The sequence below is a fragment of the Shewanella sp. WE21 genome (genome assembly GCF_002966515.1).
Lineage (GTDB): Bacteria > Pseudomonadota > Gammaproteobacteria > Enterobacterales > Shewanellaceae > Shewanella > Shewanella oncorhynchi.
In genome coordinates this window covers 403,700-519,042 of record NZ_CP023019.1, presented here as the reverse complement: position 1 = coordinate 519,042, position 115,343 = coordinate 403,700, and the positions used below count along the sequence as shown (strand labels likewise).

The following is a 115,343-nucleotide window of genomic DNA, read 5'->3' as shown; positions in this document are numbered from 1 at the left end:
AAGGTAAATAGCTGAAAAGCTTGTCAAAAATATGACTAAAATCGAAAGGTTGACACAAAGGGGATTTCAACGGGGCTTCTCATTAATTGAAGTGCTTGTTGCGTTAGTGATCTTAGTCATTGGCTTAATTGGTATTTTTAATCTGCATATTGTTGCAAAGCGTGGAAGCTTTGAATCCTTTCAGCAAACTCAAGCCTCCTATTATGCAAACGATATAATTAATCGAATGAAGCTGAATAGAGCGCAGCTGGGTAATTACGCTGGTGAGTATACTGGCTCTCTTAATAAACCAGGCAATGTTTGTGACGTTGCTGTTGGCGTAGTGAGTATATGTACTCCAGAAGAGACTGAAGCTTGGGATCTTTACCAGTGGGAACAGAGTTTTATGGGGGCTGCTGAAGTTATGGATAGCCAGAATGTTGGTGGGTTAGACTCTCCAACAGCATGCATTAATGTAGATGGTTCAACTGTAACGGTCGCAATTGCGTGGAGAGGGATCCGAGAGGGCGCGGGTACAAGTTATTCTGGGAGTGAATGTGGAGAAGATATTGGTACGCGTAGGCGGCTTTTTATTCTTTCGACAATGATTATTTAGGTTAACTATGTATGGATAATTTAAAAGACAGTGAGAAAGGAATGTCGCTGGTTGAGCTAATGGTCTCTATGGTTATTGGCTTATTTCTCACTCTTGGGCTTTTTGGCATGTTTAGTATGTCTTCTTCCAATGTGATCACAACGAGCCAGTTTAACCAATTGCAAGAAAATGGACGAATTGCTTTGTCACTAATGGAAAGAGACATTAGTCAGTTAGGTTTTATGGGGGACATAACGGGAACTGATTTTGTACTTGGAACCAATATGACCTTGAGGGATGGTGTTGCAAATGATTGTATTGGTGCAGGCGTAAATAACGGTACTTTACCTAATGCTGAACCTGCACACTTTAGGCGTCTATGGGGATATGAAGAGGGCGAGAGTGGGGATACATTAAGTTGCTTATCAGGTGTGAATCAGAATACGGATGTCATTCAAATTAAAAGATTAGTTGGCCCACCAGTGATTAATCCCAATGGCGAGCGTTTTTATATGGCTGCAACTTCGAGTGAAGCTGTGATGTTTAAAGGCGGTAATCCTCCCAATCCAGTACTCGAAAATGCTCGTTTTTGGGAATATCAGCATCATATTTATTTTATTAAAAATGATGGGTCTGTACCTGTTCTACGCCGAAAAACATTAACCAAGAATAATGGCATGAATAACGAAGAGCAGTTAGTTGAAGGCATTGAGAATATGCGTATTCTTTATGGTTTTGATAGTAATGGAGATGATACCGCCGATAGTTTTATGCCAGCAGAAAATGTAACCACATTAATGTGGGACAACGAATTATTTCAAAGACTTGTTGCCTTAAGGGTTTTCTTGTTGGTTCGCGCTATTGATGAAGATAAAAGTTACACCAATGAAACTACTTACACTCTGGGCGATAAGGAAATTAAAAATTTGAATGATCATTATCGACGCAAGATAGTTTCGACGACTATGGTGCTTGCTAATCCAGTGTTAATTAGAAATTAGAAGGTTGGTAAGATGAAAAAGCAAAAAGGAATTGTATTATTTTTTGCACTTATCATATTGTTGCTTATGACTATTATTGGTGTCGCTTTGGCTGTTAATTCGACCCAATCTATGCGTATGTCTGGAGCAGGATCAGAACGTATAGAGGCTAAGTCTGTTGCTGATGGTGGCTTAGAGGCGGCAATCGAAGCCAATAAAGGTGCTAGCTTAGCCAAACTATCTGAGATTTCATCAGTGGTTGAATTTGGTTCTAACCAAACGTTAACGCCAATTCCTTATGAAGTTGATGCTGCAGGTAATGTTGTCATTAGTGCAAAAGATGTTGGATGCCAGCGGAGTACAAGGCCAAATAGTGGTAATTTAATTAGCTGTCGGCGTGTTGAGATTAGTAGTACAGCAGAATTTGGTAGAGATAAACTGGGCCAACTCACTGTTGTCGCAGGTGTGGAGCAAGAAGTTTTAACTGGGAGTTAGATATGATTATTAAAAAGCTGGCTTGTTCTATACTACTTGCGCTGACTTTTGTGTCGGCTTTCTCCTTTGGTGACGATACTGAGTTATATGTAAAAGAATCAACAACTCGAACGGGCGCAAGACCTAAAGTGCTCGTTATATTTGATAACTCAGGAAGTATGTCAACTGAAGAAATTACTCAGGTTGTAGATTATGACCCTAACTATGACTACCCAGCCGTAAGTGGTTCTGGGTATAGTGATACTCTTATTTATTATGCTGTTGGCGGTGGGGGATTACCCACCCCTGATACTAGCTCTGATAAGCGTAATTTTAAAGCTAGTTTAAATGGATGTAGTCAAAGCAAAGCTGCATTAGCAGAGTTTGGTCGTTTTACTGGGTATATAAGAGAGTTCACATCAAGTGGTACTACTGGCGTTTGGAAAGAACTACCTGAAACAAATGGTACTGCAATAAAAGTAATTGATTGTTGGGAAGATATTTCTCAAATAAATCCGAGTAATTCATCATCATATCCTAATGGATTTCCTGCTAATGGGGTAACAACGGGGTCAGGTAGTAAAAAGAAAGCATATCCATATTTTACTTCTTCACTACCAGGAACAACTTGGACCAATGCTTTAGCCGCAGCCAATAATACTGACTTTGGTGTTGGACAACCTATTACCTTGTACACTGATAATTACCTAAGATGGTACGGATTATCTAAAGCGGGAAAATTACCAACGGTAAAAGTTTCAAGACTAGAAATTGCGAAGAAAGCGATTTCTAATATTATTAGTTCAACTCCAACAGTGGATTTTGGACTTGCTGTATTTAATTATAATTATCCAAATGAAGGTAATCGAGACGGTGGTCGAATTGTATCTGGCATTACTCAGATGACGGATAGTACGCGTGCGAGTTTATTAACTACTATTGATAATTTGCTGGCAAAAACAAATACACCACTATGTGAGACTATGTATGAAGCTTACCGTTATTTTGCCGGTAAGGGCGTTAAATATGGTCATAGTGATACAGATTATGGCTCTTATGTTGGAAATAAACCACCGTATGACAGCTTAGTGGAGAAGAGTGGTAACTACGCAAGTCCATTTAAAGTATGTACGGATATTGCTTATGTTATCTATGTCACTGATGGCTCTCCAACAGTTGATAAAAATGCGAATAATGACGTTATTAGTTTAACTGCCACAGGAAGTAAAGAAGGGGATTACTCTTCATTTTCTAAAAATCTAGATACAGCAAGCTATTTGCCCGCATTAGCTAGTTATATGTTTAATAACGACTTAATTAACAAGTTGGACAGTTCAAATACTGAACAAATGCAGAATGTTCGTACTTATACTATTGGTTTTAGTAAAGGTGCAGAAGATGCCGCACCTTTACTTGCTGAGACGGCTAAAAGAGGTGGTGGTTTATATTTTGCTGCTCAAAACAGTCTTGAACTACAGAATGCACTTAATGATGCGTTATCAAATATTTTGAATATTGATTCAAGTTTTACATCTCCAAGTATTGCTAGTAATAATTTTGATAGGACTCAGACATTTGATGCCGCTTATTACGCTATGTTTCTCCCAGGCAAAGGACCTCGTTGGAGCGGTAATTTAAAAAAATTAAAAGTAACCGCAGATGGTACATTGGTTGATAGTAAAGGAAATGCAGCTATAGCAGATAACGGCAATATTAAAGATGGTGCCTGTACTATATGGTCGGATTGTGTTGCGCAAAAGGATGGGAATAAAGTTGAGGTCGGCGGAGTCGCGGCACAAATTAGAAAGCAAGATGTTAGGAATATTTTAAGTAACTTAAATGGGTCCTCCAGTTTAACGCCCTTAACACTTGCTAATGCACAAACTGCAGCAGGAGGTGATGCTGCGCTAGCTAGCTATATGAGAACTAGCGTGGATGAGCTTGCTAATACGTTAAATTGGCTTAATGGGATAGATGTCGACGACGATAATAAAGATGGTAGTACGACAGATAAACGTAATGATGTTATGGGTGATCCTCTTCATTCTAAGCCACTAGCACTCAATTTCGGCACAAAAAGCGCGACTGATATTCGTATCATGCTTGGCACGAATCAAGGTGTTGTGCATATGTTTAAAGATGCGGGCGAATCTGTATCAGAGACTTGGGGCTTTATTCCCTATGAGTTATTGCCTAATTTAACAGAATTGAGAAGTAATGATCCTTCAGGTGTACACACAGTATACGGAATGGATTCATCTCCAGTTGCTTACACAGAAACTGATGCTGAGGGTAAAGTGATTAAAGCATGGGTCTATATGGGGATGCGTCGAGGTGGATCGTCTTATTATGCCCTCAATGTGACAAACCCTGATAGCCCTTCTCTAATGTGGACTATTAATCCATCAACGGATGGTTTTTCTGATCTTGGACAAACATGGTCTGAGCCTATAGTGACGAAAATCGTTGGTTATGAAAAGCCTGTACTCATTTTTGGTGGTGGCTACGATGTTAGTTTTGATGCAACTCCTTCATCTTCTCCGGTAGGTCGTGCGGTTTATATTGTCGATGCAGAGAAGGGAACTTTGATTCATTCATTTGGTGGCTCTGCATCGGGTGCAACAGCACTTTCGGGAATTCTGGATAGCATTCCAAACTCAGTCGCCGTACTTGATAGTAATAATGATGGGTATACAGATAGGATTTATGCCTCCGATGTCGGTGCAAATGTCTGGCGTATTGATCTTCCAAGTGCAAGTAAGTCGAGTTGGAGTGCATTTAAATTGGCTTCTTTAGGTGGTACTGATAGTAATAATCGCCGTTTTTATGCAGAACCTGTTGTAGCACAAACGATGTTTACTAATTTATCCGAAGTTAAGGTGACAACAGAGAGTGGTACTACTACGACTAAAACTTATCAAAATGTTCCCTATGATGCGGTGGTGATTGGAAGTGGAACGCGACCCCACCCATCATCTACTGATATCAATGATATGTTTTTTACATTGCAAGATCGTAATGTGGTGACTAAGAGTTTTACTGGCGGTGATGTTCCCGAGGCGATCACAATCAATGATCTCTATGATGTGACTTCTACTGCACCTGCGTCTGAAGCCGACAACATAAGTTTCGGTAAAAAACTCGGCTGGTTCTATGATTTTAGTGGTCTAGGTGAAAAGAGTTTAACAGCTGCCTTGATTGTCCAAGGCAAAGTTTATTTCACTTCTTATTCTCCCCCTGCTGACTCGGTTGCCGATAACGTGTGTTTAGTGTCTGGTTCTGGCAAGTTATATCCGTTCGATTTGCACAAAGGAACGAGATCCTTTTCTCAATTATATTATGAACTGGGTGAACGTGTACCGGATACACCGCAGATTGTTATTCCTGCACCTGAATCCGGTAAAGATCCCTATATCTATATTATTGGAGTTGGTAAAGGTGAGAAAAATGAAAATGGGGATTATACAGGTACAATCAACGTTGCTTCTGGGTTAGGTGTTAATAAAATTTATTATCATATAAATGAATGAGTTATTAATTTATGAAGGTTCAACTTAAAGGTTTTACCCTGATAGAGGTGATGATCGCCGTCGTGATCATTGGTATTTTGGCATCGATTGCATACCCTTCTTATACGCAATACATTGCTCAGAGTGCAAGATCAGAAGGGTTAGCTGCTTTGATGCGTATAGCAAACTTGCAGGAACAGTATTATCTCGATAATAAAAAATATGCTACTGATTTAACAAAACTTGTAGGGGCAAACCCTTATATCACTGAGCATAAACATTACTCTGTATCATCAAGTGGTGAATCAAGCTTTACGATTAAGGCAGTTGCTCAAGGGGGTCAGGCTAGCCGTGATGCCTCGTGCTCTTCTTTAACAATATCAGATACTGGGGCAAAAGGTCCGAGTGCGGAGTGTTGGAAATGAAATTAATAAACCTCTTTAAAACGGTGGCTTTCTTACCAAGCTTAGTTTGGGCTGACTCTGGAGCAACAGTCAGCGAACAAGACTTCAAATGCTACATTGCATCAAAGAAAAGTGCTGAGATTGCCTTCTATCATTGGAAGAGTAGTGAAATGAATGTGAGAATGGCTAGCCTTGTTGGTACTACTCGCCAATCAAATGATGGATCGAAATATTACATCTATAGTGTTGAGGAGTGTGTCGCATTAAACGCTGAATTTACTAATACTAAGGCGCAAGTTTTGGATAAGTTAACACCTAGATAAACATCTAACATGTATTTTTAAATATTAACAACGAACGATTTAAGGATAATATTATTTTAGGGTAGTGAACGGTAGATTTAGTCTCCCATAGTTTATGTGCAGCTTTTCCCATCTGCGCCCTCTTTTATTAAACCTGAAGTGCTAATGTTGATGCTTTTAGAATTGTCACTTTGCCCATTTGAACAATAGATAATTGATGTTTCAACTGAGACTAAACCATCGGGTGTAAAATCAATTTTTTTATCGGCGGGCCCTGATAGGGAAATTACATCGTGTGTATTGAAACTATCGATCACTTTCAATACATTCTTGGCACCCCCATTGTCAATATATACACTGAACCCCTTATTCCAGTCTGTGCCGCATGGTGATGCCGCGTATGGGCAGACTGTTACTGTTGCGCCATAGTTGACAGCTTGGTTTCTTGCAAAAGCAAACACATCACTAATTTTTCGTATTTCATTAGCGCTGCGTGTCCCTTCGTATAGCGACGTAAGTGATGGAACCCCTATGGCTAGTAGGATTGCTGCTACGGCAATTGTGACCATCAGTTCGACTAAGGTAAATCCTCTTGAAATAATTAACATGTAGCTATCCTCGTTAAAACTTAGCTAAGTATATGCGAGGAGACTCTAATGGTCAGTATCTATTCTATATTTTCAATATACCCAATAAATTGATTTTCTTGCTTTTATATAATTAAATTTAAATAGGGAGTATATATTTAAATTTAATCGCAATTGATATTTTTTGCGGTAGAAAGGCGAACTCTACCCGCCTGATTAACAACGATTGCACGGGAGTTTTTGCTATCAATTGTTCGTGGGCAATACTTGAAAGTACCATTACTTCCAGAAGCTAACCCATCAGGTTGAAATTTTATCGAACTTTTATTGTATGTTAAAAAATCTTTCGAATCGAATTCATCAATGACCTTAATAATTTTATCGTTAGCATCGAAGCTTTCGACTACACCTGTATCAATGAAAATTGTTAATCCCTTTTGCCAATCTTGAGTGCATTTTCCATTTACGAGTGGGCATACTGTGACCCTATAACCATAACTAACAGCTGTATTTCGCGCAAATTGAAGTGTCTGCTGGATAGTTTTAATATTAGTATCAGCTCTTATCTGATCGCTGAGCTCGGTCAAGGAAGGAGCTCCAACTGTTAACAAGATTGTTGAAATCGATATCGTAGTGATAAGTTCTATCAGGCTAAAGCCTTTTCGATGGAAGTTCATAACAGATCCTTGTTATTTTACGCTTGCATCCCGCGAGCGAGTTAGTGCTGGTTAGAATGTAAGTATAAAATCTGAGGCAATATTCATAGTACTTTTTTTAGACTTTTATGTGCTAAAAGCGATTTTATAGAAACTGTGTTTTATGAGTAAAGCACTACATTCACTTCAATATTGACGTAACCCCGTGTAAGCTAGTGTTATTCTGTTTGTTTATGTTATTGCAAGGGATGAGGAATTTTTAATGAAAAAAGTTGAAGCCATTATTAAGCCATTTAAGTTAGATGATGTGCGCGAATCACTTGCAGAAATTGGTATCACTGGGATGACGGTACTGGAGGTTAAGGGTTTTGGTCGTCAGAAAGGGCATACAGAGTTGTATCGTGGTGCCGAATATATGGTGGATTTTCTTCCAAAAGTAAAAATAGAGTTAGTGATCCAAGACGATCTGCTCGACCAAGCAATTGATGTCATTGTTGAAACGGCCCGCACAGGCAAAATTGGTGATGGTAAAATTTTTGTCACTGATGTTGAACGTGTTATCCGTATTCGAACGGGTGAAGAAAACGAAGAAGCGGTATAAACTGCTTACGAACGATTCTAAAGGGCCTAGTGGCCCTTTTTTGTTGCCTAAGCATGTGGAAAAACTAAATAGTACCGCTAGGTTTCTGAAATATCTTTAATGGAAAATAGCCTGTTTTACTCAACTAATGTAGTTATCTCTTATCTGTAACATGGTATAACTTAGCCTCGCAAATGAGTTTTATGAGGTTGTCATTTTGGCTACAAAAAGAATAGTGATCGTGGGTGGTGGTGCTGCTGGTTTAGCGCTTGCATCGAAGTTGGGCCGTAAATGGGGCGGTAGTGATGTCGTCGATGTGTGCTTAATTGATAAAAGTCCTATTCATATATGGAAGCCTAAATTACACGAAGTCGCTGTTGGTGTGATAGATCAATCTATTGAAGGTTTACTCTATCGCGATCATGGACTTAAAAACGGTTATCGCTATATTCGTGGTGAGATAGAGCAGTGTGAGCCGGATGCTAAATCGATTCAGTTAGCCGCAGTCTATAATGATGAAGGTGAGTTGCTCCTAGAGCAGCGACAAATCAATTACGATTTTTTAGTGCTTGCATTGGGTGGAGTTTCTAATAGTTTCAATACATTAGGTGCTGATGAGCATTGTATTTTCTTAGACAGTCTTGAAAATGCCAATTTATTTCATCATAAATTACTCGACGCTTTACTCCAATTAAATGAAACGCAAGAAAGAGTCAGCATTGGTATTGTCGGTGCGGGTGCGACAGGTGTTGAATTGGCAGCAGAGCTTCATCATGTTATTGAGTCTGTTAAAGAGTACGGTTATCTGAATATCGCGAAGCATCATCTTGATGTGCATTTGATTGAAGCGTCACCCAAAATCCTTCCTCAATTACCAGAGCGTGTAAGCGCTAGGGCTCAAGCTGTTCTTGATCAGATTGGTATACGTTTACATATCGGTGTTCAAGTTAAAGAAGTGACTCGTGATGGTTTCATTACCCAAGATGGTGATGTGATTAAAGCAGGCTTAAAAGTATGGGCTGCCGGTGTCAAAGGGCCAAAAGCATTTCAGCATTTTGCAAAACTGCCCATTACTCCGCGAAATCAGGTAGAAGTTGATGATTGTATGCGAGTGAAAGGTCATCAAGATATCTACGCCCTTGGTGATTGCGCTCTATTGATCCAAAGTTCTGGCCAGCCTGTTCCACCAAGGGCGCAAGCAGCAGCTCAGATGGCTGATACCTTGTTTGATAATATCGTTAATCGATTACAAGGTAAGCCTGAAAAGGCCTTTATTTATAAAGATTACGGCTCATTAGTGTCTTTAAGCCGCTTCTCTGCGGTAGGCAATTTAATGGGGAACCTACGTTCTGGCACTTTCTTTGTTGAAGGCCATATAGCAAGATTGATGTATATCTCTTTGTATCAGAGGCATTTAGCCAGCCTTTATGGTTGGTTTTCGGCAATTGTGTATCGAGTAGCACAAAAGTTATTGAAGTGGCAGCGTCCGAAGCTCAAATTACATTGATTTCTATGTGATTTAGGAGATAGAAAGAGAGCAAATATGCTCTCTTTTTTATTGTTTAGGAATTGCCGACGAGTCACGAATGATAGGTTCTGGTGTAAAGGTTCTAGAATATATGGCATCTTGCTCGCGACGTTTTGCTATTAATAATTCAGTAGCAACCTGAGCAATTTCTGCGTTTGGCTGATGTACTGTGGTAAGTTTAGGCCAGGTTTGACGTGAGAATGGGCTATCTTCGAAACCGACAATTGATAAATCAACGGGTATGTCTAAACCCGCTAAACGAGCCGCAAAAAGTGCACCAGCGGCAATTTCATCGTTACAAGCAACAATCGCCGTCGGGCGATTTTTTAGTTTGATGAGCTTGTTAGCACCATCAACACCGGACTCAAATGAGTACTTCCCTTCAATTATGTAGTTTTCATTCAGCTTTAGGTTATTTATTGTTAATGCCTGTTTAAAACCAAGTAATCGCTCTTTGGTGGATTCATGGTGTAAATCTCCGCTTAAAAAAGCGATATGCTTGTGGCCTAAATCAATCAGATGCTGGGTGATTTGAACTGCACCGAATTTATCGTTGACTAAAATAGTCAACCCATTCTGATCGTTGTCCTTTTCTCCCGCAATAATGCGCACATAGTTAGCATCAATTTCAGTGAGTGCTTTGAGTACTTTAGGATTTTCTGACAAGGGAGGTGTTAGTACTAATCCTGCGAGCCTAGAATATTTGACTAGTGCTGTAAGCTCATCACATATGGTCTCTGATTTGGCATTGCAAGGGTGGATGACAAGTTCATAGCCCTTGTCTTTACAGGCTGACAAAATCCCATTTTGCATATCAATAATATAGTAAGCGTTTGGATTATCGTAAATAAAACCAATAGCATAGGATTTAGTTCCTGCTAGATTTCTTGCTGCTAAATTAGGTTGGTAGTTAAGTGCTTTTATCGCCTCGTTCACTTTGTCAACGGTGGCCTGCTTCACTGAAGGTTCGTTATTGGTTACACGGGATACTGTCTTGATAGACACTCCAGCATATTTAGCTACGTCGTTGATAGTGACTTTCATTGATGTAAAAACTCTTTGTCTAAGGTCGCGAGGGGTTAACTGTTCTATGAACGTAAATTCTTTACCTGCAATTTACAAGCTTACATTTTTTATCAGTTTTTTCTGACTTATACATCTTATAGTGCGAGCTTTTGATGTGCTTAGCAATCCTGAATTGTTACAAATTGGCGTTAATTTATCATTGTTATAATTATGCTGAGAGTTGTAAATTTACGTCATAATATTAAAGCTCATGTTTTATAATGGTTTTTAATAAAACTACTGATTCAAAATTCTGCTTTATGACATTTTTTTGCTTCCATCGTTATTTTGTTGTGGCAAGGCTGTTAATTATTGTGTAATGTTTGCACTAGACATGACAGCGTTGTCATTCCTCGGGGAATGGTTATGAATACTAAAACGATAATAAAGTTATGGAAGGGAAACGAGATGCGACCATCAACCTTTAAGAAAACTGTACTAGCTACAAATATTGCTATCCTACTCGGCAGTGCTGTATCCATTAGCGCTGTTGCTGCAGACGCCGTGGCAACCACCGCAGCACCTGAAAATATTGAAAAAATTGAAGTTCGCGGTATGAGAGCATCAATGAAGGCATCAGTTAACGACAAACGTTTTTCTGATGCTGTAGTGGATGCGGTCACAGCAGAAGATATTGGTAAATTTCCAGATGGAGATGTGGGTGAGTCTTTAGGACGCATTCCTGGTGTTGCGGTTAATCGTCAATTTGGTCAAGGCCAACAAGTATCAATTCGTGGTGCTTCAAGCCAGTTAACCAGTACTCTATTAAATGGTCATTCTGTGGCTTCAACGGGTTGGTTTGATCAACAAGCTATTGACCGTAGCTTCAATTACAGTCTATTACCACCAGAAATGGTGGGCGGTATTCAAGTTTTCAAATCATCTCAGGCAGATATTGCCGAAGGTGGTATTGGTGGTACTGTAATTGTTAAAACCCGTAAACCATTAGATTTAGATGCAAATTCTGTATTTTTAAGTACAAAGGGGGATTACGGCACTGTATCTGAAGAGATTGATCCACAAACCTCAGGACTTTATAGCTGGAAAACGGAAGATGAAAAGTTCGGTTTCTTAGTCGCAGGTTCTTTAGATAAAACTCAATATCAACGTAATGGTATCGAATCTTTACTAGGTTGGGGAGAGATAGTTCCGACCACATTCCAGCAAGACCGAGAGCGTACCGCTGTTAATGCTGCATTCCAATACAGACCAACTGATAATCTTGAGTTTGGTTTGAATTTGATGAGCCTTCAACTTGATGCAAACAATGCTAATACTTCAATTTTCTTATTTCCTACTCAGCAGGGTGAAAATACTTGCCTTAAGAAAAATGCTGCAGGCGTATGTACATTAGTTGAGCACACAGGTAAAGGTGGATTTGCTTGGGCTCAAACTTGGGCACGTAAAGCGAGTATGTCTTCTGACACAATTGATTTGGATTTTGCATATCAGGCAGATGCTTATAAGTTAGAAGGTCGTATTGGTAAGACCAAAGCTGAAGGTGGTACCGATTTAACTTCAAACTATGGTCAGTCTATTGGTAAACCTGAAGATTTCGCGGGTATCTATGATGCTACTGGCGATGTCATTGATATTAACATTGCAAACAACGCATTTGATGCTTCTGATTTTAATGGAAAATTAGAAACAGCGGGTTGGGCTCTAAAAAAACAACCTAATACGGATGAAGAGTCCTTTGCGACATTTGACATTACTATTCCTGTTGAGCTAGGTGCTATTACGTCATTTAAATCAGGCATTAGTTATGCCGATCATGATGTTACTCAAACTACCGAGGCTGCTCAATCCTCTAATATAGTAGCAAAAGATGCATCAGCTTATTATTCTGGTACTATGTCATCTGGCGCAGGCTTCACCTTACCTAAGCCCATTTTTGATAACATGATTAATGATGCCTATGCTGCTATCGATGGTTTTACTCTCGATAAATCAGGATATGGCACACTGCAAGAAAAGAATTTAGCGCTCTATACTATGGCTACATTCGCTGGTGAAGGCGTTCGTGGTAACTTCGGTTTAAGATATGTGTCTACTGATGTTGAATCTGATTATTATGCGTTCAGCAAAACAGGTACATATGCTGATGGTTTAAGTACTGATAAAGCCAGCTATAACGATGTTTTACCAAGTGTAAATATTGCATTTGACCTTGCAAGTGATTTAATTTTAAGAGCCTCAGCAGCTCAAGTTATTTCACGTCCAAATTATGCCGATTTATTCGCAACCTCTAAGTTACCTGGCTTCAACGATGGTACTCCTGGTAACGAGAAGAAAGTCACCGGTAGCGTAAATTTACAGCCTTTTAAAGCTTCACAAGCAGATGTCAGTTTAGAATGGTACTTCAGTGGAGAAGGTTTATTTGCAGCAACTTACTTTATCAAAGATGTAAGTTCATTTATCTCTACAAGAGAAAAACTGAATCAACAAATAGGAATTGAAGATCCCAACTTAATCACTGCTGGTGGTAGTACATGTGGTGCGGGTATTTACGATTGTTGGACTGTAAGTGAAAATTATAACGCTAATGGTGGCTCAATTGATGGTATCGAACTTCAGTTACAAGATTCATTCGATAGTGGTTTAGGTTACTCAGTTAACTACACCTTTGCAGACGCTTCATCACCAGCTGAAAACTATGCAGACCGTGTTGGAGTATTCTCTGACTCATCCAAACATACTGTAAACTTAGTTGGTTACTACGAAATGGATGATTTCTCAGCTCGGGTAGCTTATAACTGGCGTTCTGAATATATGATGCGTGAATTACCAGGGTTCTATGGTAACCGTGAACATCAAGCGTATGGCACCTTAGATTTAAGTGCTAGCTATAATCTAACAGATTATCTGTCGTTAACTTTTGAAGTGGTTAACTTGCTTGAAGAAGATAGCGTACAAAAAGGTGTATCTCCAGTGGATGCAGAGGGGGTTATTAGTGAATTTAAAGATAATTACCCTGTATGGAGTTTTGATGGTGAAGCCCGTTATAAACTCGGTGTTGCGTTGCGCTTCTAATTTAATTAGTTAGATTAATAAGAGCCTAGCAATTGCTAGGCTTTTTATTAAGCACTAAACTGCGTTAAGTTAAAAGTAATAATATTAAAGGGCTAATGGTTATCCAATATATGACTCAATGTGTTCATGCTTAATTGTAGGATCATGCTATGACTATAAGAAAAGTAGCGATAGTTGGTGGTGGGACATCAGGTTGGTTAGCTGCTAATCATTTAGGACTGGTTTTAAAGAACAATCCAGAACTCTCCATTACGCTCATCGAATCTCTAGATATCCCCATTATTGGTGTTGGTGAGGGGACTGTTCCCTCAATACGTAAATCATTATCAAGCTTTGGTATAAGTGAGTCAGACTTTATTAAATCTTGTGACGTCACTTTTAAACAGTCAATAAAGTTTGTAAATTGGCTCGATCGAGCAAAGCACGGAAACAATAATTTTTATCATCACCTTTTTGATATGCCGAGTCCATTGGGTGAGGATTTGACACCATATTGGTTAACTCATCCAAGAGAGCACTTTGCCGATTTAGTCTCGCCACAGCATGCCGTTTGTGAGGAAAATAAAGGACCTAAGTTTATAACAACTCCGGAGTATGGTGGCGTTATGGGTTATGCTTACCATCTTAATGCCGCAAAGTTTGCTAAGTTATTAGCTAAAAATGCCATTGAACGATTTAATGTTGAACATATTTATGCAACGGTAAATGATATTTCTTTAGAGAAAGATGGTTCTATTTGTTCATTGTTGACAGATAAAGGGGAGTTATTTTTTGATTTATATATTGATTGCAGTGGTTTTGAATCTATTTTGTTAGCAAAAGGATTTGATGTACCATTTATTGATAAATCACACCAACTCTTCATTAATACAGCATTAGTTGCTCAAGTGCCCACACAGGCTTTAGATCAAATTCCGCCATTTACGATTGCAACGGCTCATCAGGCAGGGTGGATTTGGGATATTGCCCTCACGCAAAGACGTGGAACTGGTTTTGTCTACTCGACTGATTATATGAGTAATGCTGAAGCTGAAGATACATTTGATCAGTACTTAGGTGGTCAACTTGCCGATCTTTCACATAGAAAAATTGCTATGAAAGTTGGTTATCGTCAGCAGTTTTGGGTAAAAAATTGTGTTGCATTAGGCTTAGCACAGGGATTTTTAGAACCGATTGAAGCGACATCTATTCTACTGACGGACTTTTCTGCACGCTTTCTTGCGGAGCGATTTCCTTCCGATAAAGATGATATTGATTATCTTGCTAAGCGCTTTAATGAAACAGTTTCTCAAGCGTGGGAGAGAGTCGTTGAATTTGCTAAGTTACATTATTGTTTATCCGACAGGTCAGACTCTGCTTTCTGGCGTGATAATCGCACCGATGAAACTATTCCTGAAGGCTTAAAACAACGTCTTAAAATGTGGCAAGATTTTATTCCAATCGCAGAGGATTTTCCTTCAAAGTTTGAAGTGTTCAACAGAGAAAATTATTTATATGTGCTTTACGGTATGAAGTATTCTACTCGACCAACTTATAGCAATGCAGAAGTTGATCAACGCGTTGTTCAACATCTGGCTAAGATGACGTTGTTAAAAAGTAAAATGATAAGTGAGTTGCCAGATCATAGAGAACTACTTGATAAAATCCGTCTCTACGGATTGCAATCTATATAGAGTTGTACGAGTTATATAGAAAAATATTAACAAGGAAAATAAAGATGACAACACATTATGTCCCTTTGAATGATTCTATTCATAGACACTTAAAAGTGAAAAACATTGTTGACTATAAATTTTTTGAAAACATGCACATGTTGCCTCTTCAGGTTCAAGAGTTCATGTCAGCAGCGACGAGCTTTCCTATTATATTTACCAAAAATTCTCAAACAGGTGAATTCTTACCTGTAGCAGTTACATCTTTAAAAGAAAACTCGAACAAATTGATGATAAATGGTAGATGGATTGCTCGTTATTTACCTATTCAAGTTCAATTGTATCCTTTTGGTGCGAGTTATATTGATAATAAAATCATTATTGGAATTGATCTAAATAACTCGTCTGTGTGTGAAAACGGTGAAAATTCTTTGTTTACAGCTGATGGCGATAATACTGCTTATCTCAATACGCTGCTAGAGTTGGCCAGTCTTCAGGCTGACTATCAGGAAATGACAAAACATTTTATTAAGACTTTAATACAGCATGAGCTATTACAGCCTAGAACATTAACAGTAAATGCTCTGGACGGTACTAAGACTAACATTAATGGTATTTATATCGTTGATGAACAAAAAATTCATGAACTAGACGAAAGCGTTATGCTGGATTTTGCAAAACGTGGATTTTATTCTGTGATTTATGCACACCTTTGTTCTCTTAGTTTAATTGATTTAGTTATGGATAAATAATATTTAAAGAATGGTGTCATGCTGTATTGGTGGCATCAAATTATACGATTTATTTATGCTAGTTTTAAATTTAAGTAATGAATATGAATCACTTATAAATTTCTAACTCGCCAACATTACGCTACCCGTCAAAATGATCCAAATGGAGAAAAAGAGTTTTAATACTTTTACTGGGAGAAAGAGTGCTAATTTACGAGCGAGTAATCCTCCGATAATGGTGCCAGGACCTGCGAATAACACTAGCTCAAAGAGGGCATGGCTATTTGTTGAAAAAATATGGATAGGGCTTGCCGACCAGACTGTAATCGCAGAAACAACAACGCCAGTGGCGACCGCCATTTTGGCGCATAGTCCCCTTATCATGAGATAAATGACGACTAATTCACCGACGCCTACCGATAACCAAGCTGTGATAATACCGCCGAAATAGCCAATGAGGGCGAGCCAAAGAAAATCGACCGGCATTATAGAGCGAGTGATTTGTGTGCTACTTTTGCTACTGATAATGATGGCGATACCAAGCACTATCGAGAAAATGCTAAAGCTGGTGTGTAGCGAAGAGGGCGAATTGAGTTGTAGTAATTGGCTACTCCAGAAACCTAAGATAGAAAAGAAGGCTGCAAGTAATGATGCTTTTACAAAACCAGACCATGCATCATCTTCTCGGTGGTGCTTTTTATAATGGAGTGACCATGAAATCGCGCCTGCTGTCATGCCAAAGCATTGGATCATAAATGAAGTCGAGACACTTTGAGACTCACTAAAGTTGAGGCTCGAAAATACCGGAATAAAGATGACGCCACCGCCAGGTCCTGTCGAGTTTGCAAATATCGCTCCTGTGATTCCTAGAAAAACGAAGCGTCCATATTCTTGGATAAGATCAAATAGCGAATGAAAATGGTTCGCCCAAAATAACCAAGCTCCACAGAGTAGTAATACCAAACTGAGGTTTAGGTAATACCGATTTAAGCGCGGAGCAGGCTGGGTATTATTGGGCACAAGTGTGTCAATGGGATTCATCAATAGCTACCGTGATCTTTGTCATGTTATCGCTATGTTATCAATGAAAGACAGCGTTGTCACATAAGCTTGGATAAATAAATTAAACATTTTAAGTATATGAAAAATTAGCATTAATTATGTCTTTTCATAAAAAATAACAATAATTGTCAAAAAAATGTAGAAATCCTGTTCTTTCTTGTGTACTTTAATGATGACAGCGCTGTCATCTGCTTGTGTGACGCGTTGTTTGTAAGGTCTGCATGAGAGGATGAGGTCTCCTTATCATGTGTTTGGCAGGAGTATTGCTGTCGGGCGGCGATACGTTTGTCTTTGATATTTTGATAGTCTCTCCCCAGAAACTAGCGTGGGCTGGGTACTGTAAGCAGTGCCCAGCCATTTTTTTAGGATGTTTTTACGGTATTACTCAACTGCCTACCTCAGCACTTGAACGTTAGCGGCATAGATAAATAAAACTCACTGGTATAAACCAGATAATAAAAGAGGCTGCAATTTATGGCGATTCATTTAACGGCTGCGATGCGTGTCATTGCAATTGGCATGTCGAGTGTCATTGGCCATGTCGCACTCATCATGACAAGAAGAACGGTTTGCATACCCCTGTTTATAATGGCATTAGCGTTTTTTTCGGCATTTTCCTCTTTTGCTGTATTTGCTACCGACACAGCTATAAACCATTTAGCTTCAAATTCTGATGTGTCTAAATCGTCTGCACAGGTATCAAAAAAAATCACCACCGCGATACAGCAGGAATGGTTGCTAAAGTTACTTGATGAAGCACTGCGGCGCTCGGATTCGGGTTATAAAGCGCAAGAAATGCCGACTCAAATGAATCAAAAGCGCAAAGTCGAAGAAGCACTCGCTGGGACAGTAGACGTGTTTTGGAGCATGACCTCAAAAGAATTGGAAGAAACTGTGCTTCCCGTGCGCATTCCATTGTTTAAAGGGTTACTCGGTAATCGGCTGCTGATTATCCGTAAATCGGATGAGGCACGATTTGCTAATGTGAAAACCATGGCGGATTTTAGGCAGTTAAAGGCCGGGCAAAATCGTTATTGGCCCGATGCAACGATTTTAGAAGCCAATGGATTACCCGTCGTCACTAGCTATCAGTACACCAATTTATACCCCATGTTAGAAGGCGGGCGTTTCGATTATCTTGCCCTCGGCGCCCAGGAAATTGGCGAAGAACTCGCAAATCACCCCGATCCCGCACTTAAGGTCGATAGCCATATCCTGCTGCAATATCGTTCGCCAGCTTATTTCTTTGTTTCCCCTAAGCGCCCCGAACTTGCTGCGGCCATTTTAGCCGGGCTTGAAAGTATGGTAAGCGACGGCTCTTTTGATGAGATGTTTAATCGCGAGCTTAAAATTGAGCAACTGTATCGTGAGGCTAAGTTTGAACTACGGGTGATTATCCGTCTTGATACACCTGATTTAAGTCCATTAACACCAATAGAACGCACAGAATTATGGTTAGATCTTTTTAGTATGCAAGGTGCAAAATAATGAAAACATTAGCCTTAAAAGTACAGATTGGATTAGCGGCAGCAATTTTTATGATTGTTAGCGTTCTGTTTGGTGCATCTTACTGGTTGGCGAGCGATAAATTGGCTGCCAGTGAAACTGAGTTTGAAGAAAATACCGTCGCCAATTTACAAGTCACTATGGCGCAGCCTATCTTCACCTACGACTATGAGCAGATCCGTGCAGTGCTATCTGTGATGCTTAAATCTGCGCAAATTTATCATATTGTCGTGAGTGACCATCGCGGTAAAGTGTTAGCCGAAAGTCAACAGGCTCAAACAGTGGCCGATGAGTATCTAGTGAAGCGTGAAATTCAATTTGCTGATCAAGGTAACCCAACGGGCCAATTGGCTATTCAGTTTTCTATGTTGCCTATTCGCGCTCAGTTGTCAGATTTACTCTTAGGTTATTTCTTGCAGGCGTTGTTAATTCTCGGTGGCAGTTTAATTGTTATCTTCATTATTCTTAAACGTTTAGTGATTAATCCACTTGAAAATGTGGTCCGTGCTATGGAAGAAATTGCCAGCGGTGACGATGATTTATGCCACAGATTACCCGTCGAGAGTCAGGATGAGATTGGCCAGCTCGCTAAGGCATTTAATGGTTTTGTTGAGCAAATTCACGGCACGATTTCCAGAGTGCACGAAACCTCAGGGCAATTACTGGGCGATGCCAAAGCGCTGGGGTCACTGTCGCAAACCAATAATGATCGTGTGCAAACCCAATTAAAAGAAACCGAGGCGGCAGTGACGGCTGCAACTCAGCTGAGCGCCAGTGCCAATGAAGTCGCCATTAATGCGAAACGCACCGCGGATGCGGCGAGTCAGGCCGATAAAGTGGTCGATGACAGCCAGCGGCAGTTCGATTCGGGATTAGACATTACTCGTAAACTGGCATCTGAATTAGCCTGCTCGGCATTGTCTGTCTCACAGTTACAGCAAGAAACCCAAAAAATTGATGAAGTGGTTGTGGTGATCAACAGTATTGCCGAGCAAACCAACTTACTGGCGCTTAATGCTGCCATTGAAGCGGCAAGGGCGGGTGAACAAGGGCGCGGTTTTGCTGTGGTGGCCGACGAAGTGCGCACGCTGGCGAGCCGAACCCAACAGGCAACTGGTGAGATCCAGAAGATGATCCAGCAGGTCCAGAGCCGAGTGGCCGAAACAGTCACTGTGATGCAAGCGAGCCAAGCCCTCTCAACTCAGGGCGTTAACCGCTCAGAAGAAATTAAGTTAGTACTCACTAAAGTGACTGATTTAGTCTCAAATATCAGTAATATGAACATCGAAGTTTCCCATGCGGCGCAGGAGCAAACCTGCGTCACCGAAGCGATTTCTCGTACGTTAAATGATCTTGCCAATGTCTCAGGTTCAGCCTCACTCGATAGCGAGCACTTAGCGCACTCGAGCGAGCGACTGTTTCACCAAGGGGAAAGACTGCGGACGTTAGTAACTTCCTTCAGATTGTAGCCATTTCTGGAGCTAGATAAGGATAATCATGAAAAAAACACTTTCAGCAAGCGCCATTTTACTGGCTTTAGGATTAGCGGCCTGTTCCGAGGCGCCTGTGACGCCTTCCGTAGCGTCAGCCGATAAGGCTGTGGCTCAAACACAGCAAGCTCAGGACGCATTAACTCAAGCGCAGTTACAACAACTCGGGGATTCGTTAGTCGTAACTTACCGTGTTGTGACCAATGTGCCAGACGATAAGTGCCTAAAAGATAAAGCCGATGGTCGCTGTTTTGTCGCTCAAATTGATTTCGTGCCCGGTATGGATTTAGCTAGCCAAGATTGGGAAATTTATTTAAGCCAAATGCGCCCTGTGCAATCGGTTGAAAGCGGTGAATTGACGATAACGCACGTTAAAGGCGATTTACATCGTATTACGCCAACGGCTGCTTTTAAGGGATTTGTTAAGGGCGAGAAAAAGCAACTGACATTCCGTGGTGAGCCGTGGCAATTGGCTGAAACCGACGCTATGCCAAACTATTACCTCGCAGCAAAAGGATTAGAACCCGTCATTATCGCCAGCACTCAGGTGGGTAAAGATGCTGAAACGGGTTTAGAGACGCGTCCGTATGTTGAAGGGGTTACGAATTTTCAAACCCAATATCAACGCACTGAAACAGATAAACTCGCACCAGCCGATGCCGCGCAATTATTTAAAGCTAATCAAAGCGTGAGTGAGGATGCCGCCTTGGCTGTGGATACCATTATTCCAACGCCACAAAAGGTGAAGATCCATTCAACCGATAGACAAGTATCCCTTGCTGGTGGTATTAAGCTTGAATATCAGCAAGATAACCTAGAGCAAAAGCGTCAAGTTGCGGCGGCGGTGGTACGTTTAGCTCGCCTAGGTGTGGCTGAATCTGCGAGTGGCATTACGGTGAAATTTGCCAGCCAAAAAGGGGATGAGGGCAGTTATCGCTTAGATATTCAGCCAACTGAAATTGTGATTGCTGCCAATGATGCGGCGGGCTTCTCTTACGGTTTGTCATCATTAGCAAGCCTTGTGGATGTGAATTCGCTGAAAGTGAATGCGATGACCATTGAAGACAGCCCACGTTATCCGTTTCGTGGTATGCACATTGATGTGGCACGTAATTTCCACAGCAAACAATTGTTGCTGGATTTGCTCGACCAAATGGCGGCTTATAAGCTCAATAAACTGCATTTACACATGGCTGACGATGAAGGTTGGCGACTCGAAATCGACGGGCTACCTGAGCTGACCGACATCGGTAGTAAACGTTGTCATGATCTTGCTGAAAATACCTGTCTGTTACCGCAACTGGGCAGTGGTCCTTTTGCGGAGTCGAGCGTTAATGGTTTCTATACTAAACAAGACTATATCGACATAGTGAAATATGCCGAGGCGCGTCAAATTCAAGTGATCCCATCGATGGATATGCCGGGTCACAGCCGCGCCGCGATTAAAGCGATGGATGCGCGTTTTCGTCGATTACAGGCTGAAGACGTAGAGCTTAAAAACACGGGTAAAGTGCAAGTTGTCCCTGTGCAGGAAACGGCAAATCAAGCTAGCACAGCGGTAAAAGCGTTAGATGCGGGCGCTCGTCAATTGCAAGCTGAAGGGAAAACCACTGCAGCTGAGCAATATTTGTTATCCGATGAAAACGACAAAACGGTTTATTCTTCAGTGCAATATTACGACGACAACACGCTTAACGTCTGCATGGAGTCGACTTATCACTTTGTCGATAAAGTGATTGATGAAATTGCCAAGTTACACCAAGCCGCGGGTCAACCATTGACGCGTTACCACATTGGTGCCGATGAAACGGCGGGAGCTTGGAAACAATCTCCGCAGTGTTTAGCATTTGTCGCCAATAACGATAAAGGCGTTAAGTCGATAGATGACTTAGGCGCTTATTTTATTGAACGAATTTCGACTATGTTAGCGGCAAAAGGCATTGAAGCAGCAGGATGGAGTGATGGTATGAGCCATGTTCGCCCTGAAAATATGCCCGCTAAGGTGCAGTCTAATATTTGGGATGTGATTGCCCACAAAGGTCATTCGCGCGCCAATCAGCAGGCAAATCTCGGCTGGGAAACCGTACTTTCTAATCCTGAGGTGTTGTACTTTGACTTCCCCTATGAGGCCGATCCTAAAGAGCATGGTTATTATTGGGCGAGCCGCGCGACCAATAGCCATAAAGTCTTTAGCTTTATGCCTGATAATTTAGCCGCTAACGCCGAGCAATGGACCGATATTGAAAATCAGCCATTCGAAGCGGATGACAGAATAAAACTTGATGAGGCGGGTAACAAAGTCTCGGGCCCAAGGGAGAAAGGCAAACCTTTTACTGGCTTGCAAGGGCAGATTTGGAGTGAGTCGATTCGCAGTGACGATACGATTGAATACATGGTGTTTCCGCGTTTGTTGATGTTGGCTGAGCGTGCTTGGCATCAAGCCGTATGGGAAGTACCTTATCAATATCAAGGTGCTGTATATAATCAAAGCTCGGGTGCTTTTACCTTAACCATGCGTGATGCACAGGCAAAGGAGTGGCAACAACTCGCGAATACCTTGGGCCACAAAGAGTTTATCAAGCTAGATAAAGCGGGGATTGATTATCGCGTACCGACGGTCGGCGCCGAGATCCGTGACGGTAAACTGTTTGCTAATATCGCCTATCCCGGCCTTAAACTCGAATACCGTAGCCTCAATGGCCAATGGCAAGCTTATCAAGCGGGATTGGCGGTCACTGCACCGATTGAGATCCGCGCCATTGCGGCCGATGGTATTCGTAAAGGCCGAAGTTTAATCGTTAACTAAATCAATTTTTATATCTGGCTGTATTTTAAAGATAAAATACAGCCTTTTTGTTTTTCTGTGTCAGTGATTTCCTAAATTTGATTTTAGATCATAAATCACTTAAAAAATTAAATGACAACGCTGTCATTTTTGCTGTAACATTGAGTTAACTAAAGTTGAGCGCTGTATTAACGGCAAATAATAAGCAACGGTAGCGCTGCATTGATAGGTGAAGAGGGGTGTCATGGGGTTAGTCCAGACAAAAGATCAACCACTGTTTATAGGTGTAGATGGAGGCGGTAGTAAATGCCGAGCCACCATCTACTCAGCAGAGGGTACCGTTTTAGGGACAGGTGTTGCTGGACGCGCAAATCCACTGCATGGTCTAACACAAACATTTGAATCCATTGAAGCATCGACTCGCCTAGCGTTGCTGGATGCGGGCATGAACGAGAGCGATAGTCACTTGCTGGTGGCGGGTCTTGGTCTTGCTGGCGTAAATGTCCCTAGGTTATATCAAGATGTTATCAACTGGCAGCATCCTTTTGCAGCTATGTATGTCACTACCGATTTGCATACGGCTTGTATTGGTGCCCACCGCGGTGCCGATGGCGCTGTGATCATCACGGGTACTGGCTCTTGCGGTTATGCCCATGTTGGTGATACCAGCTTGAGTATTGGTGGTTATGGTTTTGCATTGGGCGATAAGGGCAGCGGTGCTTGGCTTGGATTAAAAGCTGCGGAACACGTGCTGTTAGCACTCGATGGCTTTGCCGTACCAACTCGATTAACCTATATGCTGTTGAATGAGTTTGGTGTCACCGATGCGCTAGGCATTGTCGAAAATCTAGCGGGTAAATCATCAAGTTGCTACGCCGCATTAGCCAGAAGCGTACTCGATTGTGCCAATGAAGGTGACGCAGTCGCGACTGCCATAGTGCAAGAAGGTGCTGATTATATTAGCGAAATGGCGCGTAAGTTATTTAGCTTAAATCCGGTGCGTTTTTCTATGATCGGTGGTCTTGCTGAGCCTTTACAAGCTTGGCTCGGTGCCGATGTGGTCGCTAAGATTTCAGAAACCTTAGCACCACCCGAACTCGGTGCTATGTATTTCGCCCAGCAAGAATTTAATAAGTCGTTGTCAGTGCACATAGGCACTGAAGCCAAATCCTGTATTTGAACGTGAAGGTAAAAGACATGACAAACACTATTATGGAACAAGAAGCACGCACTGCACCGCAAAAAATTGCGGGTCAATTAGAAGCTAACGCTGACATCATGCAGCAGTTAGGTGAGAAACTGCGCGCCTTCGCCCCTCGTTTTGTGATGATAGTAGGTCGCGGCTCATCGGATCATGCGGGAGTGTTCGCTAAATACTTATTTGAGATTGAAGCGGGTGTACCGACCTTCGCCGCCGCACCTTCAGTGGCGAGTGTGTATGGTAAAACCTTGAAACTCGAAGGCGCGTTAGTCATTGTGATTTCACAATCTGGCCGGAGCCCTGACATTTTGGCGCAGGCGCGTATGGCAAAAAATGCCGGTGCTTTCTGTGTTGCCTTAGTGAATGATGAAAGTGCACCGATTAAAGATATCGTCGATGTCGTTGTGCCTTTACGTGCCGGCGAAGAAAAAGCCGTTGCCGCGACTAAGAGTTACCTCGCGACGTTGTCGGCGATTTTACAACTCGCCGCCGCTTGGACTCAAAGCGAATCGCTCGCTAGCGCCGTAGCGTCTTTACCCCAAGCGCTGCAAACGGCGGTGGACGCTGAGCCACAACTCACGCCAGAATCCGTTGCCGACGTGAAGAACTTAGTCGTACTCGGCCGTGGTTTAGGTTATGCGGTATCCAAGGAAATCGCGCTTAAGCTAAAAGAAGTGTGTTCAATCCATGCCGAAGCGTTCAGTAGTGCCGAGTTCCTCCACGGTCCTGTGACTTTAGTTGAGAAAAAACTCACTATTGTTGATGTGTGCATTGGCGATGAATCCTACGCTAGCCATATCGAACAGATTGAAAACGTGAGCCAACGCGGCGCCGATTTAGTGCATCTGAATCAAACCTCGACTGACATTCACCCACGTGTGGCGCCGTTAGCGTTATTACAACGTTTCTATATCGATGTGGCTGCGGTTGCGATTGCCCGCGGTATCGATCCTGATCAACCGGCTGGCCTTAAAAAAGTGACCCAAACGCTTTAAGCTGCCCAGCTTTAAGTGGCAAAGTTTAAGAGGCTTAGGTGCTGCGGATTAGATTTAGCGGACTTTTAGCTGCACGATTAAGCAGCTGCACGATTAAACCTGTTCAGCTAAGCTCGTGCAGTTAAGCCCTCGCAGTGAACTTAATTTAAGACTTAAGTCACTCGTGTTATTTATTGAAAGAGGTTTGCGATGAAAATCACCTTGATCGCCGAGCGTATTTTTGATGGTGAATATTTCCATCAAGATGTGCCTGTGACTGTTGAAGACGGGCACATTCTGGCGTTTGATACGGTTGTTGGCGCGAAGGAAATCCGCCAAGCCGGAACGCTGGTGCCTGGTTTTATCGATGTACAAGTGAACGGCGGCGGCGGGGCGTTATTCAATGCCAATCCGAGTGTTGATTGTATTGAGACTATCGGCCGTGCCCATGCGCGTTTTGGCACGACAGGATTTTTACCCACACTTATCACCGATGATGTCAGCGTGATGGCCGATGCGGCCGATGCCGTGGCCGAGGCTTTAGTCAAAGGTAGCGCTGGTGTTTTAGGGGTGCATTTTGAAGGGCCACATTTATCTGTGCCTAAAAAAGGTGTGCATCCACAGGGCTTTATTCGCGAAATCACCGATGCTGAACTCGCCGTATTTTGTCGTCAAGATCTGGGGATTAAAGTGGTCACGCTTGCGCCTGAGAATGTGTCACCAGAGGTGATCCGCACGCTTGTCGCCTCGGGCGTTAAGGTGTGTTTGGGTCATTCTAATGCCGACTACGATACTGTGGTTGCGGCATTAGCGGCAGGCGCTACGGGCTTTACTCACCTTTATAATGCTATGTCTCCTCTAGGTTCCCGTGAGCCAGGCATGGTTGGTGCGGCGATTGAGAGTGAAACCGCTTGGTGTGGTTTGATTGTCGATGGTCACCATGTGCATCCCGCTGCGGCAAAGGTTGCACTAAGGGCAAAACCGAGAGGTAAAATGATGTTAGTCACTGATGCTATGCCGCCTGTCGGTATGGACGATGAGACTAGCTTCGAGCTTTTTGGTACTCGAGTGCTGAGAGTCGGCGACAGATTAAATGCCGTGACAGGTGAGCTGGCGGGTTGTGTGCTCGATATGGCGACTGCGGTCAATAATACGGTGAACTTATTAGGTTTACCTTTGGCGGAAGCCTTGAGAATGGCGGCGTTATATCCCGCACAGTTCCTCGGGATTGACAATAAAGCTGGCCGTTTAGCACTGGGACATAGGGCTGATTTTGTTTTGCTCGATGCGCATAACAAAGTGCAGGCAAATTACATTGCGGGACGGGCCGTCTATTCAGGGCCTATTTATGCGGGCCAGGCAATAGGGGTACACCCTTAAATTGCTTTTGCAGTTTAGGTGATTTTTAACATCTATACCCAAACTACCTGAAAATGCAGGATTCAGCGGGAATTTAACGCACTTTAGGCAATGCCATTTATTGCTCCTGCATAAATGGCATTCACGCCATCCATGGCGATTGCGGTTATTTGCAGACCTAGTGGACTAAGTTAAAAATAACCAACGCAGTATAAAGTGCGTTAAAACCCGCCAGGACGGAGTGCCTAGGGCGCTCCACTTCCGTGTTGCATCAATTCAAAAGGTGGCCGACATTCTTTCATTGATGCGCCTTGAATTGAAGCACCCTAGGCGCTCTGAAACTCGTATCTTCAGGTAGCTTGGGTATAGCCCTTGTCGTATTTTGATGACAGGGGCTAAGTTTTTTTATTGTACAGCACTAATTTTAAACAGTATTAGTTTTGCTCAAATTTTATAAAAGCTTTTAATAACAATAATAAAGGATGATGGCATGGGGACTACACAGACAAACGCAATTATGCCAGCAAAGGTGAATAAACCTAGGTTGATGTCTCTGGATGCACTGCGCGGCTTCGATATGTTTTGGATTTTGGGCGGTGAGGCCCTGTTTGGGGGCTTGCTTATTTTAACGGGCTGGGCAGGTTGGCAATGGGGCGATGAACAAATGCACCATAGCCAATGGCATGGTTTTCACTTCTACGATTTGATTTTTCCGCTGTTTATTTTCCTCTCTGGTGTGGCCTTAGGTTTATCTCCCAAACGTTTAGATAAATTACCGATGAAGGATCGATTACCTGTGTATCGGCATGGGATTAAACGACTCTTTTTATTGCTGCTACTGGGCATTTTATATAATCACGGTTGGGGTACGGGCGCGCCTGCCGATCCTGAAAAAATTCGCTATGCCAGTGTGTTAGGTCGAATCGCCTTTGCATGGTTCTTTGCCGCATTACTGGTGTGGCATACGAGCTTACGAACGCAAGTTATTGTCGCCTTGGGCATTTTACTCGGTTATGGCGCAATGCAACTTTGGTTGCCTTTCCCCGGTGGACAGGCAGGCGTGCTCTCGCAAACTGAATCCATCAATGCCTATGTCGATTCGATTTTATTGCCCGGCATAAGCTATCAGGGGCGCACGCCCGATCCTGAAGGTTTATTGTCGACCATCCCCGCCATAGTCAATGCGTTAGCGGGTGTGTTTGTCGGCCACTTTATTGTTAAATCCCATCCTAAAGGTGAGTGGGTCAAAGTGGGATTACTCGCCGTAGCGGGTGGTGCTTGCTTAGCCTTAGGTTGGCTGTTGGATCTTATTATTCCGGTCAATAAAGAGCTGTGGACCAGTTCATTTGTGCTGGTGACGTCGGGCTGGAGTATGATCCTGCTGGCGGCATTCTATGCATTAGTCGATGTGCTTAAGTGGCAAAAAACCGCATTTTTCTTTGTGGTGATTGGCACCAATGCCATCATTATTTACCTAGCGTCGAGTTTAGTGGATTGGAAATATATCGCCCAAAGCGTGTTTGGCGGCTTAGTGATGGCTTTGCCTGAAAGCGCTCAAGCGTTAGCTGCGGTTATCAGCTTACTTGCGGTGCAGTGGCTGGTGTTATATTGGATGTATCGCCGCAATATTTTTGTCAGCATTTAGTCAGTTGGCTTAATAGCTTGAGCCGCACACACTCAGTGTCTGCGGCTTTTTTTACATTATTTTCTGGATGTGAGTCATCACTTACTTATAACTTATCAGTTGGCCAATCGATGATTACGAGGGAATATTCGCGAGAATTTATTAAATGACAGCGTTGTCTTTTTGTATTATTTGTTTTAACATCACTGAAACAATGGTGCGTTTGGATGATAACATTAGCCATTGCGGACGAGTCGCGATACGGATATTCGGGAACTTAGGCATTAATTTAAACCCCGTTATCACCTCAATAATTAATTACTATAAGAAGCAGGTTTATGGAAATGACACTCGATAAAAGCCAGCAGAAAAGCAGCTTTCTCCCCATGGCCATAGTGGCCGCTCTCTTTTTCATCCTCGGATTCGCCACTTGGTTGAATGGTTCTTTGATGCCTTATTTGAAACAAATATTGCAACTCAATCCCTTTCAAGCGTCGTTGATCCTGTTTTCTTTCTACATTGCAGTGACCTTTACTGCTTTGCCATCCGCTTGGCTTATTCGCAAAGTCGGCTATAAGAATGGTATGGCGATAGGCATGGGCGTGATGATGTTGGCGGGCTTACTGTTTATCCCTGCTGCGGAAACACAAATATTTGCCCTATTCCTTTTCGCCCAATTAGTGATGGGCGCAGGCCAAACCCTATTACAAACTGCGGTTAATCCTTATGTGGTGCGTTTGGGGCCTGAAGAATCTGCGGCCGCGCGCGTCAGTGTGATGGGGATTTTGAATAAAGGTGCAGGTGTGATTGCGCCTTTGGTGTTTTCGGCGTTGATTTTAGACAGCTTTAAAGACCGTATTGGTACTGAGCTAACTCAAGTACAAATTGAAGAAATGGCTGACGGTTTAGTATTCCCCTATTTAGGCATGGCCATTTTTATCGGTATCTTAGCGCTAGCGGTAAAAAAATCACCTTTGCCAGAGTTGTTGAATGAAGATGAAGCTGCTGAAAATACGGATAAAGGGCAACTTAAAGCGGCATTATCTCACCCTAACTTAGCCTTTGGCGTGTTAGCGCTGTTTGTTTATGTTGCTGTAGAGGTTATTGCTGGCGATACCATTGGTACATTTGCTTTGTCTTTAGGCATAGAGTCATACGGTGTTATGACTTCCTATACTATGGTGTGTATGGTGTTGGGTTATTCTTTAGGTATCCTGTTAATTCCTCGTTTTATTTCACAGCCTAAGGCTTTGATGGTGTCGGCTATTCTGGGTTTGTTACTGACGTGCGGTATTTTGTTTGGCGACAATAATTCCTACGCTATTGCTAATGTTTTGTTAGTGCCTTTTGGCGGTGTGGCGCTGCCCGATACTTTGTTGATGATTGCTTTTCTTGGTTTAGCTAATGCGATTGTTTGGCCTGCGGTGTGGCCGCTAGCTTTATCTGGTATGGGTAAATTGACCAGTACAGGTTCTGCGCTTCTCATCATGGGGATTGCAGGTGGCGCCTTTGGTCCAGTGTCTTGGGGCTTAATGAGTTCGGCGACAGATATGGGCATGCAGGGTGGTTATATTGTGATGTTGCCATGCTACTTGTTCATCCTTTTCTACGCGGTGAAAGGCCATAAAATGCGTAGTTGGTAGTCAAGTCTGTTTGAACCGCTAAAAAGAAGCCCTCGATGATGAGGGCTTTTTGTGTCTTAGTTAATCTAACCTAAGGCGAAATTAAAATGCGTAACTTACGCTAGCAAGTACGGTATCTGAGTTTTTGAATGCGCCATCAGAGACTTTTTGGTCACCGCTGAGATCTGTGCCTAACCAAGCGAGAGAAAGCCCAAAGCTTGCCAATTCAGTCGATACACCAATGGAGTAATCTGAGTAGCTATCAAAACCTTCACCGTCATCTAATGCATCACCCACGTTATAGCCGTAGTGCAGATCGAGACTCCAGTTTTCAACAAATTCATAGGAATAGTTAAGCTCGGCATAGTGATAGTCTAAATCAGTACCACCGTAATCATTGGTAAACCAATAGGCTAGGCGAAAGCCCTTAAATTCCATACCCGTAATCACTTCGAAATAACCTATATCACTCTCGCCTGAGTAGTTATAACGGTTAAGGGTGATGTCGTAGGTCAGATCTTCGTTGATCTCACCACCATAGGCGACATAGAAATCGTATTCGATCGCTGGGCCGTTATAACCTGGCTCATCAAAATCCACGTTACTTGCCCAAGCGCCGACAGAGAAACCCGAATCGAAGCTCCAATCGATACCACCTTGCAGGGCAGGATCGCCAGCGGTTTGTGATACGCCGCGAAAACGATAGTCGTTAGTAAGACTAATTTCCCCAGTCACTTCGGCGGCGGCAATGCCGGAGAATAGGGTCGTGGTTAGCGCGAGTCCGACAAGCTGTACCAGCCGTTTTTTTTTCAGATTGTTATGCACGGTATTTCTCCCATTTTCTTTGTTGACTCGGACGTGTTACTGGCGACCATGGTTATTCAATCGCGCCAGTGCATCCGTTGGTTTGCCAAACAACAGCCTAGGAAAACCCGTTGCTGTGACCTCATGGCGAGTTATTGCTAAGATAACTTAGCTTTTTTGAGGCTAACATCAGCCTCGTTGATCTCACTTTTGTTCGAAAATGACGTAAACCTTGCGGCAGGGCTCCACGACTTCCCAAGTGCCTTGAAAACCCGCGGGTATGATAAACCTGTCACCCACAGTGAACGTCTGCGATTGACCTTGAAGATCTGTGATAACACTCATCCCTTCGAGGATTTCGCAGTACTCGTATTCAGTGTAGTTTATTTTCCAAGCGCCTGATTCACTTTGCCAAATTCCACTGTGAAATTGATCACAAGGGCTAGAATAATGATTCTCTAGCCCTTGAGTTGGATTGCCTACTAACAACTTTTCCGCCGGTAACTGATAGGTTTCGACGGGTGTTTGCGCCGTAGCAAAGCGAATAATGGCGTTGATACTCACAGTCATTTGCGATTTCCTTGTTGAGCTGACATTCGGCTATTTCATCGTTGGCATCATAAACTCGGCTTGAGTCTGTTTACCCACGGGCCAGCGGGCCGTTATTGCCTTACGCTTGGTATAAAAACGCACGCCATCGGGACCATGCATATGCAGCGGCCCAAACAGTGAACGCTTCCAACCGCCAAAACTGTGGAACGCCATTGGTACTGGGATCGGCACGTTCACTCCAACCATACCGACTTGCACGTGGTGGCAGAAATGCCTTGCCGCTTCACCACTTTGGGTGAAAATCGCCGTGCCATTGCCAAATTCGTGTTGGTTAATCAGCTCAAGCGCCGTTGGGTAATCTTTCACGCGCACAATCGCCAGCACTGGGCCAAAGATTTCTTCGCGGTAGATGCTCATTTCAGGCGTGACATGGTCGAATAGACAGGCGCCGAGGAAATAACCCTGTGGATTTTCTTCAACACTCAGTTTACGGCCATCGACCAGCAGCACTGCACCTTCTTGCACACCGGCTTCAACATATTGGGTGACCTTGGCAAGGTGTTGTTTTGAGATCAGCGGACCCATTTCCATCTCTGGCGTTAGGCCGTTGCCGACTTTTAAGGTTTGGATTTGCGGTAGCAGTTTTTCCACTAACGCGTCGCCCACATCGCCTACCGCGAGTACGACTGAAATTGCCATACAACGCTCACCAGCACTGCCGTAAGCGGCACCCATTAAGGCGCTAACGGCTTGATCTAAATCTGCATCTGGCATGAGTAACATATGGTTTTTCGCGCCGCCTAAGGCTTGCACGCGTTTGCCATGTTTAGAGGCTGTACTGTAGATGTATTCAGCAATCGGCGTTGAGCCCACAAAGCTCACCGCTTGCACATCTTTATGGGTGAGTAAGGTATCGACGGCTTCTTTGTCGCCGTTAATCACGTTAAACACGCCATCGGGAAGACCCGCTTCTTTAAGCAGCTCGGCAATCCGCATCACCGAGCTTGGGTCTTTTTCCGAGGGTTTCATAATAAAGGTGTTACCGCAGGCAATCGCGATTGGGAACATCCACATGGGAACCATCACAGGGAAGTTAAAGGGCGCTATGCCTGCGACAACACCTAAAGCTTGATTAACTGACCAAGAATCGACGCCGCCACCGACTTGCTGGGTGTGTTCACCTTTAAGCAAGTGCGGAATACCACAGGCAAATTCGACCACTTCGAGACCACGGATCAACTCGCCCTTAGCATCGTCGATCACTTTGCCGTGCTCACGGGTGATAAGCTGCGCCATTTCATCTAGGTGCTGCTCGACTAAGGCTTTGAATTTAAACAGCACTCGAGCACGGTTGAGCGGCGTGACTTGCGACCAGGTTTCAAAGGCGGTTTTAGCGATTGCGATGGCTTCACCCACTTCAGTTTCGCTTGCGAGTGAGACTTGGCCACGTAGTTCACCCGTGGCGGGTTCAAAAATATCTTGGGTTCTGGTACTGGCAGGGGTGTGCTGACCATTAACAAAGTGAGTGATCTTGAGCATAGTTAACCTTTGAAGTTCCCCGCCGCAGCGGGGTGTTAAATGTGAGAGTGGAACGAACAGCTAGTGCTATTATCAAACGGCGTTAATGGCATCGCTTAGGCTATTAACCATTTGGTCAATCTCGCGTTTATCGACAATCAGTGGTGGTGACATGGCAATAATGTCTCCCGTGGCTCGCACTAAAGTGCCGTGGCGGAAGCAGTGTTCAAACACGCCGTAACCCCGTTTACCCGCGCCTTGAGCGTTAGGGGAGAATTGAATCCCCGCCACTAATCCTGTGTTGCGGATATCAATCACATTCGGCAACCCTTTGAGGCTGTGCACTGCGTCTTCAAAGTAGCGTTCAAGCTCAAAACTGCGCTCGAATAATTGCTCATGCTCATAAATTGATAGTGTGGCAAGTGCGGCTGCTGCTGCGACTGGATGACCGGAATAGGTGTAACCGTGGAAAAACTCAATCAGCTCAGTAGGGCCTTGCATGCAAGTGTCGTGGATAAAATCTTGCACGAACACTGCGCCCATAGGGATGGCGCCGTTATTGATGGCTTTAGCAGTGGTGATCATGTCTGGAATAACGCCCCAACGCTGACTCGCAAAAGCGGCGCCAACGCGGCCAAAAGCGGTGATGACTTCGTCAAAAATCAGTAGGATGCCGTGTTTTTTGGTGATTTCACGTAGACGTTTTAAGTAACCTTGTGGCGGCAATATCACCCCTGCTGAGCCTGACATTGGTTCAACGATCACGGCGGCAATATTTTCGGCGCCATGCAGGGTCACTAGTTGTTCTAATACTTCGGCTTTTTCAGCGCCAAAGTGTGAGAGTCCACGGGTAAATGCCGCATTTTGGATATCTAAGGTGTGCGGTAAGTGATCGACGCCTTGCAATAATTGGCCACTAAATGCTTTGCGGTTATTGCTTAATCCACCCACAGAGATGCCGCCAAAGCCGACACCGTGGTAACCCATTTCGCGCCCGATAAAGCGGGTGCGTGAGGCTTGACCATTGGCTCTGTGATAGCAAAGTGCCATCTTAAGCGCAGTATCGACGGACTCAGAACCTGAGTTAGTAAAGAAGACTTTGTTTAATCCTTCTGGACTGAGCTCGACTAAACGCTCGGCAAGTTCAAAGGCAATAGGATGACCCATTTGGAAGGAGGGTGCGTAGTCCATCTCTTTAATTTGTTTGCTGACCGCTTCGCTGATTTCCTTGCGACCATGGCCTGCGTTACAACACCATAAACCGGCGGTGGCATCTAATACCTTATTACCATCAATATCCGTGTAATACATGCCTTCCGCTTTGGTGAGTAACCGCGGGTTGGTTTTGAATTGGCGGTTGGCGGTAAAAGGCATCCAGAAATGTTCAAGTGAGGGTGCGCTTGAGGAATTGAGCGGCAAATCGGCCATAGTGTCTACCTTGTCCTGTATTTTCAGGTCTTGTTTTAGGGTGGCTAATATTTGCTATGCTATGTTAGAAATAATGAACATGGAAGAGCCGTGTGCAGTTATTTGTGGCAAAAAAGCTATTTTTGTAAAAAATATTGAATTTTATTGCTTAAACAGCGTAACCTGAAACTCGGATTATGACTGTGATGATGTTTAGCATTTGCGTTAAAGTCGTCACAGACCACTATTTTCTTGTCGATGAACGATAAACCACACCTATACGAATTATTAAGAGGTCATCATGAGCACACCGAAGAAACGCAGCGAATGGGAAAGTCTGGCTGCCAGCCTGTCTATTAATGGTAAGGCGTTTATCAATGGCGAATACCAAGATGCCGTTTCGGGTAACACCTTTGATTGTATTAGTCCTATTGATGGTCGCTTGTTGGTAAAAGTGGCGAGTTGCGATCTTGCAGATGCTAATCTTGCGGTTGCTAATGGCCGCAGTGTATTCGAGTCTGGTGTTTGGTCGCAGCAATCTCCGGTAAAGCGCAAACAAGTGATGATACGTTTCGCCGAGTTACTGGAAGAAAATGCCAATGAACTCGCGCTGTTAGAAACCCTCGACATGGGTAAACCAATTCGTTTCTCCAAGGCTGTGGATGTGGCGGGGGCTGCCCGTGCGATTCGCTGGTCTGGCGAAGCGATTGATAAAATTTACGATGAACTCGCGCCAACCGCTCACAATGAAATTGGCATGATCACCCGAGAGCCTGTGGGGGTTGTGGCCGCGATTGTTCCGTGGAACTTCCCAATGCTGATGGCGTGTTGGAAGCTCGGGCCCGCGCTGGCCACGGGTAATAGTGTAGTGTTAAAACCCTCTGAAAAATCACCCTTAACGGCTATCCGCATGGCGCAATTGGCTATTGAAGCTGGGATCCCACAAGGCGTACTCAACGTGTTGCCAGGATTTGGTCATACCGTGGGTAAAGCCTTAGCGTTGCATATGGATGTGGATACGTTGGTGTTCACGGGGTCCACCAAAATTGCTAAACAATTAATGATTTACGCTGGTGAGTCTAACATGAAACGCGTGTGGTTAGAGGCGGGAGGCAAGAGCCCCAATATCGTCTTTAATGACGCGCCAGATCTGAAAGCTGCCGCTGTTGCTGCGGCCGAAGCCATTGCCTTCAACCAAGGTGAAGTTTGTACCGCAGGTTCGCGTTTGCTGGTGGAATCTGGGGTGAAAGATGAGCTTATCGCGCTTATTGCTGAGGAGTTAGCATCATGGCATCCGGGGCATCCACTCGATCCCGCCACTGTAAGCGGCGCCGTTGTCGATAAACAACAGTTAGACACAGTACTCAGTTACATCAAAGCAGGTAAAGACGAAGGTGCAACTTTAGTTCACGGTGGCTGCCAAGTTATGGCCGACACGGGCGGTGTATATGTGCAGCCAACGGTATTTTCTAACGTAAACAACCAAATGAAAATTGCCAGCGAAGAAATCTTTGGCCCTGTGTTATCTGTTATTGAATTTAATGGCATGGAAGAGGCGATATCGATAGCCAACGATACTATTTACGGTTTAGCCGCTGGCGTGTGGACATCGGATATTAGCAAGGCCCATAAAACCGCTAAAGCCCTGCGCTCTGGCATGGTATGGATCAACCATTATGATGGCGGCGATATGACAGCGCCATTCGGTGGCTATAAACAGTCAGGTAATGGCCGAGATAAATCTCTGCACTCCTTCGACAAATACACAGAATTGAAAGCGACTTGGATCGTGCTATAACCGCTCTTTTTTTGTCTATATAAGAGAAGGAGCCGCTTTCGCTCAATACTAAAACCTCTTTTCATATTACATGGAAAGAGGTTTTTTATTTTTTGTAGCTCAAGCCGTACCCATTTTTCTAAGCCATATTTCACTTGTAAAATCTGCATCTGTTACCGTAAATAAAATGTTATCGTCTTGATTCGTAATGTTGTTGCTCATTTATACCCGATAGAATATTGACTTTAAACACTCCCATTAATATCTCAATTTACTTCCATTCTTATCTGCTTCATAAATATCGTAAGTTATCGCTTATAAATTTGTGGCTTTCAAACATTACCATTAATGAATTTAGTCATAGTGTAGTGGCATAGTGTGAAAAGTGTTGTAAGTTATTTGTGATATTATAGGGTGCTTAGATCATTGAATAAGAAGACAAGTATGAACAACGTAGAAGAGTTTGGGGCAATCGTCAGTAAAGCTCTCGATAGTTACAAATCTGATTTTATGGAACTTGTTAGGGAATATGCGATTTACTGTAAGAATCAAGGTGAGGCATATTGCGATTTTTTTGTCGACATAGCCTCTATGATGAATGGCGCATGGCTTTTAACCGCAGTATGTGAGTTTGAGGATGTTTCAGAATTTAAAGCCTTTAATTGGTATCAATTATTAAATTTTGATATAGACAATATGCCAGAAGATGATTTGTTCTCCCTACAAAATAAGCTATATGAAATCGGTTATATTTGGTTGGTGGAGCAATTAATTTCCTCTAAAAAAGAAATAAAATGTATCGAAATTAGGTTATTTCATAATGGCAGTAATGAATACCAATCTTTGGCATAATTAGCTTCTAACAGAGCTAAACGACATCAGTCACTGGGCTCATTGGATAGACTTTTTTGTGTGTGGTTATGTCATACCGTTGGTAGTATTTACCTCTAGGGCAAGTATGAAGAACTTTATTAGCAAAGATCTAGATATTGAAGAGTTCAAAAAAAGATTCGATAACACCAGAGAAAGTTTTATAAATTCTCTAAAAACAGCAAGTAAAGGTTATCGAAATGTAAGGTTCTTCGCTTGTGATGAAAGTGGAGTCCCCATTAAATGGGTATGGGATGATGAAACGTTCACACATAACTGGGAAGAGGGCACTCTTGAAGACGCTATTCAGTTTGCCCGTCACATGATAAATAGTGGAATGTATTTTGCGTTTATGGGTTGTTTGTCTGGTTCCAGTGATCTTGATATTTGGCTGACCACCTTTGAAAACCCCATAAAGAAACCTACATGGCCAAGTGGTAAAGAACCCAAATTTGAGATTATCCATGAAGTGTTAACTCGTTAGGGCTTTGTTTACCGATCTAAATTAGGAAACAAAGCCTCGTTATGACTGCATATTTTATCTCAATGTAAGAGCATTCACCTGTAAATACGTGATTTTAGCGTGCAACTGCTGTAGCCTCGTGGAAATTTATTGTTTCTTATTTTGATCTTTTAGGATGCAGGTCTTGAGCTTTGCCATCTAAAGTTGTTCGTTATTTCCCTGTGATTTTTGCTGAGCCAATCGCTCGTCAGCAAAGCGTTCACTCATTAGAGAGGGTGTCATGTGAATGCACTTCAAAACCCAATTAGGCAGTTCAATGTCGTCAAACTATTTGCACTGGCATTGCTAAGCTTTTTGGCCGGCTGTTCTTCAATGCAGACGGGTGAGAATGGAAACTGGGTGGGATTCACGGAAGCTGGTCAGGCTTCATTTTATGGGGATAAACATCAGAATAAGCAGACGGCCAGCGGTGAACTTTACAAACATAAATTAAAGACAGCAGCGCATAAAAAGTTACCCTTTGGCTCGAGTGTTAAGGTCACCAATGTCGATAATGGCAAAAGTGTGATTGTGAAAATCAATGATAGAGGGCCTTTCGTGCGTGGCCGCATTATTGATCTGTCTAAATCGGCGTTCAGTAGTATAGGCAATACTTCTTCTGGCTTGATTGACGTGAAAATAGAAGTCATTAAATAGCGGCTATTTTGAAAACGGTTGTCTCGAAACGGACTTTTGCGAAAACGGCTATCTCGAACATGGCCATATCGACAGGATCGTTTTGAAAGCTGCATCTTAAAAATGAGCAGTTTGAAAGCACTCTCTTCAAAACACGGCTTCGACGTAATCTAATGATTGAATGCACTAATAATTGAGCACATAAAATTGAGTCGACGCTTTTAAATAAAATCTCAAAGCAGACAATTTGTTAAGCCGATATTTGGGCTTTACGGCATTTGGTGAGAGACTAGCGGCAGACTTGGATAACAGTAAAAGGACCCGCTATGGAATACCCACTTGTTAGTACGCAGTGGCTCGAAGCACACCTCACCGATCCCCATTTAGTCTTGCTCGATGCCAGTATGGAAACCGTTATTGGTAAAGAACCCTTAGTTTACGATGAGCCTATTTGCATTCCGCGCTCACGTCGATTCGACTTGGAAAATGTGTTTTGCGATAAGACTTCAACCCAAATTCATGCCTTGCCGACGTTTGAGCAATTCAGCCAAGGGATAGCCCAACTTGGGATTGAGGTCGACAGTGTTATTGTTATCTATGATAACCAAGGCATTTATTCATCTCCACGGGCGTGGTGGACCTTTAAAGTCATGGGCTTTAATCGAGTCTATGTACTTGATGGTGGCTTGCCTCAGTGGATTGAAGAAGACCGCATTACCTCATCGCGTTATCAAGCCGAAGGCGTCGATTATGGCCCGACGGATATTGATACTTTTGCGGATGTGCTGCAATACCACCCCGAGCGGGTGATGGATGCTGAGGCCGTGTTATCACGTATTGAAGATGCCGGAACGGCGATTGTCGATGCCCGTGGTGCGCCACGCTTTTTAGGGAAAGTGAGTGAGCCGCGTCCCGGTGTGCGCTCTGGGCATATTCCTTGCTCGGTTAATTTACCCTTCGCTCAAGTGCTCGATGGTAATAAAATCAAAACGGTCAGTGAGCTACAGTCTATTTATCAAGGGCTAGCAGCGGATAAATCCGCAAGGATATTCAGCTGTGGTTCTGGGATTACGGCGTGTATTTTGATCTTAGCTTCGGTTGCAGCGGGGCATAAAAATCCTATCCTCTATGACGGTTCATGGGCGGATTGGGGCAGCCGTAACGATCTGCCGATAGAGTGTTAATTGAGTATCACCATTGAAATTAGTGCTGTAGATTAATTAAGTTAGCGTGGTTTTGTTGAACATCATGTGACTTTTACGTCGTTTGGCGAAATGCCAAGGAGAAACCTTTGATAGCGAGATTGATCGATAAGTTGGTATTTGGATTTATTTTAGTGATTGCCTTACAGTTACCACAACTGGCTGATCATTATCAGCAATTTTTATCAGGCCTTTATGAATCGACTCGATGGCAGGTAGAAGGTTACGAGGCAACGGCTAAGGAATATCATTACGCCGATGTTGATGCCATGATTGCCAGCCACCAGCAAAATGAGGAGCCAAGTGTGCGTGCCGACGCTGAGCAAAAGGTACAGACACTGGCGCTTTATAAAGCGTTAACACAGGGCGTGGCGATCTTTAATACGGGCAATTTGTTTGAGAAAACTGCCTATATGTTTAACCCTGTTCGCTTTGATTATCTTGAGAAAACCATCAGTAACTTTAAGCCAGGGATACCTTTAACTTCTAGTGGTATTGGCTTTGGCGTCTTGGTGGCTTTAGTCGTGCATTATCTTGGGTCTATCCCTTTTATCCTGTGGGCAAGGCGTAACAAGCGACTTAAAACAAGTCCTTAAATCTGTGATACAGCATGCCTGCAGCGAGCATAGGTGAGCGGAACGTCGGGCCGCCGGGGAAGGTGATGTGTTTGATTTTAGCAAACACATCGAAATGTCCCGCCTGTTGGCAAATGGCCTCGGCAAGCAGTTTTGCCGCCATGTGAGTGGCATTCACGCCGTGTCCCGCATAGGCTTGGGCGTAAAAAATATTATTTGCATCGGGAAGGCGACCAATTTGTGGCATACGGTTAGCACCGATACCTATCATGCCACCCCATTCATAATCGATACGCACGCCTTTTAACTGCGGGAACACCTTCTCAAGATTCGGTCTCAGTGCCGCTTCAATATCCTTGGGATCTTTACCCGAATAGGTACAAAGGCCGCCAAATAGCAAACGACGATCTGCCGATAAGTGAAAGTAATCTAGGGCAATTCGCATATCTGCGAAGGCCATGTTTTGCGGGATAATACTCGCGCATTGGGCCTCAGTTAAGGGCTCTGTTGCCAATAAATAACTGCCTGCAGGTAATACTTTCCCCCCTACAAAGCTATTAAGTTTGTGGCCAATATAGGCATTGCCCGCCAGCACTAAGTATTGGCATGTGACTTCGCCCTTAGCGGTAATGACCTTAGGTTTGGCGCCTTGAATGATTTTTTCAGCAGCGCTGTACTCAAACAACCTAGCGCCGAGATTGCGGGCGACGCGAGCTTCACCGAGGGCAAGATTAAGTGGGTGTAGATGACCGCTACCCATATCAACTAGCGCGCCTTGATAAAAGTCTGAGCCTATGACTTCACCTAATTGCGCCTTAGTTAACAGCTTGATTTCTTGCTGATAACCTATGGCTTTGAGTGCGCTAAATTCTTCTTCAAGCTCATCCATGTGACGAGGTTTAACCGCTAAGTCGCAGTAACCCATTTGCAGATCGCAGTCGATACTGTGTTCTTGTATGCGATTTCGCACTATCTCGACGGCTTCAAAGCCCATCTGTTGAATTGCTTGAACACCTTCAATGCCGATTTCACTTTGAAATTGTGCAGGGTCATGGCCTATGCCGCGAATGAGTTCGCCGCCATTACGCCCCGATGCGCCCCAGCCAATTCGCCTCGCTTCTAACAGCACGACACTCATACCGCGCTGCGCGAGTTCTATGGCGGTATTGATACCGCTAAAGCCGCCGCCCACGATACAGACATCGGCATTGATATTGCCTTCGAGTTGTGGGTAAGCGTAAATTTCTTTAGCAGTATCAACATAATAAGAGTGTGGATACTGTTCACTGTGCACTGGAGGTTTGCTTGCCATTATGGCTCCCCAAAATTGTTTTTATTGTAAATTGGACTTGTCTCAGTATACTCATCACACTTTTAACATGACGCAAAAAAGTGTTCGTTTTATTTAACACGCTTTTTATGTAGAATACAATGAAAGCAGTAAAACACGCGCTTTTTGGGCGAAAATGTGTTCTGGATGGTGTTTATCCTGAACAACCTGTTCGTCATCTATCGGGATTGACCCGAGCCTTTAGGGGGATGTGAAATTTGGATATTGGAGCCAGCCTCAAAACTGTTCGAAAAATGAAAGGCTTATCTCAACGAGAATTAGCCAAACGTGCTGGTGTGACTAACAGTACGATTTCAATGATCGAGAAAAACAGTGTTAGCCCGTCAGTCAGCTCTTTAAAAAAAGTGCTGTCGGGTATCCCGATGTCTTTAGTGGACTTTTTCTCCATTGAAGCCTCAACGGATAGTGAGCAAAAGGTCGTCTATCGATCCAATGAATTACTGAATATCGGTACTGGGCCACTTGAATTTAAACTGATTGGCCGTGATTACCCGAACCGTGCAATGTCAGTGATGAATGAGATTTACCCACCCGGTTCAGATACGGGTGAAGAGATGCTAAAGCACGAAGGTGAAGAGGCCGCTATGGTGATAGAAGGTAAATTCGAACTCACTGTTGGGGATGAAGTGTATATTTTGGAAGCGGGTGACAGTTATTATTTTAACAGTGAATTACCCCATAGATTCCGCAATCCCTTCGATGAACCTTGTCGCCTTGTGAGTGCGACTACGCCTGCAAACTTCTAATTAAGTCATTAACTTACCCTATTATTCAACATATTAGGCCACTTATTAGCTAAAAGTGAGTGGCGTAATACTGTTATTCAACATTCCTGCGTATTTATACCAATCACATTAAATATCTAATCAGTTCAGAGCCTCACAGGCATTTCAATCCAAGGTGCATTGACGCAGAAATGGTCATTCCCTTTTAAGTCAATGCAACACGGGAGTGGGATGCCTGTGAGGCTCCCGAAGGGCGGGTTTCAACGCACTTTATACTGCGTTTAAGGCTTTCGACAGAGCACCACTATGCCTTAAGCCTTCGCCTTGTCTAAAGCGCGTTGAACTCTCGCTGAATGAACAGATATTTAATACGATTGGTATTACCTGCTTTCTAACCCTGTCATATTGGTTATGTATCCTCTTCTTTGTGTAAATAATATTGGTTCAAATTTGGTTCGAATACGGTTTAATTTACCCTGTAAAAAGTGAGCTTTATGCTGGTGTAACCGCTGGTTTATATACATGAATTAGCGTGAAATGGGAAAAATATACATTTAACTACATGTTATTTATGCTTATTAAGAATAAGTGGATTAAATAACCTTTAACAAGTGTTTAACCTCTTGCCTAGTGCTAAATTTCGGTGTACTGTGTGAAAAAATGAACATTTAAAGGCAAAGTGTTCGTTATGCTAGTAAAATCAATTCTAAAGGTGAGATATGTCAGCCGATTTACCCCTCATAGGTGTTATTGCATGCAATCAACAATTGGGATCACACCCCTTTAATATTGTTGGTGAAAAATACCTTTTAGGCGTAGTTAATGGCGCGAAAGGCTGGCCGTTAGTGATCCCATCTTTAGGTGGCGATTTACCGATAGACGCTATTTTAGAGCGTCTTGACGGTATTTTGTTTACTGGCTCTCCTTCTAATGTAGAACCCCATCTTTATGCAGGCCAGCCGAGTGAGCTTGGTACACACCATGATCCTAAACGTGACGCGACAACTTTGCCGCTGATCCACGCTGCTATTGCTGCTGGGGTACCTGTATTAGGTATTTGTCGCGGTTTTCAAGAAATGAATGTGGCTTTTGGTGGCAGTTTGCATCAGAAGCTCCATGAGGTGGGTGGCTTTATTGAACATCGAGAAGATAAAACCGCATCCTTAGATGTGCAGTATGGGGCTTCTCACAGTATTACTGTTGAGCCCGGGGGGCTTATTTACGAGGCCTGGGGCCGTAACTCTGCAGAGATTAACTCTGTACATACTCAAGGCGTGGAGCGCCTGGGTGTTGGGTTGCGGCCAGAAGCTTATGCTCCAGATGGGTTAGTGGAGGCTTTCTCCGTAATTGGTACTAAAGAATTTGCCCTCGGTGTGCAATGGCATCCAGAGTGGAAGGTGAGCGAGAATCCGTTTTACCTCTCCATTTTCAATGCCTTCGGTGATGCATGCCGACGTAGGGCTACAACTCGAGTGAAATAATAATGAATAAGCTAATCGCTTTTTTAAAAGAACGAAAAATCACAGAAGTCGAATGTGTTATCAGTGATATGACTGGCATCGCCCGCGGCAAGATTGCTCCAGTCGATAAGTTTCTCGATGAAAAAGGCATGCGTTTGCCCGAAAGTGTGTTGTTGCAAACTGTGACCGGTGATTTTGTCGACGAAGAGATTTATTACAGTTTGCTCGATCCCGCCGACATCGATTTTGTTTGTGTACCCGATGAAAATGCCGTCTTTATGTTGCCTTGGACCATCGAAGCCACGGCACAGGTTATCCACGATTGCTACGACAGAATGGGTAATCCGATTGAGCTGTCACCACGTAACGTATTGAAAAAAGTCTTGTCTCTCTATGACGAACAAGGCTGGGAACCTGTTATCGCTCCCGAAATGGAGTTCTATTTGACTCGTCGTAGTGACGACCACGATTTACCCCTAAAGCCTCCAATTGGTCGTTCAGGCCGCCCCGAAGCGGGTCGCCAGTCATTCTCTATTGATGCTGCAAACGAATACGATCCTATGTTTGAAGACATGTACGATTGGTGTGAGCTTCAAGGTTTAGATATCGATACTTTAATCCATGAAGATGGTCCCGCACAGATGGAGATTAACTTCAGCCATGGCAACGCATTATCTTTAGCTGATCAAGTGTTTATCTTCAAACGCACTTTACGGGAAGCAGCGCTGAAGCACGATGTGTGCGCCACTTTTATGGCAAAACCCGTGACGGATGAACCTGGCAGTGCGATGCATATCCATCAAAGCGTGATCAATAAAGAGACGGGCAAGAATATTTTCACCAATGAAGATGGGACTAAGAGCAAGCTATTCTTGGGATATATTGCAGGTCTACAAAAATTCATTCCTGAGTTGCTGCCACTGATGGCGCCAAATGCGAACTCGTTTCGTCGTTTCCTCCCGGGCACTTCGGCACCTGTAAACTTAGAATGGGGCGATGAAAACCGTACCTGTGGTTTACGCATTCCAGAATCTTCACCACAAAACCGTCGCATTGAGAACCGCATTCCCGGCGCCGACGCTAACTGTTATTTGGCGATTGCCGCGAGCTTGTTGTGTGGCTATATCGGCATGGTTGAGTCGCTAAAACCTTCGACTCCTGTGCAAGGTAAAGCCAATGAAAGTCGTAGCAATAATACCCATTGTTTACCGCTGACATTAGAGGAAGCATTAGCGGCGATGGAAGAAAGTGATGCCTGTAAGCAATATTTAGGCGAATCCTTCACCACTGGATTTGTTGCGGTAAAACAGGCTGAACTTGAAAACTTCCGCCGTGTTGTCAGCTCATGGGAACGTGAATTCCTATTACTCACTGTGTAATGTTTTGGATTGATTGCACTGACCGTGTTGCCGCGTTAACCCAAGGAATAAGGGGTTAACGTTGGCCATAACGATACTGATGCGTGCACTGTTTTAGTGAGGTTGCACTTAACTGGTGCAACTCGCTTGTTAAATAATATGATGGTTTTTAATGGCTTGTCCGTTAAAGTGATTATTCAATTCCATTGCTTGTCTGCAAGGGAAGTAAAATAGGCTTAACAATTTTAGGTTGTTCGCTGATTAGCGTTACTAACTAATTGTTAGTCATATTTAAAATGTGTTTATCTAAGTGTTTTTTGCGATTGCTTAGGGACTTGAGGCATTTACCTTAATGTTGCAAAATGTACAAGCAGTGTCATATCTAGTCTATTTTTTTGAGTGTTAATGCAATGCCGATGCCTCGAAAATTTGGCACGAAACCTGATACTTAACAAATTGCAGCAAGATATAAAGTAGGCATGGTTATCATGCCGTAGAGACTGCCGATGCGGTTTTTAAGGTGTAGCATTGGTCGAAAATAACAACAATATCCGGGCAGCCCGGTGACACAATGTCAGAATTTGCTTAAGCAGTTCTGCTACCCGAGAAAGGAGAAAGCATGAAGCTATTTAATAAGATGACCACATTAGCGCTGGCGACTGCGAGCGTATTTGCGAGCGCAGTGGCCCAAGCTGAAGAAGTCGTTCGCGTGTATAACTGGTCAGATTATATCGCGGAAGATACCTTAGAAAACTTCAAGAAAGAAACGAGCATTAGGGTAATTTACGATGTATTTGATAGTAACGAAGTGCTTGAGGCTAAATTACTGTCTGGTCGTAGTGGCTACGATATCGTTGTACCTTCTAACCACTTTCTCGCTAAGCAAATCAAAGCGGGTGCTTTCAAACCTTTAGACCGCGCTAAGTTACCTAACTTTAAAAATTTAAATCCAGCCCTGATGAAGTTGCTTGAAAAAGCCGATCCGGGTAACCAATATGCCGTGCCTTATTTATGGGGAACCAATGGCATTGGTTACAACATAGATAAAGTGAAAGCCGCTGTGGGGGAAGATGCGCCATTTAACTCAATGGAACTGATCTTCAATCCTAAATACGCTGAAAAAATTTCTAAGTGTGGCTTTGCTATGTTGGACTCTGCCGACGACATGGTGCCACAGGCGATGATTTATTTAGGCTTAGATCCTAACAGCACTAAGGCTGAAGATTATGAAAAAGCGGGTGAGTTACTGGAAAAAATTCGTCCTTATGTGACGTATTTCCATTCTTCACGTTATATTTCTGACTTAGCGAACGGTGACATCTGTGTCGCTTACGGTTTCTCCGGTGACGTATTCCAGGCGAAGGCCCGTGCTGAAGAAGCAAAAAATGGCAATAAGATTGGCTACTCCATTCCAAAAGAAGGTGCCAATCTGTGGTTCGATATGTTAGCTATCCCAGCTGATTCAACGAACGTTGATAATGCACTCACGCTGATTAACTATTTTCTACGTCCAGAAGTCATAGCGCCTATCTCTAACTATGTGGCCTATGCTAACCCGAACGATCCCGCTCAACCTCTGGTTGATGAGGCTATCCGTACCGATCCTGCGATCTATCCACCACAAGAAGTGTTAGACAAACTTTATATCGGTGAAATTCGTCCTTTGAAAATTCAGCGCGTATTAACTCGTGTTTGGACCAAAGTGAAGTCAGGACAATAGTCGATAGGGGGCAAGCCTAGCTTGCCCCCAGCTTTGCAAACTTCTATGTCCAATCCTATGCATAGTTAATCCACGTATAGGATTTGACACAGTTTGTTTAACCACTTTTCATTCATTAATCGTGTTGAACCTAGAGTTTGAGCGTATCTACGCCTCATTTTCGGGTGGAGAAGTACTATGGCAATCACCTCGAGCGTCACCAATAAACCGACAACAAAGACGCAAGAAAAAGTACTGCTCAAGATTGAGCGGGTAAGCAAATTATTCGATGACGTGCGGGCTGTCGACGATGTGTCATTAACTATCAATAAAGGTGAAATTTTTGCCTTACTTGGCGGCTCAGGCTCGGGTAAGTCAACACTACTGCGCATGTTGGCGGGTTTTGAAAAGCCCACCTCTGGCCGTATTTTCCTTGATGGGCAAGATATCACCGATTTACCGCCATACGAACGTCCCATCAATATGATGTTTCAATCCTATGCTTTGTTTCCCCACATGACAGTGGCACAAAACATTGCATTTGGTTTGAAGCAAGACAAGCTGCCTAAAGCCGAAATTGAACAGCGTGTGCAAGATATGCTGAAACTCGTGCATATGGAGCAATACGGTAAGCGTAAACCGCATCAGTTATCCGGTGGTCAGCGCCAGCGTGTTGCACTGGCCCGTTCATTGGCGAAAAGACCTAAATTATTACTGCTCGATGAGCCTATGGGCGCATTGGATAAAAAACTGCGTACCCAAATGCAGCTAGAAGTGGTTGAAATCCTTGAGCGTGTCGGCGTGACCTGCGTGATGGTGACCCACGATCAGGAAGAAGCCATGACAATGGCAGGTCGAATTTCGATCATGAGTGATGGCTGGATTGCTCAAACTGGCTCGCCAATGGATATTTACGAAAGCCCGAACAGCCGCATGATTGCTGAGTTTATCGGTACTGTGAATTTGTTTGGTGGCGCGATTGAAGTGGATGAGGTCGACCATCTGATCATCAAGTCCAATGATTTGGCCCAACCTTTCTATGTCGGTTATGGCGTCACGACTAACGTTGAAGATAAGAATGTTTGGCTAGCAGTGCGTCCCGAAAAGACCATTATTAGCCGTGAACAGCCCGAAGGTCAGTACAACTGGGCGAAAGGAATCGTGCATGATATCGCTTATTTAGGCGGTATTTCAGTCTACTACATTCGTTTAGAGAATGGTCAAATCGTACAGTGCAGTATGACTAACCGTGAACGCCGCGCCGATCATGCCACATGGGATGACGAAGTGTTCATTAGTTGGGAGGACACCAGTGGTGTGGTGTTGAGATCATGAAGAAACCTATTAAATTAAAGTGGCTTAAGGGCCGCTTCTGGACCATAGGTATTCCCTACGCTTGGCTGCTGCTGTTTTTTGCCTTACCGTTTGCGATTGTCCTTAAACTGAGTTTTTCGACGGCAGCGATTGCTATCCCGCCCTATGAAGCAACATTCCAATATGCTGACGATGTATTAAATATCTTCCTGCATTTGGGTAACTATTTGATGTTGCTCGATGATTCGCTATATTACATGGCTTATCTCAGCTCATTGAAAATGGCGTTAATTTCGACCTTGGGCTGCTTGATTATTGGCTACCCAATGGCCTATGCCATTGCCCGTGCCCCTGCGCGGTTGCAAACCGTGCTGCTGCTGTTAGTTATGTTGCCTTCTTGGACCTCATTTTTAATCCGTGTTTACGCTTGGATGGGGATCTTAAGTAACACAGGGATCATCAACAATTCACTGATGTGGTTGGGGATTATTTCTGAGCCGTTACAGATCCTCAATACCAATATTGCCGTGTATATCGGCATTATCTATGCGTATTTACCCTTTATGATTCTGCCCTTGTACGCCACCTTAGTGAAACTTGATATGAGTTTGATTGAAGCTGCGTCTGACTTGGGTTCAAGCCGTTTGAATACCTTCTGGAAAATCACCTTCCCGCTGTCAAAAAGTGGTGTGATTGCTGGTTCTATGTTGGTGTTTATTCCTGCCGTGGGTGAGTTTGTGATCCCTGAGCTACTCGGTGGTCCCGATTCCTTGATGATAGGTCGAGTGTTATGGCAAGAGTTTTTCAATAACCGCGACTGGCCTGTGGCTTCGTCACTGGCGATTGTGATGTTGGGCTTATTGATTATTCCGATCACTTTATTCCATCGCTATCAGGCGCGTAGTTTGGAGAAAGACCTATGAAAAAATTAAGCTTTTCTTCAGTAATGCTCTGGTTTGGCTTGTTTTTCTTGTATGCACCTATGTTAGTGCTGGTGATTTATTCCTTTAACGACTCTAAATTAGTGACGGTATGGGGAGGGTTTTCCCCTAAATGGTATGGTGAATTATTTCAAGATCAACAGATTTTAGATGCCGTATGGACCAGCCTGCGGATAGCGTTTTATAGCTCAACCATGGCGGTCATTATCGGCACTATGGCAGCCTTTGTGATGACACGTTTTAAGCGTTCATGGGCAAAACTGACCCTGTCGAACATGATTACTGCACCGCTGGTAATGCCTGAAGTGATCACTGGTCTGTCTTTGCTTTTACTGTTTGTGCACATGGCAGATTTGTTGGGCTGGCCCAGAGAGCGTGGCATGATGACAGTGTGGATTGCACACTCAACATTTTGTGCTGCCTATGTGGCTGTGGTGGTGTCTTCAAGATTGCGCGAGCTTGATATGTCAATCGAAGAGGCGGCAATGGACTTAGGGGCAACACCGCTCAAGACTTTCTTCTTGATCACTGTGCCTATGATTTCGCCGGCGCTGGTGGCGGGTTGGTTGTTGTCATTCAGTTTGTCCTTAGACGATTTAGTGATCGCAAGCTTTGCCTCAGGCCCTGGTGCAACGACCTTGCCTATGGTGGTGTTCTCTTCGGTACGTTTAGGGGTTTCTCCTAAGATCAATGCCTTAGCGACGCTGATCATACTGTGTGTTTCACTCATCGCTTTCCTTTCTTGGTATATGGCAAGACGGGCAGAGAAACGCGATCGTACACCAATGAACTAGTTAGCTTAATTTTGGGATGGCTTTGGTATTGGCAAAGCCATCCTTGATATTTGTCACCGCTCCCATCACCCGCTTTGCTTTGCAGGCTAGTCCTGTTACTCAAGATCACCAGAATTGAATCACTGAGCTAAAAATAATCTCGTGTTTGATATATCAAACAAAATGTAAATTATTGCGCTTTTCTGGCTAGTGTTTCGTTTTATGAAGGTGTAGGATGTGATGGCTGTTTAAAATAATGAACATTAGAATTCAAGGGAACAACATGTCTGCCATAGCTCACGCTGGATCATATTATGCGGCATCGGCCAACGATAAGGTTGAACGTCCGCGTCTACAGGAATCGATTGAAGCCGATGTTTGTGTGATTGGCGCAGGTTATACAGGCCTTTCTGCCGCGCTGCATTTATTAGAATCTGGCATGAGTGTGGTGGTGTTAGAAGCCGCTCGCATTGGCTGGGGCGCCTCGGGCCGTAATGGCGGACAAATCGTTAATAGTTATAGCCGTGACATTGATACTATTGAAAAAACAGTCGGTAAAGAACAAGGTAAACTCTTTGGCCAAATGGCCTTTGAGGGCGGGCAAATCATCCGTGATCGTATTGCTAAGTATAATATTCAATGCGATCTAAAAGATGGCGGCGTGTTTGCCGCGATTAACGAAAAGCAAATGGGCCATCTACGCCATCAAAAACAACTGTGGGAAAGCCACGGCCATGTTAATCAGCTCGAACTTCTCGATGCTAAAGGTATTCGCGGTGTGGTAAATACTGAGCGTTATGTCGGTGGTCTACTCGATAAAAGCGGTGGTCATATTCACCCGCTTAATTTAGCCCTAGGCGAAGCGCGCGCGGTTGAATCCCTCGGCGGTAAAATTTTTGAAGACTCAGCGGTGTTGAGTGTCGATGAAGGCGATAGTCCAGTTGTGCATACGGCGCAGGGCAGTGTCAAAGCCAAGTTTGTGGTCGTTGCGGGTAACGCTTATTTAGGTAAGTTAATGCCTGAGTTGCAGGCGAAATCTATGCCCTGCGGCACGCAAGTGATTACCACAGAGCCTTTGAGTGCCGATCTGGCTGCGAGCTTATTACCGCAGGATTACTGCGTCGAAGACTGTAACTATCTGCTCGATTATTTCCGTCTGTCTGGCGACAAGCGGATGATTTACGGCGGCGGCGTAGTGTATGGTGCCCGCGATCCGGCGGATATCAAATCGATCATTATTCCGAACATGCTCAAAACCTTCCCGCAATTAAAAGATGTGAAGATCGATTATGCGTGGACAGGCAACTTTCTACTGACGCTGTCGCGCCTGCCACAGGTCGGTCGTATCGGTAAGAACATCTATTATTCACAGGGTTGCAGTGGCCACGGTGTCACTTATACCCATCTGGCAGGCAAGTTACTGGCTGAAATGCTCAACGGCCAAGCCACGCGCTTCGATGCCTTTGCTGCATTGCCACATTATCCTTTCCCCGGCGGTCACGCACTTCGCGTCCCTTTTAGTGCTATCGGAGCTTGGTATTACACGTTAAGAGACAAACTAGGTCTTTAACATCATCACTTTTAAGAAGCTAGGTAGCTTCATAATACGAGGAAATCCTTGTGCAATTAAATGATCCGAGTTTGCTACGTCAACAGTCTTTTATTAATGGTCAATGGTGTGATGCCGTTTCTGGTGACACGCTAAAGGTGGTTAATCCCGCAACCAATGCCGTGATTGGCTACGTTCCTAATATGGGACAAGTTGAAACTGAAATGGCGATTAAGGCGGCAGAAGCGGCTTTACCTGCATGGCGAGCGCTCACAGCCAAAGAGCGCGGCGCTAAGTTAAGGCGTTGGTTTGAATTACTCAATGAAAACAGTGATGACTTAGCATTGCTCATGACGACTGAGCAGGGTAAACCGCTGGCAGAAGCGAAAGGTGAAGTAACCTATGCCGCTTCGTTTATCGAGTGGTTTGCCGAAGAAGCGAAACGTATTTATGGCGATACCATTCCTGGGCATCAAGTAGATAAGCGCTTGATAGTAATTAAGCAGCCTGTCGGTGTAACCGCCGCGATTACGCCGTGGAACTTTCCTGCTGCTATGATCACCCGCAAAGCCGCTCCAGCGTTAGCTGCGGGTTGCACTATGGTGGTAAAACCTGCGCACCAAACCCCCTTTACCGCATTAGCGATGGCTGAACTCGCTAAGCGTGCCGGTATTCCTGCGGGCGTATTTAGTGTGTTAACGGGTGATGCGGTGCAGATTGGTAATGAAATGTGCAGCAACCCGATAGTGCGTAAGCTGTCTTTCACTGGCTCAACCAATATCGGTATTAAATTAATGGCGCAATGTGCGCCTACCTTAAAAAAACTGTCGCTAGAACTTGGCGGCAATGCACCATTTATCGTATTTAACGATGCCAATATCGATGCCGCTGTCGAAGGCGCCATGATAGCTAAATATCGTAATGCCGGCCAAACCTGCGTCTGCGCTAACCGCATTTATGTGCAAGACGGTGTATACGACGAGTTTGCCTTAAAACTTAGCACTGCTGTTGGCAAGCTTAAGGTCGGAGAGGGCATCAACGAGGGCATCACTACTGGTCCGTTGATCAATGCCGCCGCAGTCGAAAAAGTGCAGAGTCACCTTATCGATGCCATCGCCAAAGGCGCCTCTGTGCTCGCAGGCGGCAAAGTTCATGATCTTGGCGGTAATTTCTTCGAGCCAACCGTACTCACTAACGTTGATAAAAGCATGCTTGTTGCCCGCGAAGAAACCTTTGGTCCGCTCGCGCCGCTGTTTAAATTCAGCGATGTCGACGATGTGATCAAACAAGCTAATGATACTGAATTTGGCCTCGCCGCCTATTTCTATGGCCGCGATATTTCACTGGTGTGGAAAGTTGCCGAAGCCTTGGAGTACGGCATGGTTGGGGTCAACACTGGCTTGATTTCGACGGAAGTCGCCCCCTTTGGCGGGATGAAATCTTCAGGGCTTGGCCGCGAAGGTTCTAAGTTCGGCATCGAAGAATATTTAGAAATGAAGTACATCTGCATGTCCGTTTAATACGGTCCGATTTGGCGTGTGAGGAACACTAAATGACAACAACCAATGATTCATTGATGGCACGTCGCCAAGCCGCAGTTGCGGGTGGTGTCGGGCAAATTCACCCTATTTTTACCGCCCGCGCCGAAAATGCGACTGTGTGGGATGTTGAAGGTCGCGAGTTTATCGATTTTGCGGGCGGCATTGCCGTGCTCAATACGGGCCACCTTCATCCTAAAGTGAAGGCGGCGGTTGCGGCTCAGCTGGATAATTTTTCCCATACCTGTTTTATGGTGCTCGGCTACGAGAGCTATATCCAAGTATGTGAAAAGCTCAATCAACTGGTTCCTGGGGATTTTGCCAAGAAGACGGCATTATTCACTAGTGGCTCAGAAGCAGTTGAAAACGCAGTTAAAGTGGCGCGTGCCTATACCAAACGTGCTGGCGTGATTGCGTTTACGTCTGGCTACCATGGTCGTACTATTGCGGCTTTGGCATTGACCGGAAAAGTCGCGCCTTATAGTAAAGGTATGGGGTTAATGTCGGCGAATGTGTTCCGCGCTGAGTTCCCGTGCGAAATGCATGGCGTGTCCGATGATGATGCTATGGCCTCGATTGAACGTATTTTTAAAAATGATGCCGAGCCGAGTGATATCGCCGCCATTATTTTAGAGCCAGTGCAGGGCGAGGGCGGTTTTTACGCCGCATCGCCCGCCTTTATGCAACGTTTACGCGCACTATGCGACCGTGAAGGCATTATGCTGATCGCCGATGAAGTGCAAACAGGCGCGGGCCGTACTGGCACTTTCTTCGCTATGGAGCAAATGGGTGTTGCTGCAGATATCACTACCTTTGCCAAATCTATTGCGGGTGGTTTTCCACTCTCAGGTATTACAGGCCGCGCCCAAGTCATGGATGCAGTGGGTCCCGGTGGTCTTGGCGGTACTTATGGTGGTAATCCGTTAGCGTGCGCCGCTGCGCTTGCCGTCATTGAAGTGTTTGAAGAAGAAAAGTTGCTAGAAAGGGCTAATGCCATTGGTGAGCGCATTAAGTCTGCCCTGAATGTAATGCAGGTCGAACATGCGCAAATCGCCGATGTGCGTGGTTTAGGCGCTATGATCGCCATTGAATTGATGGAAGAAGGTAAACCTGCGCCGCACTATTGCGCGCAAGTGTTGAGCGATGCCCGTGACCGAGGATTAATTTTATTATCCTGCGGTACCTACGGTAATGTGCTGCGCATTTTGGTGCCATTAACGGCGCCGGATGCACAAATTGATGCAGGCCTTGGTATTCTTAACGCCAGCTTTAATGCCGTACTGAAAAGCTAATATCGCTTTGATATAAAAACGGTTTTAGATGACAGTTTTGCCCAATAAAAATCCCGCGTCGGCGGGATTTTTATTGGGGCGATTGTTTTGGAATTGGCTGTTTTTACTGCCAGTGACTTTCAGCACTCATCAGTTAAATGAATCGCTATTTTTTAATCTCCATTAGGATCTGCAGCGCTTTTTTGCGTTTATCAAGATCATACAAGTCGTTGGTAAAGATAAACTCATTCACGCCGAGTTCTTTTACGATCATTTCCAAACGATGCTTAATCGTCGCTGGGCCACCAGTAACTGATAAACCTAAGAAATTATCGACATAGGTTTCTTCTTGCGCACTCCATAAGCCATCCATAGTGTCAACCGGTGGCTTTAGCCATAACTCGTGACCACGGATAAGTGCCAGCACGCGTTGTTTTGAGGTCGTGCCCAAATATTGCGCCTCTTCATCTGTATCGGCGGCAACTAACGGTAAGCCAAGCATCACATAGGGTTTATCAAGCACTTGAGAAGGTTTAAAGTCGCGGCGATAGATTTCAATCGCATCGTAGAGAAAGCGTGGTGCAAAGTGGCCCGCAAACACATAGGGTAAACCGCGCTGCGCCGCTAACTGTGCGCTAAAGAGACTCGATCCCAATAACCAAATCGGCACATTAGTGCCTTCTCCGGGAATCGCTCGCACCGCATGGCGACCATTGTAAGGGCCGAGTAAGGTTTGTAATTCACTGACTTCTTCGGGGAATTGTTCGGCGCGACTGGTATCACGGTTCAGTGCTCGGCTGGTAATTTGATCGCTGCCGGGCGCGCGGCCCAGTCCTAAATCGATTCGACCAGGATATAAGCTTTCAAGGGTACCGAACTGTTCGGCGACCACTAAAGGCGCATGGTTTGGCAGCATAATCCCACCCGCGCCGACGCGAATACGCTGAGTATTGCCAGCAATATAGCCAATTAATACCGAGGTCGCCGCGCTAGCGATACCGGGCATATTATGGTGTTCGGCAAACCAAAAACGATTAAAGCCGAGTCTGTCGGCTTCCTTGGCATACTGCAAACTGCTGTGCAGTGTTTCACCCACGCTTGAGCCTTGGCGCATGGGCGCGAGTTCCAATAGCGAGAAGGGAATATCGGCCAATATTGATGTCTGCTGTGACATAGTGTCTCCAAGTGACTGCCGTTTTTGCTAGCGACAACAAGAGGTGCTAACTGTGTTAGCGTATTGTTTGTTGCATTGCTAGGCTCATTGCTAAGAAAAAGCGTTAACGGCTCAGTCTTGATGAATAAAGGTATTCATTGATATTGATATGGGGCTAAGTTCCGTGCTTCTCAAGCTTGAACGGCTAACTCTTTACCCTTAGTTATTTCATTAGTTATGTCAATTTGAGTTTGCACTTGAGCAGCGCTATTAAATCGAGTGCGTCCGAGTTCATACTTGCTTTGTAACAAATTGAGGGGCTGAAGTCATCCGCGTGTGAGGGCCGATAATGTGGAACTGAAGTTCTTATTCTCAGCAACTCAGCGCTAAGCCAGTCACAGTAGGATTGCATGACTTTCGCTAAAGCTCATTTGGTTATGAGTAGCAATATAAGGGTATAAACGATGTTGAATGAAGTGATAAAAAAACTACCGATAGCAGGGCTATCGGCAGTTAATGTTATGCAATAGAAAAATCGCTATTGTCAGTCGAGCATTACTGCTCGGCTTTCACATCCCGTAGCGATGCCGCAGCACTTTCACTAATATCATCATCAGCAGCATTGTTATGTGAATGGTGAGTCTCAGTCAGGCGACGCATCAGAGGTAATACCGCAAGTGCGATAAAGGTACAGACCACAGCGGCTATACCTAGTTTATTAAACAGACTTGTGTATACGGGTAAGGTTTGCAGTGGGTCGACTAAATCCTTGGGTACACTGGCGAAGTTAGCAACTACACCGCCCAGATACTGTGAAATACCTGATGCGACGAAATAGGCACCCATCATAAAACCGCCCATGCGTGCAGGTACGTAGCGAGCAATCATGGCAAGTCCAAGACCACTCACCAGCAATTCCCCTAAAGAGTAAGAGGCATAGCCCCAGATCATGATCCATGAAGAGGTTTTACCATTGACGGCAAATTGGCCCGCAAAGCCATAGATAAAGAAGCCTATCGCCACAACGGCAAAACCGAGGGCAAACTTCGCCGCGATAGAAAAGTCTTTATCATTGCGTCCAGCCCACGAATAGCTCCATGCGAGTACTGGACTTAATACCATAATCCATAATGGATTTAATGCTTGGAACTGGGCAGGTGACCAAGTCCACAAGTGGGTACCAAAAACTTGAAAATCCCAATCCACGTTACGCAGGGCAAACAGCGCGAGTGACGTTGACATTTGTTGATAGAAAATAAAGAAGAACACGGTTTGCACGGTAAGGATCAGCGCTGCAATCAGTCCTGCTCTTTCACTGGTTTCGCTGGTGCGGATCAAGTGGAAGAAGATTGCCAATACGGCTACGCCTGCTGCATAAACGAAGACGCGCGCAACAGCTTCGTATTCAAGAATAATGGCTGAAGCGACAACCGACAATGCGGATAGACCCAATACAATCGCGAGGTTTTTCTTGTTCACTGGGCGAGTATCTGGCTCAGAACCGTAATGGACTAGACTCTTACGCATGAGTGCATAGTTACCTAACCCCACCAATATACCGACACAGCACACAGCAAAGGCCGCGTGCCAGCCAAATTCGTTGCCATACTGGGCGTTAACGTAATCTTTAATCCAAGGCGTGAGCAACATAGAGAAGGTCGAACCTACGTTTACCGCCATATAATAGATGGTAAAAGCACTGTCGATTTTAGAATCGTCACCTTCGTAAATCTTACGAACTAAGTTACCCGCATTCGGCTTGAATAGGCCGTTACCGACCACAATCACGCCGAGCGCTGAAAACATAAACCACGTATTTTCAGTAGGTACGGCCATTAGCGCATAACCCAGAGAGAGGATCCCCGCACCGAGCAGCATAGTGCGTTTGGTGCCGAGAATTTTATCCCCAACCCAGCCACCAATTGCCGGTGATACATAAATAAGTGCCGCACAGGCACTCCATACTAAGTTTGCACGTGAGTCATCAAAGCCAAGGCGCTGCACCATAAAGTACACAATCAGCGCTTGCATGCCGTAATAACCAAAGCGTTCCCATAATTCGATAAGAGACACAGTCATAAATGAATGTGTTTTACTTACCGGAGCAGTCCCAATAGTCATATCGCTTGCTTCCAACATTGTTGTTTTAATATTTGAGCTCAAAAGTATAAGGCGATAACCAATTCAAACCAATGGCAGACATAGGCAAAAACAGACTTTGTTACAAATAACCTTATCAATTTTAAGGTGGATTTAAGCGGAGACAGTTCTATCCAAGTTTTTCTGCTGCGGATAAATCAAGGAACATTCGCAGTACGATCGGATAAGCAGATAATGGCATGTGCGGGTATGCGCTATGGTGTATTTAAATACATTGAGGTTGATTGCTGTTTGCCCAGCAGGCATAGTGCGCTTGGAAATTCTAATGTAGATAACTTTAAAACGAAAAGTTCTACTTAGCAGCGTCTCTACAGTTGTAGATATGCATCAGGTTGTTAATGCACCGCTTTGCGTTAAATATATTTAAACGGAGTATATGAATGTTACGAATTGGTATCGATCTTGGTGGCACAAAAATCGAGGTAGTCGCATTAGATAGCGATGGTAACGAAGTCTTTCGTAAACGCATCCCGACACCGAGAGAATATGTTGCGACAGTCAATGCTTTGGTTGCATTGGTAACTGAAGTCGAAGACCGCCTGCAGCAAACCGCCACTATCGGAATAGGTATTCCTGGGGTTGTTTCTCCTTTTACTGGTCTAGTAAAAAATGCTAATTCAACTTGGATCAATGGTCATCCACTCGATGTGGATCTGGGGACTCGATTAAATCGTAAAGTAAAAATTGCTAATGATGCGAACTGTTTTGCCGTATCAGAAGCGGTAGATGGCGCTGCCGCAGGAAAGTCCGTTGTATTTGGTGCCATTATTGGAACGGGATGTGGTGCTGGTATCGCAATTAAAGGCCAAGTACATGACGGTGGCAATGGTATTGGTGGTGAGTGGGGCCATAATCCTTTACCGTGGATGAAAGCCGATGAATTTAATACCACGACGTGTTTTTGTGGTAATAGAGACTGTATCGAAACGTTTATATCTGGAACAGGCTTTGTTCGCGACTTTCGCGCTGCGGGCGGTGTTGCTGACAGCGGTATTGAAATTGCCCAAATGATGCAAGCGGGAGATCCGCTGGCAACTCAAGCATTTAACCGCTTTATTGACCGTTTAGCCCGTTCATTGGCCCATGTGATCAATATGATGGATCCTGATGTTATCGTCCTTGGCGGCGGCGTGTCTAACATCGATGCTATTTATACCGAATTACCAAAAATTTTGCCGCTCTATGTGGTTGGCCGAGAGTGCCACACACCCGTTGTTAAAAATTATTATGGTGCTTCATCTGGGGTGCGTGGCGCCGCTTGGTTGTGGGGACGCTAATCCTAGACTCAATCAAGAATAGTGTTTGATATTAAAGGCTGAATTCATTTATTTGAATTTGGCCTTTTTTGATTTAGTCATTCAAAAGTTTTACATTTCATTGACAACTCTTTATCTTAAGTACTGGTAATTCTTACCCTAAGTGCTATTTTTAATGCTGTATAGAAAGTATAAAAATAAAGTAGATCAAAATAATTACGCTATTGTCGTTCTCTTGGGAGTTTACTAGATGAAGCATTTGTCCATCAGTACTAAGTTGTTGTGGATTACATCAGCATTATTTTTATCGATAGTGGCTATTTTATCTATCAGTTTATGGTGGACACTGTCGGCTCAAAACGCGCAATTATCGGATCAAGTTCAAAATACCCTACAAACTGAAACGCGGGATAAACTCGAAGCCCGCGCCGGTGAATATGGCGAAATGGTCGCTGGATTTATTAACGAAGCCTATCGTATTCCTTACTCTTTTGCCGGTATGGTGGAGAGTACGGCAGAAGAACTTCCCTTAAAGCGTGATCGTTTAGAACTCACTGTGGCGGCTGTGCTTAAGAAAAATGCGCAAGTTTCCTCCATGTATGCCCAGTTTGAACCTAATGGTTATGATGGGCTCGATACTGAGTTTCTGAATATTAATTCCAGCCACAGTGTCACGACATCAGGTGCCCTAGAGGTTTACTATACCCGTGATGACAATGGCACTGTTGCACATCAACAGGTTGAAGATTCGTCAGAAAAATACCTTACTAGCCTAAATGAATTTGGGATCCGTGATGCAGAATGGTATTTATGCGGTAAAGAAACCTTAAAGCCCTGTCTAATGGAGCCGTATTTATACGAAATCACTCCCGGTAACAAAGCATTAATGACCTCGCTAACTGTGCCTGTGCTTAAGCGTAAACAGTTTATCGGTGTGGTCGGTGTTGATTTAAACTTACCAGTCTTTCAAACCCTTATCGATAAGTTATCTAAGAGCCTCTACGATGGGCAAGCAAAAGTGACCTTATTAAGTACCCGAGGTTTAGTGGTTGCAGCAAGTCATTACAGTAAAAAGGCACGCCCTTTAGCTGAGTCAATAAATCCAGCTATTGCCTCACAAATCATCTCGTTACATAAGAACTCGGGTTACATGGTTAACGATGATGAAATTATTGTAGCCTACCCAATTAAGATTCCTTTAGCGAATGCCGAGTGGTCCTTAGTGATCCAAGTGCCGACTGCGCAGGCGTACAAGAGTTCGATTGTGTTAAATAATGACATGGATGAAATGGCAACTTCCTTGGGAAGTTTGTTGCTCATGGTCGGTGTTGTCGTGTCGATTGCTGCTGTGATTACGATTAGCCTAGTGATCCGTAGCATTATTTCACCCTTAAAGATGATCCAAGGCCGTGTAGAACACTTGGCAAGCGCTGATGGCGATTTAACGCAATCGATAGAAGTGGACTCCCATGCAGAGTTGATTGCGTTAGCAAAAGGTTTCAACTCCTTTATTTATAAACTGAAAAACTTGATTGCCGAACTTAAAACCCTCGCGAGTCGTTCTCAGGAAGAAAGCCAAGCTTCAGCGAAAATTGCCCAGCTCACGCGTGATAGTGTCAATCGTCAATATGGTGAAATTGAGAGTGTGGTAACGGCCGTAAACCAAATGAGTGCCACCGCACTTGAGGTTGCTAAGGCGTCTGAGCAAACCGCTGCAGAAACAGAAGCTATGTCACGCAACATTCGTCACAGTGAAGAAAGTCTGACTAAGGCGATGGGCTTTGTGGCGACTATGTCTAAAGAGTCAATGGAAGCTAAGCTGGCCGTGAGTAAAGTCGCAGACAGCAGTATGAATATTAGTCGTATTCTTGAGGTGATCAGTTCCATTGCCGCACAAACAAACCTGCTGGCATTAAATGCGGCGATTGAAGCGGCGAGGGCGGGTGAACAAGGACGGGGTTTTGCAGTGGTGGCTGACGAAGTCCGTGCGCTGGCATCTAAGACTCAAAGCTCGACGAATGATATTAGTACTCTTATCGATGCACTGCAAAAAGAAGTTCAAAGTGCTTCTGGCATCATAGATAAAGGCGCTGAACGGGCACAAATGGCCGTATCTCAAACTGAGCAAGCGCTGAACTCATTGAACTCTATGGTGAGTCAGATTGAAGAAATTTCTGGCCAAGTGACCCATATCGCGGCAGCAGCAGAAGAGCAGAGCGCGGTGACTGAAGAGGTTAATCGCAATATTACAGGCATTTCTGATTCGGCTTCTGAACTTGCGCGTCTTGCGGGTGAAGCACAGCAAAGCAGTGTAGTTTTAGCAAACTTAGTGAAGCAGCAACATGAGCAGTTAGGCAAGTTAAAAACCTAGCACTCAGATATTTGTGGAATTAGCTCATTGATTTTAAATAGGCTCTTTGATTGTGTTGCTGCTTAACACTTATCAAAGAGCCTATTTTTATGGATATTTAAATAACATCGAATAGGCTAAAAATTTAAAACAGTTCAGCGAGGGGAATGTGTAAATACACGGATATTGTGTGATAACTAGCGGAGATCAGTTTTTAGATACAAAAAAGCCCATTGAATCAATGGGCTTTTTTGTTGAATCGGGTGGTGGCCCCTCACGGACTTGAACCGTGGACCTAACGATTATGAGTCATAAAAATGGCAAGATTCAATGAGACAATAAAATAATCTAATGAGACATAAAACTTAGTAAGATTAATGCTTTACTATGTTGCTGGTGGTCTTGTATTGTTCTGTTATATCTCACTCAGTCTTGCCACTACGTCACCCGTTACAGCAACTGTAACACTAGGCTATGGCAATGCTTTAACTCAAGGCCATGCCATGACAACAAAAGCCCTCACGGAACGCGAAGTCAAAGGAGCAAAACCCAAAGACAATAAGTATGAATTAATCGACTCATCCCGCGAGCGTGGCGCTGGTCGTTTAGTCATTGCTGTTTACCCTTCAGGTGCCAAAGTCTTTTCGTTCAAATATCAAATTGACAGTAAGCGGCAATATGTTCAATTGGGCCGTTACCCCTCAATGACGCTTGCACAAGCGCGAGAAGTTTCTCAGCCGCTAGCGGGGATGTTAAAGCAGGGGCTTGATCCAAAAATTGAAATTGAAAAGGAGCAAGCAAAAGAAAAGGCCGCTCAGCAAGTCGAAGCAAAGAAAGGTAGCCTAGGCCAGCTATTTGAAGGTTATACCCAGCAAATGAAGGTTGACGGCAAACGAACCTTTAAAGCCGTGTTACATGCACTTGAAGCGGAAGTTTACCCAATAGTAAAGCCTGAAACTAAGGCTAAGGACGTCAGCGTCGGTGACATTAAGTTGATTCTAGGGCGGATTATTCGCAGAGGGGCAGCAGTTCAAAGTAACCGTATTCGCTCATACCTTAGTGCCGCTTTTAACTATGGTCTTAAGCATGATAACGACCCTGCCAAAATGGGCTGCGATGTGTTATTTGGCATTGGCTTTAATCCTGTACTCGCAATACCAAAGCAGACGGCCGCCGAAAGCGTTGGTGAAAATTATCTTACCTTTGATGAAACGCGAGAGTTATTGGCAGTGCTTGAAACCCGCGAAGGCTTTAGGATGGGTTTTCACGTGGCAAAGTTAATACAGCTTTGTTTTTATACTGGTGGGCAACGTCCCTACGAGCTAGCCGCTAGCCGATGGGATGCAATTAACTGGAATGAAGCGACCCTTGAAATTATTGCTGATGTTTCAAAAAACAAACGTGCACACCTGTTACCTTTGGTTGAGTCTGCAATAACAATCCTTGAACAGCTTTATGCTGAAAGAGATCCATTAAACCCCTTCATTTTTCCGCATAAATTCGACCATAGCCAGCACATGCGGCTTGATTCCTTATCACAAAGCCTTTGCCGTTATCGGGAAGCTAGACCAGACGCGAAGCACTTTGTCGCTCGTGACATTAGGCGCACCTGTAAAACGCTTATGGGAGCATTAGGCATTTCTAAGGACATTAGAGACAGGTTACAAAACCATGCCCTTAATGACGTATCTAGCAAGCATTATGACCGTTACAGTTATTTGCCCGAAAAGCGCATAGCCCTTGAAGCATGGGAAGCAAAGTTAAATGAGGTTGAGCTGGGTAATGTTGTTAATTTGAGGTCATGTCATGCCAAATAAGAGAATAATTAATGCTGGCTCTGATGGGTTTTCATCTACAGAAGATATTCAAGAAGTATTAAATTCACTTCGAGAGCAGATTGATGAATTGAACTTGATTGATGACTCAAATATTCCCGATAACATAGGGGTAGTTAATCGCGAAATGTTGGAAAAGGCAAATGACAGCGTTTTACATTACCAAGATGGGAAGCGTCTGACTGTGCTCAGTGATATGTTCAAAGGAATCGTAAAAGATCCTAAACTACTGGAGATTCATAATTCGCTACTTGCCGCAGCATTATTGGCAAGAGCGTGCGGTCTTGAAGGGATGTACTCTTATTGCTACAAGCAAAGCTTTGTATTAATTGAAAAAATTTTAACTGAAAGGCTGGCATCTGTTCAGCATTCTGAAAAAAGAACTACTCCATCGCGGACGAAAGCTAGAGCGTTAGCTAAACGATTATGGAAAAAATCCCCTCACTTCACTTTGAAAAATGTATCCGAATTGGTGGCTGGTCAAATGAACCTTGCTCCAGTGACAATAAACCAATACATATCCGATTTGAACCCACGAAAAGGTCAGCGTGGACGCCCAAAAAAGTAGGGAGTTAGTAACTCCCTTTTTTTTATATCTCAAAAATGCCTCATTCTTAAGTTGTCTTTTTAAGTAACAATGAGGTTCAACACATGACACAAACTAATCAGCTACAACCGCTTATCAGCTATAAGCAAATGGAAGTACTTACAGGCAAGAACCGCAAGACTTTATGGAAATGGTGGGCTAAAGATCGATCATTTCCGAGACCGCTAATGAAAGGAGGTATTGCAAAAGGATGGCTGCCTGAACAATATCAACAATGGCTTGAAAGCATGGAGGCTGACACCCATGAATAATTACAAGCAAAAAAAAACAGGCAGCCAACCCGCCAAGATTGAAGCTGCCCGTCAGAAAGCCTTATCTAAAGCTATCAGCAAGAATCTTAGCCCAATCAGGGGGAAAGAGCTACCCGCGCGGCTACTGCTTGTTTCCTTTGGCTGCGGTAGCTGTAGTCATCGCTTGTTATGGCTGCTTTATCAAGAGCCTTTACTCAATACTCATCAAATTAATGAACGCTTGCGTGTTTCTAACGCTCACGACATTAGCAAAAAACTATCAAAACGGCTCGCTAGGGCGGGTTACAGAATTGAGAAGTTGCCATTGGACGGAACTAGCAAACCATACCACTGGCAATTAAGGGAGGTTGACCATGAATGATCATTTAATTCGTGACGTCACCACTTTAGCTAGCGGGAACTGGCTTGGCATACTCAATCACCTCTGTGGTGATATTGCTTATAAGAAGTCACAGCCTTGCCCAGCTTGCGGAGGTAAAGACCGTTTTACCTTTGATGATTTAGAAGGTCGGGGTACTTATGTTTGCCGAGGCTGTGGTAGTGGTGATGGCTTATCGCTGGTAGCTAAAGTGCATAGCGTAAACGCACGAGAAGCGGCTTTAATGGTCGCGCCTTATGTTGGGGTGTCCGTTGGTCAATCTGTCGATACAGCAGCCATTGAGCGAAGCAGGCACAAGGCTGAACAAGCAAAGGTACAAGAGCCGGTAAAGCTTGCCGCTAAACAAGCCAAAGCCGCTACAAGGGCGCTCTGTACACTTAAAACCTGTAAGCCTGCCCTCGCCAGCAATAGTTATCTACAGGCAAAACAGGTGCAGCCATTTAATACGTTTGAGCTAGCAAACACGCTTCACTTATATGGTGATCACAAGATGGATATTGGTTCGCTGGTGGTGCCAATATTTAACCCTAAGTTATCGGGTTTGCAGTTTATAAAGCCTCACGGAGAAAAGCGCATTTTGTCTGGCACAAAGCTAAAAGGCGGCTTTTATCCGTTATCAGGTAAAGACAGTAATCAGATATACATAGGTGAAGGTTTTGCCACTTGTGCATCGGTGGCGGAATGCGTACCCAATGCGTTGGTATTGTGTGCCTTCAGTGCTGGTAATTTGATTAATGTTGCTTTAGCTGTGCGGAAAAGTAGGCCAAAGGCTGACATTGTGATTATTGCCGATAATGACGAGAGCGGAACGGGCGAGCGTGAAGCGATCAAGGCTGCCTTAGCGGTAAATGGCGTATACATAATGCCACCAGCAGTGCGGGAGGTGGCCTAATGGGTACGGATTGTGCTGATATTTCAAAAGCTGAACGCTTGAAGGTTATTAGTCAGCCGATAAGACCTAAAGCCAATGAAAGCGGGAAAGGCAGTAAACCATTTTCAATGAGCTTTGATGACTTTGCCTTAAATGGTCAGTCTGAAGCGATGGCGGAAAAAATGAAATCAGATACTTACATACTTAAAGATTTGGCTATTGCTGGCCAGATGACCGTATTTTATGCGGCCCCTAATACGGGGAAAACCTTGATAATTTTAAAAATGCTAATTAATTCAATCAAAGCTGGTGATGTTGACGCCGAAAATGTTTACTTCATAAATGCCGATGACGGCGGTAAAGGTCTTGTAACTAAGCTAAAACTTGCGGAGGAATACGGTTTTAAAATGCTATCGCCTAATTTTAAGGGGTTTACAGTGGCTACCTTTGAAGGAGTTATCAGTTATCTAGTGAACGCTGATGATTGTGCTGGCAAAGTGGTAATCCTCGATACTGTAAAGAAGTTTACCGACATTATGAACAAACAAGCCTCAACAATGTTCGGCACTATGATGCGCTCATTTTCATCTAAAGGTGGTTCGGTGATCATGCTTGCTCACACTAATAAAAATCGTGACGGTGAAGGTAAGCGGGTGTTTGCTGGTACGTCTGATTTATTAGAGGACTGTGATTGCTCATACATTATGGATGTGTCTGTTTCGCCCTCGCTTAATGGTTCTGAAAAGTTAGTGACCTTTGAGAACAATAAGCAACGTGGGGACGTGGCGCAAAAGCTGAATGTGTATTATCGCAGCAAGCAAGGTATGAGTTATAAAGACTTAATGGCAACGGTTGAGGTACGGGGCGAGTTAGACGCTCAGAAAATATTGCAGGTAGCTGATGTTGAGCAGTCTAGGCAGGATAACATTGAGATCATTACCGCAATTACCGATACCATAGCCGAGGGAATTACCTTAAAAACCGATATCATTGAGACAGTCGCTAAGGCGATTGCTGCCCCAAGACCTAAAGTTAGAAAGGTGTTGGAGAAGCACATAGGCGGTGAATACCAAGCTGGCTATCGATGGGAACATACAAAGAGGCTAGCAGGTGATCCCGCTGCATCAAAACGGCTGAAATTATTATCACCAGTCAGCTATAAAATTTGAATGTTAAGCCTCCTTAATTGGGGGCATTTTATTGCCTGCTAGAGGCGCTTAAGAGCGTGAATTATAGTGAAGCTAATTTAAATTTTATTGGAGAATAACGTGAAAAAACTACTTATAGCATCGTTAATGATAGCGACATCATTAACAACAGCCATATGCGTGTCATTCGTTCAATCTGAAACTGATAACGAAAAGATCGAAAGATGCACACTAAGAGCTAAATTAGCTGGCAATATGGTGATAGGGCATCAACTTGGTGAAAGTCTTGATGAAACCCTAAAAATGTATAGCGACATGCCAAAGGTTTATAGAGACATAGCTACCAGAATTTACAATGAAAACAATTTGCACAAATCAAGTGCGATGCAAAGCATGCTGAAAGATAAAGCCGAAATCCAAGTGATGGATGAGTGCATGGGACTTTTTTGAAAAATTGGAGATGGAAAAAATAATACTATGGTTTAGTGCATGAAGCCCTAAAGCATTGAACATAAAACCAAACAAGTAATATTAACAGCCCGCCATCCTCCATTAGTTTTTATCGGGTGGGGTAGGGGAAATCAGAATATTAGAAATTTTAGGAAAATTAAAAATTCTAGATAAATCACATAAATTCAGGATGTTATTGTTAATTGCTAGAGTTGGTTAATGATGGTGAGTCTTATCATTGCTGGTGGTGATGATAACAGGTTTTCAATTTTTCTAATTTTTCAGACAGGGGCCCCCCCTCGCAATTGCCTTAATGTGGTCTAGCCGTATGCAATGGTTTTTCGGCACTCAGTAGCCCGATAATTTTAAAGTTATGCTCGAATAGTGAGGGGTTTTCTCACTCATAAAAAAGCGGCAAGGTTTTACTCTTTTTGAAATACTCCAAAAAACCGCCGTGACGTTTTCTTACTCATAAAAAAGGTGGCAAGATTTTTCCATGGTCAAAAAGGTATTATTTGGAAGTCACGGGGAGGATAAAACTTATCGCACACGTTAGAGGCCTAGAACTTGGCACCAGTTTTGTGACACGTTAGGAGGGACATATTACACACGTTAGAGCGCCATTCATGGAAGGGGAAATGGTGTTTTAAAACGTGGTAAAAGTATTGGCTTGAGTTATTGCTCTGTTTTCTGACTCGTTAGTGTAGTTATTAGGTCTGAACCTTGTTAAGTTGAGGGTAAAATTTAATCCTATCAAAGACAAAGGAATGCCCAACTTATGATCTCACTTGCTCGTTTTCTTGCATGGTTTTACGCGATTATTAGCGCTATTGCCGCCGTTTCTATCTTAACTCTATATAACTCGAGTTATTTACTTGCTATTGGCATCTTTATGCAAGGTTTGGTTATTTTTTGCTTACTTTCACTAGTCGCACAAATTGCAGAAAACACCGATCCAGCATTGAGCCAGCTAAGCAGTGTTGCTGTGACAGAGAAGGAACCTAAGTCTCAAGTGATTATTAATAAGGATGAACTGCACAGTGCCGTTTGGAATGGAGATTATGCGGCAGTCAGACAACTAATTTTGGATGGTGCCGATGTTAATCATAAAAATGCAGATGGTAAAACATCGTTAGATTTAGCTAAAGAGCGTAAAGATGATTTGATAGTGAAACTACTTCACACTTATGGCGCGGTTTAACTCGTAAAGTTTAGTAAGCCCAAGATAAATCTTGGGCTTCGTGCAATTTAGATTGCAGTTTCACAGCCTTGACGGCTCTTATCAATAATGAGGTCACCCTCAACTCTAAAACCAATCGAACCGATTAAAAATGAATGGTTAAGCTGTGTGACCACTAGATCTGATAGTCCAACTGCGCACTTGTTGGTTTCAATAGCTTTGTCCATTGCAGTCTTAACATTTGGAATACCAAACGGGAAAATGAACACAGGATATGAGTCTTCTGCGGTAACTCTTTCACCTTTTACTAGCTGGCCCGAATTTAAGTCAAAGTTTTTAGTACTTCCAACTGTTAAATCTGCCACACGTACAGTACAACCAGACATGATCAATGCACCAAGAGATAGCATTAGTAAGGGGATTTTCTTCATTTGTATTTCCTTCTGTAGGGTATTTTTTACAAGTCAGTTGTTACTTGAAGATGTTGCGTATTGATTTTTTCTAATGCGAGTTTAAACACTACGTCACCCATTACAGCAACTGTAATGCCTAGATATGAAAAAGGCGTAGCAGTTACTAACCTGCTACGCCTTATCAGAATTGGTGGCCCCTCACGGACTTGAACCGTGGACCTAACGATTATGAGTCGTGTGCTCTAACCAACTGAGCTAAGGGGCCGACTTAAGGTAATCGTCATTACCTGAAGCGGGAGGAAGTATACTAAGCTTAGTTACGCTTGTCACCCGTGTTTTGGCTGGAAATTCACGCAACTGATTCAATTGCTTATCTGTTAATCAACTTAAACGCTATCGTCGCTTAAATTTAATGCTTCTATGCCGTGCTTATGCAGATATTGGTGTTGAAAAGGTAATAAAAAGCCCTGCATGGGCAGGGCTTCAGATCTTACTTAGATGACTTTAGGTTTATAACGGCCTATTCATCTAGGAATGATTTTAAGATTTCTGAGCGTGAAGGGTGACGCAGTTTGCGCAGTGCCTTAGCTTCAATCTGACGAATACGTTCACGGGTCACGTCGAACTGTTTACCCACTTCTTCAAGTGTGTGGTCAGTGTTCATATCGATACCAAAACGCATACGCAGCACTTTCGCTTCACGGGCGGTTAGACCTGCTAACACTTCGTGAGTGGCGTTTTTCAAGCTTTCGCTGGTCGCAGAATCCAGTGGTAATTCGAGGGTTGTATCCTCGATAAAATCACCTAAATGCGAATCTTCATCGTCACCGATTGGGGTTTCCATGGAGATAGGTTCTTTAGCTATTTTCAGTACCTTACGGATCTTATCTTCCGGCATCATCATACGCTCAGCCAGTTCTTCAGGTGAAGGCTCGCGGCCCATTTCCTGTAGCATTTGGCGAGAGATACGGTTCAGCTTGTTGATCGTTTCGATCATGTGTACTGGAATTCGAATAGTACGCGCTTGGTCGGCGATAGAACGGGTAATCGCCTGACGGATCCACCAAGTTGCATAGGTCGAAAATTTATAACCACGACGGTATTCGAATTTATCTACGGCTTTCATTAAGCCAATGTTACCTTCTTGGATTAAGTCCAAGAATTGCAGACCACGGTTGGTGTATTTCTTCGCGATAGAAATTACCAGACGTAAGTTGGCTTCAACCATTTCTTTCTTCGCACGGCGAGCTTTGGCTTCACCGATTGACATACGACGGTTGATGTCTTTTATGGCAGAAATCGCTAAGCCGGTTTCTTCTTCAACTGCTGCAAGCTTGGTACGACAACGAATGACGTCATCTTCAACCATTCTTAGGCCTTCGGCATAAGGTTTCGTTGAGGCTTTCTCTGTGTTGAACCAATCAAGGTTGGTTTCGTTGCCAGTGAAGAATTTGACGAAGTTTTTCTTCGGCATTTTGGCTTGTTCAACGCACAGTTTTAACACTAAACGTTCTTGAACACGCACGCGGTCCATCATAGTGCGCATGCTTTTGACTAAACGGTCAAACTGCTTAGGTACTAAGCGGAATTCTTTGAAGATTTCGCCGATTTCGAAGAGGGCTTTTACCGATTCAGGGTGTTCACGGCCCTTAGCTTCGATAATTTTCAGTGCGCTTTCGTAAGCGGCTCTAAGTTGACCGAACCTTTCACGAGCTTCTTCAGGATCAGGCCCTTTGTTGCCTTCTTCTTCATCTTCGCTGTCATCGTCATCCTCTTCGTCATCTTCATCGTCCAGCTCTTCTTCAGATAATTCTGAGCCGATGTGAGTGGCCGTCGGGGCGACGTCATCTTCGTCCGGGTTTACAAATCCAGAGATAATATCAGATAAGCGCAGTTCGTCGGCTTCAAATTGGTCGAATTGCTCAAGGATCATAGCGATCGCTTGTGGATATTCGGCGACTGAACTTTGAACTGTGTTGATGCCTTCTTCGATGCGTTTGGCGATAACAATTTCGCCTTCGCGGGTCAGAAGCTCAACGGTACCCATTTCACGCATGTACATGCGTACGGGATCGGTTGTGCGGCCAAGTTCGCTTTCTACTGTTGCCAGTGCTGCGGCGGCTTCTTCTGCTGCATCTTCGTCTGTGTTGTCTTCCGACATCATCATGTCATCGGCATCGGGGGCTTCTTCGAACACCCGGATACCCATGTCATTTATCATCTGGATAATATCTTCGATCTGGTCAGAATCGACCATGTCTGCAGGTAAGTGATCGTTCACTTCTGCATAGGTTAAGTAACCTTGCTCTTTACCTTTGGCAAGCAACAGCTTAAGTTGCGACTGCGGAGTATGATCCATAGATATCATCCAAGTTGGGAAACTGTTACAACGACGGACACTTAGCATAAGCCAAGTGCCGCGCAAATCGTCAATTATAGCCGTGTGCACATATCTGTGCTAGTCACTGGGGTAGCGAATGAGGACATTTTTGCCTCAGTTTAACCCTTTCATGACTGAGATCAGCTTCGAGAGCTGCATCTTCTCTTCTTTTGTATGAGTCTGTTTTAGACTCAATTCCTGATATCGTTGTTCAATATATTGATTGTTCAACCAAACCAGGGTTTGTTTAAACTTTTCGAGCAAGTTTTCATCCGCCACTTGATGGTCCCATTGGGCCAATTTATGGAGAGTGCCGCTGTAAGGGTGCTCTCGGAATTGTTCAAGTAGTTGTGCGCTGTTTAACGTTTGCTCTCGAGTCATCTCCAATAACAGTGGCAGCAATTCTATGCCTGGCATCTGCAAGTGGGCGAGTGCGGGTTGTGGGGGTAAACCCATACCCAGTTTAGGATGTTGTACTAGCAGTGCGATGGCGAGTCGCAATGGTGTACCGCGTCCTTTTAATCCTTTACTTGCCATTGGTTTAGCTTGTTTCACGCTAAAGCCTAGCTTCTTTTTCATATCTTCAGAGCTGTTCATTCCTAACTTGTGAGCTAAGTTCTCAAGTAGTAAATTTTGCAGCACAGTGTCTTGAATTTTTTCAATTAAGATAAAAGCTTGTTTCGCTAAGTTGCCTTTATCTGTACCGTATTTTGTCGCTAACGTATCAAACAGAAACTCGGGTAGTGCAATGGCAGAGTCCATTAAGGTTTCAAATGCATCTTTACCAATTTTACGTACCATAGAATCAGGATCTTCGGCCTGAGGCAGGAACATAAATCGCACTTGATCGCCCGGCTTTAATAATGGCAATGCTGTTTCTAAGGCGCGCCATGCCGCTTCAGTACCTGCCCTGTCGCCGTCGTAACAGCAAATCACTTCTTTAGCGCTGCGCAGCAAAAGCTGAAATTGCTCTGCTGTGGTCGAGGTGCCTAATGATGCGACAGCGTAATCGACGCCAAATTGCGCTAATGCCACCACATCCATATAGCCTTCAACGATCAGTACTTTGTCTGGATCGCGATAGCGCTGCTTTAGTTCATAGAGACCATAAAGCTCATTGCCCTTATGAAATATGGGCGTTTCTGGAGAATTCAAGTATTTGGGTGTGCCATCACCTAAAACTCTGCCACCAAAACCAATGACTCGTCCGCGCCTGTCGCGGATAGGAAACATGAGGCGGTCACGAAATCTGTCGTAACGTTTCCCACTGTCGTTGCTAATTAACATACCTGCAGTCAGTAACTTATCCTGTGCATCTTGATTCTGACGATAGCGGCCCAATAAGCCATCCCAACCGTCTGGCGCAAAGCCAATACCAAAATGTTCTACTACATCATCGGATAAACCGCGATAGGCAAGATAATCGATAACTTTTTGTTTATCTTGGTGTTGTCTAAGTTGGTTTTGAAAGTAAAGGCTCGCTTCTTCCATGAGTTGATATAAGTCACGACTTAAACCGTCATCATGTCGCTTGCCTGTGCCTTGTTCTCTGGGAACCTCTAATCCAAGCTGGCCCGCCAAATCTTCAATGGCATCAATAAAATCGAGTCGGTCATACTCCATCACAAAATCGATGGCGTTGCCGTGAGCACCGCAGCCAAAGCAATGATAGAACTGTTTATCACGGCTGACGGTAAACGAAGGTGATTTTTCGCTATGAAAAGGACAACAGGCCGAGTAGTTCTTACCCGCCTTTTTCAAGGGCACTTTACGATCGATAAGTTCGACTATGTCAGTGCGAGCGATTAGCTCATTGATAAAATCACGAGGTATTGCCATTGAGTGCTTAAAATCCCGCCTTGCGCGAATTTAAACAAACAAGCCGCGCATAGGCACGGCTTGTTCATACAGTGAAACGCTAATTATTGCAATTTAGCACGGATCATAGCGCCAATAGCGCCCATGTCTGCACGTCCTTGCACTTTAGATTTCAATGCTCCCATTACTTTGCCCATATCCGCCATGGCGGATGCACCTACTTCTACAATAGTTGCATCGATGAGCGCCGCGATTTCCGCCTCTGTAAGAGGGGTAGGCAGGAAAGCTTCAATAACTTGAATCTCTGCTGCTTCCACGTCGGCCAACTCGTTACGACCCGCTGCTTCAAATTGAGCAATCGAGTCACGACGTTGTTTCACCATTTTGGTTAAGACCGCTATAACCTGTTCATCAGTCAGAGATTCGCGGGTATCCACTTCAATCTGTTTGATGGCGGCTAATGCCATACGAATAGTGCTCAAGCGCGCCTTCTCTTTGGCGATCATGGCCTGTTTCATATGGTCTTTTAGCTGATCAATTAGGCTCATATGAGATTAATATAAACGTACGCGACGTGCGTTTTCGCGAGAAAGCTTCTTAGCTAAACGTTTAACTGCAGCTGCTTTTGCGCGCTTACGTGCAGTAGTTGGCTTCTCGTAGAATTCACGAGCACGCACGTCGGCTAAAATACCAGCTTTTTCACAAGAGCGCTTGAAACGACGCAGAGCTACGTCGAATGGTTCGTTTTCACGTACTTTAATAATTGGCATACGCCATCACCCCTTAGGTGTAGGTTGTTCTGGTTCAATTGCTCGAACCAAGTCTATTTAAAATGGTGCGGAATTTTATACCGAGACACCTAGGCTTGTAAAGCCCTAAAACTGAGCTCAGTCCTATAGTGGGCTCAATATGGTCTGCGCGACTGGAGTAATCGAGCGCTTGCAGGTAGAATTGGCGCCCTTTAGTTAGCAATTGATGAGACACCATGCGGGTTTTAGGTATTGAAACATCCTGTGACGAGACAGGTATCGCCGTCTATGACGATGAACTGGGCTTATTATCTCATACTTTATACAGTCAGGTTAAGCTGCATGCTGACTATGGTGGTGTGGTGCCTGAGTTGGCGTCGCGTGACCATGTACGCAAAATTGTGCCGCTTATTCGTCAAGCGCTGAAAGATGCGAATACTGAAATGGTTGATCTCGATGGGATTGCCTATACCAAGGGCCCAGGTTTGATTGGTGCTTTGCTTGTTGGCGCCTGTGTGGGGCGGTCACTGGCGTTTGCTTGGGACAAGCCTGCTATTGGTGTGCATCATATGGAAGGACATCTACTGGCGCCTATGCTTGAAGATGACGCGCCCGAGTTCCCATTTGTGGCCTTATTGGTCTCTGGTGGCCATTCTATGTTGGTTAAAGTCGATGGAATTGGCTGTTATGAAGTATTAGGCGAGTCTGTTGATGATGCTGCGGGTGAAGCGTTTGATAAAACAGCGAAGTTAATGGGGCTGGATTATCCCGGCGGTCCGCGTTTAGCAAAGCTTGCTGCTAAAGGTTTACCTGCAGGGTATAAGTTTCCGCGGCCTATGACCGATAGACCTGGACTCGATTTTAGCTTTTCGGGTCTAAAAACCTTTACCGCTAATACCATTGCTGCCGAACCTGACGATGAACAGACTCGTGCCAATATTGCGCGTGCTTTTGAAGAAGCTGTGGTTGATACGCTAGCGATTAAATGTCGCCGTGCACTGAAGCAAACAGGCTATAACCGCTTAGTGATCGCCGGTGGCGTGAGTGCGAATACGCGCTTAAGAGAAACCTTGGCCGAAATGATGAGCTCGCTTGGTGGACAAGTGTTTTATCCCCGTGGTGAGTTTTGTACCGATAACGGCGCTATGATTGCCTTTGCAGGATTGCAGCGTTTAAAAGCGGGGCAGCACGAAGATTTGGCGGTAAAAGGTCAGCCAAGATGGCCGTTAGATACCTTGCCACCTGTGGCATAAAACGCCTTTGATGTTGATAGGTTATGTTGAGACAAAAAAACTGCGCTTATAGCGCAGTTTTTTATTAGGATAATGTTGTCACATTAAGATTTTTTAGGTGTTTTTTTACGTGAAACTTTGGACTCTTCACCTTTAAGTAGCCGTTGGATATTGTCTTTATGACGAATAATGATAAGCGTCGATAGCATGGCAACGGGAATGGTAAATCTGTCGTCTAACCACCAAGTATAAAGTGGTGCAAGCAATGCCGTCAGAATGGCTGCAAGGGACGAGTAGCGGCTAATTAAGAGTAGAACAATCCAAGATGCCATTAAGCAAATGGCTAAATCATCGCCAATGGGAGCCATAGCACCAAAAGCTGTTGCGACACCTTTCCCCCCCTTAAATCCAAAAAATACGGGATAAATATGCCCAAGGCAGGCGGCGATAGCGATAAGTCCGAGTGAGACTGCATCTATGCCCATCAGATAGGCTAAATAAGATGGCAGGGCGCCTTTGAGCATGTCGAAAAACAACACCATGGCAGCCGAACTCGCGCCGCCAATTCGCAGTACATTGGTGGCTCCCGGATTACCTGAACCCTGTAATCTTGGATCGGGTAAACCCCTCATTCTACAAACCAGCACAGCACTCGAGATTGAACCTGCCAAATAGGCGGCCAAAATCATCAAAAGTGTCAGTGTTAATGGACTCACATTGGTTTCCTTACGCGTCTTAAGGTATTATCGCGCAACAATTTAAAAAGCTGACTCAGTTGTCAATCCCGCTATAGGTTTGTGGAATAACTCACCCATTTGAGGTTGAGATATTTTCTGAATGAGCAAATCCTTTTAGGGCGTTATCCTACTGTGGATTGGCTCGAGTAGAAAGCAAATTAGTTATCTGTCAGAAGATTGCGGATTATACAGCTAGGATCGCTTTTAGCTTATCAGACCTCATAGTAGTAAGTTAGTTGGAGAAAGCATGGATAAAGTACTTATACGGCAATTACGCGTTGATACTGTGATTGGTGTCTATGAGTGGGAAAAGACAATCCATCAGAGCCTGTTGCTAGATTTAGATATGGCGTGGGATAACAAACCTGCCGCCGCGACAGACGATTATCAATATGCGCTTTGCTATGAGACAGTTTCCAATCGATTAACAGAACTTATTACTGAGCATCCAATCGAGTTAATCGAAACGGTTGCCGAGCGTGTAGCGGATTGCTTACTTCAAGAATTTAACGTGACTTGGGTGAAAGTTGTCGTGATGAAGCCGGGGGCAGTAGCCACTGCCGCATCGGTTGGCGTTGAGATAGAGCGCTCACGTTAGATAAGAGTTTGATCAACTCGACTGTTGATTAAGAAATCATGTTTATCTTCAGATAAATCGGACATTGCATGGCACGTATTTATATCAGTCTAGGTAGCAATATCGAGCCTGAACAGCATCTGCAAGCAGGATTAACATCGCTGCGAGCGTGTTTTGGGCCGCTGCGCCTCTCATCCATGTATGAAAGTGAAGCGGTAGGTTTTAGTGGCACTAACTTTTTGAATATGGTTGCTAGTGCTGAAACTGACCTTAATATTGCTGCGGTAGTTGCGCAGTTTAAGCAAATCGAGCAGAATCACGGCCGGCTTGTCGGGGCGAAGAAATTTAGCCCAAGAACTTTAGATTTAGACCTGCTGCTTTATGACCATGTGGTATGTGAAACGCCCGTTACGCTCCCCCGTGCAGAGATAGTTAATAATGCCTTTGTGTTATGGCCATTAGCCGAGTTAGCGCCGGAATTGATTCATCCGTTGGTTGATAAAAGCTATGCCAGTTTGTGGCAAGAGTATGATAAAGAGTCACAGCGACTTTGGCCTGTGATGTTTGAATGGCCCCAAGGGCTGACGTTTTAATTTATTGATAGGATTGTCATGGATACGTTTCAGGTCATTATTTTAGCGCTTATTCAAGGGCTAACTGAGTTTTTACCTATTTCTAGTTCTGCCCACTTAATTCTGCCTGCTCAGCTTTTAGGCTGGGAAGATCAAGGTTTGTCATTCGACGTGGCGGTGAATACTGGGTCGTTATTTGCTGTAGTGATTTATTTTAGACACGAGTTATGGGCTATGTTTAATGCTTGGGTTGCAAGCATTTTTAAAGGTCAGCAATCCGAAGACAGCAAGCTGGCATGGTGGATTATTCTGGCGACGTTACCCGCTGTATTTTTTGGTTTTATGGCTAAGGATTTTATTGCAACTCACCTACGTAATACAGAGGTTATCGCGGTCACGACAGTCGTTTTTGGTTTATTGCTGTGGTGGGCTGATAAGATGTCGCGCCGCGATTTAACAATCTATCAGACTGGATGGCGCAAAGCCTTGTTAATTGGTTTCGCCCAGGCGCTTGCTTTAATCCCTGGAACTTCACGTTCTGGTGCCACTATGACCGCGGCGCTAATGCTAGGTTTGAGTCGAGATGCTGCGGCTCGCTTTTCATTCTTAATGTCAGTGCCTGTGAGCTTAGGCGCGGCAATTTTAGTGGGTAAAGATTTGGCGGAAAGCGAGCTGCCAATTGATTATCAAGCATTGATCTTAGGCACTTTAATTTCCTTTGTTGCAGCTTATGCATGTATTCATTATTTCTTGAAAATCATCAGCCGCATGGGAATGACCCCGTTTGTTATTTACCGTTTGGCACTGGGTGCTGTGCTGTGTGGATTTATTTTTTTGTAGTCATTCCAGCTTAGTCATCATAGTGAAATTATGAATAATAGAATCGGGTCAAGTACCCGATTTTTGTTTTTGGAGCTTCCTCATTTTTCTGAAGCTTAACTTATTTTTGGAGCTTTATATGGGTCTCGAATATCAGTGTCCAACCTGCGGACTTGCGTTAAAACAACACAAAGCCTCACAAGGTTTTTATTGTGCAAATAAGCATCACTTTGATCGGAATGAGCAAGGGTATTGGTTTTTTACTAAACCACAACGCCAAAAGCCGACAGGGGATTCGCGCGAGCAAGTTAGGGCTAAGCGTTTTCTTCTCGAATCAGGCATCTTTTCGCCTTTAATCGATAAACTGGCTGAGTTAATCACGGGCTCTATCAAGCCTGACGCTTGTTTATTGGATTATGAATGCGCTGAGGGCTTCTATTTGCGTGCTTTAGCTTCCAAGTTGGCAGAGGTCGAAAATCCGCGAAACGTCCAGTACGTAGGTATAGCGGACGCAGAAAATGCTATTTTTGCTGCAGCAAAAGCGCAGACTCCTGGGATCTTGTGTTTAAGCTCTTCTAAAAAATTACCCTTCGCCGATAATTGTGTGGATTTTATTACTGTTATTGATAGGCCGTTAAAGGGAAAAGAGTCTGTCAGGGTATTGAAAGACGATGGGACCATGTTACTGGTTATGCCTGGGCCACGACATCTATGGCAACTCAGAGAATATATTTATTCCGACTTGGCTGAAAAACCTTTCCAAGTGAATTTACCTTCAGCATTATTGGTAAAAGAAACTCAGTCACTGCGCTTCACCTTATCTGTTACCGGTGAGCAGGCATTAACGTTATTGGATATGGCACCCTATGCGTGGCGTGCAACTGACAAGATGAAACACGATATTCAAGCTAATCATTTTGAGTCGCTAGAAATTGATTATGTATTAGTCTTAGCACATAAACGCGTGAGTGAATCGCTATAGGTTAAAACTTGCAGTCGATGCGGTTAATTTTAAGACAATTCATAGGCTTAGTTAGATGGTTTTTTGATGTTTTAAAAGGCTATATTACTCAAGTCTATGATTCTGTTTGACGTTTTTATGTTATTTTTATGTTGGATAGGCTGAAGGTGTTATTGTTTTTAACTTTAGGCCTATTTGTTCAGTGACAAATACAACCTTCTTATTGCCTTTGTTTCCCCATATAGCCTCGATTTTTTTATCTATAGCTGTGCTTTAAATTAATAGCTTTCATTTCCCATAAATACATTTTTTATGATAAATGAGGCTGATTGTTAGGGATGCTTAAAAACGTAAACGAGAAGTTTAGATTAATAACGCGACTTTATTTAAAAGAGGGATAGCACTCGTTTATACAGAAGTATGCCAAGGCTAACTTTTAGGGGGGAGGTAGGCGAATCGCCTTTAACATGCCTTTGGAAGTTTAAAATCAATTTAGCGATTTTGTATTGCCGCATTCGCTATTCTTTGCATGGCAATCTTGAATTGCAGGTATAAAAAAAGGCTTAGATTGATGTGCTTATCGCTTTCATCTTTCTTAAGCCTTTTGTCTTAACTTACTAAATAGTAAGCTAAATTACCTTTCATTACTTCTTGTAACGAGAAGCAACGTTGTCTAAACGGTCGTTTGCGCGTTTAGCTTCTGCTTGTGCGTCCATAGATGCTGCTTTTGCATCTTTAACGTCTGCAGACAGTTTGCTTTGCTCTGATTTCAGAGAACCAACATCAGCTGACAATTGATCAACTTTGTTGCCCAGAGTTGCAACGCTTTCTTCCAGAGCAGTAGTGTTCGCGCAACCACCTAGTAGGGCAGTCATTGCTAAACCAGCAATCATCAGTACTTTTTTGTTCATTGTAAAAAATCCCTTAAAATAGGTTGGATTTGAATGTTTCGTTACTTTGTAAGCGAAACTGCCTAATTATGACATAGCTATTTTAATTTGCTACGAATATTAATGTGTTTAACCACTATAGGCATATAAATTTTTTTTAAAAGCTTTTTTTCTATGTGATATCGACATTTCTAATCGTAAAAAGGGGCATTATTCACCATGCAGTGATGCACGACTTACAAATCCTTTACAAACTACTGGTTGTCCATCGGCAGTTTTGTTTGCATTTTTTGTTTAAACTGACTGACGGCTTCAACTCGATGTAAATTTAAGGCTTGTTTTATCTCTGCGCCTTGGAAACCAGTGGCTATGATGGCGGCAATATCGACATTATTGGCGACAGTGAAGCACTGAGTTAAATACTCTCCCTGAGGATATGGGATGTTTTCAAATCCTGTGCGGCCACGCATATCTGCGGTGCAAGCTAATATAAGTTGCGTTAAGCGCTCTGGTTTACGCCAAAAGTCAGCTTTATCGAATATTTTAACGATAGTTTCGGCTCTGAGCTCGAATGCCTGATGGACGTTCTGATGTTGGTCGCTGACGAGCAACGCCAGATCGCGTGCCTCATTCGGTACTCGTAAACGGGTACAGAGTGCTTTTATGAGTGGCAAGCCTTTCTGGCCGTGGCCGTGATGCTTTGGTAAATGCTCTTTTGGGCTCAGTGCTTTGCCCAAATCATGTACTAGGGCGGCAAACCGAACGCTTTTATCTCTAGTGAGCAGTGCGGCTTGAGCGAGCACCATTAAGGTATGCACGCCAGTATCTATTTCAGGATGCCATTTTTCAGGTTGAGGTATGCCAAATAAGGCGTGAATTTCAGGGAATAGGACTTCGAGTGCGCCACATTGGTGAAGTACCTCAAAAAAGACCTCTGGGTGAGGTCCGCCTAAACTTTTATCAACTTCTTGCCAAACTCGCTCCGCCGTTAAAGCGCTAAGCTCATCGCTTGCGCTAATTTGACGCATCAGTGCCAGGGTTTCTGCGGCAATTTGAAATCCTAAGGCATGAAACCTTGCGGCAAAGCGGGCGACGCGTAACACTCGCAGTGGATCTTCAACGAAAGCATCCGACACATGGCGTAACAGGCGCGCGTTAATATCCTCAATACCATTAAAAGGATCATATAAGTTGCCCTTTTCATCTTGGGCGATCGCATTGATGGTTAGATCTCGGCGCAACAAATCTTGCTCTAAAGTCACATCTGGGCTGGCGTGGCAGCTAAAACCACCATAACCCAGACCAATTTTTCGTTCGGTTCGGGCTAAAGCATATTCTTGTTGATTTTTGGGGTGTAGAAATACGGGGAAATCTTTACCCACTTGGCGGTAACCCTGTTGCAGCATTTGTTCTGGTGTTGCTCCAACGACGAGGTAATCTTTATCTTTAATGGGAAGATTGAGCAGGCTGTCACGTACAGCACCGCCGACGAGATATATTTTCACAGGCAAGATTCGGCTAATGTGTCATGAACATAGCTTATCACGCTCATTAAGATGATGGATAAAGTCGTTGCGAGATATTTGCGCACTTATCTGTCACATTGATGTTGCAGATATTTTGACAATAACATTGGGACGCTTTAACGTGGGGCGTTATTTTTAAATTAGGATGATTGGTGGTATGTACAAGGCCTTTTACGGACTCAGCGATAACCCTTTTTCAATTGCACCCAATCCCCATTATTTATTTCTGAGTGATAGGCACAGAGAGGCGTTAGCCCATTTAACCTATGGGTTAGGGGAAACGGGCGGCTTTGTGTTGTTAACAGGGGAAGTCGGTACGGGTAAAACAACAGTATCTCGCTGTTTACTTGGGCAATTGCCCGACAATACCGATACTGCTTTTATCCTTAATCCGTCGTTAACTGAGCTTGAATTACTCGCAACGCTTTGTGATGAACTTAAGATTTCCTACGGCGATAATCCTACACTCAAGCAATTGACTGATCACTTGAGCCGTTTTTTATTGGCGAATCACAGCAAAGGTCGTAATACCGTGCTCATTATCGATGAAGCACAGCATTTACGTCCTGAGGTGCTGGAGCAATTGCGTCTTCTGACTAATTTGGAGACGGACACTAAGAAGTTACTGCAGGTGATTTTAATCGGTCAGCCGGAATTACAGCTGTTATTGAAGCGCCAAGAATTGCGTCAGTTAGCCCAGCGGATCACAGCTCGTTATCATTTATTGCCGCTCAATGAAGATGAAATCGCCCTCTATGTGCTGCATCGTTTGCAAGTGGCAGGGCGGTTTGAGCCTTTATTCACCCGTAAAGCTGTTAACGTTTTGCAAAAATACAGTGGCGGCATCCCTCGATTAATTAACCTTTTATGTGAACGTTCACTGATGGCAGGCTATGCGCAATCACGGGTGCCCATAGATCATCATATGGTGCGGCAAGCTGCGGCTGAAGTATTAGGTGAAGAAGAACCGACTCAAAATAGATATCTGTGGCCGACAGCAACTGCTGCGGCGTTATGTGTTGCGTTTGGTGTGTCTTATTGGTTATTTACTGATAAGTCAGTCAATACGGTACCAGCGTCCAATTTGGTTTCTGAGTCTGTGCCAACTAATGTGGCGTCATTAAATGCTCAAACCTTAGGCGGGGAATACATCGCTGATAAGTCAGTAAAACCGACTAATCAACCAAGCGGTCAGACTTCCATTCCCGATCCCAATCAGCGTCTGTTAAACGAGGCGATTAATCAGAGTCGCAATATTGATACTGCTTTTGCAGGTTTATTTAGCGTGTGGGGCAAAGTGCCCTATAAAGGCTTGACGGCTTGCCAATCGGCGGTTGAGCAAGGATTAGCTTGCTATCAACAGCAGGGTAATTGGATGTCACTGACTCGGCTTAATTATCCGGCTGTCGTGTATTTGGTTGATGACAAGCAACAAGATTTTTATGGTGCAGTGCTTGCGGTAGAGGGGGAACAATTACTGATGCAACTGGGTGAGCAGCAACTTTGGGTTGATAGAGCTTGGTTTAATCAACATTTCAGTGGCACCTTCGAAATATTATGGCAAGCACCTAATTTGCCTATGATGGATATCAGTCAAAAATCGAGTCCTGGTCAATTACAGTGGTTAGAGAATGCGTTAGCCCATGTGAATGGTCGTAGCCCCCGTCGGGTTAATCAATTTGATGTGCAATTGGAAAATGATCTTAAAACCTTCCAAAGTCAGCATGGATTAAAAGCCGATGGTATTGCAGGGAATCAAACATTAGTGAGATTAAATTTGTATTTAAGTCTGCAAGGCCCACGGTTAACTGATGATGGGGCGCGCAGCTGATGTCCATTTTACTCGATGCCGTAACCCGCAATAAACAACAGCAACAATCACCGTTACCTGATGCTGTGATGACGCCAAGGGCGAATTATCCACAGCCACGTAAATCGGGTGTGCCGATAGGAAAACTGTCTTTATTAGTCGTTGCAGTTGCCGCTGGAATTGGTGTGGCTTGGGGATTAAGCGTTTGGAATAAAACTCGACTTCCCCATAGTGATACTGTGGCAGTGGCTAATGTACTGCCATCAATTTCATCATTGCCACCTTCGACTGGGATTAAAAATGAGCTTCAGTCTACCGCGGTAGGATCTGCCTCTGAGCTCCAAGTTGAGCCCAGTGCTGCTTCAGGTGTTCGGCTTGCTGGGAAAGTGGCGCTTCCTCGGACGCAGACTTTACCCGAGCTAACGGTATCGCCGCAATTTCAGGCTGAGACTGTAGTATCAAATGCGCCTCAAATGAATGCTAGCGCGAATATAACGACCAATTCTGTTGGTATGCCGGCTCAAAGTGATAGCAATTCGGGTTTTAGTGATTCAAGCTACGCAGATTATATGTCGACGTCAGCCCAAGTCGATGCGGCAAGTCAGGAAGCGGTTGTGCCAGCAGAGACGCAAGCACAGCAGCCTATGATGTTAGGTGCTAATGCCAATGAGTCGGGTCTAGCGAGTCTTGAAGCCCTGCGTCAGCAAGTTAGTGCCGCGGCGGAAGATGTCGGTTTAGAGACCAATAAAAGTCGCGATGAAGATAAGTTAGTGGCTTCCTTTCAAAATGCATTAAAGGATGTGGAATATGTTAATGCTGCAGAGACGAATGTCACTGAAGCTAAATTAGATCCTATTCCTAAAACTGCTGCGGATGAAATTCCGAAATACGGCCAATTACCTGCAGGTCTGCAATTGCAAGTGCCTGAATTTAATATCGTTGCTCATGTTTATTCCAGCGACCCTGCCCAGAGATGGCTGAATGTAGACGGTGCAGAGTTACAAGAAGGGGATATGATTGCTGGTAAGCTGAAAATCATCTCTATTCGTCCAAGGGACATAGTGTTAGATATTCAAGGAACCCAGTTTAAGGTGCCCGCAATCTAATTAGGTATTACGATAAGTCATGCTAGCGGTTATTTGTGATAACAATGAATAAGTAGTTGATAAAAAAGGCGCACTAGGCGCCTTTTTTGATCTTAGCCAATCTCAACTTAATCAAACAGTCTGTTGGCTAAGAATAGGGTCAGTGCGTAACCGACGCTGTAGCAGAGGAAAAGTGCAGGAACATATTTCAAGTAACTCACAAAAGTCAGTTCTTTCACTTTACTCATGGCTACAATACCTGATGCTGAACCGATAATCAGCAGTGAACCACCGACTCCGACGCTGTAAGTCAAGCCAAGCCATTCAGGAGTACTCAGTACTGGATTGGCTTTTAACAATGCCGCCGTTAGCGGTACGTTATCAATTAAGGCTGAGCCCATACCAGTGACGAAGTTAGAGATGTTTGGATTAAACTGAGTATAAGCTTCAGTCAACATGTCTAAGGTGCCAATTTCTTTAAGCATACCAACGAGCAGTAAAATACCTAAGAAGAACAACAGGGTGTCGTATTCAACTTGGCGAATATACTCTAGGATCTTGATTTCTTCTTTATCACTGCGCGTGGTATGGCCAATCAGGAACATAATTGATAGACCCGTTAAGAAGGTTAACACTGGCGGGATACCAAACAATATGTTGAGTAGCATGGTCATTAAAATGGTGCAGAAGAAGACGAGGGCAATCAATACATCAACGGTTTGATAAGTATGTTTGATTGGCGTCGTGCTCACAACACCTTCGGCTTTGAGTGAGAACAGGGTTGCCAGTAAAATCACGCTCACGGCCGATGGAATAAATAACATCAGCAGTTCAGACATATGCACATGTCCAGCTAAGAAGATCATCAGTGTCGTCACATCACCGGTGATCAGGGCTACACCGCCTGAGTTCACCGCGAAGATAATCAACACTGCCATTCTACGGCGCATTTGCTTGTCGAGTTTAAAGGTGGTTAATAAACCTAAAGACACTAAAGTCGCGGTGACGTTATCACAAAATGCTGAGAGCACGAGTGCAAATAGGGCGACTTGGATCATTAACATACGCACTGATACTTTCTGCGGAAACAGCTTTTGCACCATGATTTGGATCATACCCTTAGCATTCAAATATGCTACGAAGGTCATGGTCGACATCAGAAAGAGCCAAAGTGTGGCAATCTCGAGCAAATTTTCATTGAGCTGATGGGCAACGATTTTCTCATTAGCCGGTTCCCCTGCAGCCATAAACAGCGCTACCCAAGAGATACAACCAAAGAATAAGGTGGTTTTTGCTTTATTAAGGTGGGTCACTTCTTCGAAAATAATACTGAGCAATGCGAGCACGGCCAGTAAGATGAGAAAGGTATTTAACATAACTGCAATTCCAACTGCTGTTTTGATGTCGTAGGGCGACTTGAGTCAACCTAAAGATTGGGCATATCAAGGCTAAATTAAGCTAGCCGTGTTAGCGCGTGCGGATCAGAACATAATGGGCTAGAGAACGCAACTGTTAGCTGCAACTCAATTTAATGCTTCTTTGTGATGTCCATCTCATGCTTTTTGGTTGCTAATTAGTTTTATATATTGGTTATTGTGATTATTGCAGCGTTATTAACTGTATTGTTTGATTTGATTACCGCGTTAAAAGTGAGATCTACGATTAAAGTCTAAGCAGTTAGTTTGCATATTCTTCAATTAATTTTTATTCAGGTCGATATTCCTGAATTGTCATGCCTATGTAGGCAGGCATTTTTAATGCTTGTCTTTTGAATGAGTGCCACTCGGAAGTAGAGTGCTCTTAGCACTCAGTCCTGCAGAATTCTGCGTCTTGAGCTTGTTTGGGTATCAATACTGGATATTGTGTTTTTGAAGTAGAGGAAAATGAGATTTGTTATCTGGAGTCTTTTGCTTTTAGGCTCACTCGTTTGGTTAACGTATTGTGGTAAGCAACTTATTGCGCTGGGCGTGATGGGTTGGCCTTAGCACGTTATTGAGCATATCCACTTGACCTTACAATTCATGGTGGCTGCGATAATATTTAAATCGGCTTTAGGTTCTAAAAAGTCTGAATGTTATTAAAGCGACACAAAGCTAACTAAATCGAATAAAAGCAAAGGGACGCATTGGCGTCCCTTTGTTATGTTTAAACGGCTTAAATACTAAAGCTTAGGCTTAGCTTGCCGCTTTCATGCTTGCCAATACGCGATCTGCCGCTTCTAAGGTTAAGCGCATCTCTTCTTCGCCATGGGCCATTGACAGGAAGCCAGCTTCATAGGCACTTGGCGCTAAGTAAACACCTTCATCTAGCATGCCGTGGTAGAAAATACGGAACTGTTCGATGTTGCATTGGGTCACTTGATCGAAACGAGTGATCTCGGGTTGTTCTGTGAAGAAGAAACCGAACATGCCACCAACATAGTTGATTGCCATTGGAATACCGTGCTTATCCGCAGCCGCTTTAAAGCCTTCTGCAATACGTTTGGTTTTCGCGCTCAGTGCTTCGTATAGACCTTCTTCACACAGGGCTTCCATTTGTGCCAGACCCGCTGACATTGCAATGGGGTTACCCGATAACGTACCCGCTTGGTAAACCGGACCCGTAGGGGCGATAAATTGCATCACATCTTTACGGCCACCGAAAGCCCCCACTGGCATACCGCCACCAATCACTTTACCAAGTGTGGTTAAGTCTGGTGTGACGCCGTAGTAACCTTGAGCGCCACTTAGTGATACGCGAAAACCTGTCATCACTTCATCGATAATCAACAGCGCGCCAAACTCATCACACATATCACGCAGGCCTTGAAGGAAACCTGGGACAGGTGGAATGCAGTTCATGTTGCCAGCAACAGGCTCGATGATGATGCAAGAAATCTCAGTTGGATACTGCTCGAACAGGGTTCTTACTGAATCTAAATCGTTATACACAGCGGTTAAGGTATGCTTGGCAAAATCTTCAGGAATACCGGGTGAGCTAGGTTGACCTAACGTTAACGCGCCAGAACCAGCTTTCACTAACAGGCAATCTGCGTGGCCGTGGTAGCAGCCTTCAAATTTTAAGATCTTGTCACGATTGGTAAAACCGCGTGCTAAACGAATAGCACTCATAGTGGCTTCTGTACCTGAACTCACCATGCGTACTTGCTCAATAGAAGGCACCATAGAGATGACTTTTTCGGCCATTTGCACTTCAAGCTCAGTTGGCGCACCAAAAGATAAGCCATTTTCCACCGCTGCTAATACAGCTGCACGGATTTTAGGATGGTTGTGGCCGAGGATCATCGGGCCCCAAGAACCGACATAGTCGATATAAGCTTTGCCATCGGCATCGTAAATATAAGCGCCGTTAGCTTTTTCAATAAACAGGGGCGAACCGCCTACACCATTAAATGCACGAACCGGAGAGTTAACGCCGCCGGGGATGGTTTTTTTAGCCTGTTCAAATAGCGCTTCGGAACGGGTCATGTTTAGTCCTTAAAGTCTGTAGCCAATTAGCGATCGGCTTTACGTGAATACCAATTAACCGGACACTCATATTTTTCGAGTTGATTATCAACGCCGAGTGTCAATGCAAACAAAGCCATGCGAATTAACAGCCCATTATCTGCCTGTCTGAAGATGGCGAGATTGGGATGGCTGTTCAAATCATTATCTAACTCATTGGCTTGCGCGCGTGAATCCCTTGGAAGCGGATGCATAATGACAGTGTTAGATTTGCAATGCTGAGTGTAAATACTGCGATTTAAGCGGAACTTGCCGCGATACTTATTTGCTTCTTCCTGTGAAGGGAAGCGTTCTTCTTGAATGCGAGTGAGATACAAAATATCTGCTTGATCTAAATGGCCTTCAAGTTGGTCGGTTATTTTGATGCTATGGCCAGCATTTTCAATGTCGGAGATCACATAATCAGGCATAGCTAATTCAGCGGGTGAAATCAGTGTGAAACTGATGTTCTTATACATGCAGAGTAAGCGCGACAGAGAATGCACAGTACGGCCAAATTTTAAGTCGCCGACCATAGCGATGTGCATGCCATCGATACCGCGGCCAGCACACTTGAGTTCTTTTTGGATAGTGTATAAATCGAGTAGAGCTTGGGTCGGATGTTCGTTCGAACCATCGCCGCCGTTGATCACTGGGACGCGGCTGCCTTCAGCAAACTCTTTGACCGAGTAAGAGTCTGGATGGCGCATGGCAATGACATCAGAATAGGTGGATAACACCCGCGCCGTATCGTACAGGGATTCACCTTTAGATAAAGACGATGAAGCCATGCCTGTGGTTTCACGTACATGGCCGCCGAGCAAGTTAAAGGCACAACCAAAACTCACGCGGGTACGGGTACTGGGTTCGAAAAACAGGTTACCTAAAATGGCGCCATCGAGCACATTATTGCGCTTCTCTCGAAGTGCATAGGGCATCATGCGGCTAGCGACATTAAAAATAGTTTGGATTGAGTCAAGATCTAACTGGTTTACGGAGAGGATATGGGATCCTTCGAACTGATTCATCAGCCTGTTTTCCAATTTGCTAGGGGGCATTCTAAGCAGCGGTATCGCGCTTATCTGCCCTGATGTTATGTAGGGTGGCTGAGGCGCGATTGTAGCAGAAGCACTGGGGCAACGAAATAGCCACATTGCCACTGTGTTAGATTTTTGCGATGAAGCCCAAAGCTTTTAATCTGCCGCCTCAGGTTTTGAAGCGATATTAGGCTTGGCCTGAACGAATCTCTTGTTGTAGGTTCGACCAACTGATCACCCCAACCACATTGTCTGGTGTATCTTGATAGATAAACACCTCACCGCAGCGTTTGGGCGACAATAGTGAATAGACTTCATTGAGCGTAGTGCTGTCGCTTAGCCCTTGCATGGGATGGCGTGATAGCGTGGTACTGTCATCATAGGATTGCATTTCAAGACTAAGCATTTCGATAATGCCATCGGCATTGCGGACTAGCACAGGGCGACCTTCGGCGCGTTTTAGCACTTCGAGTAACAATTCATCGTTGTTATTGACGATAACAAAGCGTTTATCCATTAAGGCTCGCACGCCTTTTTTCTGCAGTGCTAAATTCACGGGGGCGACCTTATAACCTAGTCCCATAATTTCTAATTGCTTAAAGAAAATGGAGTCGGTCTTAAAACCCTGATAAGCAATTAAAAAAGCCGGAATTGTTACAAACATTGCCGGTAAAATAATGCTGGCGTCATTAGTCATTTCTAACAGGGCGACTAAGGCGGCCAGCGGCGCGCTTAAACACACGCCCATCATGGCTGTCATGCCGATTACAGTGTAAAGCCCTACATAAGGGGCGATGGAGGGGAATAAGATAGCGCTGATCAGCGCCAAAATCGCCCCGAGCAGCGCGCCGATACCATAAAGTGGACCAATCAAACCACCGGGTATACCTAAGCCAATCGCCGCAATAGTGGCGATGGTTTTGGCAAATAACAGGGCGATTAACAGCAATAGGCTTGGATGTTGGCTAATGGCTTCGCCAATGGCGAGATCGCCAGTACCAAGGGCTTGCGGCAACACGAGACCGATTAGGGTGGTGACACTACCCGCCAATAATAGTCGGTAAATCAGTGGCCAGTTTTGCCCGTCGCGGTGACTTTTAAGAGTGAGTAATTAAACAGCGCCGCAGCGCAGCCTAATACCACGCCGCCAATGGCGAGAATAGGGTAATGGTCTAAGGGAATGTGGATCACTTGAATACGGTCAAATTCGTGCACATTACCAAACACCAGTTGGCTTGAAACTGCGCCACAAATTGCTGATAGCATAATCGGGAAAAAGTAATGGATTTTATATTCACGGACTATCACTTCGAGTACAAAAATCACCGCCGCCAAGGGCGCGTTAAAAGTGGCTGCAATCCCTGCGGCAATCCCACTGGCACACATGATGCGTACGCTATTATCGGGAAGATTGAATTTTTCAGCGAGAAAACTGGCGCTGACAGCACCCAGATGAATGGCAGGACCTTCACGGCCAACTGAGAAATTTGTGCCTAGGGCAAAGAGTGCTTGAAAAAATTGCACAGCGGCGGATTGTAGGGGGATTTTACCATAATGCAGTTTAACTCTATGTAACACATAGGCTATTCCCATACGTTTGTAGCGTTTGGAGCCTAACTTCGCCACTATCCAAATTAATATTGCGCCTAAAAGGGGTAACAGGGCTCGCCAGTCGGCGACGTTCCCCGTAAAATCCATCGCCTGTATTTGGGTGTAATGATTGGCCCAAACGAGCAAGAGTCGAAACAGTAAGATCACGCAGGATGCAAAAATAGCAAATAACAGTGCCAGTATGCACAGCTGTGCACTGATGCGGGCTTGAGATAAATGGTCACGTAGCTCATTGGTTAAATACTTTTTGGCTGTGACTATGGCATGTTGGATAGCGACTTTATTTATCGTTAATTGCACTACATTGGCCTGAGTTGTATTGTATCGAACTCGTTCTTGAGTTGATTGTATTTTATATAAGGGGCTGTTACCTAATGCCAAATTATCATCGTTGGCTAGATCGGCTGCAAGTGATGGATCTCAAGTATCGTCCATCTTCAGTATATTTATCGCTTTTAGTGTTAGTTTCTATTCTTTTTGGGGCTTGGATAAGTTTTCTGCTATTAAGCAGCGATGAGCCTGTTGTTAAGCATATCAGCAGCAAGACTCAACGCTTGACCGCTGAGTTAGAGGCACAGACCCAACTACTTGCAACCCGAAATTTAGAGCTGTCCGTCGAGCGAGAGGCTAATACCCAAATGCAAGAAATGTTTGGCCAGCAAATGAAAAAGCAAAAAGAATTGGAGCATGAGCTGGCGTTTTACCGCAGCATTATGACCCCGGATGATAATGCTGAAGGCGTCGCTATTCACGGACTTGAAATGACGCCGGGCGCTTTGGCCGATGAATATCATCTCAAGTTGGTGTTGACTCAGTTGCAAAAGCGTAAGCAAGCTATTCAAGGTCGAACAGAATTGACGCTCATTGGTGTGCAAGATGGCAAATCTGTTAGCTTGAGTGTGAACAAACTCACGGGTTCTAAGTTGGAATTTGATTTTCGCTATTTTCAAGTCATAGATACCAAGGTCACTGTTCCTGCAGGCTTTAATTTACAACAAGTGAAAGTCAAAGTGCTGGTGCCTTCGAGCCGCTGGACTAAGAATTCGCAGACCGAACATGTCTATAGTGCCCCTGAGTTATTACAGGGTGAAAAAGAACCACGGGTAATACTTGAACAAAACAGTCAGGTAAAGGATAATTTGCCCCAGAAAACTGATGTAAGAGGTAGTAATGACTGATCAAGCTGATACAGCAATGCCAATCCAATTTACCGATGCGGCAGCCGCTAAGGTGAAAGGTTTGCTGGAAGAAGAGCAAAATCCTGCACTTAAGCTACGAGTCTATGTGACTGGTGGTGGTTGTTCTGGATTTCAGTACGGCTTTACCTTTGATGAAAAGGTCAATGACGGCGATTTTACGATAGAAAAACAAGGCGTTCTCTTGGTTGTCGATCCTATGAGCCTACAATATTTGGTCGGTGGTGAAGTGGATTACACTTCAGGACTGGAAGGTTCTCGCTTCTTCGTGAAAAACCCTAACGCAACCACAACTTGTGGCTGTGGTGCCAGTTTCTCTGTGTAAAAAGTTTTTCTGTTTAATGATGACTAACTTTGCATCTTTATTAGGCGTGGAGTGAGATCAAAAAAGCCGTCGCAATGACGGCTTTTTGTTGGGCTAAATTTATTTTCTACAAGAGCTTAGCTCATGATGTTCAGGTTAAGCTTAGGCTTAAACCATGCCTTTACCTTTTTATCAAAGGCTATCCAAACTTGCAGTAATGACAAGACGATCAAAGCGATAAAAATCACATAGTCAGGCAGTTTTCCCTGCCATTCACCTAGATACACTGTCGTTGGACCTACCACTAAGTTGCCCGGATCGTACATGATCACTGGCAGCATGCTAATCAATCCAAGCTGCACGACTGTGTAGCCGCGCAGCATGATAAGCCCTGCTTTTTGCCGACCGATAATGGCAATCACCATCAGGAGGGTTAGCAGACAAAATAACACCCCTTGTTTAGCGATTAAGCCACTCACTGACGCAACAACATACACTAGTAATAGGGCAATGAGTCGTTTCGGAAAGTGCTGACTCAGGGCTGTACTTGCCTCTGATGTCGTTATCGCCGATTTTTGCTCGCTCATAGGCATTCTCGTTTAGCGATAGCGATTAGTGGCTTTGCTTAGGCGCTAATCTTTGATCTAACTCATAAGGCGGGATTACCACACCTAAATCATCTAATACTGGGAATACGGCGACAAAGAGGTCGTCATCTTCCATGCCTGGCACCCATCTTTCGTGAAATTCGTCGAGTGGAATCGCTAACGTTTGGCAATCACTCCATTCATCCACAGCCCAAGAATCAGCGGCTTCTTCGGTTGGCCACATTGGGATGCAATCTTCTTCTTCAGTGGTTAACATCACGCAACCGTCTTGATCTTGTAATGTCCAAAGTATTTTGTGTTCTTTAACTTGTTCAACGAGGTAATCGTAACGGGCTTCTGGCGTCATTGCTGCTGTCTCAGCGAGGTTTTTAACAGTCTTGCTCATGAAAAATATCTCTTTTGCTTGGATAGGGCGAAGCCTGTTGTGTCTCTAATGTAAAAAACTAGGGCACAGCAAAATTCGCCAGTTGGCTAAATGGTAACATTAGAGCGGGATTAGAAAAAGAACAACAGCGCCAAGAGAGCGCTGTTGTGTTAGATCTTCGGCTTTTATTCTGCCGCGCGGAAGTAGCGATAGATAAAGCCCGCCAAAATGGCGCCGACAATCGGTGCTACCCAGAACAACCAGAGTTGTGATACCGCCCAGTCACCGACAAACAGTGCAGGGCCTGTGCTACGCGCTGGGTTCACCGAAGTATTGGACACAGGAATACTAATAAGGTGAATTAAGGTTAAACCTAACCCTATGGCAATTGGGGCAAATCCCTTAGGCGCTTGCTCATCGGTGGCACCTAAAATAATAATCAAGAAGAACAGTGTCATAACGATTTCACAAATCATCACCGACAGCATGCGATAGCCACCCGGTGAGTGCTCACCAAAACCGTTAGAGGCAAATCCGCCGGCGAGTGAAAATCCCTCTTGTCCTGAAGCGATGAGATACAAGATGCCTGCGCCAACAATTCCACCCGCGACTTGGGCTACGATATAGGGCAATAATTCTGCCGCTGGAAAACGTCCGCCAGCCCAAAGGCCGAATGACACCGCTGGGTTAAGGTGACAACCTGAAATATGGCCAATCGCAAAGGCCATAGTCAGAACCGTTAAGCCAAATGCGAGCGCGACACCGAGTAAGCCTATGCCCACCTCGGGAAATGCAGCGGCAAGTACCGCACTGCCACAGCCTCCAAGGACTAACCACAAGGTGCCGAGAAATTCTGCCGCCATTTTTTGTGACATGTTCATTGTTTGATTTCCTATTCTTTTAAAGACGCTTGCTTGTTAATCAGTGCGTCTTTATTCCTAATTTACCTGCCTATTAACGGATCTTGTCTGAGTGAGCAAAATCGCGCTGTAGACACGAGTTCCCTTAAAACCAGTTTCTTATTGGACGCCTATGAGGCTATTCCTAAGTGTTTGAGCTGTTTAGAGCAATATCCTGTATCCGTTTTTACTATAGTGAGACTTGATTAAGCTTCAGTGACGAAACTTTTTTACTCATGCTTCTGTCACTAAATGCTTCAGTAATTAAGAATAGATGGCTTTAAAATAGCTGCTGATTTTCTTGATAAATTTAGGCAGGAAGAGGGGGGAAAAGATTAGTTTGTCTTTTAAAGACAACAAGAGCTTCATGTAGAAGCTCTTGTTTAGGTTATCGCTTTAGTATTTTGCGACGGCCAATTACTTAGCGCTAAATCGTCCGCCGAGTACTGCTTCGCGGGAGGCGCCTGTTACTGCAGGGAGATTAGCGGGTAAACCTAAGTGATTGCGCATGGCGAGCCAGGCAAAGGCGATGCCTTCTGCCCACTTAGGATCGACGCCAAGGGTCGAGGTAGTATCCAGCTTATAACCTGGTAATAAGGCTGCAAGACGCTGCATCAGTTGACCATTAAATGCACCGCCGCCACAGACGAATAATTCCCCTTCATTGGATAGTTTAATAATGTCTTGGGCTATGCTGTGGCAGGTTAAATCCAATAAAGTTGATTGAATATCTTCTTCATCTAAATGATTAAAGGGCGATAATTGCTGCTCTAACCAAGCTTGGTTAAACAGTTCGCGACCAGTGCTTTTAGGGTAAGCAAGGGAAAAATACGGATGCGAAAGCAACTGAGTTAATAAGCTTTGATCTGTTTTTCCGGATGCAGCCCATTCGCCATTTTTATCGAAGGGTTCACTTTTAACCTGTTGCATCCAGGCATCAATTAAGGTGTTGCCTGGCCCTGTATCAAAGCCTAAGACTTCTTCGCTATTGCCCGGCAGATAGGTGATATTGGCAATACCACCAATATTGAGGATGACACGTTTTTTACCGACTTGGGCAAAGGTTTGCTGGTGGAATGCGGGTACTAAGGGCGCGCCTTGCCCACCAAGAGCAATATCTTTGCGACGAAAATCGGCAATGACATCTATGCCTGTTTCGGTCGCAATAGTATTAGGATCGCCAATTTGTAAGGTAAAACCCACTTCGAGGTTTGGCATATGGCGCACAGTTTGACCATGGCTACCAATGGCGATGACATCTTCTTTCGCAATAGCACATTTAGCCATCAGATTATTGACGGCTAAGGCAAACAGCTGACCCACATTACGATCTAAACGGCCGAGGCGGTTAATTTCATCTGAGCTGGGTAAGCACAGGCGCTGGAGACCTTTGAGCAAATGGCTCGGAATAGCTTCGGTATGGCTGGCGATAAGCTGCGGCTGCGCGCCTGAAAAGTCGACCAATACTGCATCGACACCGTCCATGCTGGTGCCTGACATAAGTCCAATATAATAAGCGTTTTTCATTGGGAGGAATCCATCCGTCGTTATTGCATTGCCAATTGCGTTTGCTTGTTTTGCGAAAGTGTAGTCATCAATTGCTTGCTAAGTGCATCGAATTGATTTTTTTCTTTTCTCGCAATTGATTCGGATTTCGGTAGCGTAATCGTTCTCGGGTTGCGGTGTACGCCATTGACGATAAATTCGTAATGTAAATGAGCCCCTGTGACACGGCCTGTTTTACCTAAAGTACCAATAATTTGTCCTTGCTTAACGTTGGCGCCTTTGCTGACATTACGTTTTGTGAGGTGTAGATATTTGGTGGTATAGGTATCGTTATGTTTGATAAACACATAGTTACCGTTGAATTGATTATAACCAGACTCAATAACGCGTCCACTACCCGCAGCTTTAATGGGCGTGCCAATGGCTGCGACATAGTCTACACCCCGATGGGCTTTGACTTGGCCCGTCACTGGGTGCAAACGTCTTGGGTTAAAGTTGGAGCTGACATACTTAAAATCGACCGGTGAGCGCAGGAAGGCTTTACGCATGCTAGTGCCATTTTCGGAATAATAGTTACCGTCGGTATAGCGAATGGCAGTATAGCGCTCATCTTGGTTAACAAATTCTGCAGCTAAGATATTGCCATTACGCAAAAATTCACCATCGGCATATTCTTGCTCGTAAATAATGGCGAAGCTGTCGCCTTCGCGTAAGTCTAAGGCAAAGTCGATATCCCAGCCGAATACGGTCGATAATTGTAATATCTGGTTGGCAGACATGCCTGCATCCACGGCGGCATTCCAGAAATTGCTCTTAATTTTGGCACTGGTGAAATGGTTGCGGGTTTCCACATCCTTTTCGGAGATTTTTTCGTTGTATTGCTCTTGGCTTTTAGTGATGACTAGCGTGGAAATAGCATCGACTCGATAACGCACTTCAGTCAAATTACCGTTTGCATCCTTTGAAATCACAATTTCTTCGCCCGGCATTATCTTAAGCAAGTTTTGCTTGGCTAAAGGCAACTGGGTGATTTCATAAACGTCTTTGCTGGTTAAGCCAGCGCGATCAAATACCGCGGCTAAAGTATCACCATTTTTGACGTTAAAATGTTCGACATCTCTGTGAAGAGCGCTTTCGTGGGATCCTGCGGCTTGATTATTGGATCCACCTGCAGCGAGCGCATCGGGTGAGGATAACGGTTCAGCCGTTGTCGGAGCATTATCTGTTTGACCTTCTGGCAACTCAGGGCGTTCAGGCGAGCGAAAAGCTAAGGGCACATCATAACGGGTGTTGATTTGAGCTTGGTCATCAATGCTAGTGGTTTGTCTTGAAGCTTGCGCTTCTTCAGAAGGTAGAAGCATGGTTATCATTGTGATAACTGAAAGAATGCTAAGGAGAATTTGATGCTTTTTAGGCAACAATTTAAATAACGTTATAACCTTTCCCATTGACGCCGATACCAATAACCAGAGACTTAAATAATCCCGTTAGTGTACACACTTTCAATTGTGGTGGCTAACAAGTAACATAAGTCTCTTCATTTTATGATCATGGCCTTAGGAGTCCCTGCCGAGATGGCTGATTTAGACCAAGTATTAGCAGAAATTAGACGTGGTACCGATGAGATTTTACTCGAAGCGGATCTGCTGGAAAAACTCAAAGAAGGACGTCCACTCCGTATTAAGTTAGGCGCTGACCCTACCGCTCCGGATATCCATCTTGGACATACAGTAATCTTAAATAAATTAAGATTATTCCAAGAGTTAGGTCATGAAGTCATTTTTTTGATTGGTGACTTTACTGGTATGGTGGGGGACCCAAGTGGTAAAAATAGCACACGTCCGCCGCTCACCCGTGAACAAGTTTTAGCGAACGCAGAAACCTATAAAGAACAGGTTTACAAGATCCTCGATCCTGCTAAGACTCGTATCGAATTCAACTCAAGCTGGTTAGAGCCATTGGGCGCCGCTGGTATGATCCGTCTCGCGTCTAAGCAAACTGTGGCTCGTATGATGGAGCGTGATGACTTTAAGAAGCGATATGCCTCGGGTCAGTCGATTGCGATTCATGAGTTTATGTATCCTTTACTGCAAGGTTATGACTCAGTTGCGCTGCAGGCCGATGTTGAGTTGGGTGGTACAGATCAAAAGTTCAACCTGTTAATGGGCCGTGAACTGCAAAAAGCCGAAGGCCAAAAGCCACAAGCTGTGATCATGATGCCGCTGCTCGAAGGTTTAGACGGCGTGAAGAAAATGTCTAAATCGGCGCATAACTATATTGGCGTGAGCGAACCTGCCAATGAAATGTTTGGCAAGCTGATGTCAATTTCGGACGACTTGATGTGGCGCTACTTTGAGCTGTTATCATTCCGCCCATTGGCTGAAATTGAGCAGTTTAAGCAAGACGTGGCGAATGGGTCTAATCCACGTGACACTAAAATTGCCTTAGCTAAGGAAATTATCACACGTTTTCATGATGCAGCGTCTGCCGAAAGTGCGCATCAAGCCTTTGTCGATCGTTCTAAGGGCATGATCCCCGATGATATTGAAGAAATTGAGTTAGCTGCGGGTGAAGGTATTGCGATTACCAATCTGTTGAAAGACGCTGACTTAGTGTCATCGACTTCAGAAGCGATGCGGATGATCAAGCAAGGCGCGGTGAAGATGGACGGCGAAAAGTTAGAAGATAGCCGTATGACTTTGTTCGCGGGTACTGTTGCTGTATTCCAAGTCGGTAAACGTAAGTTTGCCAAAGTGACTTTGGTATAGTGACGTTGGTTTAGTTAGATTTACGCTACAGTAAGTTTAAACGAACAAAAAGAGCGCCTTAGGGCGCTCTTTGTTTTTGAATCTTTTGACAGTACAAGATTAAGGCGCTGTATTGGCCTCATGCTCGGCGATATTACATCTGTCGGTGCCAAAGTGTTGCCCACCACTGCATTTCCATGCCAATTGGGCCGAACTTACCTGCCAAAGTTTAGCGTTTTGTTTCAGTGAGATAATCAACAGCATCTGTGGATGCTGCTTGGAAAGCTCGCTCACTTGATAGGTTAAAATGCCGTCTTTATTGGTTTGAGTTCGCACTAAGGTAAATTTGTTGCCTGCATATTGGCTGCTGATTTTATTGGGATCTTCCGCCCAAGGCTGATGTTGCGCCTGAGCGGTACGTAGTTGTTGATTAAAATGGCTTACTGGCTGAACGGCGTAGGAAACGATAATGGGCTGTAAAGCCTGTGCTTTGGGGGCCAGTATTAAGCCATTAAGGGCGAGTAGGGCTATCAATCCAAAAAACTTCATACAAACCTCATTGAAACGAAACGGCTCAGTCAATTTTTCAAAGGTGAAATACGCAGTGGTATTGACTCATTGTTAGTTTCGACTCGTTTTTAGGGATCAAGTTTCAAAGACGGATAAATTTTGTGACTACTGCATCGCTAATTGGTCTGACATGGTCTGGTAATCGATTAGGTCGACATGTTCCGTTACTCTGCGATTGAGCATGTCGATCTTAAGGCTTGTCACACCAGGTATCGCAACATCGATGATTTTCCCCGGTTTGCCAAATTGTTCACCTGGACCCTTGAAATGATAGTTACCTATCATCACTACTAAAGAGCCTGCGTTATACATGTGTTCTATGTTGAAGTTGTACTCGAGCACGCCCTCGTGGGCGCGCTCAAGGAAGTCGATAATGAAGCGGCCGCCAGTGTATTTTCGGTTGGCGGTTTTGTCGAAGAAGACGCTTTCGCGGTTATAGAATTTTCGCAGTGTCTTATAGTCGTGTTCAGTCAGCGCATTCATATATTTTACGGCTAACTGCTGTTCTTGTGGCATTTCACCTGAGTTGGCTTGCGCCGCTGCAGGATTGAGGGCTGGAACAAAAATGAGGCACAAAATAAAACACAATATTCGCAAACTATTCCCTCTTGGTCTTGAGATCAAAGGCCGGTAATGAAAGATGCCACTTGATGGCACTTAAGCGGATTAACAGGGCACTGGCCATCGCCAGAAACAGCGCCATTTTTTCGCCCATACCGTAGGCTAAGCTCACGGTATAGCCGATACCACCTATGATCGAAGCTGTGGCATAGACTTCTGTGCGTAAGACCATAGGAACTTGTCTACACAGTAAGTCTCGAATAATGCCTCCTCCCACGCCAGTGATCAAGCCCATTACGACGGCAATCATCCCACTCAAGCCCATATTGAGGGCCTTTTCAGCACCTATCACGGTAAAGAGGGCCAATCCAAAGGCATCTGCGACGGGTAAAATATACTCGGGTACCTTACGAGGGCGACGGACTAATAGCAAACAGACGAGCACGGTCGCGAGGATCACTATGATGTAATTCGGGTCGCGGATCCAGAACACTGGCGTTGCACCAATTAAGGCATCACGAATACTGCCACCACCGACAGCGGTAACCGAGGCGAGCACGATTACGCCAAAGGGGTCCATTCTATGGCGTCCAGCGGCAAGTGCGCCGGATAATGCAAATACAGCGGTACCCCATAAATCAAAAAAGTAGATCCACTGGCTCATTTACTCATCTCTTTGATATGGATATTTAATGCGTCAACAGAGATGCGGATTTCAATCACAGATAAAATCAGTGAATAGAGCAAGAGCAGTAGGCTAGCGCCAAAAATCACTGAGCCGGTTTTATTAAAGCCGATATAGATAAAAATCATACACAGTACGCATAGGGCAAAGCTTGACACGCCTGCTTCCTGCATTCGACGAATGATGGTAATACGCTGGCTCAGGTTCTTAATTTGATCTTTATGTACGGGTTTTTCACCATTGCTTAAATTTCGGATTAATGCGGCTAAGGCAAAAAAACGATTGGTATAAGCTAATAGTAACAATGAGATAGCAGGAAATAATAACGCAGGTGTTGTTAATGAAACATGCATGTTTTCGAGCAAGATGGTCAGCCTTTAACTTCACGTTGAGATAATGCGGCATCATATCACAGGCTTTGTAACCAACGTAAACTTGCCCATAACAAGGGCAGTATAATGATAAAGCTAAACCAGATAGCACAGGCACGTGAGGTCAGCTTAATTGCAGGCGTGATGTCATCACTGGTTGGCTGCGGACCGTAGCACAATTTATCCACATTGATACGCACGCCAGCAAACTTCTGTGGTCCACCGAGCTCGATTCTCAAAATACTGGCCACGAGATTCACACTGAGAACATAACCTCGAATAGCGTGATGATTTTTAGGGGCTCTAAAAAGTTTTGCAAACGCCTTAGGCCCGCCTTGAATGGCGAGCGACAGGCTCCACAACCAAGCCGGAATCGCCAGCAAGATAATGGATACTCCATTCACAGTACTGCAGAAATGTTGATACTTTGGTTGAATGGGCGGCCAGCTCAATTCGAGTTGTTTGAGCATGCGCACTGCTAGCACCAGAGGTGCTCCAGCAATAGCGAAAAAGAAAATGGTCGATGCTGTGCCGTAAATAGGTGCAGTGGCGAGTTTTTCTATGGTGGCTTTGGCTAGGCCGATTTCCGACAAACTATCGGTATCGCGCACCACCCAAGGCTGTAAAAGCTTTTTTGCGCTGGCATTGTCTCCACGTTTTAAGGCTTTAGTGATTTCATCGGCGACTTGGCTAAACCCTGCATCGGTTAAGCACAGATAAAGCACCAAAAATTCGAAAAACCATGGAAAGGCAGCCAGTTCGAGTAAAAAGGTGATAATGGCCCAAAATGGAAACAGCAACAGCAACATAGCTAAAAAGCCTGCTGTGGCTTGTTGGCTTGGAGATCGTTCAGGGCGATTCACTTTGGCTGCGAGTTGCTTAGCTAAATGGCTAAACCAAATAAGCGGCTGCATTTCCCGTGGCAATGGCGCTAACCGCGCCAATAACAAAGCAAAAAAAAGTACCAAAAAGCCTTCAAACAAAGCGCCATCTATCTCGACAAGTTGTTGATAAAAAGAGGTGTGCATTCGGTACTTTCCACTTAAGTGATTATTTTATTGCGCTAGGATTCAGTTGCTCAAGCAGCAACATCACCATCAGAGCCGAGTGATAACCCGCTTTGACAATATAAGAGTCGAAATCCACTGGCGAGTCATTGTTGGCGTTATCCGATAAAGAGCGGATCACCACAAATGGCACTCCAAACTGATGACAAACTTGAGCGATTGCCGCGCCTTCCATCTCACAGGCAGCCATAGTAGGGAAGTTTTTGAGCATGGCTTGGGTGCGAACAGGATCGCAAATAAAGCTATCGCCAGTACAAATCAAACCTTCAATCGCTTTGACTTCACCCAGTTGAGCAATCGCTTTGTTGGCGGCTTCAACTAAATGTGCGGCAGGAATAAACGCAGCTGGTTGCTGCGCCATTTGGCCAATTTCATAACCAAAGGCGGTGACGTCCACATCATGGTGACGCACTTCAGAAGAAATCACGATATCGCCAATGGCTAGCGAATCGACGAAACCACCGGCAGAACCAGTATTGATTACCGCATCCGGCGCATATTTTTCGATGAGTAGCGTGGTCGCAATACTTGCGGCGACTTTACCTATGCCTGAGCGAGTCACTACTACGTCTTTACCCGCGAGAGTACCAGCAATAAATTCAATACCAGCAATGGTTTGCGATGTCGCATTTATCATGGCGGCGATCAGGTGAGCGACTTCTGGCTCCATTGCGCCAATAATTCCAATTTTCATGGGAGACCTTTTTGATTCAACACTTAAAGAGTGGGACACGGGAATGCTGGCTAATATACCACACAGTTTTATGCAGTCGTTATGGCGAGATTGGGATTGCTTAATAATCGCGGGGTAAAACGCGGGAGGGTTAACGGAAAAGTGCGCTCCTAAGATGCGCGCTTTATCTATCTATTTTATCCATCAACCGATTGCGATAAGCCACAAGCAAATGGCTGAACTCGTTTGCACGAGTCCAGCCATTGGAGTGCTTGTTAAATGACAAGGGTAAAATGTTTTTTACCTGTAAAACAAACACGTTGGCGCTTAATCTATAGCGCTTAGTCTAAGTAATTAAGAATACCTTGGGCGGCATCGCGACCTTCGGCAATGGCTGTCACGACTAAGTCAGAACCACGCACCATATCACCACCGGCAAACACTTTCGGGTTGGTGGTTTGGAATGGGTTTTCGTCTAACTTGCTCGCTTTGACTCGGCCCCATTGATCGAGCTCGATACCGTGTTCGGCAAACCAAGGTGCTGGGCTAGGTTGGAAACCAAAGGCGATAATAATCGCATCGGCTTCGAGCAACTGTTCGCTACCAGTAATCGCTTCGGCGCGTTGACGACCGCTTGCATCGGCCTTGCCCATGGCGGTTTCGACGCATTCAATGCCGATCACTTTGCCATCTTGGGTTTTAATCGCCACAGGTTGACGGTTAAACAGGAAGTTAACGCCTTCCTCCCGCGCATTTTGCACTTCACGACGTGAGCCTGGCATGTTGGCCTCGTCCCGGCGGTAAGCACAGACTACGCTGCTGGCACCTTGTCTGACGGCTGTGCGCACACAATCCATCGCAGTATCACCACCGCCTAATACCACCACACGTTTACCTTCAAGGTTCAGGTAGGGTGTTTCAGTATTCTGGGTGCCCATTAAATGATGGGTGTTACCAATCAAATAGGGCAGGGCTTGGTATACGCCTTGCGCATCTTCACCCTCAAGGCCTGCTTTCATCGCGGTATATGTGCCCATACCGAGGAAGACGGCATCGTATTCTTCGAGCAGTTTAGTAAATGGGATGTCCTTACCGACAGTGACACCGAGTTTGAACTCAATGCCCATGCCTTCTAATACACTGCGACGGGTCGCCATAACGGCTTTGTCGAGTTTAAAAGACGGAATACCGTAGGTGAGTAGACCACCAATTTGTGGATATTTATCAAAGACCACAGCTTTAACACCGTTGCGAGACAGAATATCCGCGCAGCCTAAACCCGCAGGACCCGCACCGACAATCGCCACTCGTTCAGGGCGTGGCGTGACCTTGCTCATATCGGGGCGCCAGCCTTGGGCGATCGCTGTGTCGGTAATGTATTTTTCGACATTACCGATAGTGACAGCGCCAAAGTCGTCGTTCAGAGTACAAGCACCTTCACAGAGTCTGTCCTGTGGACAAACACGGCCGCAGATTTCGGGCAGAGTGTTGGTCTCATGCACTAAATCTGCCGCTTCCATGATGCGACCTTGTTCCGCTAGCTTGAGCCAGTTAGGAATATAATTGTGTAGCGGGCACTTCCACTCACAATAAGGATTGCCGCAATCTAAACAGCGGTCCGCTTGCTCTGCCACTTGAGGCTGAGCAAAAGGCTGATAAATCTCAATAAACTGAGTCGCACGTTTAGCCGCAGGGTGTTTAGCGGGGTCTTTACGACCCACTTCAATAAATTGAAAATCGTTACTCATGCGCCATTACCCCGCTTTTACAACTAATTCTGGGCTCGATTTCTCTAATTTGAGCAGATCGGCCACGGCAATATTTTTAGGTTTTACTAATACGAAGCAATCTAACCAGTTACCAAAATCACTTAAGATCATCTTGGCATGTTCACTGCCCGTTTCGGCCACGTGGGCTTCAATCAGACCTTTTAAATGTTGTTGATGGATCGGTGATTCAAGTTTTTGAGTATCGACAAGCTCAGTATTCACACGGCGATTGAAGCGGCCGAATTGATCGAACACATAGGCAAAACCGCCTGTCATCCCAGCGCCGAAGTTCACCCCTGTTTTACCAAGGACAACCACAATGCCGCTGGTCATGTATTCGCAGCCGTTATCGCCAAGCCCTTCAACCACAGCAATCGCCCCAGAGTTACGGACTGCAAAACGCTCGCCCGCTTGACCTGCGGCGAAGAACTTGCCGCCCGTCGCGCCGTAAAGACACGTGTTACCGACAATGGCGCTGCGCTCACTTTGGAACGGGCTGCCAATAGGCGGGTATATGACAATCTGGCCGCCAGACATGCCTTTACCCACATAGTCGTTGGCATCGCCGCAGAGTTTTAACTCAAGGCCTGGGCTGTTCCACACGCCAAAGCTTTGGCCGGCACTGCCGTTAAAGCTCAGTTTGACCGGCGCTTTGGTGCCTTTGACGCCGAGTGTGCTCGCGATATAGCCTGACAACGTCGCGCCAACGGAACGGTCGGTGTTGTTGATGCTGTAAGCAGCATCGAAACTCTCGCCCTTATCGACGGCGCTTTGGCATTCGTTTAATAAATGCTGGTTAAGCAGCCCTAAATCCGCCGGTGGATTGGTTTCTTGCCAAGTGCGTGACGAGGTTGCTGGCACTTTGGGTTGATACAAAATCGGTGACAGATCTAAGCCTTGTTGCTTTGCGGTTTGACCTTCGAGGGCATATAACCATTCGCTGTGGCCGACTAAGTCTTCAAACTTACTCACCCCTAAGGTCGCCATCCATTCACGAACTTCCTGTGCAACAAACTCAAAGTAAGTCATCACTCGCTCTGGCAGACCATGGTAATGGTTGTCGCGCAGGTTTTTATCTTGCGTTGCTACGCCAGTCGCGCAGTTGTTCAAGTGGCAAATACGCAGGTATTTACAACCTAGGGCGATCATAGGCACAGTACCAAAACCAAAGCTTTCGGCGCCTAATAACGCGGCTTTAATCACATCGGTACCGGTTTTTAAGCCGCCATCGACCTGCAGGCGAATTTTATGGCGTAGACCATTTTCCACTAGCGATTGATGCACTTCGGCTAACCCTAGCTCCCATGGACTGCCCGCATATTTCACTGAGGTAATTGGGCTAGCACCTGTGCCGCCGTCATACCCTGAAATCGTGATCATGTCCGCATAGGCTTTGGCCACACCGGTGGCGATGGTCCCCACACCGGGTTCTGACACAAGTTTAACTGAAATCAGTGCTTTAGTGTTGATTTGCTTCAAGTCGAAAATTAGCTGGGCTAAATCTTCGATAGAGTAAATATCGTGGTGTGGCGGTGGTGAAATCAAGGTCACACCAGGACGTGCGTGACGCAGTCCGGCGATTTCCACACTGACTTTATGGCCGGGTAACTGGCCGCCTTCACCGGGTTTTGCCCCTTGGGCGACTTTAATCTGTAACACATCGGCATTAACTAAATAATGCGCCGTGACGCCAAAGCGTGCCGAGGCAATCTGTTTAATCGCAGAGTTGCGTTCAGTATTAAAGCGGCGTGCATCCTCACCACCTTCACCTGAGTTCGAGCGGCCACCTAAGCGGTTCATCGCGATAGCAAGAGCTTCATGGGCTTCAGGGCTCAAGGCGCCTATGCTCATGGCGGCACTATCAAAACGTGAATATAGATTTGATGCCGCTTCTACATCGGCGACATCAATCGATGTTTGTGCGCCCTTAATACCGATTAAGTCACGCAGTGTGGCCACGGGACGATTGTCGACGAGTTCGGCGAATTTTTTATAGCTCGCAAAATCTTTGTCAATCAATGACGCTTGCAAGGTGTTGACCACATCAGGGTTGAAGCAGTGATACTCGCCGCCCTCAACGTATTTCAGCAGGCCACCTTGCGGTAATGGCACATGGGCACGGTAGGCCGCTTTGTGCAGAATAGCTTGGTCTTGGGCGATGTCTGCAAAGCCTGCACCCTCGATGCGGCTAATTACGCCTTTAAAACACAGTTCGATCACTTCGCTGGCAATGCCTATGGCTTCAAATTGCTGACTGCAACGATAGGAGCCGACAGTGCTGATGCCCATTTTGGACATGATCTTACGCAAGCCTTTTTCGATGCCGTAGCGGAAGTTCAACATCAATGCCGTGGTATCGGTTAAGTCATGGCGTTTCGCCAGTTCGGAAATTGACTCATACACTAAATACGGATAAATCGCCGTGGCACCAAAGCCAAGCAATACAGCAAAGTGATGCGGATCTCGCGCCGATGCGGTTTCAACAATAATGTTGGTGTCGCAGCGCAGGCTCTTATTCACCAGCATTTGCTGCACAGAACCGACCGCCATGGCCGCGGGGATCACTTGCGCCGTTTTACCTATGGCTCTATCCGAAAGGATCAACAAAGTCGTGCCGCTGCGGGCTAAACGCTCGGCTTCGGCTGTGATACGGCGAATGGCACTTTCTAAGCCTTCCTGTGGTTCGTAATTTAAATCGACAATATTGGCGCGATAGTAAGTGCTATCTAATCCCAGTAACTGGTTAAAATCACTGAATAATAAAATAGGTGAATTGAACATTACCCGGTAAGCATGCCCAGTCGTTTCATTGAAGAGGTTCTGTTCACGGCCAATACAAGTGGTCAACGACATGACGTGCTTTTCACGTAAGGGGTCGATAGGTGGATTCGTTACTTGAGCAAATTTCTGCCTAAAATAGTCATACAGTGAACGTGACTTTTTCGACAATACCGCCATAGGTGTGTCGTCGCCCATGGAGCCTGTGGCTTCTTCACCTTGCTTCGCCAATACCCAAATAACTTGTTCTAATTCCTCACGGGTATAGCCAAATTGTTTTTGGTATTGCAGCAATAGCTCAGGACTTAACTCACTGGCACCATGTTGTGCCGAGGCGAGATCTTCCGCAGGGATCAAAGTACGGCTGTTCTTCGCCATCCACTCTTTATAGGGGTGGCGGCGCTTAAGATCGTTATCAATTTCAAAGGATTGGTATAGGCGGCCGTTTAAGGTATCGAGTACCAGTAATTCACCAGGCCCAACACGGCCTTTTTCAATCACTTCATCGGCGGCGTAATCCCAAATTCCGACTTCGGAAGCTAAGGTCAAAATACGATCTTTTGTGATCACATAACGTGATGGACGCAGGCCATTACGGTCAACAGCGCAGGCGGCATGGCGACCGTTGGTCATCACAATACCTGCCGGACCATCCCAAGGCTCCATGTGCATAGAGTTAAAGTCGTAGAAGGCTTTTAATTCGTCATCCATTTCCGGATTACTTTGCCAAGCAGGCGGGATCAATAGACGCATGGCACGGTATAAGTCCATGCCACCAGATAACAGCATTTCCAGCATGTTATCTAAAGATGAAGAGTCTGAGCCTGTTTCATTCACAAAGGGAGCGGCCTGCTGCAAATCTGGCAGTAGCGGTGAATTAAACTTATAGGCACGGGCGCGGGCCCATTGACGGTTACCCGTAATAGTATTGATTTCGCCGTTATGGGCTAAATATCTAAACGGCTGAGCTAATGGCCATTTAGGAGAAGTATTTGTTGAGAAACGTTGATGGAATAGGCAGATAGAGCTTTTTAAGCGAATGTCCGCGAGATCGGGATAAAACGCGGGCAAGTCTACAGGCATCATCAGACCTTTATAGACGATAACTTGGCCAGACAAACTCGCGACATAGAAGTCTTTGTCGTCGGTGATCTGCTGCTCTAAGCGGCGACGCGCCATATAAAGGCGGCGTTCCAAGTCTTTCTCACGCCAGCCAATGGGGGCGTTGATCAGCACTTGATAGATTTGTGGCAGACTAGCCTTGCCAATTTCACCTAACACATCGGGATTGACAGGCACCTTGCGCCAGCCTGCAATACTTAAGGTTTCACGCTCGAGTTCGCGCTCAAGAATAAACTTGGCTTGGTCAGCCAGTTCATCATCTTGACTTAAAAACAGCATACCTACGGCAAATTTTCTGCTCAAATGCCAATCATTTTCCGCGGCAATCGCTTCAAAAAATTGCACAGGCAATTGCATTAATAAACCACAGCCGTCGCCAGTGCGGCCGTCGGAGGCAATGCCCCCGCGGTGCTTCATGCGATCTAGACCATGGATTGCCGTGCGCACTATACGGTGGCTGGCTTCGCCATCCATCTGTGCTATCAACCCAAAACCACAATTGTCCCGCTCAAAACTGGGATGATATAAGCTCATACAAAAACCTCCCTAGACCTCAACTGATTACTACTCGGGGAGAAAATGTAAAGACTTTCTATAGATATGCACCCGAACCACCCAAATTAGCCTGAGATTCAATAAAGGTCAAACCAAAAATTTGCATAAAACATGGGTATTAATTCATGTTTCATACACAAACCACAATTACCTTACGTTAACGTCAACAGTAAAATGTGCTGTATAACATTATGAATAAAAAGAATTTTAAAAACTATCAAACTCAAAATTTACCAAGGTGTAACATGCTGATGGGATTGTTTTTGATTTAGAAATAGTGATTTTTATTGCAAACACAGTAAATAGATAAAAAATTAAAATTGTTGAATTGTTATTCATTTTGGTGTGAGCAAGATCTCAGCAGTAAGCAGGCTAATTTGAGGATGCGCACATTTATGATAATAACGGTATGAGTCAGGCGGGAATTTGATGTAGCACCAAGAAACCTCTCGCTACCTTGTTTACACTAAGCTTTTTCTTCTATTTGTTCACGTATTTTCTTTTCTATTTGTGATTTTATCTTGGTTATTCTCAATGAAGCGATATGAAATTTGGTGGGTGCTCTGATGGGGCTTGATGCATATGTGAACACCTTTGGTGCCGTTTGTAAGGCGCGATATGGCACCCGACTGCGAAAACTCACTATAGATGCCAAGTTTACTTGCCCTAACCGTGACGGCACTTTAGGGCGCGGAGGTTGTACTTTCTGTAATGTGGCGTCATTTAGCCATCAAACCGCCGATGTATTGAGTATTACTGAGCAACTTGAACAGGGTAAGAGCCGCTATCGTGAGGCGAAGCCTCAGGCACAAGCCGATAAATTTATTGCTTATTTTCAAGCTTACACTAGCACTTATGATGAATATCAAGTGTTAATGGCTAAGTACGATGAAGCGGTTAAAGATGGCGAGATAGTCGGTTTATGTGTAGGAACTCGCCCCGATTGTGTACCGAATAATGTACTGGATTTACTGGCGCGCTATCAGGAAAATGGTGTCGATGTGTGGTTAGAGCTCGGGTTGCAAACAGCCAAAGATGAAACACTGCGTAGAATTAACCGTGGCCATGATTTCGCCTGTTATTGTGACACTGTGTCTAGGGCGAGAGCTCGCGGTCTTAAGGTGTGCACTCATCTCATTCTTGGCTTACCCGATGAAACCCATAGCGATTATATGGCGACTTTAGCTGCTGTATTGCAGCATGGCGTTGATGGCTTGAAGCTACATCCTTTGCATATCGTCGAAGGTAGTACTATGGCTAAGTCGTGGCGAAGTGGGCGCTTACCTTTATTGAGTCTTGAGGATTATGCCCACAGTGTCGGCGAGATGATCCGCCATACTCCCGCGGAAGTGATTTTTCACCGTGTCACCGCTTATGCGAAAAAACCTATGCTATTAGCACCCGATTGGTGTGCCTATCGTTGGGATGGATTGGTGGCGATTGTGGATAATTTGCAGCTTTATGGTGGACAAGGGCACGCATTAGCGCAACGATAGAGGCAAGTTAGTGGGATAAATTTACTCCCTAAATGTTATGTCGTCGCTATTATTTCGTAAGCGTTTATTTACGACTATTAGTTTGTTTTTTGTTAATTTTAATCTGAATTAGACCATGAATATCGCTATAAGTTGCACTGACAATTTTAGTGGGTATCATGTGATAAATTCGTTTTAAGCATTGAACCACTTAAGGGAGGCCTTATGGCCACAGTTGAATTAGAAGCAATCCTAGATCTCAATACTCTCGAACAGTACTGCAGCGCCATTGGTGCCGGTACCTTACTCAAGAGTGTGGTGTTATTTGAGCAGTTAATGCCTGAATATGTTGGAAATCTAGTGAAGGCTAACGACGCAGCAGACAAAGATACCTTATGTTCAGAAGCACATAAATTTAAAGGTGCTGCAGGTTCTGTGGGGTTAAAACGTATTCAGCAGATCGCCCAATTATTACAGCATGGCGAAGAAGCAAGATGGGATGCTGAACATGGCTCTTGGGTTGCTGACATCGTTGAACACGCGAGTGCAGATTTACAACAGTTAAAGTTATTCCTCCAAGCCAAAGCATAAAATATTACTTGCTAAGGTAAGTTAAGGCGCAGCGATAATGTCTATTGTTGCGCTCAATTGAGTGAATCTTGCATTGGTTTTACGATTAAGTTTATTGTTTTCGACATTTTCTTGTTAGCGCTTTTCCCATCTTATTTTGTTACTCCCACTTAAGTTTTACGGCGAACCGATTGAATATCGATTCGGGTCACAATCCTGATATCTTATGCCGCGTTATTGCTCATCACTTATGCTAAAGTAGATTTAATTTCTTAATTCATAACCTTCATGGCAATCGAGAAAATGAAAAGTTTACCTAGCTTAAAAAACTTATTCTATTTGGTGAATCTCCATCAAGAGCAGAATTTTAACCGCGCCGCTAAGGTGTGTTTCGTCAGTCAATCAACGCTCTCAAGTGGGATCCAAAACCTAGAAGAGCAGTTAGGGCATCAGTTGATTGAGCGAGACCATAAGTCATTTATGTTTACCGCCATTGGTGAAGAAGTGGTGCAGCGCGCCCGTAAAATTCTCACTGATGTGGATGATTTGGTGGAATTAGTGAAAAATCAAGGTGAGCCGATGACGGGGGATATTCGCTTAGGCTGTATTCCAACCATAGCGCCTTTCCTATTGAGTCGTGTGATCCGCCAGTGTCAGCAATCTTATCCGGCGATGAGTTTATTATTGAAGGAAGATACCACTGAGCGTTTGCTAGATGCTTTGGGTAAAGGAGAGCTGGACTTATTGATCCTAGCGCTACCCGTTGACACTAGCGGTTACCACAGCATGAAAGTGGGCATAGATCCTTTCAAAATGGTGGCCCACAAAGATTTAGCGGGTGGCATACATCAACCTATTGATTATCAAACTCTGCCGGACGAGAGTATTTTTCTTCTGCAAAGTGAGCATTGCATCACAGGCCATGCTATTACTGCATGTCAGCTAGGTGATAGTGCGAAAGTCAATCCGTTTGCCGCCACCAGTTTGCATACTTTAGTGCAGATGGTGAACAGTAAACTGGGCACCACGTTTCTTCCGCAAATGGCCATTGACGCGGGTATTTTGAATGACACAGATTTAGTGGTGATGACGCCACCGGGTGAAGCACCTTACCGTGATATCGGCCTGGTCTGGCGTCAAACCACCAGTCGGATCTTAACTTTCCGCACTTTAGGTTTAATGATCCAAAAATTATTAACTAAGGACGAGGAATAAACTGACTGTAACTGCAAAGCATTAATTCAAGCTAAAGCTTAAAGTCGATTACAAATCAGAGCGGGGAAACGCCAAACACTTCAATTGAGTGTTGTTTCCCTTTGAGTTTGACTGGGCCTAGATTTGATAGGTGATACTGAGTGTTGGGGTTATCTAAGCGTCCCGCGAGTGCGCCCGAAATCAACATGCGCTGTCCTAGTGGATTACATTGGTCTTGCAGTCTTGCTAAGGTATTGAGCACGTCACTAAAGAAACTAATTTCTTGTTTCTGTACACCAACAACTGCAGCGACGACTTGGCCACAATGGGCCGCCGCTTTAAATTTCGGCACAAAGCCATAATGCTCTTCAAAGTAGCGGCGTTGCCAGTTCAGTTGTTGGCTAAATTCAAAATAGATATTCATGCAGCGGTCGTGAACTATCCCTTCTTCTAATGGCCAGTGAAGCAGCACTGCATCTCCCATATAGCGGTAGATTTCAGCTTCGTTATTGGACACAGTATCTGAAAGTAAACTAAAGCTGTCTTGGATCAATCGACTAAAGCGGTAATCGCCAAGTGATTCAGCATGTGTGGTTGAGGCGACCATATCTAAATAGAGGAATAAACGCTGCTCATATCTTGGCTTATGGTATTTACCAAGGCCTATGTTGAGTAAAATACGCGGCCCGACTAATAATGCCATTTGCTCGACAAAAGCTAAGCTGACTCGTACGACGACCAAATATACGATCAATGCTTGGAATGAAGGACTATAGAGAATGTGCGCCGTCAGCATTTGTCTGAGGGTCGACATGTGATTTTCGATGGCCCACATATTTAAAAACTGAGTCATGTAAGCTAACGTCGTAGCACCCAGTAATAAAAACAAGCCCTTAAAGATGACTGAAAACACATAGGGGAGGCGATTGATTGCACTGAAATCTGCAATGACGTTCGACATCCAATGTAAGCTGCCAAAAATTATCCCCATGTAGATAGCAAGTGTTGCGAGATCAGCCGAACTTACCGCCCATTGGGGCAGCTCTGGTGATTGGGCATATCGAAAAAACACGAATGCAGCCATGGCAATCGCCCAAGCTAAAATCGCAAAAAGGAGTTTTTTCGCTTGTCTACGTGCTCTCACTGCTTGATTGGTATCCGAATACGGCTGTGATTTCAGGATGCCGTAGTTTATAGAAAAGAGTCACCTTAGTGCCAGTGAAATTTGTGATCTGGATCAATCCAAGTCCATATCGTTACTAAAAATTAACCAAATACCTTATTAAGTATCATAGCAGTGAAACTGGTCTTTAAATAAAAGCCCCTAGGGTTGGTCATTTTGAGGCTACCATCTTCGGCAATGCTTTGTGTTAACGCCTTACTATTAGCGGCCTTAGGGCGTAATTGCAGCACTTCGCCGTGGCGCGCTGTAAGCCTCTCTACTTTTCCTAGGGCGATAAGCTCCATGATCTCTTCCCAATCCTGTTGCAGTAATTGCAACTCGTGCGGATCCGGTTCCCACAATATTGGCGTACCTATACGGCGCTCACCCACAGGAATATGCCTCTCTCCTTCAACGGGTACCCAAAGTACTCGCTGTAACTTATGGCAGACTAAGCTGTTTTGCCAGGTTAATCCTTGGATATTCGATAGCGGCGCCACGCAGACATAAGTGGTCTCCAGCGGTCGCCCCTGTGTATCAATGGGGATAGTTTTTAGCTCGACCTCTAAATGTAGAAAATCTTGCTCAGGTTTAGAACCCGCCGTTGCGCCTAATTCCATTTCGATTAGTTGACCGACCCAACCTTTATCGCGTTTAAGATCCTTGGGGACACGAATGCTTCTTTGGCTGGCTATCTGCGCCAAACTCACGCCCGCCATCATGTTGGCACGTTCGAGTAGTTCAGATAGATTTTCAGGGGGGATAATTCGATTCATGGCTGGATTTTACTTAAAAATAACCGCTTAGCAATGGTGGTTAAAAAATGAGCCCTACAGGGTGGATTAACTTGTACCGAATGTTTTTATTCTAAGTGACTGATTTTAAATTTTATATCCGTGTTAACCCCCGTTTTGCAAAAAAGTGTTCAAAGTTACTCTCTGCTTTCCCTTGCGTTCCCCACATACTTATCCACAGATATTATGGATAACTCAGTAAAGTGAGCCTCTTAACCTAATAAAAATCCTAAGTCAATGCGAATAAAGTGCATTTATTCTGGCTTTTGTGGACAGTTGTGGACACTATTTGTGTATAAAGTTGAGTAATATCGCGAGAATGATAGAAATACTTCTTGCTGGTCAAATAATGAGCTTTATTGGTTTTTTAGTCTAAAATAAATCATGATTAATGTGCAAGTTTATGAATTTGTTTGCTATTAAGTTTTAACGCTAAATTTTAAAAACGATGGTAAATAGATGTTTTTTGAACGTTATAACAAGTTCACCTGAGTTTCAAACAGAGATATCCACAGAAAATGTGGATATCCCCGGATTCCATCCCCTAGCATTGTTGATAAATGTCTTTTAAGTCAGATGTTATCCAAAGCTTAGGATAAAATAGAGGTTTGCTGAGAGACTAGCTTTATGAAACAATCAGTTTATTAAAATTTAATGTGATTTGGAGTCCATGTGATTGATAGCGACGGCTTTCGCGCAAATGTGGGCATTATAATTTGTAACAGATATGGCCAAGTCATGTGGGCTAGACGTTTCGGTCAACACTCATGGCAATTTCCTCAAGGTGGCGTCGATGATGGCGAGACAGCAGAAGAGGCTATGTACCGTGAGTTGTATGAAGAAGTGGGCCTAAGACCTGAACACGTGCATATATTAACCTCGACCCGTTCTTGGTTGCGCTATCGTTTGCCAAAGCGTTTAGTGAGGCAAGACAGTAAACCTGTGTGTATCGGGCAAAAACAAAAGTGGTTTCTGTTACAACTGAAAAGCCAAGATAGTGCGATTAATTTGAGTTCTTCTGGGCATCCTGAATTTGACGATTGGCGTTGGGTAAGTTATTGGTATCCTGTGCGGCAAGTTGTGTCATTTAAGCGTGATGTTTATCGTAAGGTGATGAAAGAGTTTGCGGTAACGGCATTGTCATTCCAAACCCTAGAAATACCTAGGAAACGGGGAAGACAAAAAACAACGGGCTGATTTCAAAAGAGGATTGAAAACAGTGTTAAATACGCTTAGGGATATTACTCAGGCTGTGGCATCTGCCCACAGTTTGGAAACCGCATTAGAAATCTTAGTTTCATCGACTAAAGCGGCGATGGAAACCCAATGTTGCTCCATCTATATCCTAGAAGAGCAAGAACTCGTGTTATCTGCAACCGATGGTCTTGAAAAAAGCGCCGTTGGTCGAGTACGTATGCCGCTGACTGAAGGTTTAGTTGGACTCGCTGCCCAGCGAGAAGAGGCCGTTAATTTAGCGGATGCTCGGCTTCATCCAAGGTTTAAGCTTTTTCCTGAAGTCGCCGAAGAAGAATACCGCGCTTTTTTAGCTGTACCTATTATCTACCAGAAGGCTGTGGTTGGGGTGATAGTGGTACAGCAGGCGAGTGCTCGTCAATTCAGTGAGGGCGAAGAAGCCTTCCTGATGACCCTCGCCGCCCAATTAGCGATGGCGGTGCGTGGCTTAAAACAAAAAGCTCAAGTCAGCTCCCATCATCAACAAATTCTGTTTCAAGGTACTTCAGCGTCAAACGGTATCGCCATTGCGTATGCCTTCGTACTTGGTGGGGAAATCCCCCTTGAACAGCCTGAGGTGCGTTCTGACGATATTGCCTATGAATCGAGTCGCTTAACTACGGCTATGGTGCGTTGTAAAGAAGCGATAGGTGCCTTATCTCAACGGTTTGATCGCGAGCAAGATGACGAAGTTGTCTCCATTTTCAATGCATTACAGTTACTGCTCGATGATGCTAGTTTAGGCGGCGAATATACCCGTGAAGTGCAATTAGGTTGGGCTGCTGAGTCGGCGGTGAGCCGAGTGTCTCTACGTTATATTCAACAGTTTTTAGCAATGGAAGACCCTTACCTTAAGGAGCGGGCTAGCGATATTCGCGACTTAGGTCAAAAAGTATTGCGCCAACTTATTGAGCCAGAACGTCTAGAGCTTGAGCCCGATAAACCTGTAATCCTCATTACCCGTGAAGCCGATGCGACTATGTTGGCTGAGTTCCCAAGGCAAAAGCTTGCGGGTATTGTCACTGAGCTTGGTGGCGTAAACTCCCATGCCGCCATTTTAGCCCGTGCCTTAGGTGTGCCTGCTATTACAGGTGTCGAGCAACTGTTATCCGCCAATATTGACCAAAAACTTTTGGTCGTAAACGCAAGCCGTGGTCAGTTATTGGTGTCGCCATCACCTGCGATTGTCGGTGAGTATCGTAGCCTGATTTCGGCACAAAAAGCCTTGCAACGCCAGTATGCCCAAGAATTAGCGCTGCCTTCTGTAACCTTAGATGGTTCACGTATTCGCTTGTATCTCAATGCGGGATTACTCAGTGGTGTGGCCTCTGAAATCGCAGAGGGCGCCGACGGTATTGGGCTTTATCGCACTGAAATTCCTTTTATGTTGCAACAGCGCTTCCCGAGTGAATCTGAGCAAGTCAAAGTCTATCAACAGGTCTTATCGGCCGCGTCCGGTCGACCTGTGGTGATGCGTACTTTAGATGTGGGAGGCGATAAACCTTTACCGTATTTCCCGATTAAAGAAGACAATCCTTTCCTTGGATGGCGCGGTATTCGCTTGTCTCTGGATCATCCTGAGCTTTTTTTGGTGCAGTTACGGGCCATGCTACAGGCTGGGGGAGACGGTAAACAGTTAAGTATTTTGCTGCCTATGGTCAGCAACTTAGATGAAATCGATCAATCCTTAGAATATTTGCAACAAGCCTATGTCGAATTAAAAAACGATGTTAACAGCGACATAGTGATGCCACGAATAGGCATTATGCTCGAAGTGCCCGCCATGCTATATCAGTTGGATGATGTGGCAAAACGAGTGGATTTTGTCTCTGTTGGTAGTAATGATTTAACCCAATATTTACTGGCTGTTGACCGTAATAACCCGCGGGTGAGCTCGTTATTTGACAGTTATCATCCTGGAATATTGCGGGCTTTGCATCAGGCGCACCTCGATTGTCGATACCATAAACTCGATATTAGTATCTGTGGAGAGTTAGCGGGCGAACCTATGGGGGCCATTTTGCTGGTGGCTATGGGATACGATCAGTTGAGTATGAATCAGGGCAGTTTAGCGCGGATCAATTATCTATTGCGTCGTGTTGCGCGGGCCGATTTAGATCAATTACTTGCTAAAGCGCTGAGCCTATCAAACGGCTTCCAAGTGCGTGAGCTGGTTAAAGAATATTTGACCCAGCAGGGTCTTGCAACAATTCTTAATTAACTAATGCTGTGTTTTGCTTTAAGCTAAGGCCCTCAATTTATCACGCTGTAGGTACTC

97 protein-coding genes, 1 tRNA gene and 1 pseudogene are annotated in these 115,343 nt (G+C 44.5%); 60 read left to right on the top strand and 39 right to left on the bottom strand.

Going from position 1 to position 115,343, the window contains the following annotated elements:
- The first annotated feature begins 7 nt into the window (after window positions 1-7).
- The 6 genes from pilV to CKQ84_RS02125 are packed head-to-tail and all read left to right on the top strand — an operon-like array spanning window position 8 to window position 6,264.
- Window positions 8-595: a type IV pilus modification protein PilV gene (gene pilV, locus CKQ84_RS02150; protein ID WP_173913215.1), complete on the top strand. Its 588-nt coding sequence runs from the start codon at window positions 8-10 to the stop codon at window positions 593-595.
- An 11-nt stretch (window positions 596-606) separates the two neighbouring features.
- Window positions 607-1,575, top strand: coding sequence for a PilW family protein (locus tag CKQ84_RS02145; protein ID WP_105249937.1), 969 nt, complete (start codon window positions 607-609; stop codon window positions 1,573-1,575).
- Window positions 1,576-1,587: 12 nt separating this feature from the next.
- The gene (locus tag CKQ84_RS02140) at window positions 1,588-2,049 is read left to right on the top strand and encodes a PilX N-terminal domain-containing pilus assembly protein (protein WP_105249936.1); all 462 of its coding nucleotides are present in this window, start codon (window positions 1,588-1,590) and stop codon (window positions 2,047-2,049) included.
- A gap of 2 nt (window positions 2,050-2,051) precedes the next feature.
- Entirely contained in the window at window positions 2,052-5,558 is a 3,507-nt protein-coding gene (locus CKQ84_RS02135) for a pilus assembly protein (RefSeq protein ID WP_105249935.1), read from the top strand.
- 11 nt (window positions 5,559-5,569) lie between these two features.
- Entirely contained in the window at window positions 5,570-5,962 is a 393-nt protein-coding gene (locus CKQ84_RS02130) for a type IV pilin protein (RefSeq protein ID WP_105249934.1), read from the top strand.
- Window positions 5,959-6,264, top strand: coding sequence for a TapY2 family type IVa secretion system protein (locus CKQ84_RS02125; RefSeq protein ID WP_105249933.1), 306 nt, complete (start codon window positions 5,959-5,961; stop codon window positions 6,262-6,264). Before CKQ84_RS02130 ends, CKQ84_RS02125 begins: the two co-directional genes overlap by 4 nt.
- 92 nt (window positions 6,265-6,356) lie before the next feature.
- Here CKQ84_RS02125 and CKQ84_RS02120 read toward each other — a convergent pair whose 3' ends face one another.
- Both CKQ84_RS02120 and CKQ84_RS02115 read right to left on the bottom strand, forming a co-directional pair.
- Window positions 6,357-6,851 carry a GspH/FimT family pseudopilin gene (locus CKQ84_RS02120; RefSeq protein ID WP_028760913.1) on the bottom strand — a complete coding sequence of 165 codons (495 nt, stop codon included), beginning with the start codon at window positions 6,849-6,851 and terminating at the stop codon, window positions 6,357-6,359.
- A 143-nt stretch (window positions 6,852-6,994) separates the two neighbouring features.
- Window positions 6,995-7,507 carry a GspH/FimT family pseudopilin gene (locus CKQ84_RS02115; protein WP_105249932.1) on the bottom strand — a complete coding sequence of 171 codons (513 nt, stop codon included), beginning with the start codon at window positions 7,505-7,507 and terminating at the stop codon, window positions 6,995-6,997.
- Between the two features lie 241 nt (window positions 7,508-7,748).
- Between CKQ84_RS02115 and glnB the strand changes: the two genes are divergently transcribed.
- The gene (glnB, locus tag CKQ84_RS02110) at window positions 7,749-8,087 is read left to right on the top strand and encodes a nitrogen regulatory protein P-II (RefSeq protein WP_028760911.1); all 339 of its coding nucleotides are present in this window, start codon (window positions 7,749-7,751) and stop codon (window positions 8,085-8,087) included.
- 196 nt (window positions 8,088-8,283) lie between these two features.
- Window positions 8,284-9,573 carry an NAD(P)/FAD-dependent oxidoreductase gene (locus tag CKQ84_RS02105; RefSeq protein WP_105249931.1) on the top strand — a complete coding sequence of 430 codons (1,290 nt, stop codon included), beginning with the start codon at window positions 8,284-8,286 and terminating at the stop codon, window positions 9,571-9,573.
- A 48-nt stretch (window positions 9,574-9,621) separates the two neighbouring features.
- Here CKQ84_RS02105 and CKQ84_RS02100 read toward each other — a convergent pair whose 3' ends face one another.
- Entirely contained in the window at window positions 9,622-10,638 is a 1,017-nt protein-coding gene (locus CKQ84_RS02100; protein WP_105249930.1) for a LacI family DNA-binding transcriptional regulator, read from the bottom strand.
- 429 nt (window positions 10,639-11,067) lie between these two features.
- Here CKQ84_RS02100 and CKQ84_RS02095 point away from each other — a divergent pair, with 429 nt between their 5' ends.
- The 3 genes from CKQ84_RS02095 to CKQ84_RS02085 all read left to right on the top strand — a co-directional run bounded on the left by CKQ84_RS02095 (window position 11,068) and on the right by CKQ84_RS02085 (window position 16,096).
- The gene (locus CKQ84_RS02095) at window positions 11,068-13,692 is read left to right on the top strand and encodes a TonB-dependent receptor (RefSeq protein WP_105249929.1); all 2,625 of its coding nucleotides are present in this window, start codon (window positions 11,068-11,070) and stop codon (window positions 13,690-13,692) included.
- Between the two features lie 149 nt (window positions 13,693-13,841).
- On the top strand, window positions 13,842-15,365 hold the full coding sequence (locus tag CKQ84_RS02090; RefSeq protein ID WP_105249928.1) for a tryptophan halogenase family protein: 1,524 nt from the start codon (window positions 13,842-13,844) through the stop codon (window positions 15,363-15,365).
- 44 nt (window positions 15,366-15,409) lie between these two features.
- Window positions 15,410-16,096, top strand: a complete 687-nt coding sequence (locus CKQ84_RS02085; RefSeq protein ID WP_105249927.1) for a SapC family protein — start codon at window positions 15,410-15,412, stop codon at window positions 16,094-16,096.
- A gap of 102 nt (window positions 16,097-16,198) precedes the next feature.
- On the opposite strand, the gene CKQ84_RS02080 is transcribed toward CKQ84_RS02085, so the two are convergent.
- Entirely contained in the window at window positions 16,199-17,116 is a 918-nt protein-coding gene (locus tag CKQ84_RS02080) for a sulfite exporter TauE/SafE family protein (RefSeq protein ID WP_105249926.1), read from the bottom strand.
- 495 nt (window positions 17,117-17,611) lie between these two features.
- On the opposite strand from CKQ84_RS02080, the gene CKQ84_RS02075 reads away from it, so the two are divergent.
- From CKQ84_RS02075 to nagP, 8 genes are all read left to right on the top strand, one after another.
- Entirely contained in the window at window positions 17,612-18,625 is a 1,014-nt protein-coding gene (locus CKQ84_RS02075) for an ABC transporter substrate-binding protein (RefSeq protein ID WP_105249925.1), read from the top strand.
- On the top strand, window positions 18,625-20,112 hold the full coding sequence (locus tag CKQ84_RS02070; RefSeq protein ID WP_105249924.1) for a methyl-accepting chemotaxis protein: 1,488 nt from the start codon (window positions 18,625-18,627) through the stop codon (window positions 20,110-20,112). The genes CKQ84_RS02075 and CKQ84_RS02070 overlap by 1 nt, the downstream gene beginning before the upstream one ends.
- A 28-nt stretch (window positions 20,113-20,140) precedes the next feature.
- The gene (locus CKQ84_RS02065; RefSeq protein ID WP_105249923.1) at window positions 20,141-22,939 is read left to right on the top strand and encodes a family 20 glycosylhydrolase; all 2,799 of its coding nucleotides are present in this window, start codon (window positions 20,141-20,143) and stop codon (window positions 22,937-22,939) included.
- A 223-nt stretch (window positions 22,940-23,162) separates the two neighbouring features.
- Entirely contained in the window at window positions 23,163-24,098 is a 936-nt protein-coding gene (nagK, locus tag CKQ84_RS02060; RefSeq protein WP_105249922.1) for an N-acetylglucosamine kinase, read from the top strand.
- Window positions 24,099-24,115: 17 nt separating this feature from the next.
- Window positions 24,116-25,114 carry a glucosamine-6-phosphate deaminase NagB-II gene (gene nagB-II / locus CKQ84_RS02055; protein WP_028760900.1) on the top strand — a complete coding sequence of 333 codons (999 nt, stop codon included), beginning with the start codon at window positions 24,116-24,118 and terminating at the stop codon, window positions 25,112-25,114.
- Window positions 25,115-25,303: 189 nt separating this feature from the next.
- A complete protein-coding gene (nagA, locus tag CKQ84_RS02050; protein ID WP_105249921.1) occupies window positions 25,304-26,473 on the top strand; it encodes an N-acetylglucosamine-6-phosphate deacetylase in 1,170 nt (389 codons plus the stop codon).
- A gap of 469 nt (window positions 26,474-26,942) precedes the next feature.
- Window positions 26,943-28,097: a transmembrane glucosamine N-acetyltransferase NagX gene (gene nagX / locus CKQ84_RS02040; RefSeq protein ID WP_105249920.1), complete on the top strand. Its 1,155-nt coding sequence runs from the start codon at window positions 26,943-26,945 to the stop codon at window positions 28,095-28,097.
- A 323-nt stretch (window positions 28,098-28,420) separates the two neighbouring features.
- On the top strand, window positions 28,421-29,719 hold the full coding sequence (gene nagP, locus CKQ84_RS02035) for an N-acetylglucosamine MFS transporter NagP (RefSeq protein WP_105252977.1): 1,299 nt from the start codon (window positions 28,421-28,423) through the stop codon (window positions 29,717-29,719).
- An 81-nt stretch (window positions 29,720-29,800) separates the two neighbouring features.
- Here the strand turns inward: nagP and CKQ84_RS02030 are convergent, their stop codons facing one another.
- The 4 genes from CKQ84_RS02030 to CKQ84_RS02015 all read right to left on the bottom strand — a co-directional run bounded on the left by CKQ84_RS02030 (window position 29,801) and on the right by CKQ84_RS02015 (window position 34,000).
- Window positions 29,801-30,523 (bottom strand): TorF family putative porin, encoded by a 723-nt coding sequence (locus CKQ84_RS02030; protein WP_105249919.1) that lies wholly within the window; start codon window positions 30,521-30,523, stop codon window positions 29,801-29,803.
- A 183-nt stretch (window positions 30,524-30,706) separates the two neighbouring features.
- A complete protein-coding gene (locus CKQ84_RS02025) occupies window positions 30,707-31,072 on the bottom strand; it encodes a cupin domain-containing protein (RefSeq protein WP_105249918.1) in 366 nt (121 codons plus the stop codon).
- 30 nt (window positions 31,073-31,102) lie between these two features.
- Window positions 31,103-32,593 (bottom strand): CoA-acylating methylmalonate-semialdehyde dehydrogenase, encoded by a 1,491-nt coding sequence (locus tag CKQ84_RS02020; RefSeq protein WP_105249917.1) that lies wholly within the window; start codon window positions 32,591-32,593, stop codon window positions 31,103-31,105.
- A gap of 72 nt (window positions 32,594-32,665) precedes the next feature.
- Entirely contained in the window at window positions 32,666-34,000 is a 1,335-nt protein-coding gene (locus CKQ84_RS02015) for an aspartate aminotransferase family protein (RefSeq protein ID WP_105249916.1), read from the bottom strand.
- Window positions 34,001-34,280: 280 nt separating this feature from the next.
- Here CKQ84_RS02015 and CKQ84_RS02010 point away from each other — a divergent pair, with 280 nt between their 5' ends.
- The 6 genes from CKQ84_RS02010 to CKQ84_RS01985 all read left to right on the top strand — a co-directional run bounded on the left by CKQ84_RS02010 (window position 34,281) and on the right by CKQ84_RS01985 (window position 39,562).
- Window positions 34,281-35,777: an aldehyde dehydrogenase gene (locus CKQ84_RS02010; RefSeq protein WP_028760892.1), complete on the top strand. Its 1,497-nt coding sequence runs from the start codon at window positions 34,281-34,283 to the stop codon at window positions 35,775-35,777.
- 423 nt (window positions 35,778-36,200) lie between these two features.
- On the top strand, window positions 36,201-36,608 hold the full coding sequence (locus CKQ84_RS02005) for a hypothetical protein (protein WP_105249915.1): 408 nt from the start codon (window positions 36,201-36,203) through the stop codon (window positions 36,606-36,608).
- A gap of 106 nt (window positions 36,609-36,714) precedes the next feature.
- Window positions 36,715-37,110 (top strand): hypothetical protein, encoded by a 396-nt coding sequence (locus CKQ84_RS02000; protein WP_105249914.1) that lies wholly within the window; start codon window positions 36,715-36,717, stop codon window positions 37,108-37,110.
- 261 nt (window positions 37,111-37,371) lie between these two features.
- Window positions 37,372-37,785 (top strand): septal ring lytic transglycosylase RlpA family protein, encoded by a 414-nt coding sequence (locus CKQ84_RS01995; protein WP_105249913.1) that lies wholly within the window; start codon window positions 37,372-37,374, stop codon window positions 37,783-37,785.
- A 305-nt stretch (window positions 37,786-38,090) separates the two neighbouring features.
- A complete protein-coding gene (locus CKQ84_RS01990; protein WP_105249912.1) occupies window positions 38,091-38,948 on the top strand; it encodes a sulfurtransferase in 858 nt (285 codons plus the stop codon).
- Between the two features lie 107 nt (window positions 38,949-39,055).
- The gene (locus CKQ84_RS01985) at window positions 39,056-39,562 is read left to right on the top strand and encodes a DUF2937 family protein (protein WP_105249911.1); all 507 of its coding nucleotides are present in this window, start codon (window positions 39,056-39,058) and stop codon (window positions 39,560-39,562) included.
- On the opposite strand, the gene CKQ84_RS01980 is transcribed toward CKQ84_RS01985, so the two are convergent.
- Window positions 39,546-40,853 (bottom strand): FAD-binding oxidoreductase, encoded by a 1,308-nt coding sequence (locus CKQ84_RS01980; RefSeq protein WP_105249910.1) that lies wholly within the window; start codon window positions 40,851-40,853, stop codon window positions 39,546-39,548. The genes CKQ84_RS01985 and CKQ84_RS01980 overlap by 17 nt on opposite strands.
- 236 nt (window positions 40,854-41,089) lie before the next feature.
- On the opposite strand from CKQ84_RS01980, the gene CKQ84_RS01975 reads away from it, so the two are divergent.
- The 10 genes from CKQ84_RS01975 to gabT all read left to right on the top strand — a co-directional run bounded on the left by CKQ84_RS01975 (window position 41,090) and on the right by gabT (window position 53,541).
- Entirely contained in the window at window positions 41,090-41,638 is a 549-nt protein-coding gene (locus CKQ84_RS01975; RefSeq protein ID WP_028760885.1) for a cupin domain-containing protein, read from the top strand.
- A 698-nt stretch (window positions 41,639-42,336) separates the two neighbouring features.
- Window positions 42,337-43,098, top strand: coding sequence for a gamma-glutamyl-gamma-aminobutyrate hydrolase family protein (locus CKQ84_RS01970; protein ID WP_105249909.1), 762 nt, complete (start codon window positions 42,337-42,339; stop codon window positions 43,096-43,098).
- Between the two features lie 2 nt (window positions 43,099-43,100).
- On the top strand, window positions 43,101-44,456 hold the full coding sequence (locus CKQ84_RS01965) for a glutamine synthetase family protein (RefSeq protein WP_105249908.1): 1,356 nt from the start codon (window positions 43,101-43,103) through the stop codon (window positions 44,454-44,456).
- A gap of 598 nt (window positions 44,457-45,054) precedes the next feature.
- Window positions 45,055-46,155 carry a polyamine ABC transporter substrate-binding protein gene (locus tag CKQ84_RS01960; protein WP_105249907.1) on the top strand — a complete coding sequence of 367 codons (1,101 nt, stop codon included), beginning with the start codon at window positions 45,055-45,057 and terminating at the stop codon, window positions 46,153-46,155.
- Window positions 46,156-46,332: 177 nt separating this feature from the next.
- Window positions 46,333-47,469, top strand: coding sequence for a polyamine ABC transporter ATP-binding protein (gene potA / locus CKQ84_RS01955; protein ID WP_105249906.1), 1,137 nt, complete (start codon window positions 46,333-46,335; stop codon window positions 47,467-47,469).
- Window positions 47,466-48,371 (top strand): ABC transporter permease subunit, encoded by a 906-nt coding sequence (locus CKQ84_RS01950; protein ID WP_028760880.1) that lies wholly within the window; start codon window positions 47,466-47,468, stop codon window positions 48,369-48,371. Before potA ends, CKQ84_RS01950 begins: the two co-directional genes overlap by 4 nt.
- Window positions 48,368-49,183: an ABC transporter permease subunit gene (locus CKQ84_RS01945; protein ID WP_105249905.1), complete on the top strand. Its 816-nt coding sequence runs from the start codon at window positions 48,368-48,370 to the stop codon at window positions 49,181-49,183. The genes CKQ84_RS01950 and CKQ84_RS01945 overlap by 4 nt, the downstream gene beginning before the upstream one ends.
- A gap of 262 nt (window positions 49,184-49,445) precedes the next feature.
- On the top strand, window positions 49,446-50,732 hold the full coding sequence (locus CKQ84_RS01940; RefSeq protein WP_105249904.1) for an FAD-binding oxidoreductase: 1,287 nt from the start codon (window positions 49,446-49,448) through the stop codon (window positions 50,730-50,732).
- Window positions 50,733-50,782: 50 nt separating this feature from the next.
- Window positions 50,783-52,231: an NADP-dependent succinate-semialdehyde dehydrogenase gene (gene gabD, locus CKQ84_RS01935; RefSeq protein ID WP_105249903.1), complete on the top strand. Its 1,449-nt coding sequence runs from the start codon at window positions 50,783-50,785 to the stop codon at window positions 52,229-52,231.
- 32 nt (window positions 52,232-52,263) lie between these two features.
- Window positions 52,264-53,541 (top strand): 4-aminobutyrate--2-oxoglutarate transaminase, encoded by a 1,278-nt coding sequence (gene gabT, locus CKQ84_RS01930; RefSeq protein WP_028760876.1) that lies wholly within the window; start codon window positions 52,264-52,266, stop codon window positions 53,539-53,541.
- Between the two features lie 145 nt (window positions 53,542-53,686).
- Here gabT and CKQ84_RS01925 read toward each other — a convergent pair whose 3' ends face one another.
- Window positions 53,687-54,694: an LLM class flavin-dependent oxidoreductase gene (locus CKQ84_RS01925; protein WP_028760875.1), complete on the bottom strand. Its 1,008-nt coding sequence runs from the start codon at window positions 54,692-54,694 to the stop codon at window positions 53,687-53,689.
- Window positions 54,695-55,228: 534 nt separating this feature from the next.
- Window positions 55,229-56,794 carry a peptide MFS transporter gene (locus tag CKQ84_RS01920; RefSeq protein WP_105249902.1) on the bottom strand — a complete coding sequence of 522 codons (1,566 nt, stop codon included), beginning with the start codon at window positions 56,792-56,794 and terminating at the stop codon, window positions 55,229-55,231.
- Between the two features lie 419 nt (window positions 56,795-57,213).
- Between CKQ84_RS01920 and mak the strand changes: the two genes are divergently transcribed.
- From mak to CKQ84_RS01870, 10 genes are all read left to right on the top strand, one after another.
- Window positions 57,214-58,110, top strand: coding sequence for a fructokinase (gene mak, locus CKQ84_RS01915; protein ID WP_105249901.1), 897 nt, complete (start codon window positions 57,214-57,216; stop codon window positions 58,108-58,110).
- Window positions 58,111-58,339: 229 nt separating this feature from the next.
- Window positions 58,340-60,460, top strand: coding sequence for a methyl-accepting chemotaxis protein (locus CKQ84_RS01910; RefSeq protein ID WP_105249900.1), 2,121 nt, complete (start codon window positions 58,340-58,342; stop codon window positions 60,458-60,460).
- A 356-nt stretch (window positions 60,461-60,816) separates the two neighbouring features.
- Window positions 60,817-62,256 (top strand): site-specific integrase, encoded by a 1,440-nt coding sequence (locus tag CKQ84_RS01905; RefSeq protein ID WP_216822573.1) that lies wholly within the window; start codon window positions 60,817-60,819, stop codon window positions 62,254-62,256.
- On the top strand, window positions 62,246-62,842 hold the full coding sequence (locus CKQ84_RS01900; protein ID WP_105249899.1) for a hypothetical protein: 597 nt from the start codon (window positions 62,246-62,248) through the stop codon (window positions 62,840-62,842). Before CKQ84_RS01905 ends, CKQ84_RS01900 begins: the two co-directional genes overlap by 11 nt.
- Window positions 62,843-62,925: 83 nt before the next feature.
- Window positions 62,926-63,132, top strand: coding sequence for an AlpA family transcriptional regulator (locus CKQ84_RS01895; RefSeq protein ID WP_216822572.1), 207 nt, complete (start codon window positions 62,926-62,928; stop codon window positions 63,130-63,132).
- The gene (locus CKQ84_RS01890) at window positions 63,125-63,493 is read left to right on the top strand and encodes a hypothetical protein (RefSeq protein ID WP_105249898.1); all 369 of its coding nucleotides are present in this window, start codon (window positions 63,125-63,127) and stop codon (window positions 63,491-63,493) included. The genes CKQ84_RS01895 and CKQ84_RS01890 overlap by 8 nt, the downstream gene beginning before the upstream one ends.
- Window positions 63,486-64,403 (top strand): primase-helicase zinc-binding domain-containing protein, encoded by a 918-nt coding sequence (locus CKQ84_RS01885; RefSeq protein WP_105249897.1) that lies wholly within the window; start codon window positions 63,486-63,488, stop codon window positions 64,401-64,403. Before CKQ84_RS01890 ends, CKQ84_RS01885 begins: the two co-directional genes overlap by 8 nt.
- Entirely contained in the window at window positions 64,403-65,551 is a 1,149-nt protein-coding gene (locus tag CKQ84_RS01880; protein WP_105249896.1) for an AAA family ATPase, read from the top strand. The genes CKQ84_RS01885 and CKQ84_RS01880 overlap by 1 nt, the downstream gene beginning before the upstream one ends.
- Window positions 65,552-65,650: 99 nt before the next feature.
- A complete protein-coding gene (locus CKQ84_RS01875) occupies window positions 65,651-65,980 on the top strand; it encodes a hypothetical protein (RefSeq protein WP_105249895.1) in 330 nt (109 codons plus the stop codon).
- A 778-nt stretch (window positions 65,981-66,758) separates the two neighbouring features.
- On the top strand, window positions 66,759-67,181 hold the full coding sequence (locus CKQ84_RS01870) for an ankyrin repeat domain-containing protein (RefSeq protein WP_105249894.1): 423 nt from the start codon (window positions 66,759-66,761) through the stop codon (window positions 67,179-67,181).
- Between the two features lie 47 nt (window positions 67,182-67,228).
- Here the strand turns inward: CKQ84_RS01870 and CKQ84_RS01865 are convergent, their stop codons facing one another.
- From CKQ84_RS01865 to rpsU, 6 genes are all read right to left on the bottom strand, one after another.
- A complete protein-coding gene (locus CKQ84_RS01865) occupies window positions 67,229-67,591 on the bottom strand; it encodes a hypothetical protein (RefSeq protein WP_105249893.1) in 363 nt (120 codons plus the stop codon).
- Between the two features lie 170 nt (window positions 67,592-67,761).
- Window positions 67,762-67,838: transfer RNA gene (locus CKQ84_RS01860), tRNA-Ile, on the bottom strand.
- A 255-nt stretch (window positions 67,839-68,093) separates the two neighbouring features.
- Window positions 68,094-69,932 (bottom strand): RNA polymerase sigma factor RpoD, encoded by a 1,839-nt coding sequence (rpoD, locus tag CKQ84_RS01855; RefSeq protein ID WP_105249892.1) that lies wholly within the window; start codon window positions 69,930-69,932, stop codon window positions 68,094-68,096.
- 135 nt (window positions 69,933-70,067) lie between these two features.
- A complete protein-coding gene (dnaG, locus tag CKQ84_RS01850; RefSeq protein WP_105249891.1) occupies window positions 70,068-71,792 on the bottom strand; it encodes a DNA primase in 1,725 nt (574 codons plus the stop codon).
- Window positions 71,793-71,875: 83 nt separating this feature from the next.
- Window positions 71,876-72,319, bottom strand: coding sequence for a GatB/YqeY domain-containing protein (locus CKQ84_RS01845; RefSeq protein WP_028760869.1), 444 nt, complete (start codon window positions 72,317-72,319; stop codon window positions 71,876-71,878).
- A 6-nt stretch (window positions 72,320-72,325) separates the two neighbouring features.
- Window positions 72,326-72,541, bottom strand: a complete 216-nt coding sequence (rpsU, locus tag CKQ84_RS01840; RefSeq protein ID WP_006080725.1) for a 30S ribosomal protein S21 — start codon at window positions 72,539-72,541, stop codon at window positions 72,326-72,328.
- A 215-nt stretch (window positions 72,542-72,756) separates the two neighbouring features.
- Between rpsU and tsaD the strand changes: the two genes are divergently transcribed.
- Window positions 72,757-73,773: a tRNA (adenosine(37)-N6)-threonylcarbamoyltransferase complex transferase subunit TsaD gene (gene tsaD / locus CKQ84_RS01835; protein WP_105249890.1), complete on the top strand. Its 1,017-nt coding sequence runs from the start codon at window positions 72,757-72,759 to the stop codon at window positions 73,771-73,773.
- Between the two features lie 83 nt (window positions 73,774-73,856).
- Here the strand turns inward: tsaD and plsY are convergent, their stop codons facing one another.
- Window positions 73,857-74,468, bottom strand: coding sequence for a glycerol-3-phosphate 1-O-acyltransferase PlsY (gene plsY, locus CKQ84_RS01830; protein WP_028760867.1), 612 nt, complete (start codon window positions 74,466-74,468; stop codon window positions 73,857-73,859).
- 268 nt (window positions 74,469-74,736) lie between these two features.
- On the opposite strand from plsY, the gene folB reads away from it, so the two are divergent.
- From folB to CKQ84_RS01810, 4 genes are all read left to right on the top strand, one after another.
- Complete coding sequence (gene folB, locus CKQ84_RS01825) at window positions 74,737-75,087, top strand: dihydroneopterin aldolase (RefSeq protein WP_105249889.1); 351 nt, start codon at window positions 74,737-74,739, stop codon at window positions 75,085-75,087.
- 68 nt (window positions 75,088-75,155) lie between these two features.
- Window positions 75,156-75,659, top strand: coding sequence for a 2-amino-4-hydroxy-6-hydroxymethyldihydropteridine diphosphokinase (gene folK / locus CKQ84_RS01820; RefSeq protein ID WP_105249888.1), 504 nt, complete (start codon window positions 75,156-75,158; stop codon window positions 75,657-75,659).
- 18 nt (window positions 75,660-75,677) lie between these two features.
- Complete coding sequence (locus CKQ84_RS01815; RefSeq protein WP_105249887.1) at window positions 75,678-76,478, top strand: undecaprenyl-diphosphate phosphatase; 801 nt, start codon at window positions 75,678-75,680, stop codon at window positions 76,476-76,478.
- A gap of 118 nt (window positions 76,479-76,596) precedes the next feature.
- On the top strand, window positions 76,597-77,439 hold the full coding sequence (locus CKQ84_RS01810; RefSeq protein ID WP_105249886.1) for a putative RNA methyltransferase: 843 nt from the start codon (window positions 76,597-76,599) through the stop codon (window positions 77,437-77,439).
- Window positions 77,440-78,062: 623 nt separating this feature from the next.
- On the opposite strand, the gene CKQ84_RS01805 is transcribed toward CKQ84_RS01810, so the two are convergent.
- Both CKQ84_RS01805 and CKQ84_RS01800 read right to left on the bottom strand, forming a co-directional pair.
- Window positions 78,063-78,329 (bottom strand): Lpp/OprI family alanine-zipper lipoprotein, encoded by a 267-nt coding sequence (locus CKQ84_RS01805; protein WP_006080732.1) that lies wholly within the window; start codon window positions 78,327-78,329, stop codon window positions 78,063-78,065.
- Between the two features lie 233 nt (window positions 78,330-78,562).
- On the bottom strand, window positions 78,563-79,813 hold the full coding sequence (locus CKQ84_RS01800) for a multifunctional CCA addition/repair protein (RefSeq protein WP_105249885.1): 1,251 nt from the start codon (window positions 79,811-79,813) through the stop codon (window positions 78,563-78,565).
- A gap of 178 nt (window positions 79,814-79,991) precedes the next feature.
- Between CKQ84_RS01800 and CKQ84_RS01795 the strand changes: the two genes are divergently transcribed.
- Entirely contained in the window at window positions 79,992-81,665 is a 1,674-nt protein-coding gene (locus CKQ84_RS01795) for an ExeA family protein (RefSeq protein WP_105249884.1), read from the top strand.
- Window positions 81,665-82,750, top strand: coding sequence for a general secretion pathway protein GspB (locus CKQ84_RS01790; RefSeq protein WP_105249883.1), 1,086 nt, complete (start codon window positions 81,665-81,667; stop codon window positions 82,748-82,750). The genes CKQ84_RS01795 and CKQ84_RS01790 overlap by 1 nt, the downstream gene beginning before the upstream one ends.
- Before the next feature lie 107 nt (window positions 82,751-82,857).
- Here CKQ84_RS01790 and nhaD read toward each other — a convergent pair whose 3' ends face one another.
- The 4 genes and pseudogenes from nhaD to CKQ84_RS01765 form a co-directional block, all read right to left on the bottom strand.
- Window positions 82,858-84,105: a sodium:proton antiporter NhaD gene (gene nhaD / locus CKQ84_RS01785; protein WP_028760859.1), complete on the bottom strand. Its 1,248-nt coding sequence runs from the start codon at window positions 84,103-84,105 to the stop codon at window positions 82,858-82,860.
- A gap of 798 nt (window positions 84,106-84,903) precedes the next feature.
- Window positions 84,904-86,196 carry a glutamate-1-semialdehyde 2,1-aminomutase gene (hemL, locus tag CKQ84_RS01775; RefSeq protein ID WP_105249882.1) on the bottom strand — a complete coding sequence of 431 codons (1,293 nt, stop codon included), beginning with the start codon at window positions 86,194-86,196 and terminating at the stop codon, window positions 84,904-84,906.
- A gap of 26 nt (window positions 86,197-86,222) precedes the next feature.
- A complete protein-coding gene (locus tag CKQ84_RS01770; RefSeq protein WP_105249881.1) occupies window positions 86,223-87,242 on the bottom strand; it encodes an aspartate carbamoyltransferase in 1,020 nt (339 codons plus the stop codon).
- A 196-nt stretch (window positions 87,243-87,438) separates the two neighbouring features.
- Window positions 87,439-89,162 (bottom strand): annotated as a pseudogene (locus CKQ84_RS01765) (chloride channel protein).
- A gap of 74 nt (window positions 89,163-89,236) precedes the next feature.
- Here CKQ84_RS01765 and CKQ84_RS01760 point away from each other — a divergent pair.
- Both CKQ84_RS01760 and erpA read left to right on the top strand, forming a co-directional pair.
- Complete coding sequence (locus CKQ84_RS01760; protein ID WP_105249880.1) at window positions 89,237-90,040, top strand: DUF6776 family protein; 804 nt, start codon at window positions 89,237-89,239, stop codon at window positions 90,038-90,040.
- Entirely contained in the window at window positions 90,033-90,383 is a 351-nt protein-coding gene (gene erpA / locus CKQ84_RS01755) for an iron-sulfur cluster insertion protein ErpA (protein ID WP_006080742.1), read from the top strand. The genes CKQ84_RS01760 and erpA overlap by 8 nt, the downstream gene beginning before the upstream one ends.
- Window positions 90,384-90,499: 116 nt before the next feature.
- Here erpA and CKQ84_RS01750 read toward each other — a convergent pair whose 3' ends face one another.
- The 5 genes from CKQ84_RS01750 to CKQ84_RS01730 all read right to left on the bottom strand — a co-directional run bounded on the left by CKQ84_RS01750 (window position 90,500) and on the right by CKQ84_RS01730 (window position 95,187).
- A complete protein-coding gene (locus tag CKQ84_RS01750; RefSeq protein ID WP_173913135.1) occupies window positions 90,500-90,949 on the bottom strand; it encodes a hypothetical protein in 450 nt (149 codons plus the stop codon).
- Between the two features lie 25 nt (window positions 90,950-90,974).
- Window positions 90,975-91,355 (bottom strand): DUF2750 domain-containing protein, encoded by a 381-nt coding sequence (locus CKQ84_RS01745; protein ID WP_028760853.1) that lies wholly within the window; start codon window positions 91,353-91,355, stop codon window positions 90,975-90,977.
- Window positions 91,356-91,519: 164 nt separating this feature from the next.
- Window positions 91,520-92,215, bottom strand: a complete 696-nt coding sequence (aqpZ, locus tag CKQ84_RS01740; protein WP_105249878.1) for an aquaporin Z — start codon at window positions 92,213-92,215, stop codon at window positions 91,520-91,522.
- A gap of 435 nt (window positions 92,216-92,650) precedes the next feature.
- Window positions 92,651-93,760, bottom strand: coding sequence for an anhydro-N-acetylmuramic acid kinase (locus CKQ84_RS01735; RefSeq protein WP_105249877.1), 1,110 nt, complete (start codon window positions 93,758-93,760; stop codon window positions 92,651-92,653).
- A 20-nt stretch (window positions 93,761-93,780) separates the two neighbouring features.
- Window positions 93,781-95,187: a peptidoglycan DD-metalloendopeptidase family protein gene (locus CKQ84_RS01730; protein WP_105249876.1), complete on the bottom strand. Its 1,407-nt coding sequence runs from the start codon at window positions 95,185-95,187 to the stop codon at window positions 93,781-93,783.
- Window positions 95,188-95,313: 126 nt separating this feature from the next.
- Here CKQ84_RS01730 and tyrS point away from each other — a divergent pair, with 126 nt between their 5' ends.
- Entirely contained in the window at window positions 95,314-96,507 is a 1,194-nt protein-coding gene (tyrS, locus tag CKQ84_RS01725) for a tyrosine--tRNA ligase (RefSeq protein WP_105249875.1), read from the top strand.
- 99 nt (window positions 96,508-96,606) lie between these two features.
- On the opposite strand, the gene CKQ84_RS01720 is transcribed toward tyrS, so the two are convergent.
- The 8 genes from CKQ84_RS01720 to gltB form a co-directional block, all read right to left on the bottom strand.
- Window positions 96,607-97,035, bottom strand: a complete 429-nt coding sequence (locus tag CKQ84_RS01720; protein WP_105249874.1) for a hypothetical protein — start codon at window positions 97,033-97,035, stop codon at window positions 96,607-96,609.
- 126 nt (window positions 97,036-97,161) lie between these two features.
- Window positions 97,162-97,653 carry a nuclear transport factor 2 family protein gene (locus CKQ84_RS01715; RefSeq protein WP_028760847.1) on the bottom strand — a complete coding sequence of 164 codons (492 nt, stop codon included), beginning with the start codon at window positions 97,651-97,653 and terminating at the stop codon, window positions 97,162-97,164.
- Between the two features lies 1 nt (window position 97,654).
- Window positions 97,655-98,281 carry a trimeric intracellular cation channel family protein gene (locus CKQ84_RS01710; RefSeq protein ID WP_105249873.1) on the bottom strand — a complete coding sequence of 209 codons (627 nt, stop codon included), beginning with the start codon at window positions 98,279-98,281 and terminating at the stop codon, window positions 97,655-97,657.
- Window positions 98,278-98,655, bottom strand: a complete 378-nt coding sequence (locus tag CKQ84_RS01705; protein WP_012088590.1) for a DUF2721 domain-containing protein — start codon at window positions 98,653-98,655, stop codon at window positions 98,278-98,280. Before CKQ84_RS01705 ends, CKQ84_RS01710 begins: the two co-directional genes overlap by 4 nt.
- Before the next feature lie 56 nt (window positions 98,656-98,711).
- Window positions 98,712-99,701 (bottom strand): cobalamin biosynthesis protein, encoded by a 990-nt coding sequence (locus tag CKQ84_RS01700; protein ID WP_105249872.1) that lies wholly within the window; start codon window positions 99,699-99,701, stop codon window positions 98,712-98,714.
- Window positions 99,702-99,723: 22 nt separating this feature from the next.
- On the bottom strand, window positions 99,724-100,434 hold the full coding sequence (locus tag CKQ84_RS01695) for a 5'-methylthioadenosine/adenosylhomocysteine nucleosidase (protein ID WP_105249871.1): 711 nt from the start codon (window positions 100,432-100,434) through the stop codon (window positions 99,724-99,726).
- Between the two features lie 320 nt (window positions 100,435-100,754).
- Window positions 100,755-102,161, bottom strand: a complete 1,407-nt coding sequence (locus CKQ84_RS01690; protein WP_105249870.1) for an FAD-dependent oxidoreductase — start codon at window positions 102,159-102,161, stop codon at window positions 100,755-100,757.
- Between the two features lie 6 nt (window positions 102,162-102,167).
- Window positions 102,168-106,616, bottom strand: coding sequence for a glutamate synthase large subunit (gene gltB / locus CKQ84_RS01685; protein WP_105249869.1), 4,449 nt, complete (start codon window positions 106,614-106,616; stop codon window positions 102,168-102,170).
- A 587-nt stretch (window positions 106,617-107,203) separates the two neighbouring features.
- On the opposite strand from gltB, the gene CKQ84_RS01680 reads away from it, so the two are divergent.
- The 3 genes from CKQ84_RS01680 (at window position 107,204) to oxyR (ending at window position 109,897) form a co-directional block, all read left to right on the top strand.
- Window positions 107,204-108,133, top strand: a complete 930-nt coding sequence (locus CKQ84_RS01680; RefSeq protein WP_105249868.1) for a TIGR01212 family radical SAM protein — start codon at window positions 107,204-107,206, stop codon at window positions 108,131-108,133.
- A 204-nt stretch (window positions 108,134-108,337) separates the two neighbouring features.
- A complete protein-coding gene (locus tag CKQ84_RS01675) occupies window positions 108,338-108,703 on the top strand; it encodes an Hpt domain-containing protein (protein WP_028760840.1) in 366 nt (121 codons plus the stop codon).
- 282 nt (window positions 108,704-108,985) lie between these two features.
- Window positions 108,986-109,897 (top strand): hydrogen peroxide-inducible genes transcriptional activator OxyR, encoded by a 912-nt coding sequence (gene oxyR, locus CKQ84_RS01670; protein ID WP_105249867.1) that lies wholly within the window; start codon window positions 108,986-108,988, stop codon window positions 109,895-109,897.
- A gap of 55 nt (window positions 109,898-109,952) precedes the next feature.
- Here oxyR and CKQ84_RS01665 read toward each other — a convergent pair whose 3' ends face one another.
- Both CKQ84_RS01665 and mutH read right to left on the bottom strand, forming a co-directional pair.
- Window positions 109,953-111,020 carry an adenylate/guanylate cyclase domain-containing protein gene (locus CKQ84_RS01665; protein ID WP_105249866.1) on the bottom strand — a complete coding sequence of 356 codons (1,068 nt, stop codon included), beginning with the start codon at window positions 111,018-111,020 and terminating at the stop codon, window positions 109,953-109,955.
- A 122-nt stretch (window positions 111,021-111,142) separates the two neighbouring features.
- Window positions 111,143-111,814: a DNA mismatch repair endonuclease MutH gene (gene mutH, locus CKQ84_RS01660; RefSeq protein ID WP_105249865.1), complete on the bottom strand. Its 672-nt coding sequence runs from the start codon at window positions 111,812-111,814 to the stop codon at window positions 111,143-111,145.
- 690 nt (window positions 111,815-112,504) lie between these two features.
- Between mutH and rppH the strand changes: the two genes are divergently transcribed.
- Both rppH and ptsP read left to right on the top strand, forming a co-directional pair.
- A complete protein-coding gene (rppH, locus tag CKQ84_RS01655; RefSeq protein ID WP_006080762.1) occupies window positions 112,505-113,029 on the top strand; it encodes an RNA pyrophosphohydrolase in 525 nt (174 codons plus the stop codon).
- Window positions 113,030-113,051: 22 nt separating this feature from the next.
- The gene (gene ptsP, locus CKQ84_RS01650; protein WP_105249864.1) at window positions 113,052-115,286 is read left to right on the top strand and encodes a phosphoenolpyruvate--protein phosphotransferase; all 2,235 of its coding nucleotides are present in this window, start codon (window positions 113,052-113,054) and stop codon (window positions 115,284-115,286) included.
- Window positions 115,287-115,343: the final 57 nt, after the last annotated feature.

Excerpts from the sequence above, each read along its gene's own strand:
- CKQ84_RS02145 (WP_105249937.1), top strand. The coding sequence starts at position 607 with ATGGATAATTTAAAAGACAGTGAGAAAGGAATGTCGCTGGTTGAGCTA.
- CKQ84_RS02140 (WP_105249936.1), top strand. The coding sequence starts at position 1,588 with ATGAAAAAGCAAAAAGGAATTGTATTATTTTTTGCACTTATCATATTG.
- CKQ84_RS02135 (WP_105249935.1), top strand. The coding sequence starts at position 2,052 with ATGATTATTAAAAAGCTGGCTTGTTCTATACTACTTGCGCTGACTTTT.
- CKQ84_RS02130 (WP_105249934.1), top strand. The coding sequence starts at position 5,570 with ATGAAGGTTCAACTTAAAGGTTTTACCCTGATAGAGGTGATGATCGCC.
- CKQ84_RS02125 (WP_105249933.1), top strand. The coding sequence starts at position 5,959 with ATGAAATTAATAAACCTCTTTAAAACGGTGGCTTTCTTACCAAGCTTA.
- CKQ84_RS02120 (WP_028760913.1), bottom strand. The coding sequence starts at position 6,851 with ATGTTAATTATTTCAAGAGGATTTACCTTAGTCGAACTGATGGTCACA.
- CKQ84_RS02115 (WP_105249932.1), bottom strand. The coding sequence starts at position 7,507 with ATGAACTTCCATCGAAAAGGCTTTAGCCTGATAGAACTTATCACTACG.
- glnB (WP_028760911.1), top strand. The coding sequence starts at position 7,749 with ATGAAAAAAGTTGAAGCCATTATTAAGCCATTTAAGTTAGATGATGTG.
- CKQ84_RS02100 (WP_105249930.1), bottom strand. The coding sequence starts at position 10,638 with ATGAAAGTCACTATCAACGACGTAGCTAAATATGCTGGAGTGTCTATC.
- CKQ84_RS02095 (WP_105249929.1), top strand. The coding sequence starts at position 11,068 with ATGCGACCATCAACCTTTAAGAAAACTGTACTAGCTACAAATATTGCT.
- CKQ84_RS02090 (WP_105249928.1), top strand. The coding sequence starts at position 13,842 with ATGACTATAAGAAAAGTAGCGATAGTTGGTGGTGGGACATCAGGTTGG.
- CKQ84_RS02085 (WP_105249927.1), top strand. The coding sequence starts at position 15,410 with ATGACAACACATTATGTCCCTTTGAATGATTCTATTCATAGACACTTA.
- CKQ84_RS02080 (WP_105249926.1), bottom strand. The coding sequence starts at position 17,116 with ATGAATCCCATTGACACACTTGTGCCCAATAATACCCAGCCTGCTCCG.
- CKQ84_RS02075 (WP_105249925.1), top strand. The coding sequence starts at position 17,612 with ATGGCGATTCATTTAACGGCTGCGATGCGTGTCATTGCAATTGGCATG.
- CKQ84_RS02070 (WP_105249924.1), top strand. The coding sequence starts at position 18,625 with ATGAAAACATTAGCCTTAAAAGTACAGATTGGATTAGCGGCAGCAATT.
- CKQ84_RS02065 (WP_105249923.1), top strand. The coding sequence starts at position 20,141 with ATGAAAAAAACACTTTCAGCAAGCGCCATTTTACTGGCTTTAGGATTA.
- nagK (WP_105249922.1), top strand. The coding sequence starts at position 23,163 with ATGGGGTTAGTCCAGACAAAAGATCAACCACTGTTTATAGGTGTAGAT.
- nagB-II (WP_028760900.1), top strand. The coding sequence starts at position 24,116 with ATGACAAACACTATTATGGAACAAGAAGCACGCACTGCACCGCAAAAA.
- nagA (WP_105249921.1), top strand. The coding sequence starts at position 25,304 with ATGAAAATCACCTTGATCGCCGAGCGTATTTTTGATGGTGAATATTTC.
- nagX (WP_105249920.1), top strand. The coding sequence starts at position 26,943 with ATGGGGACTACACAGACAAACGCAATTATGCCAGCAAAGGTGAATAAA.
- nagP (WP_105252977.1), top strand. The coding sequence starts at position 28,421 with ATGACACTCGATAAAAGCCAGCAGAAAAGCAGCTTTCTCCCCATGGCC.
- CKQ84_RS02025 (WP_105249918.1), bottom strand. The coding sequence starts at position 31,072 with ATGACTGTGAGTATCAACGCCATTATTCGCTTTGCTACGGCGCAAACA.
- CKQ84_RS02020 (WP_105249917.1), bottom strand. The coding sequence starts at position 32,593 with ATGCTCAAGATCACTCACTTTGTTAATGGTCAGCACACCCCTGCCAGT.
- CKQ84_RS02015 (WP_105249916.1), bottom strand. The coding sequence starts at position 34,000 with ATGGCCGATTTGCCGCTCAATTCCTCAAGCGCACCCTCACTTGAACAT.
- CKQ84_RS02010 (WP_028760892.1), top strand. The coding sequence starts at position 34,281 with ATGAGCACACCGAAGAAACGCAGCGAATGGGAAAGTCTGGCTGCCAGC.
- CKQ84_RS02005 (WP_105249915.1), top strand. The coding sequence starts at position 36,201 with ATGAACAACGTAGAAGAGTTTGGGGCAATCGTCAGTAAAGCTCTCGAT.
- CKQ84_RS02000 (WP_105249914.1), top strand. The coding sequence starts at position 36,715 with ATGAAGAACTTTATTAGCAAAGATCTAGATATTGAAGAGTTCAAAAAA.
- CKQ84_RS01990 (WP_105249912.1), top strand. The coding sequence starts at position 38,091 with ATGGAATACCCACTTGTTAGTACGCAGTGGCTCGAAGCACACCTCACC.
- CKQ84_RS01980 (WP_105249910.1), bottom strand. The coding sequence starts at position 40,853 with ATGGCAAGCAAACCTCCAGTGCACAGTGAACAGTATCCACACTCTTAT.
- CKQ84_RS01970 (WP_105249909.1), top strand. The coding sequence starts at position 42,337 with ATGTCAGCCGATTTACCCCTCATAGGTGTTATTGCATGCAATCAACAA.
- CKQ84_RS01965 (WP_105249908.1), top strand. The coding sequence starts at position 43,101 with ATGAATAAGCTAATCGCTTTTTTAAAAGAACGAAAAATCACAGAAGTC.
- CKQ84_RS01960 (WP_105249907.1), top strand. The coding sequence starts at position 45,055 with ATGAAGCTATTTAATAAGATGACCACATTAGCGCTGGCGACTGCGAGC.
- potA (WP_105249906.1), top strand. The coding sequence starts at position 46,333 with ATGGCAATCACCTCGAGCGTCACCAATAAACCGACAACAAAGACGCAA.
- CKQ84_RS01950 (WP_028760880.1), top strand. The coding sequence starts at position 47,466 with ATGAAGAAACCTATTAAATTAAAGTGGCTTAAGGGCCGCTTCTGGACC.
- CKQ84_RS01945 (WP_105249905.1), top strand. The coding sequence starts at position 48,368 with ATGAAAAAATTAAGCTTTTCTTCAGTAATGCTCTGGTTTGGCTTGTTT.
- CKQ84_RS01940 (WP_105249904.1), top strand. The coding sequence starts at position 49,446 with ATGTCTGCCATAGCTCACGCTGGATCATATTATGCGGCATCGGCCAAC.
- gabT (WP_028760876.1), top strand. The coding sequence starts at position 52,264 with ATGACAACAACCAATGATTCATTGATGGCACGTCGCCAAGCCGCAGTT.
- CKQ84_RS01925 (WP_028760875.1), bottom strand. The coding sequence starts at position 54,694 with ATGTCACAGCAGACATCAATATTGGCCGATATTCCCTTCTCGCTATTG.
- CKQ84_RS01920 (WP_105249902.1), bottom strand. The coding sequence starts at position 56,794 with ATGACTATTGGGACTGCTCCGGTAAGTAAAACACATTCATTTATGACT.
- mak (WP_105249901.1), top strand. The coding sequence starts at position 57,214 with ATGTTACGAATTGGTATCGATCTTGGTGGCACAAAAATCGAGGTAGTC.
- CKQ84_RS01910 (WP_105249900.1), top strand. The coding sequence starts at position 58,340 with ATGAAGCATTTGTCCATCAGTACTAAGTTGTTGTGGATTACATCAGCA.
- CKQ84_RS01905 (WP_216822573.1), top strand. The coding sequence starts at position 60,817 with ATGCTTTACTATGTTGCTGGTGGTCTTGTATTGTTCTGTTATATCTCA.
- CKQ84_RS01900 (WP_105249899.1), top strand. The coding sequence starts at position 62,246 with ATGCCAAATAAGAGAATAATTAATGCTGGCTCTGATGGGTTTTCATCT.
- CKQ84_RS01895 (WP_216822572.1), top strand. The coding sequence starts at position 62,926 with ATGACACAAACTAATCAGCTACAACCGCTTATCAGCTATAAGCAAATG.
- CKQ84_RS01890 (WP_105249898.1), top strand. The coding sequence starts at position 63,125 with ATGAATAATTACAAGCAAAAAAAAACAGGCAGCCAACCCGCCAAGATT.
- CKQ84_RS01885 (WP_105249897.1), top strand. The coding sequence starts at position 63,486 with ATGAATGATCATTTAATTCGTGACGTCACCACTTTAGCTAGCGGGAAC.
- CKQ84_RS01880 (WP_105249896.1), top strand. The coding sequence starts at position 64,403 with ATGGGTACGGATTGTGCTGATATTTCAAAAGCTGAACGCTTGAAGGTT.
- CKQ84_RS01870 (WP_105249894.1), top strand. The coding sequence starts at position 66,759 with ATGATCTCACTTGCTCGTTTTCTTGCATGGTTTTACGCGATTATTAGC.
- CKQ84_RS01865 (WP_105249893.1), bottom strand. The coding sequence starts at position 67,591 with ATGAAGAAAATCCCCTTACTAATGCTATCTCTTGGTGCATTGATCATG.
- rpoD (WP_105249892.1), bottom strand. The coding sequence starts at position 69,932 with ATGGATCATACTCCGCAGTCGCAACTTAAGCTGTTGCTTGCCAAAGGT.
- dnaG (WP_105249891.1), bottom strand. The coding sequence starts at position 71,792 with ATGGCAATACCTCGTGATTTTATCAATGAGCTAATCGCTCGCACTGAC.
- CKQ84_RS01845 (WP_028760869.1), bottom strand. The coding sequence starts at position 72,319 with ATGAGCCTAATTGATCAGCTAAAAGACCATATGAAACAGGCCATGATC.
- rpsU (WP_006080725.1), bottom strand. The coding sequence starts at position 72,541 with ATGCCAATTATTAAAGTACGTGAAAACGAACCATTCGACGTAGCTCTG.
- tsaD (WP_105249890.1), top strand. The coding sequence starts at position 72,757 with ATGCGGGTTTTAGGTATTGAAACATCCTGTGACGAGACAGGTATCGCC.
- folB (WP_105249889.1), top strand. The coding sequence starts at position 74,737 with ATGGATAAAGTACTTATACGGCAATTACGCGTTGATACTGTGATTGGT.
- folK (WP_105249888.1), top strand. The coding sequence starts at position 75,156 with ATGGCACGTATTTATATCAGTCTAGGTAGCAATATCGAGCCTGAACAG.
- CKQ84_RS01815 (WP_105249887.1), top strand. The coding sequence starts at position 75,678 with ATGGATACGTTTCAGGTCATTATTTTAGCGCTTATTCAAGGGCTAACT.
- CKQ84_RS01810 (WP_105249886.1), top strand. The coding sequence starts at position 76,597 with ATGGGTCTCGAATATCAGTGTCCAACCTGCGGACTTGCGTTAAAACAA.
- CKQ84_RS01805 (WP_006080732.1), bottom strand. The coding sequence starts at position 78,329 with ATGAACAAAAAAGTACTGATGATTGCTGGTTTAGCAATGACTGCCCTA.
- CKQ84_RS01795 (WP_105249884.1), top strand. The coding sequence starts at position 79,992 with ATGTACAAGGCCTTTTACGGACTCAGCGATAACCCTTTTTCAATTGCA.
- CKQ84_RS01790 (WP_105249883.1), top strand. The coding sequence starts at position 81,665 with ATGTCCATTTTACTCGATGCCGTAACCCGCAATAAACAACAGCAACAA.
- nhaD (WP_028760859.1), bottom strand. The coding sequence starts at position 84,105 with ATGTTAAATACCTTTCTCATCTTACTGGCCGTGCTCGCATTGCTCAGT.
- hemL (WP_105249882.1), bottom strand. The coding sequence starts at position 86,196 with ATGACCCGTTCCGAAGCGCTATTTGAACAGGCTAAAAAAACCATCCCC.
- CKQ84_RS01770 (WP_105249881.1), bottom strand. The coding sequence starts at position 87,242 with ATGAATCAGTTCGAAGGATCCCATATCCTCTCCGTAAACCAGTTAGAT.
- CKQ84_RS01760 (WP_105249880.1), top strand. The coding sequence starts at position 89,237 with ATGCCAAATTATCATCGTTGGCTAGATCGGCTGCAAGTGATGGATCTC.
- erpA (WP_006080742.1), top strand. The coding sequence starts at position 90,033 with ATGACTGATCAAGCTGATACAGCAATGCCAATCCAATTTACCGATGCG.
- CKQ84_RS01750 (WP_173913135.1), bottom strand. The coding sequence starts at position 90,949 with ATGAGCGAGCAAAAATCGGCGATAACGACATCAGAGGCAAGTACAGCC.
- CKQ84_RS01745 (WP_028760853.1), bottom strand. The coding sequence starts at position 91,355 with ATGAGCAAGACTGTTAAAAACCTCGCTGAGACAGCAGCAATGACGCCA.
- aqpZ (WP_105249878.1), bottom strand. The coding sequence starts at position 92,215 with ATGAACATGTCACAAAAAATGGCGGCAGAATTTCTCGGCACCTTGTGG.
- CKQ84_RS01735 (WP_105249877.1), bottom strand. The coding sequence starts at position 93,760 with ATGAAAAACGCTTATTATATTGGACTTATGTCAGGCACCAGCATGGAC.
- CKQ84_RS01730 (WP_105249876.1), bottom strand. The coding sequence starts at position 95,187 with ATGGGAAAGGTTATAACGTTATTTAAATTGTTGCCTAAAAAGCATCAA.
- tyrS (WP_105249875.1), top strand. The coding sequence starts at position 95,314 with ATGGCTGATTTAGACCAAGTATTAGCAGAAATTAGACGTGGTACCGAT.
- CKQ84_RS01720 (WP_105249874.1), bottom strand. The coding sequence starts at position 97,035 with ATGAAGTTTTTTGGATTGATAGCCCTACTCGCCCTTAATGGCTTAATA.
- CKQ84_RS01710 (WP_105249873.1), bottom strand. The coding sequence starts at position 98,281 with ATGAGCCAGTGGATCTACTTTTTTGATTTATGGGGTACCGCTGTATTT.
- CKQ84_RS01705 (WP_012088590.1), bottom strand. The coding sequence starts at position 98,655 with ATGCATGTTTCATTAACAACACCTGCGTTATTATTTCCTGCTATCTCA.
- CKQ84_RS01700 (WP_105249872.1), bottom strand. The coding sequence starts at position 99,701 with ATGCACACCTCTTTTTATCAACAACTTGTCGAGATAGATGGCGCTTTG.
- CKQ84_RS01695 (WP_105249871.1), bottom strand. The coding sequence starts at position 100,434 with ATGAAAATTGGAATTATTGGCGCAATGGAGCCAGAAGTCGCTCACCTG.
- CKQ84_RS01690 (WP_105249870.1), bottom strand. The coding sequence starts at position 102,161 with ATGAGTAACGATTTTCAATTTATTGAAGTGGGTCGTAAAGACCCCGCT.
- gltB (WP_105249869.1), bottom strand. The coding sequence starts at position 106,616 with ATGAGCTTATATCATCCCAGTTTTGAGCGGGACAATTGTGGTTTTGGG.
- CKQ84_RS01680 (WP_105249868.1), top strand. The coding sequence starts at position 107,204 with ATGGGGCTTGATGCATATGTGAACACCTTTGGTGCCGTTTGTAAGGCG.
- CKQ84_RS01675 (WP_028760840.1), top strand. The coding sequence starts at position 108,338 with ATGGCCACAGTTGAATTAGAAGCAATCCTAGATCTCAATACTCTCGAA.
- oxyR (WP_105249867.1), top strand. The coding sequence starts at position 108,986 with ATGAAAAGTTTACCTAGCTTAAAAAACTTATTCTATTTGGTGAATCTC.
- mutH (WP_105249865.1), bottom strand. The coding sequence starts at position 111,814 with ATGAATCGAATTATCCCCCCTGAAAATCTATCTGAACTACTCGAACGT.